The 115,343-nt window shown below is 72.2% G+C and carries 86 protein-coding genes, 1 tRNA gene, 2 pseudogenes and 1 riboswitch (2 of these 90 running past the window's edge); of the genes and pseudogenes, 30 read left to right on the top strand and 59 right to left on the bottom strand.

All coding sequences use genetic code 11. The features are described 5' to 3' along the window. From O7626_RS04225 to O7626_RS04135, 19 genes are all read right to left on the bottom strand, one after another. On the bottom strand, window positions 1–328 hold the 5' portion of the coding sequence (locus tag O7626_RS04225) for a PIG-L deacetylase family protein (protein WP_278059432.1). 386 nt of this gene lie to the left of the window's left edge; only the first 328 of its 714 coding nucleotides appear in the window; it begins with the start codon at window positions 326–328; the stop codon falls past the left edge of the window. 104 nt (window positions 329–432) lie between these two features. Beyond that, complete coding sequence (locus O7626_RS04220) at window positions 433–1,722, bottom strand: nucleotide sugar dehydrogenase (RefSeq protein ID WP_278059430.1); 1,290 nt, start codon at window positions 1,720–1,722, stop codon at window positions 433–435. Window positions 1,723–2,459: 737 nt separating this feature from the next. Then, a complete protein-coding gene (locus tag O7626_RS04215; protein WP_278059428.1) occupies window positions 2,460–3,329 on the bottom strand; it encodes a glycosyltransferase in 870 nt (289 codons plus the stop codon). Then, window positions 3,268–4,488: an MFS transporter gene (locus tag O7626_RS04210; RefSeq protein ID WP_278059426.1), complete on the bottom strand. Its 1,221-nt coding sequence runs from the start codon at window positions 4,486–4,488 to the stop codon at window positions 3,268–3,270. Before O7626_RS04210 ends, O7626_RS04215 begins: the two co-directional genes overlap by 62 nt. A 446-nt stretch (window positions 4,489–4,934) precedes the next feature. Further along, a complete protein-coding gene (locus O7626_RS04205) occupies window positions 4,935–6,236 on the bottom strand; it encodes a glycosyltransferase (RefSeq protein ID WP_278059424.1) in 1,302 nt (433 codons plus the stop codon). A gap of 24 nt (window positions 6,237–6,260) precedes the next feature. After that, the gene (locus O7626_RS04200; RefSeq protein ID WP_278059422.1) at window positions 6,261–7,181 is read right to left on the bottom strand and encodes a diacylglycerol kinase family protein; all 921 of its coding nucleotides are present in this window, start codon (window positions 7,179–7,181) and stop codon (window positions 6,261–6,263) included. After that, window positions 7,168–8,169, bottom strand: coding sequence for an NAD-dependent epimerase/dehydratase family protein (locus O7626_RS04195; protein ID WP_278059420.1), 1,002 nt, complete (start codon window positions 8,167–8,169; stop codon window positions 7,168–7,170). The genes O7626_RS04200 and O7626_RS04195 overlap by 14 nt, the downstream gene beginning before the upstream one ends. Next, complete coding sequence (locus O7626_RS04190) at window positions 8,169–9,218, bottom strand: AIR synthase related protein (protein WP_278059418.1); 1,050 nt, start codon at window positions 9,216–9,218, stop codon at window positions 8,169–8,171. Before O7626_RS04190 ends, O7626_RS04195 begins: the two co-directional genes overlap by 1 nt. Before the next feature lie 3 nt (window positions 9,219–9,221). Further along, complete coding sequence (locus O7626_RS04185; protein ID WP_278059416.1) at window positions 9,222–10,205, bottom strand: UbiA family prenyltransferase; 984 nt, start codon at window positions 10,203–10,205, stop codon at window positions 9,222–9,224. 94 nt (window positions 10,206–10,299) lie between these two features. Further along, a complete protein-coding gene (locus O7626_RS04180; protein ID WP_278059414.1) occupies window positions 10,300–11,478 on the bottom strand; it encodes a pyridoxal phosphate-dependent aminotransferase family protein in 1,179 nt (392 codons plus the stop codon). Window positions 11,479–12,159: 681 nt separating this feature from the next. Further along, window positions 12,160–13,494 (bottom strand): UDP-glucose/GDP-mannose dehydrogenase family protein, encoded by a 1,335-nt coding sequence (locus O7626_RS04175; RefSeq protein WP_278066051.1) that lies wholly within the window; start codon window positions 13,492–13,494, stop codon window positions 12,160–12,162. Window positions 13,495–13,499: 5 nt separating this feature from the next. Further along, complete coding sequence (locus O7626_RS04170; RefSeq protein WP_278059412.1) at window positions 13,500–14,510, bottom strand: GDP-mannose 4,6-dehydratase; 1,011 nt, start codon at window positions 14,508–14,510, stop codon at window positions 13,500–13,502. A 691-nt stretch (window positions 14,511–15,201) separates the two neighbouring features. Beyond that, on the bottom strand, window positions 15,202–18,099 hold the full coding sequence (locus O7626_RS04165) for a BTAD domain-containing putative transcriptional regulator (RefSeq protein ID WP_278059410.1): 2,898 nt from the start codon (window positions 18,097–18,099) through the stop codon (window positions 15,202–15,204). A gap of 209 nt (window positions 18,100–18,308) precedes the next feature. Next, a complete protein-coding gene (locus O7626_RS04160) occupies window positions 18,309–18,626 on the bottom strand; it encodes a hydroxyisourate hydrolase (protein ID WP_278059408.1) in 318 nt (105 codons plus the stop codon). Between the two features lie 304 nt (window positions 18,627–18,930). Beyond that, window positions 18,931–19,278, bottom strand: coding sequence for an SRPBCC family protein (locus O7626_RS04155; protein WP_278059406.1), 348 nt, complete (start codon window positions 19,276–19,278; stop codon window positions 18,931–18,933). After that, window positions 19,275–20,828, bottom strand: coding sequence for an aldehyde dehydrogenase family protein (locus O7626_RS04150; RefSeq protein ID WP_278059404.1), 1,554 nt, complete (start codon window positions 20,826–20,828; stop codon window positions 19,275–19,277). Before O7626_RS04150 ends, O7626_RS04155 begins: the two co-directional genes overlap by 4 nt. Further along, complete coding sequence (locus O7626_RS04145; protein WP_278059402.1) at window positions 20,825–21,976, bottom strand: acyl-CoA dehydrogenase family protein; 1,152 nt, start codon at window positions 21,974–21,976, stop codon at window positions 20,825–20,827. Before O7626_RS04145 ends, O7626_RS04150 begins: the two co-directional genes overlap by 4 nt. Further along, window positions 21,973–23,613 (bottom strand): AMP-binding protein, encoded by a 1,641-nt coding sequence (locus tag O7626_RS04140; protein WP_278059401.1) that lies wholly within the window; start codon window positions 23,611–23,613, stop codon window positions 21,973–21,975. Before O7626_RS04140 ends, O7626_RS04145 begins: the two co-directional genes overlap by 4 nt. 15 nt (window positions 23,614–23,628) lie before the next feature. Continuing rightward, window positions 23,629–24,798, bottom strand: coding sequence for a glycosyltransferase (locus O7626_RS04135; protein WP_278059399.1), 1,170 nt, complete (start codon window positions 24,796–24,798; stop codon window positions 23,629–23,631). Here O7626_RS04135 and O7626_RS04130 point away from each other — a divergent pair. Then, window positions 24,779–25,090, top strand: coding sequence for a hypothetical protein (locus O7626_RS04130; protein WP_278059397.1), 312 nt, complete (start codon window positions 24,779–24,781; stop codon window positions 25,088–25,090). The two genes, O7626_RS04135 and O7626_RS04130, sit on opposite strands and share 20 nt — an antisense overlap. A gap of 30 nt (window positions 25,091–25,120) precedes the next feature. Next, window positions 25,121–27,748: a LuxR family transcriptional regulator gene (locus tag O7626_RS04125; protein WP_278059395.1), complete on the top strand. Its 2,628-nt coding sequence runs from the start codon at window positions 25,121–25,123 to the stop codon at window positions 27,746–27,748. Between the two features lie 125 nt (window positions 27,749–27,873). Here the strand turns inward: O7626_RS04125 and O7626_RS04120 are convergent, their stop codons facing one another. From O7626_RS04120 to O7626_RS04040, 17 genes are all read right to left on the bottom strand, one after another. Next, entirely contained in the window at window positions 27,874–29,115 is a 1,242-nt protein-coding gene (locus tag O7626_RS04120; protein ID WP_278059394.1) for a GTP-binding protein, read from the bottom strand. A gap of 2 nt (window positions 29,116–29,117) precedes the next feature. Then, entirely contained in the window at window positions 29,118–30,008 is an 891-nt protein-coding gene (gene cysD / locus O7626_RS04115) for a sulfate adenylyltransferase subunit CysD (RefSeq protein ID WP_278059393.1), read from the bottom strand. Next, on the bottom strand, window positions 30,005–30,796 hold the full coding sequence (locus O7626_RS04110; RefSeq protein ID WP_278059392.1) for an SDR family oxidoreductase: 792 nt from the start codon (window positions 30,794–30,796) through the stop codon (window positions 30,005–30,007). Before O7626_RS04110 ends, cysD begins: the two co-directional genes overlap by 4 nt. Continuing rightward, entirely contained in the window at window positions 30,796–31,698 is a 903-nt protein-coding gene (locus tag O7626_RS04105; protein WP_278059390.1) for a sulfotransferase, read from the bottom strand. The genes O7626_RS04110 and O7626_RS04105 overlap by 1 nt, the downstream gene beginning before the upstream one ends. Continuing rightward, on the bottom strand, window positions 31,695–32,576 hold the full coding sequence (locus O7626_RS04100; protein ID WP_278059388.1) for a family 3 encapsulin nanocompartment shell protein: 882 nt from the start codon (window positions 32,574–32,576) through the stop codon (window positions 31,695–31,697). Before O7626_RS04100 ends, O7626_RS04105 begins: the two co-directional genes overlap by 4 nt. Window positions 32,577–32,586: 10 nt before the next feature. Further along, the gene (locus tag O7626_RS04095) at window positions 32,587–33,471 is read right to left on the bottom strand and encodes a transketolase (RefSeq protein ID WP_278059386.1); all 885 of its coding nucleotides are present in this window, start codon (window positions 33,469–33,471) and stop codon (window positions 32,587–32,589) included. Further along, window positions 33,468–34,244 carry a 1-deoxy-D-xylulose-5-phosphate synthase N-terminal domain-containing protein gene (locus O7626_RS04090; protein WP_278059385.1) on the bottom strand — a complete coding sequence of 259 codons (777 nt, stop codon included), beginning with the start codon at window positions 34,242–34,244 and terminating at the stop codon, window positions 33,468–33,470. The genes O7626_RS04095 and O7626_RS04090 overlap by 4 nt, the downstream gene beginning before the upstream one ends. Further along, window positions 34,244–36,082 carry a M20/M25/M40 family metallo-hydrolase gene (locus O7626_RS04085; RefSeq protein ID WP_278059383.1) on the bottom strand — a complete coding sequence of 613 codons (1,839 nt, stop codon included), beginning with the start codon at window positions 36,080–36,082 and terminating at the stop codon, window positions 34,244–34,246. Before O7626_RS04085 ends, O7626_RS04090 begins: the two co-directional genes overlap by 1 nt. Further along, window positions 36,082–37,113, bottom strand: a complete 1,032-nt coding sequence (argC, locus tag O7626_RS04080; protein WP_278059381.1) for an N-acetyl-gamma-glutamyl-phosphate reductase — start codon at window positions 37,111–37,113, stop codon at window positions 36,082–36,084. Before argC ends, O7626_RS04085 begins: the two co-directional genes overlap by 1 nt. Further along, on the bottom strand, window positions 37,113–37,994 hold the full coding sequence (locus O7626_RS04075) for a RimK family alpha-L-glutamate ligase (RefSeq protein ID WP_278059379.1): 882 nt from the start codon (window positions 37,992–37,994) through the stop codon (window positions 37,113–37,115). The genes argC and O7626_RS04075 overlap by 1 nt, the downstream gene beginning before the upstream one ends. After that, a complete protein-coding gene (locus O7626_RS04070) occupies window positions 37,987–38,172 on the bottom strand; it encodes a lysine biosynthesis protein LysW (RefSeq protein ID WP_278059377.1) in 186 nt (61 codons plus the stop codon). The genes O7626_RS04075 and O7626_RS04070 overlap by 8 nt, the downstream gene beginning before the upstream one ends. A gap of 19 nt (window positions 38,173–38,191) precedes the next feature. Continuing rightward, window positions 38,192–38,896, bottom strand: a complete 705-nt coding sequence (locus O7626_RS04065; RefSeq protein WP_278059375.1) for a 2OG-Fe dioxygenase family protein — start codon at window positions 38,894–38,896, stop codon at window positions 38,192–38,194. A 529-nt stretch (window positions 38,897–39,425) separates the two neighbouring features. Then, window positions 39,426–40,124: a CGNR zinc finger domain-containing protein gene (locus O7626_RS04060; protein ID WP_278059374.1), complete on the bottom strand. Its 699-nt coding sequence runs from the start codon at window positions 40,122–40,124 to the stop codon at window positions 39,426–39,428. A gap of 247 nt (window positions 40,125–40,371) precedes the next feature. Continuing rightward, window positions 40,372–41,133 (bottom strand): hypothetical protein, encoded by a 762-nt coding sequence (locus tag O7626_RS04055; RefSeq protein ID WP_278059373.1) that lies wholly within the window; start codon window positions 41,131–41,133, stop codon window positions 40,372–40,374. Continuing rightward, a complete protein-coding gene (locus tag O7626_RS04050; protein ID WP_278059371.1) occupies window positions 41,126–42,088 on the bottom strand; it encodes a 3-oxoacyl-[acyl-carrier-protein] synthase III C-terminal domain-containing protein in 963 nt (320 codons plus the stop codon). Before O7626_RS04050 ends, O7626_RS04055 begins: the two co-directional genes overlap by 8 nt. 5 nt (window positions 42,089–42,093) lie before the next feature. After that, the gene (locus tag O7626_RS04045; RefSeq protein ID WP_278059369.1) at window positions 42,094–42,354 is read right to left on the bottom strand and encodes a phosphopantetheine-binding protein; all 261 of its coding nucleotides are present in this window, start codon (window positions 42,352–42,354) and stop codon (window positions 42,094–42,096) included. A 23-nt stretch (window positions 42,355–42,377) separates the two neighbouring features. Next, window positions 42,378–44,036, bottom strand: a complete 1,659-nt coding sequence (locus tag O7626_RS04040) for a condensation domain-containing protein (RefSeq protein WP_278059368.1) — start codon at window positions 44,034–44,036, stop codon at window positions 42,378–42,380. Between the two features lie 179 nt (window positions 44,037–44,215). Between O7626_RS04040 and O7626_RS04035 the strand changes: the two genes are divergently transcribed. Together O7626_RS04035 and O7626_RS04030 are read left to right on the top strand one after the other, a co-directional pair. After that, window positions 44,216–44,788, top strand: coding sequence for an acyl-CoA dehydrogenase family protein (locus tag O7626_RS04035; RefSeq protein ID WP_278059366.1), 573 nt, complete (start codon window positions 44,216–44,218; stop codon window positions 44,786–44,788). Continuing rightward, window positions 44,785–45,936: an acyl-CoA dehydrogenase family protein gene (locus O7626_RS04030; RefSeq protein WP_278059364.1), complete on the top strand. Its 1,152-nt coding sequence runs from the start codon at window positions 44,785–44,787 to the stop codon at window positions 45,934–45,936. Before O7626_RS04035 ends, O7626_RS04030 begins: the two co-directional genes overlap by 4 nt. On the opposite strand, the gene O7626_RS04025 is transcribed toward O7626_RS04030, so the two are convergent. Then, window positions 45,892–46,674 (bottom strand): 4'-phosphopantetheinyl transferase superfamily protein, encoded by a 783-nt coding sequence (locus tag O7626_RS04025; protein ID WP_278059362.1) that lies wholly within the window; start codon window positions 46,672–46,674, stop codon window positions 45,892–45,894. The two genes, O7626_RS04030 and O7626_RS04025, sit on opposite strands and share 45 nt — an antisense overlap. A 524-nt stretch (window positions 46,675–47,198) precedes the next feature. Between O7626_RS04025 and O7626_RS04020 the strand changes: the two genes are divergently transcribed. From O7626_RS04020 to O7626_RS03980, 9 genes are all read left to right on the top strand, one after another. Beyond that, complete coding sequence (locus O7626_RS04020; RefSeq protein ID WP_278059359.1) at window positions 47,199–50,156, top strand: BTAD domain-containing putative transcriptional regulator; 2,958 nt, start codon at window positions 47,199–47,201, stop codon at window positions 50,154–50,156. Between the two features lie 249 nt (window positions 50,157–50,405). Then, on the top strand, window positions 50,406–50,642 hold the full coding sequence (locus tag O7626_RS04015) for a DUF5988 family protein (RefSeq protein ID WP_278059357.1): 237 nt from the start codon (window positions 50,406–50,408) through the stop codon (window positions 50,640–50,642). 225 nt (window positions 50,643–50,867) lie between these two features. Beyond that, window positions 50,868–66,260, top strand: a complete 15,393-nt coding sequence (locus O7626_RS04010) for a type I polyketide synthase (RefSeq protein ID WP_278059356.1) — start codon at window positions 50,868–50,870, stop codon at window positions 66,258–66,260. Between the two features lie 3 nt (window positions 66,261–66,263). Further along, window positions 66,264–70,994 carry a type I polyketide synthase gene (locus O7626_RS04005; protein ID WP_278059354.1) on the top strand — a complete coding sequence of 1,577 codons (4,731 nt, stop codon included), beginning with the start codon at window positions 66,264–66,266 and terminating at the stop codon, window positions 70,992–70,994. After that, complete coding sequence (locus tag O7626_RS04000) at window positions 70,991–71,842, top strand: 3-hydroxyacyl-CoA dehydrogenase NAD-binding domain-containing protein (RefSeq protein WP_278059352.1); 852 nt, start codon at window positions 70,991–70,993, stop codon at window positions 71,840–71,842. The genes O7626_RS04005 and O7626_RS04000 overlap by 4 nt, the downstream gene beginning before the upstream one ends. 13 nt (window positions 71,843–71,855) lie before the next feature. Beyond that, complete coding sequence (locus tag O7626_RS03995; protein WP_278059350.1) at window positions 71,856–72,098, top strand: acyl carrier protein; 243 nt, start codon at window positions 71,856–71,858, stop codon at window positions 72,096–72,098. A 10-nt stretch (window positions 72,099–72,108) separates the two neighbouring features. Next, window positions 72,109–73,242 carry an acyl-CoA dehydrogenase family protein gene (locus O7626_RS03990; RefSeq protein WP_278059349.1) on the top strand — a complete coding sequence of 378 codons (1,134 nt, stop codon included), beginning with the start codon at window positions 72,109–72,111 and terminating at the stop codon, window positions 73,240–73,242. Further along, entirely contained in the window at window positions 73,239–74,405 is a 1,167-nt protein-coding gene (locus O7626_RS03985) for an HAD-IIIC family phosphatase (protein WP_278059348.1), read from the top strand. Before O7626_RS03990 ends, O7626_RS03985 begins: the two co-directional genes overlap by 4 nt. Further along, window positions 74,402–75,187, top strand: coding sequence for a thioesterase domain-containing protein (locus O7626_RS03980; protein ID WP_278059347.1), 786 nt, complete (start codon window positions 74,402–74,404; stop codon window positions 75,185–75,187). Before O7626_RS03985 ends, O7626_RS03980 begins: the two co-directional genes overlap by 4 nt. A gap of 274 nt (window positions 75,188–75,461) precedes the next feature. On the opposite strand, the gene O7626_RS03975 is transcribed toward O7626_RS03980, so the two are convergent. The 6 genes from O7626_RS03975 to O7626_RS03950 are packed head-to-tail and all read right to left on the bottom strand — an operon-like array spanning window position 75,462 to window position 84,110. Continuing rightward, window positions 75,462–79,070, bottom strand: a complete 3,609-nt coding sequence (locus tag O7626_RS03975; RefSeq protein WP_278059345.1) for an SDR family NAD(P)-dependent oxidoreductase — start codon at window positions 79,068–79,070, stop codon at window positions 75,462–75,464. Between the two features lie 53 nt (window positions 79,071–79,123). Next, window positions 79,124–79,879 carry an ABC transporter permease gene (locus O7626_RS03970; RefSeq protein ID WP_278059343.1) on the bottom strand — a complete coding sequence of 252 codons (756 nt, stop codon included), beginning with the start codon at window positions 79,877–79,879 and terminating at the stop codon, window positions 79,124–79,126. Next, the gene (locus O7626_RS03965) at window positions 79,869–80,855 is read right to left on the bottom strand and encodes an ABC transporter ATP-binding protein (protein ID WP_278059341.1); all 987 of its coding nucleotides are present in this window, start codon (window positions 80,853–80,855) and stop codon (window positions 79,869–79,871) included. The genes O7626_RS03970 and O7626_RS03965 overlap by 11 nt, the downstream gene beginning before the upstream one ends. Continuing rightward, a complete protein-coding gene (locus O7626_RS03960; RefSeq protein WP_278059340.1) occupies window positions 80,852–82,072 on the bottom strand; it encodes a pyridoxal-dependent decarboxylase, exosortase A system-associated in 1,221 nt (406 codons plus the stop codon). The genes O7626_RS03965 and O7626_RS03960 overlap by 4 nt, the downstream gene beginning before the upstream one ends. Continuing rightward, entirely contained in the window at window positions 82,069–83,829 is a 1,761-nt protein-coding gene (locus O7626_RS03955) for an AMP-binding protein (RefSeq protein ID WP_278059338.1), read from the bottom strand. Before O7626_RS03955 ends, O7626_RS03960 begins: the two co-directional genes overlap by 4 nt. Further along, complete coding sequence (locus O7626_RS03950) at window positions 83,826–84,110, bottom strand: phosphopantetheine-binding protein (protein ID WP_278059336.1); 285 nt, start codon at window positions 84,108–84,110, stop codon at window positions 83,826–83,828. The genes O7626_RS03955 and O7626_RS03950 overlap by 4 nt, the downstream gene beginning before the upstream one ends. Before the next feature lie 204 nt (window positions 84,111–84,314). Between O7626_RS03950 and O7626_RS03945 the strand changes: the two genes are divergently transcribed. From O7626_RS03945 to O7626_RS03935, 3 genes are all read left to right on the top strand, one after another. Continuing rightward, entirely contained in the window at window positions 84,315–85,184 is an 870-nt protein-coding gene (locus O7626_RS03945; RefSeq protein WP_278059335.1) for a hypothetical protein, read from the top strand. 4 nt (window positions 85,185–85,188) lie between these two features. After that, window positions 85,189–86,937 carry a condensation domain-containing protein gene (locus tag O7626_RS03940; protein WP_278059333.1) on the top strand — a complete coding sequence of 583 codons (1,749 nt, stop codon included), beginning with the start codon at window positions 85,189–85,191 and terminating at the stop codon, window positions 86,935–86,937. 370 nt (window positions 86,938–87,307) lie between these two features. Continuing rightward, entirely contained in the window at window positions 87,308–87,790 is a 483-nt protein-coding gene (locus O7626_RS03935; RefSeq protein WP_278059331.1) for a class I SAM-dependent methyltransferase, read from the top strand. A 65-nt stretch (window positions 87,791–87,855) separates the two neighbouring features. On the opposite strand, the gene O7626_RS03930 is transcribed toward O7626_RS03935, so the two are convergent. Further along, on the bottom strand, window positions 87,856–88,728 hold the full coding sequence (locus O7626_RS03930) for an HNH endonuclease family protein (RefSeq protein ID WP_278059329.1): 873 nt from the start codon (window positions 88,726–88,728) through the stop codon (window positions 87,856–87,858). 99 nt (window positions 88,729–88,827) lie between these two features. On the opposite strand from O7626_RS03930, the gene O7626_RS03925 reads away from it, so the two are divergent. After that, window positions 88,828–89,028 (top strand): hypothetical protein, encoded by a 201-nt coding sequence (locus tag O7626_RS03925; RefSeq protein ID WP_278059327.1) that lies wholly within the window; start codon window positions 88,828–88,830, stop codon window positions 89,026–89,028. A 42-nt stretch (window positions 89,029–89,070) separates the two neighbouring features. Here the strand turns inward: O7626_RS03925 and O7626_RS03920 are convergent, their stop codons facing one another. The 3 genes from O7626_RS03920 to O7626_RS03910 all read right to left on the bottom strand — a co-directional run bounded on the left by O7626_RS03920 (window position 89,071) and on the right by O7626_RS03910 (window position 90,471). Then, window positions 89,071–89,601, bottom strand: coding sequence for a hypothetical protein (locus O7626_RS03920; RefSeq protein WP_278059325.1), 531 nt, complete (start codon window positions 89,599–89,601; stop codon window positions 89,071–89,073). A gap of 111 nt (window positions 89,602–89,712) precedes the next feature. Then, a complete protein-coding gene (locus O7626_RS03915) occupies window positions 89,713–89,952 on the bottom strand; it encodes a hypothetical protein (protein ID WP_278059324.1) in 240 nt (79 codons plus the stop codon). A 171-nt stretch (window positions 89,953–90,123) separates the two neighbouring features. Continuing rightward, window positions 90,124–90,471 carry a hypothetical protein gene (locus tag O7626_RS03910; protein WP_278059322.1) on the bottom strand — a complete coding sequence of 116 codons (348 nt, stop codon included), beginning with the start codon at window positions 90,469–90,471 and terminating at the stop codon, window positions 90,124–90,126. Between the two features lie 236 nt (window positions 90,472–90,707). Between O7626_RS03910 and O7626_RS03905 the strand changes: the two genes are divergently transcribed. Beyond that, window positions 90,708–91,169 carry a hypothetical protein gene (locus tag O7626_RS03905; protein ID WP_278059320.1) on the top strand — a complete coding sequence of 154 codons (462 nt, stop codon included), beginning with the start codon at window positions 90,708–90,710 and terminating at the stop codon, window positions 91,167–91,169. A 406-nt stretch (window positions 91,170–91,575) separates the two neighbouring features. Here O7626_RS03905 and O7626_RS03900 read toward each other — a convergent pair. Beyond that, a pseudogene (locus tag O7626_RS03900) lies at window positions 91,576–93,062 on the bottom strand (ISL3 family transposase). Between the two features lie 182 nt (window positions 93,063–93,244). On the opposite strand from O7626_RS03900, the gene O7626_RS03895 reads away from it, so the two are divergent. The 9 genes from O7626_RS03895 (at window position 93,245) to O7626_RS03855 (ending at window position 103,001) form a co-directional block, all read left to right on the top strand. Further along, on the top strand, window positions 93,245–93,496 hold the full coding sequence (locus O7626_RS03895) for a hypothetical protein (protein ID WP_278059318.1): 252 nt from the start codon (window positions 93,245–93,247) through the stop codon (window positions 93,494–93,496). Window positions 93,497–93,542: 46 nt separating this feature from the next. Beyond that, window positions 93,543–93,746 carry a hypothetical protein gene (locus O7626_RS03890; RefSeq protein ID WP_278059316.1) on the top strand — a complete coding sequence of 68 codons (204 nt, stop codon included), beginning with the start codon at window positions 93,543–93,545 and terminating at the stop codon, window positions 93,744–93,746. Further along, the gene (locus O7626_RS03885; protein ID WP_278059315.1) at window positions 93,743–93,949 is read left to right on the top strand and encodes a hypothetical protein; all 207 of its coding nucleotides are present in this window, start codon (window positions 93,743–93,745) and stop codon (window positions 93,947–93,949) included. The genes O7626_RS03890 and O7626_RS03885 overlap by 4 nt, the downstream gene beginning before the upstream one ends. Before the next feature lie 18 nt (window positions 93,950–93,967). Then, complete coding sequence (locus O7626_RS03880) at window positions 93,968–94,411, top strand: hypothetical protein (protein ID WP_278059313.1); 444 nt, start codon at window positions 93,968–93,970, stop codon at window positions 94,409–94,411. Further along, a complete protein-coding gene (locus tag O7626_RS03875) occupies window positions 94,369–94,566 on the top strand; it encodes a phospholipase D-like domain-containing protein (protein ID WP_347404745.1) in 198 nt (65 codons plus the stop codon). The genes O7626_RS03880 and O7626_RS03875 overlap by 43 nt, the downstream gene beginning before the upstream one ends. An 80-nt stretch (window positions 94,567–94,646) precedes the next feature. Then, a complete protein-coding gene (locus O7626_RS03870; RefSeq protein WP_278059311.1) occupies window positions 94,647–96,233 on the top strand; it encodes a TIGR02677 family protein in 1,587 nt (528 codons plus the stop codon). Beyond that, window positions 96,230–97,468 carry a TIGR02678 family protein gene (locus tag O7626_RS03865; protein ID WP_278059309.1) on the top strand — a complete coding sequence of 413 codons (1,239 nt, stop codon included), beginning with the start codon at window positions 96,230–96,232 and terminating at the stop codon, window positions 97,466–97,468. Before O7626_RS03870 ends, O7626_RS03865 begins: the two co-directional genes overlap by 4 nt. Then, the gene (locus tag O7626_RS03860; RefSeq protein WP_278059307.1) at window positions 97,465–101,754 is read left to right on the top strand and encodes a TIGR02680 family protein; all 4,290 of its coding nucleotides are present in this window, start codon (window positions 97,465–97,467) and stop codon (window positions 101,752–101,754) included. Before O7626_RS03865 ends, O7626_RS03860 begins: the two co-directional genes overlap by 4 nt. Further along, the gene (locus O7626_RS03855; protein WP_278059305.1) at window positions 101,754–103,001 is read left to right on the top strand and encodes a TIGR02679 family protein; all 1,248 of its coding nucleotides are present in this window, start codon (window positions 101,754–101,756) and stop codon (window positions 102,999–103,001) included. Before O7626_RS03860 ends, O7626_RS03855 begins: the two co-directional genes overlap by 1 nt. Before the next feature lie 28 nt (window positions 103,002–103,029). Here O7626_RS03855 and O7626_RS03850 read toward each other — a convergent pair whose 3' ends face one another. The 5 genes from O7626_RS03850 to O7626_RS03830 all read right to left on the bottom strand — a co-directional run bounded on the left by O7626_RS03850 (window position 103,030) and on the right by O7626_RS03830 (window position 108,752). Beyond that, window positions 103,030–104,373: a PucR family transcriptional regulator gene (locus O7626_RS03850; RefSeq protein ID WP_278059303.1), complete on the bottom strand. Its 1,344-nt coding sequence runs from the start codon at window positions 104,371–104,373 to the stop codon at window positions 103,030–103,032. 453 nt (window positions 104,374–104,826) lie between these two features. Then, window positions 104,827–105,933: an o-succinylbenzoate synthase gene (menC, locus tag O7626_RS03845; RefSeq protein WP_278059301.1), complete on the bottom strand. Its 1,107-nt coding sequence runs from the start codon at window positions 105,931–105,933 to the stop codon at window positions 104,827–104,829. Continuing rightward, a complete protein-coding gene (locus tag O7626_RS03840) occupies window positions 105,930–107,000 on the bottom strand; it encodes a GNAT family N-acetyltransferase (protein WP_278059299.1) in 1,071 nt (356 codons plus the stop codon). Before O7626_RS03840 ends, menC begins: the two co-directional genes overlap by 4 nt. Before the next feature lie 2 nt (window positions 107,001–107,002). After that, entirely contained in the window at window positions 107,003–107,185 is a 183-nt protein-coding gene (locus tag O7626_RS03835; RefSeq protein ID WP_278059297.1) for a hypothetical protein, read from the bottom strand. A gap of 163 nt (window positions 107,186–107,348) precedes the next feature. Next, the gene (locus O7626_RS03830) at window positions 107,349–108,752 is read right to left on the bottom strand and encodes a serine hydrolase domain-containing protein (RefSeq protein ID WP_278059295.1); all 1,404 of its coding nucleotides are present in this window, start codon (window positions 108,750–108,752) and stop codon (window positions 107,349–107,351) included. Between the two features lie 173 nt (window positions 108,753–108,925). Between O7626_RS03830 and O7626_RS03825 the strand changes: the two genes are divergently transcribed. Then, a complete protein-coding gene (locus tag O7626_RS03825) occupies window positions 108,926–109,315 on the top strand; it encodes a hypothetical protein (RefSeq protein ID WP_278059293.1) in 390 nt (129 codons plus the stop codon). A gap of 242 nt (window positions 109,316–109,557) precedes the next feature. Here the strand turns inward: O7626_RS03825 and O7626_RS03820 are convergent, their stop codons facing one another. The 4 genes and pseudogenes from O7626_RS03820 to O7626_RS03805 form a co-directional block, all read right to left on the bottom strand. Continuing rightward, window positions 109,558–110,100, bottom strand: coding sequence for a hypothetical protein (locus O7626_RS03820; protein WP_278059291.1), 543 nt, complete (start codon window positions 110,098–110,100; stop codon window positions 109,558–109,560). A 293-nt stretch (window positions 110,101–110,393) separates the two neighbouring features. Then, window positions 110,394–111,443 (bottom strand): LLM class flavin-dependent oxidoreductase, encoded by a 1,050-nt coding sequence (locus O7626_RS03815; protein ID WP_278059289.1) that lies wholly within the window; start codon window positions 111,441–111,443, stop codon window positions 110,394–110,396. Next, window positions 111,433–111,825: an SCO5389 family protein gene (locus O7626_RS03810; protein ID WP_278059287.1), complete on the bottom strand. Its 393-nt coding sequence runs from the start codon at window positions 111,823–111,825 to the stop codon at window positions 111,433–111,435. The genes O7626_RS03815 and O7626_RS03810 overlap by 11 nt, the downstream gene beginning before the upstream one ends. 142 nt (window positions 111,826–111,967) lie before the next feature. Further along, a pseudogene (locus O7626_RS03805) lies at window positions 111,968–112,063 on the bottom strand (anchored repeat-type ABC transporter permease subunit); the annotation flags it as partial. 489 nt (window positions 112,064–112,552) lie between these two features. Between O7626_RS03805 and O7626_RS03800 the strand changes: the two are divergent. Then, on the top strand, window positions 112,553–113,170 hold the full coding sequence (locus tag O7626_RS03800; RefSeq protein ID WP_278059285.1) for a hypothetical protein: 618 nt from the start codon (window positions 112,553–112,555) through the stop codon (window positions 113,168–113,170). Window positions 113,171–113,381: 211 nt separating this feature from the next. On the opposite strand, the gene O7626_RS03795 is transcribed toward O7626_RS03800, so the two are convergent. Further along, window positions 113,382–113,509, bottom strand: a tRNA-Ser gene (locus O7626_RS03795). A 65-nt stretch (window positions 113,510–113,574) separates the two neighbouring features. After that, window positions 113,575–113,757 (bottom strand): hypothetical protein, encoded by a 183-nt coding sequence (locus O7626_RS03790; RefSeq protein WP_278059283.1) that lies wholly within the window; start codon window positions 113,755–113,757, stop codon window positions 113,575–113,577. Window positions 113,758–114,411: 654 nt separating this feature from the next. Next, window positions 114,412–114,596, top strand: a riboswitch (cobalamin riboswitch). Window positions 114,597–114,639: 43 nt separating this feature from the next. Here O7626_RS03790 and O7626_RS03785 point away from each other — a divergent pair. After that, window positions 114,640–115,343, top strand: the 5' portion of a protein-coding gene (locus O7626_RS03785; RefSeq protein ID WP_278059281.1) for an iron ABC transporter permease. 331 nt of this gene lie beyond the right edge of the window; the window shows 704 of its 1,035 coding nt (coding positions 1–704); its start codon is at window positions 114,640–114,642; the stop codon falls past the right edge of the window.

Below are 115,343 nucleotides of genomic sequence, written 5' to 3'. Positions count from 1 at the left end.
AGAGCGGGCTCCGCTGCTCGATCATGTTCGCGAGTTCGACCCGCGGGATCCGGTCGAGCCGCAGGTGGTATTCGTCGCCCGGGAAGGCGATGTGCCAGTCGTCCCACTTCTGGTGGTCCGCGACCCGCTCGATCTCGACGTTGCGTTGCTCCGGCGTGGTGCTCACCGACGAGGACCGGTCGGTGGTGTGCCCGACGGTGAGGAACTGGACGAAGACCTCGGCGCCGGCGATCTTCGCCTTGTGGATCAGTCCACCACAGCCGAGGATCTCGTCGTCGGGATGTGGCGCGAGGACCAGGATGCGCTGCTGTGACCAGGTGACCGTCATCGTCTCGCTCGTCTTTCGTGAGTGGTGTGCAGGGAAGTTCCGTGAGTGGTGTGCAGGGAAGGTTGCGGGGACCAGCTGTCCGCCGCGGGTACGGCGTCGACGGCTCAGAGCCGCTCGACGTTCTGGTGCCGTGCCATCAGCCCCCGGGTGTCCAGCACCAGCCGGGCCCGCTGCGCGATGGCCTTGAGGTCGAACGCCGAGTGCGCCTGGAGCAGCACCACGGCGTCGCAGTCGCCGACCGCGTGCAGCGGAGCCTCGACCGCGGGAACAGGCACCCCGTCGACGGCCCAGCTGCGCACGTAGGGGTCCGCGAAGCACAGCTCGGCACCGAGTTTGCGCAGCTCGCGGGCGAGCGGCAGGGCCGGGGTCTCCCGGTCGTCGGCGATGTCCGACTTGTAGGTCACCCCGAGCAGCATCACCCGGGCGCCGTTCACCGACTTCCGCTCCCGGTTGAGGGCCCGTTGCAGGCGGCTGACGACGTACTTCGGCATCCGCCCGTTGATCTCCTGCGCGGTCTCGGCCAGCCGGAAGGCGTAGCCCAGCTTGCGGACCGTGTGCGACAGGTAGGAGGGGTCGACCGGGATGCAGTGCCCGCCCACGCCCGGCCCGGGGAGGAACTTGTGGAAGCCGAACGGCTTGGTGGCAGCGGCCTCGATGGTCTCCCACAGGTCGATGCCCAGCTCGTCGCAGAAGATGGCCATCTCGTTGACCAGTGCGATGTTCACGTTGCGGTAGGTGTTCTCCAGCAGCTTCGCCATCTCGGCCTCGCGCAGCCCGGAGGTGAGCACCACCTTGGAGACGATCTTCCCGTAGAGGGCTGCGGCCCGGTCCCGGCAGCTCTCGGTGAGCCCGCCGACGATCTTCGGGGTGTTCCGCAGTCCGAACTCGTCGTTGCCCGGGTCGATGCGCTCGGGCGAGTACACCAGGCTGAAGTCGCGTCCCGCGACGAGGCCCGACTCCTCCAGGATCGGCCGGACGACCTCCTCGGTGGTCCCCGGGTACGTCGTCGACTCCAGCGCGACCAGGGTGCCCGGCATCAGATAGCTGGCCACCATGCGGGCCGCGCTGCGCACCGCCGACAGGTCCGGAGCGTGGTCGTCGTTGAGCGGCGTCGGCACGCAGATGACGATCGCCGCGCTCCGGGCGAGCAGTGACGGATCCGTCGTCGCCGTGAAGCCGGCGGCGAGCATCTCGCCGAGGTCGTCCTTGGAAATGTCGTCGATGTACGACCGTCCGCTGTTCAACAACTCGACCCGGGCGGCGTCGGTATCGATCCCGACAATCCGCAGTCCGGCACCGACCGCCTCCCGCAACAGCGGCATGCCGACGTATCCGAGCCCGACGACCGCCAGGTCGTACGTCACCCGGAAGCTTTCCTCCGTCGATTCGGTCAATACGGAAGCAGGTGAGTAGGCCTCCCCGACCGACCGATGCGTGCCCACACCGTTCAATACCATGGAAATAGTGGACTCTTGTCCCATGACCGCCCCATCTCGACCAGACTTTGTTTCCCGTCCGGCGGCCCGCGTACCCGCGACCCGGCCGTGCGCCGGCGGCGCCCGAGATCCTGGCGCACGTACCGGACCTGCCTCGACAGCAGCCCACGGCCAGGCGCCGACCTCCCTTGCGTGGCCTGCCGGGGGCTCGGCACCCCTGGCGGGCCGTCGAACCATGTCTCATCCGTCCACTTCATCTATCGTCGCTACTCGATAAGTCGACGATTCGGAGAGCGCTAATCCGAATCGGCTCTCCAGGCGGACGCAATGCGATCCCGACCCTTCCGCGATATCGTTTTATTCGTAGCAAGAACGTACTCCGGCGGCGGTACCTGTTCCGATGATCCGGCTACTCAAGAGGCTTCGGAGAGCTGCTCATTGGACTCGTGACCCACTACTGTCACCCGGCCCTCGGGACGGACATACGCCAGCGGTCGCCGAGTCGGTCGGCGAACCGCCGGGATGCGGGCCGCCGGGATGCGGGCCGCCGGGATGCGGGCCGCCGGGATGCGGGCCGCCGGGCATGCCGAACCCCCCGGCGCCGTTGCCGGGGGGTTCGGTCGGGGGTGACCGGCGGCGGAGCTGGTGGGCGGCCAGGAGTCGGACCAGCCGCGCACCATCGGCGCCGCGATCGTTCAGTGGGTCAACTTCCGACCCCGGATGACGTCGTTGAAGACGAAGAAGTTGATGGTCGGCACGATCTCCAGCAGCCGGGTGATCGGCGTGTCGTACTTCTGGGCCATGTACTTGTAGTTGGCGATGGCGTCGCCGTGCAGCTCGTCCCAGTCCCGCGGGTGCGGCCAGTGCAGGGCCATCGCGTCCCGGTTGAGGAACATCCGGGCCCCGTCGCGGTGCAGCCGGTAGCCGAGGTCGACATCCTCGCCGCCCCAGTTCCGGAACGCGTCGTCGAAGCCGCCGACCCGGCGGAGCTGGTCGGTGCGTACCGAGGCGTTGAAGGTCCAGTACATCAGCCAGGGTGCCGGCGCCGTGGCGAAGTCGTCGCCCTCGCGCTCGAAGAAGTCCTCCCGGATGTCGCGGTACAGCCCCTTCTTCCGCCACAGCTCGATCGTCCCGTCCACGTCGGCCAGGTCGGCCTCGGAGATGACCCCCTCGGCGGTCTCGTTGTTCAGCGTGTAGCCGAAGACGTACCCGCAGACGGCGGCCGGTCCCTCGACCGCCTCGTGGCTGGCGAGGTGGGCCCGGAGGCAGCCGGAGTGCGCCATCACCCCGGCGTCCATGAAGACGGTGATGTCGGACTTGACGTTGCCGATCCCGAGGTTGCGCGCCCCGGCGGCCCGGTAGCCCTCGTCCTCCTGGAAGAAGTAGCGAACGTTCATCAGGTCCATGTACTTCTTGACCACGTCCGAGGTGTCGTCGGACGATCCGTCGTCGGCCACCAGAACCTCGAAGTCATCGTGATTCAGGTCCTGGCGGACGAGGGACTCAAGCGTGAGCCGCAGAATGTCCGACCGGTTGTAGGTCGGGATCACGACGGAGCACTTCATGGCTTCTCCTTCTCTTGACGATCGATTCGTGGCAGATCAACAACGTGAAGGCCGCCGCCGTCAGCAGTCCGCCGACCAACGGGATGACCCGGACCCCGGTCGCCGCCAGCAGGCCCGCCCCGACGAACGAGCCGGACGCGAGGCCGAGGTTGAACGCGACGCTGAGACTCGCCGAGGCGATGTCGGTGGTCGAGGGAGCCACCTGCATGATGCGGTGCTGGATGCCGGCCATCACCGAGCTGAACGACATCCCCGCCACGGCCAGCAGCGGAATCGTCAACAGCTTGCTGGTGCCCAGCGCGTACAGGCCGATCATCGCGGCGCTGATCAACCCGAGCAGTCCCAGCACCACACCGAGGGGATACCGGTCCAGCACCCGGCCGACCGCCCAGGTGCCGGCGACCCCGAAGGAGCCCTGGACGAAGAGCAACGCCCCGAGCGACGCCGCGGCGAACCCGCTCACGTCGAGCAGGAAGACCGTCATGTAGGTGAAGGCCCCCATGGCGCCGGTGACCGCGAGCACGGTGGCGACGAGCAGCACCACGAAGCGTTGCCGGTCCGGCAGCGCCCCGACGTCGCCCGAATCCTCCTGCGGCCTGGTGTTCGGCAGCAGCACGGCCACTGCGACGCAGGTGACGAGGCTGAGTACCGCCATCGCGACGAAGGCGGACCGCCACCCGGCCAGCCCACCCACCCAGGTGCCGAGCGGTACGCCGAGGACCGGGCCGAGGGCGTTGCCGATGGACAGTCGCGCCACGATGCGGCCCCGGATGTTCGCCGGGAACATCGAGATCGCCACCGGGAACACCACCGACCAGAAGACGCCGTTGGTGGCCGCCGAGATCAGCCGGGCGGCGAGCAGCATCTCGTAGGAGGTCGACAACGCCGACACCACCGTCGCCGCGGTGAACACGCCGAGGGCACCGGCCAGCAGCGGGCGCCGGGGCACCCGCCGGGTGATCCGGGTCAGCGGGACCGCGACGATCATGACCACCAGGGCGTACCCGGTCACCAGCAGGCCCGTTTCGGACCGGGACCGGTCGAGGTCCGGCGCGATCAGGGTGAGCAGCCCGATGGGGAGCACTTCGGTGGTGACGTAACAAAAGGTGGCGACGGACAACGCGGCGAGGGCATAGACCGCCCGTCGTTGCTCCCTCATGAGCTACCTCCTCCAGTCCTGGACAATGTGTAGCAACCGACCGTCACCCAGTCGGTAGCGAATCGATACTCGACCATCTCGACGGCGCTACTCAATCGCTGCGCGCGTCAGGTGGTGCAACCGGCTAACTGACGTTTGATGGTAGCTTAGGTCATGTGCCGCCCGATGTCACCGATCGACACCCGACAGACCGGCTCCGACCCTGGACAGCGCGGAGTCTTAACTGCTCAGAGCTGGGATATCGGCCGGACCACCACGTCGACACCGCGCGTGTCGACCGGCGGGAACGCGCGCAGGCTCGGTCGCCGCCACAGAGCGCGCACGACCGTTGACGGCTGTTTGCTACCGGCTATATACGATACGACGGAAGCCGCCCGTCTGAGGGTGGGCGGGTGTCCGTCAGCGGCGGCTACTCACGCTCCGCTAGCTCGACGTCGGCTGCCCGGTCACCGGGGGCCACCGTCGGCGACCGTGGACGCCTCGCCCCGGCGTACCGGTCGACGCGTCCGAAGTGCCGTCTCGACGATGTCGGCGGCCCGCCCGGTGCCGTCCAGTTCCGCGATCCGACGCTGGTACTCCAGGGCCCTGCTCCGGTAGGCCGGGTTGCCGCGCACCTTCTCGATCGCGGCGCGCAGCCTCGCCGCGTTCGCCCGGTGCGCCGGGACGAACTCCCCCACCCCGAGATGCCTGACCCGGGCGGCCACGCCGGGCTGGTCGTTCGCCACCGGCAGGGCGACCATCGGTACGCCGTGGGCCAGCGACTCCAGCGCCGTGTTGATCCCGGCGTGCGTGACCACCAGGGATGCCCGGGCGAGCAGTTCCAGTTGCGGCGCGTACCCGACGACCACCGGATCACCCGACAGCCCGGTCGGCAGTGCCGTCTCCCGGCTGCCCAGGGCGATCACCAACTGCGCGTCGAGACCGGCGCAGGCCGCCGCGATCGCCTCGAAGGTCCGGGGTACCCGGTTCTGCAGGGTGCCCATCGAGGCGTAGATCAGCGGGCGGCCGTCCAGCAGCTCCCACGGGAACGAGGCCGGCTCGCCGCTGCCGGAGTCGTGGAACGGCCCGGTGTAGTGGAAGCAGTCCGGCAAATCCCGGCGCGGGAAGTCGAAGAAGTCCGGCTGCTGGGTGATCTGGGCCAGCTTCGAGCCACCGTCGTTCAATCCGCGCGCCCTCGGCAGGCCCCACTCGACCCGACGCCGGTTGGTCAGCTCCACCACCGGCCCGATCACCCGGTCCATCACCCGGTAGCCGAGCCTGTTGCGCAGCCGGGCCGCCGCCGAGTCATGGTACGGCCAGGCGGTCATGAAGGGCGGTACGCCCTCCTCGGTGTTCAGGGCCAGCGCGTTGCAGACCGTCACGGCTGGCAGGTCGAGCCGCTCGGCGACGCTGTTCGCCGCCCCGTAGACCTGGTCCACCAACAGCCCGTCCAGCCCGGAGGTCTCCAGCAGCGGCGGCAGGTCGCGCAGCAGCACCTCGACCTCGCGGACGTACGTGCGGACCATGAAGCGGATCGCCGCGAGGCCGCGCAGCCGGCCCATCTCCTCCGAGAAGCGGGCCAGGGCACCGACCGGGAACTCCCGCTCGCCCAGCGGCACGAACTCGAATTCGGCGACGTACGGCTTCGGCGCGGCGTCCGGCAGGGAGAAGAGGGTCACCCGGTGCCCCCGCCGGACCAGCTCGCGGCCCAGCGTCGACATCGGACTGAGGTGGCCGGTGTAGTCCGGGCAGACGATGCCGATGTGCACGGGACTCTTCCTCTCCTGCTTCGCTCAGACCACTGTGGTGAGCTGCGCCGGGTGTACCGAGAAGGTGGCCGGGGTGTACCCGACGATCTCGCCGTCCACCTCCACCGGCAGCGGGATGTCCGCGTCGACCGCGACGGTGCGGACCTGCCGGCGCCGGATCGCCGGATGCCCTGCCGCGCTGCCCCGCAACACCCGCCACATCAGGCCGAGTACCCCGGCCCGGCCCAGCCCGAGCACCGCCACCGCGTCCAGCTGCCCGGGCTCGGCCGGCCGCGTCGAGCCGAAGGTCAGACCGCCGGCGAAGTACGGCACCTTGAGGACCGCGAGGTTGCTGAGCGGATGCCGGGACGGTTCCCCGTCCAGCTCCAGCCGCGCCTCGACCGGTTTCCAGCCGGCCAGCGTCCGGGCCCCGGACGCCACCTCGGCGAGTTGCAGGTTGACCCGCTTGAGCACCCGGTTCACCGGCGTCTTCTCGGTGAACCGCAGCCCGATGGTGCTGATCAGCCCGACTGTGCAGTTGACCAGGAAGTAGCGGTGCCCGGAGCTGCCGTCGGCACGGGTGAAGGTCACCGCGCCGACGTCGGTGGCCCGGTCGCGGCCACTGTCGAGCAGCTGGCCGAGGTCGGTGACCGGGTCCAGGCCGCGGACGAAGTCGTTGCAGGTGCCGGCGGGTACGTACGCCAGCCGCACCTTCTCGTCGCCGGCCGCGAGTATCCCGTTGGCGACGTCGGAGAGGGTGCCGTCCCCGCCGATCGCGACCACCGTGCGGTAACCGTCCGCGACGGCCTGCCGGCCGAGTTCGACGGCGTGCCCGGGATGCCGGGTCTGCCAGCGGTCGGCACCGGGCAGCTCGACGGCGAGCCGCTGCTCGATCAGCCGCCGGCGCTGGACCCCGGAGGTCGGGTTGACGATGCAGACGACCCGTTCGCCGTCATCCGCGGCCATGCGCCCCCTCCGGTTCCCGCCCCAGCCCGGCGAGGGTGCGGCGCAGCGCCTCCGCCAGGTCCACCCGGGGCGTGTAGCCGATCGACCTGATCCGGTCGAGCTGGTAGCGCATCCCGCCGGCCACGGACCGCACCGCGTATCGGGTGAGCATCGGCCGCCCGGAGCTGGTGCCGATCCCGGCCAGCCCGGCCAGCTCGGAGAGCGCCGCCACCGTCAGCGCACCTCGCATCGGGACCGAGCGGGCCGGCGGCACCGCCCCGACCCGCTCGGCGAGCCGGTCGAAGAGCTGCCCCACGGTGAGGCCGTACGAGTCCCCGACGATGAACCGCCCGCCGGCCGCTTCGGGCCTGGTGCCGGCCAGCACGATCGCGTCGGCCAGGTTCTCGCTGAAGGTGAGTTCGATCGGGGCGGCACCCCGGTCGATCTGCACCAGCTTGCCGTCGCGCAGCCCGCGCACCAGTTCCGGCACGAAGTGCCGGTCGCCCGGCCCGAAGATCCAGGTCGGGTAGACGACGGTGACCTCCAGCCCGCGCGGCTGATACGACCAGGCGATCTCCTCGCCGGCCAGCTTCGACCGGGAGTACGCGTACGGCGGCACCCGCTTCGGCGACGTCTCGTCGATGACGTCGCGGGCGTCGAAGCCGAAGACGTCGACGGTGCTCAGGTAGACGAAGCGGCGCACGCCGCAGCGCAGCGCCTCGTCCAGCACCGCCCGGGTGCCGTCCCGGTTCACCTGCCAGATCCGGCGTCCGGGCCGCCAGTCGCTCAGGTCGGCTGCCGCGTGCACCACCAGCTCGACACCCTCGCAGGCGCCGCGCAGCGACGCCGGGTCGGTCAGGTCACCGAGATGTTCGGTGTATCCGGCGGCTTCCGGCGAGGGCGTGCGGACCAGCCCGCGTACCGGCCAGCCCTGCTCCCGCAGTGCGGCGGCGACCGCCCGGCCGACGCAGCCGGTGACCCCGGTCACCAGCGCCACGCCCCGCGCCATCACACCCCTTTCGACAGCAGGTCGAGCAGGTCGGTGAGGAGTCCCCCGGAGGGGTCGATGGCCCGGACCCGCGGCAGCAGTTCCCGCAGGTCCCGGCGGGTGCCGGACTCGTCGGCGAGCAGCAGCTCCGGGCCGGCGGTCAGTTGGCCGACCCGGATCGCGGTCAGGCCCTGTTCGGCCAGCGCCCGCGCGCTGCGCTCGCCGTCGGCGGCGGCGACCGCGTACAGCAGCTCGAACTCGCCCCACTCCCCGGCCGCCATCAGCCAGCGGGGCAGTCCGAAGGAGTCGGCCAGCGCCATCGTCGCCGGATCGTACGCCTCGGCGTGCAGCCCGACCTCGACCCCCAGCCCGTTGATCTCGGCGAGGCCGACCGCCGCGTTCAACAGCCCGTCGCTGGTGTCGATGCACGCCCGGGCGTACCCGCGGAGCACCTCGGCGGCGACCACCCGCGCCTCGGGCAGCCACGGCTCCTCGTCACCGACGGAGCCGAGGGCGAGCTGGCGGAACCCGGCGGAGTTGCCGGCGCCGACCGGGCCCGTCACGTAGAGCGCGTCACCGGCCCGGGCACCCACCCGGCTGAGGAACCGGCCACGTTGCAGCGTGCCGATCGCGCAGGAGGTGAAGCTCTCCTCCGCCGCCCAGTTGGTGTCGCCGCCGACGATGTGGCAGCCGTACCGCTCGGCGGCGTCGGACGCGCCGCGCCCGAACTCGCGGGCCTGGTCGTTGGTCCAGCCGTCCCGGGGCAGCGAGCAGGAGATCAGCACGGCCACCGGGTCGGCGGCGACGGCCGCGAGGTCACTCACGCTGACCGTGGTGGTCAGCCAGCCCTTGGCGTACGGGGTGGGCGCGGTGGCCAGCTCGGCTCCGCCGTTCAGCGTGTCGACGGTCACCGCCAGCAGCCCGGCGGGGCCGAGGTCGAGCAGTTCGGCGTCGGCCTCGAAGGCGGCGTTGAGCTGGCGCGGGGACCGGGTCATCCCCTCGCGCATGGCGGTGATCAGGCTGCCCTCGGCGGCGTCCAGGTAGAGCCGGGCCCAGTCGACGGAGGTCACGCCTCAGGCCTGCCGGGAGGAGGTCGTCGCGCGCAGCGTCAGCTCCAGGTAGAGCATCATCGGCACGGCTGCGACCAGGAAGAACGTCGGCCTGTGCAGGGCGCCGAGGGAGAGGGTGAAGAGCGTGGTCGCCCGGGTGAACCAGAGCAGCGCCTCGTACGCCCGCTCCTCGGGTGCCCGGAGGACCGAGGTCAGGCTGCGGGCGAAGGCCAGGGTTGCAGCGGCGAGCAGCAGCAGGGAGGCCGCCACCGGATAGCCGCCCCGGTCCGCGTTCGCCAGCACGGCGGCCAACGCGCCGAGCACGGCCACCACCGGGAAGACCACCGCGACCCGGCCGGCGACCCGGGTGCCGACCGCCACCGGCAGGGTGCGGTAGCCGGCGATCCGGTCCCCGTCGATGTCCTTGAAGTAGCCGACCAGGCAGAAGCCGGCCAGCACCACCGCGACCAGCGCCGTCTGATACCAGGTCGTCGCCGGGATGTCGAGCCAGCCGGCGTCCGGCCGGACGGCCACCGCGCCGAGCACGGTGAACAGCGCCATGTCGACGCCGTTGGCCAGGTTGCCGGCCATCGGGATGCCCTTGGTCCAGGTGTAGACCAGGTGCCCGGCGATCGCGATGGCACTCCAGATCGCCAGTGCCGGCGCGACGACGACGGCCACCACCAGGAGGGACCCGGAGAGCAGCAGCGTCAGGCCGAGCCCGACGTGCGGGTTGATCAGCCCGGCGACGAACGGCCGGTCCGGCGCGTTGACGGCGTCGGCCTTGCGGTCGAACCAGTCGTTGATCACCACACCCACGCCGTAGCCGAAGATGCAGAAGAGCAGCCCGATCACCACGGTGGTGGTGGTGGCCCCGGCCGACGGCGCCGTCATGCCGACCAGCCCGGCCGAGAGCGACAGGGGTACGAAGTGGAACCGCCACATCCTGGCCCACGCGACCGCTCGGTCACGCGGCCGGATCTCGGGCTGGATCTGGGTGACGCTCATCTGGCCTCCGTTAGCGTGGCTGGCACACCGCCGTGCCTGGTCGGGTAGCGCGGATGGTCCGTCGCCGGGGTCGGGCACCCGGTCCCCGGCACGCTCACCGGACGCCCTGCCCGACGTGCTCCGCGAGCGACAGGTCCGCCAGCGACCAGTCCGGCGGCGTCAGCTCGCGGACCTCGGCGAACGCGGCGACGGCCCGCTTGAGCTGCTCCGGGGTGTGTGTCGCGGTGAAGCTGGCCCGGACCCGGGGCGACGCCGCCGGAGGAATCACCGCGTTCACGTAGACGCCCCGGTCCAGCAGGCCCCGCCAGGTGAAGACGGTCGGGACGACCCCGTCGATGGGTACGCAGACGATCGGCGTCTCGCTCGGCAGCGGCTCGTAGCCCAGGGCGGCCAGCTCACGGTGCACGTAGGACGCGTTCTCCAGCGCCTGCCGGCACCGCCACGGCTCGGCCCGCAGGATGCGCAGGGCGGCCTGGGCGGCGGCCAGGCTGGCCGGCGGGGCGGCGGCGCTGAAGATCAGACTGCGCGCGTGGTGCCGCAGGTACTCGATCACGTCCACCGGGCCGAGCACCGCTCCCCCGATCGACGCCAGCGACTTGCTGAAGGTCACGGTGACCAGGTCGACCTGCTCCGTCACGCCGAAGTGCGCGGCGGTGCCCCGGCCGTCGGCCAGTACGCCGAGGCCGTGTGCGTCGTCGACGAGCAGGCGGGCGCCGTACTTCTGGCAGAGCCGCACCGTCTCGGGCAGTGGGCAGAGGTCGCCGGCCATCGAGTACACCCCGTCGACCACGACCAGCCGGCCGGCGTCGGGCGGGCAGGCGGCCAGCCGCCGCTCCAGGTCGGCCATGTCGTTGTGGGCGAACCGGCGCACCTTTGCCGCGCTGAGGCCGCAACCGTCGTAGACCGAGGCGTGCGCCTCGCGGTCGATGATGACGACGTCGTGCCGGGAGAGCAGTGCCGCGATCGCCCCGAGGTTCGCCTGGTAGCCGGTCGGGAAGACCAGCGCGGCCGGCATGCCGACGAAGTCGGCCAACTCCCGCTCCAGTTCCTCGTGCAGCGGGGTGTTGCCGTTGAGCAGTCGTGAACCGGTACGCGACGAGCCGTACTCCTCGATGGCCGCCTGCGCGGCGGCGGTCACCCGTGGATCGGAGGTCAGTCCGAGGTAGTTGTTGGAGCCACACATCAGCACGTCACCGGCCGACGTCCGGGCAACCGTGGTATCCGAGCCCTCGAAGACGGTAAAGTATGGGTAAATTCCTGCCGCCTGCGCCACCCGCGCTTCTGCATAGGATCGGCATCGCTCAAAGATGTCCGTTCTCACCACGGTATTCCCGAGCCCCCTCTCATCTGGAACCGTGATTACCCGATTCACGACACGGTTTGACCCACGGCGTCAGGTGCTGGCCATTGTGGTGACCACGTCGCTGACCCGCCGCCACCCCGTTCTCGCTGGTCAAGGACGATTTCGACAGGATGACATCGGCAGCGCCTCGATTTGCGTACGTCGTCGGGCCAGGCACCGAACCGACGCACGAGGAAATGGCGCACCGGGCAGGTCAGGGCGCGTTTGTAGAGCGCCTGCTTGACCACCGATGGATCCCCGTGTGTCGCCTCAGATGCTCTCTTCCGTTGATCGAGTTTCTCTGGGCTGCCTACACCTTATCCACCGTGTCAAGGGCGCGACAACGACAGTGGTCCATTGAGGACGGCCAGGCGCGCCCCATTGCCCATCCCGATGGCCATTGAACTGCACTGATTCAAACAACGTCGGCGGTCGACGGCTGGACACCGGTGTCGGGACACCGCCCGCACGGCCACGCGGACGAGGCGCCCCCGCCGCAGCCGGAGCTGCTACAGGGGCGCCTCGACCACCGGCGGGGGCACCGGGGGGTTACGGCTGTCACGACCCCGGGGCGTGCTCCGGGGTACGCCTCGGGCAGCGGACCGCGCTGCCTCACACGGTGCCGACAAGCGCCGGTTGCAGCGCGGGGCGGCCGGGAGCGATGTAGTTCCACCCCGCGCGGAGCCACCGCGCCGGGTCGAGCGCGTGCCGGGCGTCCACGATGTTCCGGCTCCGGACCACCTCGCCGAGCACGTCCGGGTCGACGGTGCCGAACTCCGGCCAGTCGGTGAGCACCGCCACCGCGTCGGCACCGTTCGCCGCCTCCAGCACGCCGCGCTCGTACACCAGGTTCGGGAAGGCCCGCCGGGCGTTCTCGATCGCCTGCGGGTCGTAGACCGCGACCTCGCCCTCCTGCTGGCTGATCAGGTTCGCGACGTACAGCGCGGGCGAGTCCCGGACGTCGTCCGTGCCGCCCTTGAAGGCGGCACCGAGTACCGCTATCCGGCGGCCGGTGAACGCCCCGCCGCACTGCTTGCGGAGGTACTCCACCACCCGCTCCCGGCAGCGCAGGTTCACCGCGTCGACCTCGGCCAGGAAGGCCAGCGACTGGCCCACACCCAGCTCGTGCGCGCGGGCCTGGAACGCCCGGATGTCCTTCGGCAGGCAGCCGCCGCCGAAGCCGAGCCCGGAGTTGAGGAACTGGCGGCCGATCCGGGCGTCGTAGCCGAGCGCGTCGGAGACGACCGTCACGTCGGCACCGCTCGCCTCGCAGAACTCGGCGATCGCGTTGATGAACGAGATCTTGGTGGCCGTGAACGAGTTCGCGGCCGTCTTGATCACCTCGGCGGTGGGCAGGTCGGCCACCACCACCGGCACCCCGGCGTCGATGATCGGGGCGTACACCTCGCGCAACACCTTCTCGGCCTGCTCGTCCGGCACCCCGAGCACCAGCCGGTCCGGGTGCAGCGTGTCCGACACCGCCTTGCCCTCGCAGAGGAACTCCGGATTCCAGGCCACCGAGATGCTCTCGCCGGCCGGGGCCAGGACGCGCAGCATCGAGGTGATCCGGGCCGCGGTGCCGGCCGGGACCGTGGACTTGCCGACGACCAGGCACTCCTTCACCAGGTACGGCGCCAGCGTCTCCACCACGGCGTCCAGGTAGCGCATGTCGGCGGCGGTACCGTCACCGAGCTGCGGCGTGCCGACGCAGATGAAGTGCACGTCGGCGGTGGCCGCCTCCTCGTACGACGTGGTGAACCGCAGCCGCCCGTTCGCCAGGTGCCGGGCGATCAACTCGTCCAGACCGGGCTCGAAGAACGGCGACCGCCCGCCGGCCAGCGTGGCGATCTTGGCCGCGTCGACGTCGACGCCGATGACCCGGTGGCCCAACTCCGCCATGCCGGCCGCGTGCGTGACACCGAGGTAGCCGCAGCCCACTACGGAGATCGTGCTCATCGCTCCTCCTCGCGTTGCGTACCGGGGCCCGGGATGAACGGGCTCTCCGGATCTCTGGCCTGCCGTTCCCGCCGTGCCGCCTCCACCGTGCGGCGCAGCCCCTCCCGGAGCGGGACGCGCGGCTGCCAGCCCAGCTCCCGCTTCGCCCGGCTGATGTCGGGGCAGCGCTGCCGGGGGTCGTCCGCGTCCGCCTCGATGTACTTCAGCGCCGGCGGGGCACCGGCGACCTCGCACACCAGGAGGGCGAGGTCCTTGATGCTGATCTCCTGGGTGTTGCCGATGTTCACCGGCAGCCCGTACTCGCTCTCCGCGATCGCCAGGATGCCGCGCGCGGTGTCCTCGGCGTAGCAGGGCGAGCGGGTCTGGCTGCCGTCGCCGTGGATCTCCAGCGGCAGCCCGTCGACCGCCTGGGCGACGAAGCCGCAGATCACCCGGCCGTCCGGACGCATCCTCGGCCCGTAGCTGTTGAAGATCCGGGCGATGCCGACGCTCAGCCCGTGCTGCTTGGCGTACGCGGTGGTCAGCGCCTCGGCGTACCGCTTCGCCTCGTCGTAGACCGAACGCGGGCCGATCGGGTTGACGTTGCCCCAGTACTCCTCGTCCTGCGGGTGGCGCAACGGGTCGCCGTACACCTCGGAGGTGGAGGTGAGCACGAAGCGCGCACCGTGCCGGTGCGCCAGCCGCAGGCCGTGGTACGTCCCGGTGCCGCCGACCAGCATGGTCTCGATCGGCAACCGGTAGAACTCGGGGATCGAGGCGGGGGACGCCATGTGCAGCACCAGGTCGACCGGGCCGGAGACCTCGATCCCCTCGCTGACGTCCGCCTCGACCAGCGAGAAACGGGGATCGCTCACGAGATGCTCGATGTAGCTCCAGTGTCCGGTGGAGAAGTTGTCGATGGCGACGACCTCCACGCCGGCGGCGAGAAGCTGCTCGCAGACGTATGAGCCGAGAAAGCCACCACCTCCGGTGACCACGGCCCGGTGGAATCGGCTGCTTGCTGACATGTGAACCTCCTCAACTGCATCGGGTGCGGGCTAGGAAGGTGCGGCGGGATTCCGTTGGCATCGACCTGGACCCTCTGGGGGAAATTGTTTCGGTGTCACCGTCCGAAAAGGAGCACTGAGTTTCCGGGTCGAGCGGTCGGGACGGGGGCGACGCGGCACGACACCGACGACGAATTCGTCCCCACCGCCGCCTCCTCCCACGTCCTTCCGCCCATTCCGGCGGCGACGGGGAGGCCCTTGTCACGCGGCGCCCGTGTGACAGGACGCGCCGCGATTCACATAGTCCGAGCCGTCTGTCCCGCTGCAAAGAACGTACTCCGGCGGCGATACTCTCTCTGCCGGCCGACCACCACTCGATCGACCCTCCGGGCCTACCTAACCGGGCCCCTGCCAATTCATCTCCGGCTCGGAAGGCGCCGGGCGGTCACACCTCGAGAGAGCCCGGTACCGGGCGGCCGGCACCCCGGGACAGATCCGGAGCCGGCGGCGTCGACGGGTGGAGCCCGACGACGACCGACCGCCCCACGGACGCCTTCGGCACCCGATCCGGCGAGGGAACCGGAAGGATCCCGCCAGCGGTGGAGTGAACGTGAATCCGGCGGCTTTCACGCCGATCGCCGCACCCGGGGTGGACTGCCGGGGCACCGGAACACGCCGGCCGGGCCGCGCCGGCCCGGTGACCGGTCGGGGTTCAGGCGGCCTCTTGGCGGATCTGTTCGAGCAGTTCGTGCGCGACCACCCGCCCCGAGGAGGCCTGGAGCTGGTCGAAGAGCGTGATGGCCTGCGAGGCCCACTCCATCGCCGACGGGTACTGCCGCTGCGCGCGGTGCAGCCGGGCGAGCGCGAGGCAGAACCGGGCGGTCGCCAGCCGGTCGCCGTTGCGGGACGCGATCGCGTACCCGTGGTCGAGGGTGGCGGCGGCCCGGTGGTGCAGGCCCTGGCGCAGCCGGAGCATGCCGAGCCCGTGCAGCACGTGCGCCTCGCCGGCCCGGTCCCGCCCCTCCTGGACCAGCTTCAGGGCCTTGACCAGCTCCTCCTCGGCCTGCGCGAGGTCGCCGTTGTCGAGGCGCAGCTCACCGAGCCGGTGCAGCACCATCGCGTGCACCCGGGTGCTGTTCGCGGCGGTGGCGGTACGCAGCGCCTCCTCCAGCATCTCCGCGGCCCGCTCCCAGTCGCCCGCCTCCAGCCTGGTGCTGGCCATCCCGGTGAGGATGTGCGCCTCCGCCGCCCGGTCGCCGAGCGGCCGGAGCACGGAAAGCGCTTCCTGGTAGCGGCGCCAGGCGCTGTCCAGGTCGCCGCGGACCCGGTCGAGAAAGGCGAGGTGCCGCAGCGCGAGTGAGCGGCCGTGCGCCTCGCCGATCCGCTCGAACATGCTCAACGCCAGCATGAGCCGCGACGACGCGTCGCCGAACCGCTGCTCGACGATGTTCAGCGCGCCCAGGGAGTAGAGCATCACCGCCTCGCCCCGGCGGTCGCCCGCCTGTTGCGCAGTGTGCAGGGCCAACTCGTGCGTGCTGCGCCAGTCGTCGAGATAGCTGCGACTCTCGAAGAACGCCACCATGGTGATGGCCAGGTCCCAGCAGTAGTCGGCGATCCCGGCCCGCGATGCCAGGCCGACCGCCGCGACCGCCGCCACCCGCTCGCTCTCGAACCAGCTCAGCGGGTCCTGCAACAACTCCTGCACGAGGCGCTCGGGCAGCTCCCAGCGGGACGCCGCACCGTGGATCACGGTGTAGTCGCCGCCGTAGAGCGCCCGGTGCCCGGACTCCACCAGGAACAGCCAGGCGCCGAGGAAGCGGTTCAGCGCGTCGAGTCGCTCGCCGGCCCCCTCGTCGGCGCCGAGCCGTTCCCGGGCGTACACCCGGACCAGGTCGTGCAGCCGGTAGCGGGTGGCGGCGCCGGAACCACCGACGACGTCGACCAGCCGGGCGTCCACCAGGATGTCCAGCGCGTCGGTCGCGGCCGTCAGCTCCACACCGAGCAGCGGGGCGGCCACCCAGCCCTGGAAGTCCTGGGCGTCGAGGAGACCGAGCCGGCGCAGCAGGCACTGCGCGTCGTGGTCCAGGGCCTCGTAGCTGAAGGTGATGCTGGTCCGCACGTCCAGGCCGCCGTGGGCCAGCTCGTCCAGCCGCCGACTCTCGTCCGCCAGTCGGCTGGTCAGCTGGGAGACCGTCCAGTGCGGACGGGCGATCAGCCGGGCCGCCGCGATCCGCAGCGCCAGCGGCAGCCGGCCACAGAGCTGGACCAGCCGCTGCGCCTCGGTCGGCTCGGCGGCGACCCGCTCCTCGCCGACCATCCGGGCCAGCAGCTCGACCGCGTGGCGCTCGTCGAGCACCCCGACCTCGACCAGCCGGGAGCCCGGGACGCCGGCCAGCCGGCGCCGGCTGGTCACGATCACCCCGCAGGTCGATGCGCCGGGCAGCAACGCCCGCACCTGCCGCTCGTCCACCGCGTCGTCCAGAACCACGAGCACCCGGGACCCGGCGACCCGGCTGCGAAAGGTCGCCGCCCGGGCTTCCAGGCCCTCCGGTACGGCCGAGCCCGGGATGTTCAACGCGCGGAGGAAGCGGTCCAGGATCTGGGCCAGCCCGTCGCCGTTGCCCCGCCCGCCACCCAACTGGACGAAGAGCTGCCCGTCCGGGAAGTCGCCGGCCAGCGCGTGCGCGAGGTGTACCGCCAGGGTGGTCTTGCCGACCCCGCCCCGACCGGTGATCGTCACCACCGGTACCGCGTCGCTGTCCGCCCGGGTCCCAGGTCTTCGCAGGAAGTCGCAGAGCTCGTCGACGAGTTCGCGATGACCGGTGAAGTCCGGCACCGCCGCCGGCGTCATCCGGGGCGCCGGGATCAGGCTCTCCTCGACCTCCGCCGGTGCCACGTCCGCGGCCAGCGCGGGATCGGCGTTGCCGGTCAGGATGGCGCGTTCCAGCGAGCGCAGCGACTCGCTCGGCTCCAGGCCCAGGTCGTCCACCGACGCCTGGCGGGCCGACTGGTACGCCGCCAGCGCGTCGGCCTGCCGGCCGGACCGGTAGAGCGCGGTCATCAGCTGGTGCCACAGCCGCTCCCGCAACGGGTACTCGGTGACCAGGGCCATCAGCTCGTCGACGAGTTCGCGGTGCCGGCCGAGCCGCAACTCCAGTTCGAGGTACTCCTCGGCCGCGACCAGCCGCCGTTCGGCGAGCCGGGCCGCCGCCGCCCGCACCAGCCGACCCTCCACACCGCTCAGTGGCTCGCCCTGGTGCAGCGAGAGGGCCCGCCGGAACGCCGAGGCGGCCGCCTCCAGCCGGTGCTCCCGGACCGCGGCCCGCCCCTCGGCGAGCAGGTCGTTGAAGGCCCGCAGGTCCAGTTCGCCGTCGGCGACCCGGATCAGGTAGCCGGCCGGCGAGGTGACGATCCGGTCGCCGAGACCGGCCTGGCCGAGCGCCCGCCGGATCGTCGAGATACAGATCTGGATCTGACCCTTGGCCGTGGCCGGCGGTGCGTCCTCCCAGACCGCGTCGATGAGCCGACCGACCGGAACCACCTGGTTGGCCTCCAGGAGGAGCATCGCGAGTACGGTCTGCTGGCGGGACGCGGTGATGTGGGCATCCACGACGTGGAGCGGCCCCAGGACGCGAAAGACGTGCACAATTCCCCCCCCGTCACGACACGACCGAGCCCGCCCGCCCACTTTCTAGCTGTCAGAAGATCGTCTCCAGCTGGTCAGAAAGATCGACAACGTCCCGCACGGACACCGCTACATCGTAGCGAAGGTGCTCATGGACGGCCAGAAGAGTGTCGATGTCATTGCCCGCAGAACCCCTAGGCGTGCTCCCAATACATCGAGAAGCTGGCCGTACTCAGATACACCACCAGGCGCACCTCGGTCGCGGTATCGCGCACATGGATGGCCACCGCGAAATCGCGGTACGGGGCCAGCGCACCGAGCCCGGCGAAATAGCCCGACGCGTCGACGGTCAGCAGATGTGCGCCGTACTCCACCTCGTGTGTCTCCATCGCGGGCAGCCGGCCGTCGTTGACGGTCGTCCCGGAGACCACCGGTCGCCAACCCCGATCGTCGCGGAACTCGAGCCGCAGCAGAACACCGGGGGCCGGGCGACCGCACATGCCATCGAGCACGCGAAGGGAAATTGTAGCCATTACTGCCTCTCAGAATTGTAGAGGTGAAGTATTCCACCCTGCACTGTCGATGCGTTATCGAACCGCTAAATGATCGGCAACAAGCGACGAAAGCGAGCGAAAGGCGGGCCGACAGTGAGCGCCGGTGAACTGTCCTCACACAAAACAAACCCGGGAAGGCGGAGATTACGATGCGGGACACGAACTGGGGCTAGCCCACACCACAGCCGTCAAGGCGTCCCCCAACATTACATGTTGGCGGGACGCCTTTTTCATGCCGGAAAAGCCCTTAGCCGTCGAGAAATCAAAGCTTCACGATGACGGAACGAACGTAGGAGGCCAACACCTTCTCGACGATCGGGTCGAGAATCCGGTCGTAGATCGGCACCCCCACGTCGTAGCTGGCCTCGAACGACACCTCGCAGCCGCCGTCGACCGGCGAGATCCGCCACCGCCCGGTGAACTCGCGGAAGTCGCCGTCGACCTGCGCGAAGCTGACCGTACGCCGGTCCGGTGCCGGCTCCCAGCGCTGCGTCCACCGGACAGCGTGGCCCCGGAACGGCACCCGCCAGTCGGTGCCCAACCCCAGCAGCGCCTCGTACGCCCCGTCGGGGCTGGTCGCGATGCTCTCCCGAACCCGCACCGTCCTCATCGCATCCCCCTTCTCGACACGGCCTGTAGATGGGTGGTCCGCACCGCCATGTAACTCGCCTCGCCGAAGACTCCCCCGGTCAGCCCGGTGCCGCCGTGCGAGGGCAGATAGGGGTAGAACCCGCAGTGCGACTCGTCGTTGACCTTGATGACACCGCCGTTCACCACCCCGGCCAGGAACCGGTCCACCACCGCGTCGTCGGTCGACCAGAACGAGTTGCGCAGCCCGTACGCGTTGCCGTTGACGAAGTCGACGACGTCGGCCAGCAGCGCGTCGTCGTCGCGCCCCGCTTCCGGCACCACCACCGGCAGCAGCGGGAAGAAGGTCTCCTCACGCACCGCGGCCACCTCCCGGCTGCGGACCAACCCGTCCACCCGCAGCACGGTCGGCTCCACGAAGTAGCCGGTCTCCGAGGGGGATCCGTCCACCTCCAGCCGGCGCCCGCCGCAGACCAGCCGGGCGCCCCGCTCCAGCGCGTCGTGCAGCGTCGCGAAGTACGCCTCGGCGGCGAGCACCGGAGTCAGCTCCACGCCCTCGTCGTCCGGGAATCCGGGCCGGACCCGCCCGGCGGCGGCCCGCAACCGCTCCAGCAGCTCGTCGGCGATCGCCGGATGCACCACCACCTGGTTGGGGATGTTGCAGATCTGCCCGGAGGCGTTGAACGCCTCGGTCAGCGCCCCGACCGCCAGGTCGAGGTCGGCGTCCCGCCAGACCACCGCGCAGTCGTTGCCGGCGAGTTCCAGGATCGGCTTCTTGCCGGCGGCCACACAGTCGTTCTGCAACGCCAGCCCCTTGGCGCTGCCGCCGAAGTAGATGACGTCGTCGACGTGCGGGCTGGCCAGCCAGTCGTCGAACATCGGCGGCCCGCACACCACGTTCACCGTGCCGGGCGGTGCGCCGACCTCGTCCAGGGCGGGCGCGACGATCTCCCGGATCGCGTACATGACGCCGAGCGGGAGGCTGCGCGGTGCGCGTACCACCACCGCGTTGCCGGCGAGCAGGCTGGCCGCGCCGTATATCGCGTTGGAGTGCGGCGCGTTCTGCGGCGGGGCCACGCAGACCACTCCGTCCGGCCGGCGGCGCAACACGATCCGCTTGCCGCCGTGGCTGAACTCGCGGTGCAGCAGCTCGCCGCACCAGGCGAGGGTCTGCTCGCTGAAGATGTCGAGCAGCCCGTCGACCTCGCCGCCGGCCGCCGTACGCGGCCGGCCCTCGGCCACCATCACCTCGACGAACTCGTCACGGGTCTCGACCAGCCGCCGGTGGATCGCGTCGCCGAACCGCAGCCGGGTGCGCAGCGGGGTGGCCCGCCACTCCGGTACGGCGGCAGCCGCGGCGGCCAGCGCCTGCCGGCTCGTCTCCCGGTCGGCCAGGGCGCAGCGGCCGGCGACCCGGGGGTCGTCCTCCGGCGCGCCCTGCCCCGACTCCAGCCGGCGCTTGAGCGCGAGACCGTCGAAGGTGTCGGTGAGCAGCGCCCGGGCGGTGATCCCGTAGACGTGCCGGTCCGAATCGACGTCCTTGCCCCCGATCAGGGACGGATAGTGCCTCATGGCGCGTACTCCCTGCCCAGCATCGAGCGCGCCACGACCAGCTTGGTGGCGTTCGCGGTGCCGTCGGCGAGCTGGGTACCGATCAGGTCGCGCAGTCGCTGCGCCAGCGGGCGCTCCTCGGAGTACCCGTAGTGGCCGAGGGTCAGCAGCGCCTGGTGCGCCGCCTCGACGGCCACCTTCGGCGCCCACCACTTCGCCATGTTCGCCTCCACCCGGTGGTCCAGCCCGGCGTCGTTGCGCCACAGCGCCTCGTAGGCCAGCAGCCGGGCCGCGTGCAGGTAGGTGGCGTGCTCGGCGAGCGGGAAGGCGACGCCCTGGAACCGGCCGAGCGGCTGGTCGAACGCCTCCCGGTGCCGGGCGTGCGACACCGCGTCCGACAGCGACAGGCTGGCCACGCTGACACACATCAGCGCGATGAGCGCCCGCGAGTAGTCGAAGCCGCGCATCCCCTGGGCGAAGCCGAGGCCCGCCCCGCCCACCGCGTCGAACGGCTTCACCGGCAGGCCGTCGAAGACCAGGGTGGCCCGGCCGCCGGAGCGGTTACCGAGGTCGCGCAGGGTCGAGCGGGCCACGTAGCGGTCGTCGAGCCGGGCGTAGAAGGCGGTGACCCCACGGGCCCGGGGCGCCTCGCTGGTCCGGGCGAAGATCATCCCGTGCGTGGCGTAGCCGCCCAGCATGATCGAGGTCTTCTCGCCGCTGAGCCGCCAGCCGTCGCCACGCCGCTCGGCCCGCAACTCGACCGCGGCCGCGTCGGTGCCGTGGCCCGGCTCGGTCATGCAGAAGGCGACCAGCGCGTCACCCCGGGCGATCGGCGGCAGCCAGCGTTCCCGCTGCTCGGCACTGCCGTTCGCGGCCAGGATGCCGGAGACCAGGGCGGCGTTGAGCACCGGCCAGCAGGCCGTCAGGTCACCGGCGGCCAGCTCCTCCAGTGCCACGCCGGTGCTGACCGCGTCCAGCCCGAGCCCGCCGTACTCCTCCGGGACGCGCAGCGCGAACAGCCCGGCCGCGGCCAGCTCGGTGACGAGCGAGTCGCGGAACCGTCCGGTGCGGTCGCTGTCCTGGTAGTACGGTGCGATCCGCTCCTTGGTGAACGCCCGCACCTTCTCGCCGAGCGCGCGTTGCTCGTCGCTGAGTAGAAAATCCATCATGCCGCCTTAAGCTGGTCACGGAGGATGAACTTCTGCACCTTGCCGGAGGGTGTCTTCGGCAGCTCGTCGACGACGCTGATCCGCTCCGGCCAGTACGGCTTCGCCATGCCCAGCGTGGTCAGGTGCGTGCGCAGGTCGTCCAGGGTCGGCGCCGGCCCCTCCGGGACGATCACCGCACACGCCCGCTCGCCGAGCCGCGGGTCCGGATAGCCGACGACCGCCACGTCGCGGATCGCCGGGTGCCGCAGCAGTGCGGCCTCCACCTCGGCCACCGGCACCTTCTCGGCGCCCCGGGCGATGATGTCCTTGACCCGCCCGGCGATGCGGATCCCGCCGTAGCCGTCGTCCCGGGCCAGGTCGCCGGTGTCGAACCAGCCGTCCGGGGTCAGCGACTGCCGGTACAGCTCCGGCCGGCGGTAGTAGCCCAGGCACTGGTTCTCGCCGCGCACCTGGAGCAGGCCGACCGCCCCGGCGGTGACCGGTTCGCCGGTCGACTCGTCGACGATCCGCACCCGCATCCCGGGCACCGGCGTGCCGTCGCTCTCCGCCGCCCGCATCAGCGGGTCCTCCGGCCGGGTGACCGTGACACAGCCGTTCTCGGTCATGCCCCAGACCGCATACACCCGGCAGCCGAGCACGTCGCGGGCCTGCTCCACCAGGACCGGCGGTACCGGTGCGCTGCCGGTGCCGAAGGCCCGCAGCGCGCTGATGTCCCGGGGCCACTGCCGCTGCTCGCGGATCAGGTCCATCAGGAACGTCGGCGCGCCGTAGAAGAACGTCACCCGTTCCGCCTCGAAGATCCGCAGCATCAGTGTCGGATCCCAGGCGTCCACCTGGACCGCGCTGGCGCCGAGCATGACCGGCATGACGAAGTTCCAGGTGTACCCGCCCTGCAGGGTCGTCGGTGACCCCATCGCGGTGATCTCGTCCGGGGTGAGCCCCAGCACCTCGATCTGCCGCCGGTTGATCGCGTAGAGCGTGCGGTGGCTGTGCATCACCCCCTTCGGCTCGCCGGTGGTGCCGGAGGTGAACATCACCTGGGCCAGGTCGTCCGGTCCCGCCTCCCGGTCGTCCAGCTCACCCGGGGCCAGCTCGTCCTCCCAGGCCCGGCCGAGCAGGAAGGTGTCGAAGTCGAGCGCGCCCTCGGTGGTCGGGCCACCGAGCAGGATCCGGTGGCGCAGCGTGGGCACCGCCCGCGCCACCTCCGCGCTCATCTCGTCGTACGAGTAGCCCCGCAGACTCGTCACTCCGACGTAGACGGGGCTCTCGGTGAGCCGGGTCATGAACTCCAGCTCCCGTCGGCGCATGATCGGTGCCACCGGTCCGGCGGCGGCACCGATCCGGGCGCAGGCGAGGCTCAGTGCGACCAGCTGCCACGAGTTCGGCAGTTGCAGGGTCACCACGTCGCCCCGCCGTACGCCCAGCCGCGCCAGTGCCGCGGCGAGGCGCTCGACCGTGGCGGACAGCTCGGCGTAGCTGCGCCGCTCGGCCGGTCGGCCGTCGGCGTACCAGCAGATCGTCGCCGACCGGTCCGGGTACCGGTGCACGGCCTCCCGCAGGTGGTCGAGTACGGTCCGGCCGTCCCGCAGGCCGGTGCCGGCCCGCGAGGCGGGTGCCGAGCTTTCCACTACGGACATGACGCCCCTCCCGCGCTAGACCCCGACCGGGGTGAACTGGTCGAGTTGACCGATCGGGCGCTCCGGCCGCCAGGTACCCGGCACCAGGTGCGCGTTGATCAACTTCCCGTCCGAGCGCAGCACCGAGTACGACGGGTGCCGCATGTGCAGCAGCGGCTCCTCGTACGCGTCGTACGCCGCGTCGAAACCGAAGCGGTAGTTGAACTCGATGTCCTCGCCGCCCCAGCCCTGGTAGCGCTCGTCCATCCCGCCGACCCGGTGGTACAGCTCGGCGCGGGCGAAGAAGCAGAGGCCCGGCCCCCGACGCAGGGTGAACCCGCGCACCCGGTTCATGTCGGCCGCCGCCGCCCCGCCGTGCAGCCGCTCCCGGATCGCCCGCCAGGTGGACGGGAAGTCCATCGCCAGCATGTCCCGGTACGGCAGGTGCCCCATCGTGCCGGGCCCGAGCATCCGTTCCACGTTGCGGGCCAGGAAGTCCCGGTCGGCCAGCACGTCGGCGTCCATGTGGCAGATGATCTCGGTGGGGCCGGGGCTGTGCACCACACCCGCGTTCATCGCCCAGGACTTGTTGAACACCCCGTCCTTGCGGGCGAAGAGGTAGTTGTCGGCGAACGGGCTGATCACGTCGCGCCAGCGCGACTGCTCGTCGCTCTCCACGACGGTGACCTGGTAGTGCTCGCGCGGGAAGGACTGGTCGCGCAGCGAGCGCAGGCAGGCCAGCAGGTTGCGCAGCCGGTCTCCGCCGCCCTCCAGCCGGCTGTGGAACGGGATCACGACCAGGACCTCGGGCTTGGCGCCGGCGGGCAGCGGCGTACCCGGGTCGAACGCCTTCATCTCCTCCACCGTCACCGGTGTCGAGTCCCGGTCGTAGCCCTTGTTGAGCACGTGGCCGAGCCGCGAGTTGCACTCGGCCCGCCAGCCGAGGTGCAGCAGCTCGTCGATCTCGGGCTGCTTCCCCTGCCGCTCCAGCAGCGCCGCGTGCAGCTCCCAGTAGCGGCGGTGGTCCGTCGGCTCGGCCAGCAGGCCCTCGCCGAGCGTCCGGATGGTCGGGTCGGTGCAGGCCCGGACCGCGTCGACGACCTTGTCGCGCCAGGGCCGGGAGATTTCCCAGTAGTAGAGGCCGGAGGCCGGTGCGTCAGGGTCGACCGCGACGACGAGGTTGTCGGTGACCGCCGTCGCCAGCACCGCGGGATCGGTAGGCTTCGTGTACGACATCTGCGCCCCTCTTCACGAGAGCTGGAATTCGGTGAGCAAGCTTGCCGGCACCGGCGACGATACGAGGGCAGCACTGCTGAAGTGGCAGGTCCGCGGCTACCCCGCTTGCGAACGAGGGCTACTCAACCGCTCCGACGGCCGCTACTCAGCGCAGCGGGCCGTACTGCGGTGCACGGGGGTCCGCGAGCTTCAGCCGGCGCGCGGCGCGGTGCCGACCGCCGCCACCAGCGCCAGCGTGCACCGCATGGCGGATCGAAAGTGAGTCGATAGCCGCCGAGCTGACGCTGACGCGGTGAGGAATACGACCATGGGGGACCGGCTGCGGCAGGTGTTCGCCGGCCGACACGCCGAGCTGGCCCGGATCGCGACCGCGATGGCAAACGACGACATCGCCGGGGTGGCACTCACCGGCACCGAGGGCGTCGGCAAGAGCCGCCTGCAGGTCGAGGCGGCCGGCCGCGCCGACCCGGCGACCCACCGGGTCATCCACGCCGCCACCACGTCGGCCACCGCCAACGTACCGTTCGGCGCGCTCGCCGAACACCTACCCTCCGCGCTGCTCAGCGCCCCGTTCACCGGCGACTCGCTGCGGCTGGCCGCCGAGTCGCTGCGCAAGCACGCCGGCCGGCGCCGCCTGGTGCTGGTCGCCGACGACGCCCACCTGCTGGACGAGGCCTCGGCCGCGCTGGCGGTCCGGATGGCACGGCGCGGCGAACTGTTCATCCTGACCACCGTGCGCCAGGGCCGCCGGCTGCCGCGGCCGATCGTCGAGCTGTGGACCGACGGGCTGGCCGAGTGGATCGAGGTAGCTGCGCTGACCCGCGACGAGGTGCAGCAGATCCTCACCGAGGCGCTGCACGGCCAGGTGGACGGGGCGCTGGTGCAGCGCTTCTGGGAGGCCACCGCCGGCAACGCGCTCTGGGTACGCGAACTGCTCACCGCCCAGCTCGCGGCCGGCCGGCTGGTCGCCGACCCGGCGGCCGGAATGTGGCGGCTGACCGGCCACTTCGCCGTGCCGTCCTGGCTGGCGGACCTGGTCGACGAGCGGCTGGCGGCGGCACCGGCGGAGTGCCGGCCCGCTCTGGAGCTGCTCGCCTTCACCGAGCCGATCGACCCGCTCGTGGTGGGTGAGCTGATCGCACCCGACGTGCTGGAGGCCGCCGAGGCGCACGGCGTGGTCCGGATCGAGCAATGTGACGGTCAGGACCAGGCGCGGCTGGCGTACCCCATCTACGGCGAGGTGCTGCGTGCCGTCACCCCCCGGCTGCGCGCCCAGCGCTGGCTGGACCGCTGCGCCGGCCTCGTCGAGGCGACCAGCCAGCATCCGGTGGAGCTGGCCCGGGCCGCCCGGTGGCGGATGGAGAGCGGCCGGCGGCCCGGACCGGAGGACGGCGGAAGCACGGTGACGGCCGCCCGGGGTGCCTGGGTGGCGATGGACCTGGAGCTGGCCGAGCTGCTCGGCCGGCGCGCGCTCGCCGCCGGTGGCGGTGCGCCGGCCGCGGAACCGCTCGGCTACAGCCTGCTCTTCACCGGCCGGCCGGTGGAGGCCGATGCCGCGCTGGCCCAGCTCGGGATACCGGAGGACGACGACGACCGGGCCCGGGTGGTTGCGGTGCGCGCCTTCATCCTCTTCTTCGGCCTGGACCGTCCGGTCCAGGCCGAAGCGCTGTTGCGGGTCACCGCCGCCGAGCTGACCAGCGGGGCGGCCCGCGCCCGGCTGGTCGCCCGGCAGGCGCTGCTGCGCGCCCTCGCCGGCTCCGCCGAGTCCGCCCTGGAACTCGCCGGCACCGTGCCGGGCGAACCCGAGGCCCGGGTCGCGGCCGGCCTGTCGATGGTCTTCGCCGGCCGGGCCGGCGAAGGGGTGGCGGAACTCGACGGCGAGTGGCCGGCCGACGCGCCCTGGCTGGCGGTCCTCGCCGACCTCGGCGTGGTGCACGGCCAGTTGTGGACCGGCCAGTTCGAGGCGGCCGAGCAGCGGGCCCGGGAGAGCTACGACCGGGCGCTGGCCGGCAACTGGCCGTTCGGCCTGGCGATGGCGTGCCTGCTGCGCGGCCTGGTCGCCCGGATGCGGGGCCGGCTGCGCGAGGAGATCTCCTGGTCCCGGGAGGGCGTCTCGATCGCCCGCCAGTACGGTCCCAGCAGCATGCTGGCCCTCCTGCTCGGGTTGATGGCGCACGGTCACGCCCTGACCGGCGACACGGACGCCGCCGGGGAGAACCTGGCCGAGGTGGACCGGCTGCCCGCCGCCTCGATGCGGGTGCTGACTCCGTGGATCGAGCTGGCCCGCACCTGGGTCGCCGCCGCGCAGCACGGTGACGGCGTACCGCTCGCCCAGCGCGCCGCGCGGCTCGCCCGGTCCGCCGGCGCGGTCGGGTTCGAGGCGCTCGCCCTGCACGACGTGGTCCGGCTGGGTGCGGCGGAACGGGCCGCGGACCGGCTGCGGGTACTCGCCGACGACTCCGGCCACCGCCTCGCCGGGCTGTACGCCAGCCACGCCCGTGCGGTGGCCGACGGCGACGCCGGCACGCTGGCCGAGGTCTCGGCCGGCTTCGCGGAGCTGGGCAGTTCGCTGCTCGCCGCCGAGGCCGCCGCCGAGGAGTCGATCCGGCACCGCAACGGCGGCCAGCTCGCCCTGGCGTCCGCGGCGACCGCCCGGGCGCTCACCCTGATCCGCCGCTGCGAGGACGTGCCGCGCTGCCCGGCACTGTCCATCCTGGAGGCACCGCACATCACGCCCCGGGAGAGCGAGATCGCCGAACTCGCCTCGCACGGCCTGTCCAGCAAGGAAATCGGGCGCCGCCTGGTGCTGTCGGTACGCACCGTGGAGAACCACCTGCACCGGGTGTACCGCAAGCTCGGCATCAGCACCCGGGCGGAGCTGGGCGACCTGCGGGTGCTGCTCACCGAGACCGTCAGCTGAACGAATCCGCCCGGCCCCGGGCCGGACCACAACGAAGCCGGCCGGACCCGAGCCGAACCCCCGGACCAGCCCAGAACGACAGCGGCGCCGCCCCCTCGCGGGAGCGGCGCCGGTGTCGGTCCGGGTCAGTTGACGACCCCCGCGCCGACCGTCAGGTTCGTCGCCTCGTCGATCAGGATGAACGCGCCGGTCAGCCGGTTGCGGGAGTACGGGTCGCAGAAGAGCGGCTGGGTGACCCGCAGGTGCAACCGGCCGATCTCGTTGCACCGCAGCTCGGCGGCGTCCTCGTCCCGGTGCAGGGTGTTCACGTCCAGCCGGTAGCGCAGGTCCTTCACCACCGCCCGGGCGGTCCGGGTGGTGTGCTTGACCAGCAGCCGCTGGCCCGGCCGGAGCGGCCGGTCGGTCATCCAGACCACCAGGGAGTCGAGGTCCTGGGTCGGGGTCGGGGCGTTGTGCGGCCGGCAGATCATGTCGCCCCGGGAGATGTCGAGGTCGTCGGCGAGCCGCAGCACCACCGACATCGGCGGGGCGGCCTCGTCCACCGGGCCGTCCGGGCCGTCGATCCCGGCGATCCGGGTGGTCAGCCCGGTGGGCAGGTGCAGCACCTCGTCGCCGGGGCGCAGCACGCCGCCGGCGACCTGGCCGGCGTAGCCCCGGTAGTCGCGGTAGGCGTGCGACTGCGGCCGGATGACGTACTGCACCGGGAAGCGGGCGTCGACCAGGTTCCGGTCCGACGCGATGTGCACGTTCTCCAGGTGGTGCAGCAGCGGGGCGCCGCCGTACCAGCCCATCTCGTAGGAGCGGCTGACCACGTTGTCGCCGCGCAGCGCGGAGATCGGCACGAATGTCACGTCCCGGGCCGAGAGCTTCGAGGTGAACGCCGAGAACTCCGCCCGGATCCGCTCGAAGACCGCCTCGTCGTAGCCGACCAGGTCCATCTTGTTGACGCAGACCACCAGGTGCGGCACGCCGAGCAGGCTGACCAGGAAGGCGTGCCGGCGGCTCTGCTCGACCAGCCCCTTGGTCGCGTCGACCAGGATGATCGCCAGATCCGCCGTGGAGGCCCCGGTCACCATGTTCCGGGTGTACTGGGCGTGCCCGGGGGTGTCGGCGATGATGAACTTCCGCTTGGGCGTGGCGAAGTAGCCGTACGCCACGTCGATGGTGATGCCCTGCTCCCGCTCGGCCCGCAGGCCGTCGGTGAGCAGGGCCAGGTTCGTGTACTCGTCGCCACGGTCCCGGCTGGCCCGCTCCACCGCCGCCAACTGGTCGGTGAAGGTGGACTTGGAGTCGTAGAGCAGACGGCCGATGAGGGTGCTCTTGCCGTCGTCGACCGAGCCGGCGGTGGCGAACCGGAGGATGTCCATGGTCAGAAGTACCCCTCCCGCTTGCGGTCTTCCATGGCGGCCTCGCTGACCCGGTCGTCGGCCCGGGTCGCCCCGCGCTCGGTGATCCGGGTCGACGCGACCTCCCTGACGATGTCGGCGACGGTGCGCGCCCCGGACTCGACGGCCCCGGTGCAGGTCATGTCGCCGACCGTGCGGTACCGGACGGTGGCCTCGACCACCTCCGCGCCCGGACCGGGCGCCTGGTACGGGTTCTCGGCCAGCAGCATGCCGTCCCGCTCGAAGACCCGGCGGCGGTGCGCAAAGTAGATCGACGGCACCTCCAGCCCGTCCCGCTCGATGTACCGCCAGACGTCCAGCTCGGTCCAGTTGGAGAGCGGGAAGACCCGGATGTGCTCCCCGCGCCGGATCCGGGTGTTGAACAGGTTCCACAGCTCGGGCCGCTGGTTCTTCGGGTCCCACTGGCCGAACTCGTCCCGGAAGGAGAAGATCCGCTCCTTGGCCCGGGCCTTCTCCTCGTCCCGGCGGGCCCCGCCGAACGCGGCGTCGAAGCCGTACTTGTCGAGGGCGTCCAGCAGGGTGGTGGTCTGCAACCGGTTGCGGCTGGCCCGCGGCCCGGTCTCCTCGACCACCCGGCCGGTGTCGATCGACTCCTGCACCGAGGCGCAGATCAGCTGCACCCCCAGCTCGGCGACCCGCCTGTCCCGGTAGTCGAGCACCTCGGGGAAGTTGTGCCCGGTGTCGACGTGCAGCACCGGGAACGGGATCGGCGCCGGCCGGAACGCCTTCTCGGCTAGCCGGAGCATGACGATCGAGTCCTTGCCACCGGAGAAGAGCAGCACCGGCCGCTCGAACTCGGCCGCCACCTCCCGGATGATGTGGACGGCCTCCGCCTCCAGTACCTCGACGCTCATCCGATCCCCCTGGTGTTTCCGCCGTCGACCAGCAGCACCGTGCCGGTCACGAAGCCGGCGTGCCGGCTGGCCAGGAACGCGGCGAGCGCGCCGAAGTCGGCGGGCTGGCCGATCCGGCCGAGCGGCACCTCGGCGGCGATCTCCTTCAGCGCGGTCTCCCGGTCCACTCCGGACCGCTGCGAGTGCGCCGCGACGAACCCCTCGAACGCCGGGGTCTGGTGCACCCCGGGGGCGAGGACGTTCACCGTGACGCCGCTGGCGCCCAGCGAGTGCACCAGCCCCTTGGCGAAGCCGAGCACGCCGAGCCGGGCGACCGCCGACATGGCGGTGCCCGGCAGCGGCTGGCGTACCGCCTCGGAGGTGATCATCAGCACCCGGCCCCAGCCGGCCTGCCGCAGGTACGGCAGGGCGGCCAGGGTGAGCGCGACGTGCGGCAGCGTGGAGCCGTCGAACGCCTGGCGGTAGTCGTCCACCGCGAAGGCGTCGGCCCTGCCGTGCGGTACGCCGGGCGAGTTGGTGACCACCACGTGCAGCGCACCCAGCTCCTCGGCGGTACGCCGCACCCAGCCGGCCGCGGCCGCCTCGTCGGTGACGTCGACGACCGTGCTGAGCACCCGTCCCGGGCCGGCCCGGTCGACCTCCTCGTGTGCCCGGGCCAGCCGCTCCGGGTCGCGGGCGGAGATGGAGACGTCCGCGCCCTCGGCGGCCAGCGCCCGGGCGACCGCCAGGCCGAGCCCGCTGCTCGCGGCGGCGACCAGGGCCACCCGGCCGGTCAGACCGAGGTCCATCACGCCGCTCCCTTCGCCCGCAGCGGATACCGGTAGCGGCGCAGCAGCGGCAACGCGAGCGCGGTGCTCACCGCGGCGTGCCCGGCCGGCAGCTCGGTACGCCACCGCTCGTCCGGCCGGATCGCCACGGTGCCCTGGCCGAGCCGGTCCGGGTTGCCGGTGACCGTGTGGTTGACCCCCAGGGTGACCTTGCCGTCGTCGTCGACCGGCGACTCGTCGTCCAGCCCGGCGAACCGGAGCACCTCGGCGACCACCCGGCGCGGCTCCCGGGTCAGGTCCTCGTGGCGCACCCGCAGGTAGCGCCCGTTGGAGGCGTTGCCGACCAGCTCGGAGGCGAGGTTGAAGCCGACCCAGTTCGAGGTGCTGGCCGCCGGGCTCATCGGGTCGATGTAGCGCTTCGCCCGCAGGTACGAGTACGCGGTGGCGCGCGGGTCGCGCACGATGTGCACCAGGCGCAGGTCGACGTCCGGCCGGTTGAGCAGGGCCGCCGCCTCGGCCGGGTACTTGGAGCTGTCCACGATCGCCCGCGACGCCCCCCGCTCCGCCAGGGCCCGGTAGAGCGCGACCGTCCGGTCCACCACCGCACGGGCCTGCTCGGGGGTGTTCGCCAGCCGGGCCCGGGTGTGCCGGGTACGCAGGGCGCCGCGCTGCCACCGCATCATCTGGGTGGCCAGCCGGGACAGGTCCGGCGCGTCGAGGGTGGCCACCACCGACGACCAGAGCGGGCACGTCTCGACCTGCTCGCCGCAGCCGCAGAGCGAGTTGGTGCCGTGCCGCAGCACCCCGTTCTGCCACAGGTAGTGCAGCTCGCCGACGTGCAGCACCCCCGGCAGCTCGTTGAGCACGTTGCCCAGGATGGTGCTGCCGCTGCGCAGCCACCCGGTGATGTAGACGACCTTCATTCCCGGTCACCTCCCAACAGGAGGAAGTGCTGCGGCAGGTGCACGGCGAGGCCGGCCCAGGTGCGGGCCTCGATCGCGTCGCCGACGATCGCCAGCGACGAGTTGCCCGGGTCGAGCAGCGTGACCGCCGCCCGGAAGTCGCCGAGCAGCGCCTGACCGCGCGGCATCATCCGGGTACGGGACACCTTGATGCCCGCCTCGCCGAGTCGGCCGAGGTAGCCGTCCCGGACCAGCTCCCAGTAGTGCGCCGGATGCACCACGATCCCGTCGCAGGAGCCGCCGGTCTCCTCGACCGTGCCGGCCGCCTCGGTCAGCGCCGCACCGAGGTCGCCGCGCAACGGCGCCCGGCGGATCTCGGGCAGGTTGAGCAGGCCCTCGATCCGGTGGTCGGCGGTGCCGTGCAGCAGCGCCTGGTTCTCCACCACACCGAGCCGGACCAGCACCCGGTAGTCGACGAACGCGGCGAGCAGGGCCGGGTCGTGGCGCAGACCGTCGGGTACCGGCACCGTGACGGTCATCTCGGTCAGCTCGGCGTACTCGACACTGGGCCGGAAGCCGGACTCGGGCGTGGTCGCGTAGGTGTTGCCGGCGGCGCCGTACCCGGCCTTCGGCGCCTCCCGGACGAACGCGAGGGTACGGTCGGAGACGGAGGCCACCTTCAGCAGGTGGCGGACCGTGTAGCGGGGCCGGGTCGCGAAGAGCGGGAACGACGCGGTCAGGTGGGCACGGATCGGCACGACGAGGTCCGCGCCGTCCTTCTCCTGCGCGACCGCCCAGGCGAACTCCTCACCCGGACTGCGCCGGGTCAGTGCCGGGTCGGCCAGCGTCTGGCGGGTGACCTCCAGCGCGGTGGCGCTGGGCTGCATGGTTGTGGCCATCTGGATCTCCTTAGGCGGCTTGCAGTACGGCGGACACGGTCAGGCCGAGCGCGGCGAGGGTCTCGTCGTGGCTGCCGCCCTCGGTCGGCCAGTCGGTGCCGGCGTTCACCCCGCGTACGTCCCGGCCGGGCAGCATCAGCGCCAGCGTGGCGGCGACGCTGCCGGCCCCGCGGTGCTCCTCCACCACCACCAGTCGGCGGGCGCCGGCCAGCTGCGGTACGACCTCGGCGAGGCTCTCGGCGTCCACCCAGCACAGGTGGGCGTGGCCCAGCTCGGGCCGCTGCTCGGTGGCGGCGGCACAGAGTTCGGTCGGCTTCTCCCCGATCGAGACCAGGCAGGTCCCCTCGGTGATCGGGTTGAGCCAGCTGACCGTGCCCCGGGCGGCCGGCACCAGCGGGACGTCGAAGACGTCGTTGCGGGCCAGCCGCACGTAGCACGGCCGGTCGCCGGCCGCCGCCGTGCGGATCACCTCCCGGGTCTCGGCCTCGCCGGCCGGTACGGCGATCCGCAGCCCCGGCAGGCTCTGCGCCACGGCCAGGTCCTCCAGGCAGTGGTGGGTGGGCCCGAACCAGGCTCCGGACACCCCGCCGTACGGGCAGACCAGCACCACCGGCGCACCGAGGTAGCCGAGCCCCAGCTTGACGCTCTCGGCGGCCCGGAACATCGCGAAGGTGGCGAAGGTGCTGAGGAACGGGCGCAGCCCGGCCGAGGCGAGCCCGACGGCGATGTCCACCGCGGACGCCTCGGCGATGCCCAGGTTGAGGAACCGGTCCGGGATCCGCTCCTGGAAGCCGTGCTTGGCACCGCCGAGGTCGGCCTCCAGGCAGACGATCCGCGGGTCGGCCTCGGCCAGCTCGGTCAGCTCGGCCTTGTACGCGTCTCGTGCCGACATCATGGCCGGATCGCCGCCTTCCACTGTCTGGCCCGGGCCGGGCTCACCTTGACGTAGTGCGAGCCCGCCTTGCCCTCGGTCGCCGGCACGCCCTTGCCCTTGACCGTGGCGGCCAGCACCGCCTTCGGCCGGTCGGTGGGCGCCATCGCCGCCATCAGCTTGTCGATGTCGTGGCCGTCCACCTCGATCACGTCGAAGCCGAACGCGGTCAGCCGGGCCGGCAGATCGGTCAGCGGCGAGATGTCCGCGACGTAGCCGTCGTTCTGGCCACCGTTCACGTCCACCACCACGGTCAGTCCGGTCACCCGCTTCGCGTGGGCGACCTGGAGCGCCTCCCAGACCAGGCCCTCCTGGAGCTCACCGTCGCCGACCACCGCGATGGCGCCGCCGGGCTGCCCGAGCAGCTGCCGGGAGAGCGCCCAGCCGACGGCGTAGGCGAGCCCGTGCCCGAGACTGCCGGTCGGGAACCGCACCCCGGGGACCTTCGGACCTGGATGACCGGTGTACGGCGACCCCGCCTGGCCGTAGCGCGGCGCCGGGTTCTCCGGGATGACACCGTTCTCGTGCAGTACCGCGTAGAGCGCGGCGGCGGCGTGTCCCTTGCTCAGCACCACCTCGGTGCCGGGCCGGGACCGGGCGACCGCGTAGGCGGCCACCAGGATGTCCAGCACGGAGAGGCTGCCGCCGAGGTGGCAGCCGACCGGGCTGCCGGCCATCTCGACCACCAGCCGGCGGGCTCGGGCAGCCTGTTCGTTGAGCAGATCGGTCTCGTTCATCAGCGCTCACACCAATCCCGTACCGCTGCGGACAGCACCGCCCTGGCCTGCCGGTACTCGCCGGCCGAGATCCGCTCGTCCGGCGTGTGGTCGAGGCTGGCGTCGCCCGGCCCGTACGCCACCATCGGCACGCCCCGCCAGGTGGTGGCGAGGGTGTTCATGTCGCTGCTGCCCTTCTTGGCCAGCAGCCGGGGTGGACCCCCGGTGACCGCCCGCAGGGCGCGGGTGAAGGCGCGCACCAGCGGGTCGGTCCGGGGGGTGCTGACCGCCGGGGTGGCCAGCAGGAGTTCCGCGTCGCCGAAGGCGGGCAGCAGTTCGTCCACCTCGACCTGTGGCGGCACCCGCACGTCCAGGACCGCCGAGGCGGTCTGGGTCGCGCCGGAGCCGCCCGCGGCCAGGCCCAGCACCGCGAAGAGTGCCTCCGGGCTGCGCTTGCCGACCTCGGTCTCCGCCTCGCCGATCACGTCGACGAGCCGGCTGCCGGCGGTGCGCCGGCCCTGCCCGGCGGTGTGCCCGGCGGACTGCTCGACCCGGACCCGGACCTTGCAGACCCCGTGGTAGCCGATGGTGACCGCGCCGGCACCGCTCGGCTCGCCGACGACCACCGCGTCGGCCGGGTAGTGGTCCCGGGCGAAGAGCGCACCGGCCGCGGTGCGTTCCTCCTCCACCGTGCCGACGACCCGCACCGTCACGTCCTCGGGTACGTCCAGCTCGGCCAGGGTCTCCAGGAAGACCGCCAGGCTCGCCTTGGCGTCGACGCAGCCCCGGCCGGTGAGCGTGTCACCGTCCCAGGCCGCCGGCCAGCGGTACGGCACCGTGTCCATGTGCCCGATCATCAGCAGGGTGCGCGGGCCGGAGCCGCGGGTCGCGACCAGGTTGCCGGCCCCGTCCAGCATCGCCGGCACCTTCCGCTCGGTGAGCCAGTCGAGCAGGAACAGCCCCAGCTCCCGCTCGTCGCCGGAGACCGAGGAGATCTCCACCATCCGGGCCAGCAGGTCCAGGTCCGGCTCCGGCGCCGGGGCCCGCCAGAACCGGGTGGCCCGGTACGCGTTGACGGTGTGCGGGCCGGTGATCGCCACGTCGGGCGTACCGGAAAGGGCCAGTTCGGCGGCGCGGACCTTCTGCCGCATCCGCCCCTTGGCGTACGTCATGCCGTCGCCCCGGCCCAGGTGTGGCAGCGTGCTGGACCGGTCCGCCGGATCGGCCAGCAGTCCCGGCGTACCCGTCACCAGTCGCAGGTGGTCGGCGTCGAGTGCGCGGGCGAGTTCGGCGGCGAGCACGTCGGCGTCGACGTTTATCGGCGCGCCCCCGTCGTCGGCGGCGACCGGCGGCGAGACGCAGACCACGTCGAACGCGGTGAGCAGCGCCGCCAGCCGGGACACCGCCACCTCGCAGACCACCCCGGCCCGGTGGTCCCGGACCAGCCGCTGCCGGCCACCGTCGACCACCCGCAGCGGACGGTTCGGGGTGCCGCTGACCAGCGCCTCGGCGCTGGCGGTTCCGCCGAAGACGGTCAGGCCGCGGCTGCCCAGTTCGTCGCGTACCCGGGGCAGCGTCAGCCGCTCGTAGGCCGCGACGATGTACGGCATCTCGTCGGGCGGGCAGTACCGGACCTCGTCTCCGCCGGCCAGCGTCACCGTCCGCATCGGACGGTCCAGGCTGGCGTAGTAGTCGGCGATGTCGGCGGCACCGCCGCAGACCAGCAGGATTCGGGCACCGCCGTCCCGCAGGACGGCGAGTTCGTCGTAGATCGCCGGATAGCGCAGGCTCGCGCTCCCCACCTTCACCACGTAGAGCGGCGAGTACGGGGAGACGGCCGACAGAGCGGCGTTGTTCATCACGGCCATCCCCCTGCCTCCGGAAGTCCCAGTCGTTCGTCCAGGCCGTAGACGCGGTTCAGGGCCTGCACCGCCTGCCCCGCACCGCCCTTGATCAGGTTGTCGAGCGTGCAGACCGACACCCAGCGGTCGTCCTCGACCGCCACGCCGACCTCGGCGACGTTGGAGCCGACGACGGTCTTGAGCATCGGCAGCGCCATCGGGGTACGCCCGTTCGCCATCCGAACGAACGGCGTGTCCGCGTACGCCCGCGCGAACGCCCGCCGTACGTCGCCGATCCCGGCACCCGGGTTCAGCCGCCCGTACGCGCTGACCATGACGCCCCGGGCGACCGGCAGGCTGAACGTGGAGAACTGGATGTCCGGGGTGTTCCCGGTCAGGTCGGTGATCGCCTGCCGCACCTCGGGGGCGTGCCGGTGCCCGTGCAGCCGGTGCACCCGCACGTTCCCGTCCCGGATCGCCGGGTGCTCGACGCTGCCGCTGCCGCTCCCGCTGGACCCGGTCTTGGCGTCCACCACCACCTGTGGTGCGGCCACCCCGGCCTGGAACAGCGGATAGATCGCGTAAAGCGTCGAGGCCGCCATGCAGCCGGGCAGGTTCAGCACCGGCTCGGTCGGCTTGGCGCAGAACTCCGGCACCCAGTACGGGATCGGGTGCCGCCAGCCGCCGGCCGACTCGGGATAGTGCTTGGCGATCTCGTCGGGTTGGCGCAGCCGGTAGTCCCCGGCCACGTTGACCACAAGGTCGGCGTTTGCCGAGACCTCCTCCAGCACGGTCGGCAGCGTCCCGTTGGGCAGGCACGCCACCGCCACGTCCACCTTGGACATCTCGTCCAGCCCACGCATCCGGTGCTCGCCCACCGGGGAGTTCCGCAGCCCCGGCACCACCTGCCCGACCCGCTGTCCGGCGTGCCGGGCCGAGGAGACGAACTTCGGCTCCACCTGCGGGTGCGCGGCCAGCAGCCGCATCAGCTCGGCACCGATGAACCCGCTGCCGCCGAGGACCGCCACGGTAATCCGGTCGTCGCCCATCAGGCCACCCCGCTCGGTATAGTGGCGAACACCCGGTCCCGGACGTACTCGGCGACGTGGCCGGGGATGTCCACCCCGTGGATCTCGGAGGAGCGGGCGAAGTCGGGGTTGGTGTTGACCTCCAGCACCCACATCTCGCCGGTCTCCACCGACTCCACCAGGTCGATGCCGTAGAAGCCCGGACCGAAGCAGTCGACGACCCGGTCGCAGAGTTCGCGCGCCCGGTCCGTCACCGGCACCGGCTCCACCAGGCCGCCCTGGTGGGTGTTGGTGCACAGCCCGGGACTGATCTGCCGGTACGCCACCACCGGCCGGTGGCCGACGACGTGTACCCGCAGGTTGTAGCCGGGCTTCGGCACGTACTGCTGCACCACCACCGGGAAGTTCGTGCCCCTGGGGTCCAGCCCCTCCCGGCCACCGGCCCAGGCGTCCAACTGGGCGTCGTCGGAGACGCGAACCACGCCCCGACCCCACGACCCGCTGATCGGTTTGAGCACCGCGTCCCCGCCGAGCGCGGCGACGTACTCGCCGACCTGCTCGACGGAGAACGCCACGTGTGTCGTCGGGTGCGGTACGCCGGAGCGGGCGAACGCGATCGCCTGCAGGTCCTTGGAGAGGCAGAGGCGTACCGCCCCCGGCGTGTTGAGCGTCTCGATGCCGGCCTGCTCGAACCGGTCCGACATCGCGGCCAGTTCCCGGTGCGAGACGTTGCGCAGCAGCACCGCTCGCGGTCGTGGCACGGCGCCGTTGAGGATCGCGGCGGTGTGCCGAGGCGTCACCGACCGCGCGGTCAGTCCGGTCGCCCGGAGCGCCCGGAGGAGCAGCCGCTCCTCCGGACGCACGATGGTGACCGAGACCAGCACATCGGCCGTCTCATTCACCCCAGTCCTCCTCCACCTCGGGCGCGCGGTCGAGCCGGACCGCCGGGTCCAGGTCGATGACCTCGTGCTCCTGCCCGCAACCGCGGCAGGACAGGATGTCGCCCAGTTCGGTCTCGTCCGGTACGGCGATGTCGGTGTCGCACGCCACGCAGGCGGGTGCCGTCGTCACATTCACCATGGGGATCCCTCCGGATTTCTCAGGCCCGCTCGAAATCGACAATCATCATGTCCCGAATGGCGGTCGACGAACCGCCCGGGACGATGGGCGTAACCTCGTGCTCCATCGTCCGGTCGTTCAGCACCAGCGTTTCCATCGGGGCCAGGAGCGTGTGCTCGAACAGCGGCACGTCCTCGCCTTTCCGGAACAGCCGACTCAGCCCGCCGAGGCAGTTCTCCCGACCGACGAGGTGCATGATCACGTAGTCGTGACCGTCACTGTGACGCCCCTCCGGCGCCGGCGCCGAAGCAGCGTCACCGGTGGCTATCACACGAATCGCGTGCACCGTGATGACCCACTCCGTCTCCTTCTCCTCCACCTGCCGTACCAGATCGAGGTCGTGGGCGATCGTCGCCTGGAAAGTCGCGTTGTCATGCGTCTTCCCCAGCAGTGGCTCGAACACCCTGACCTGCCCGCCGTAGACCCGGTTGACGTCCCTACCCTGGACGAACGCCCCGGTCGGCAGGCGCTCCACCGAGCCGTCGCCGCGCGCCAGCAGCCGCCCCAGACGGCGGTACCGTGACGTGCGGTGACTCGGTCTGACGTACGGGTCGATCGGCAGATCGTCCCAGGCACTCGCGAATTCCCGCCAATCGGCGTTCGCGGATACCGGTAGTCGTCCGTGACTCCATCCCTTTTCCGCGATATCTTGCGATCGCGGCAGGACAGCATCCTCTGTGCGCATTGCCGAACCTCCCTTATCGGCCAGATATGAAGCTAGTCGGGAGGCGGTACTCCGATGGCCAGTCGCGCACTACTCAATGCCCCCGGAAGATGCACCTATCTACCGGTGCCGACTGCCTAGCCGTTATCGATGCTGGTCAGTCCGGTGGAAGCGGCCCGGAAGCAGCCTGTGACCCAACGGGAGCCCGTGCACCGGGCAGCGAAGACGGCCGTCATCACGGCAACGCTGCCGACACCACCGGCCCCACACCCCGCCCGGCCCCACACCGCCGCCCGGCCACCGGCCTGGACAGCAGAGGCGTTACCACCCTTCGGTAACGCCTCTGCTGTCCAGGTCGAGCTGCCGGCAGCCACGTCGGCGGCGCCTCGGTCGGAGGTCACCGGGGGTGGGTGTGGGGCGGAGGGCGGAGGGCGGGGACGACGGCGGGCGGCACCGCGTGCTCCGGCAGGACCGGCAGGGTCGGCGGAACCGGCGTCGGGTGGGGTGCCGTCGGTGACATTCTCGGGCGGCGATCCACCCGCCGGGCGAGCTACCGGGTGCCGGCCCGTGCGGCGCGGCGGCGCTCGGTGAGCCGTCGCGACTTGACCGTGCTGCCGCAGTCGGCCATCCGGCACCAGCGGCGGGAGCCGTTGCGGCTCTGGTCGAGGAAGAGCCAGCCGCAGCCGCCCTCGGCCAGCGGACATCGACGCACCCGGGTCAGGTCTGTCGTCAGCAGCACGTCGAGGACACTCTCGACGATCCGGTCGGCCACCAGCATGGCCGCCACGCTGCCGTAGGCGAGGCGCACCTCCGGCGGGTCACCTCGGTCGAGCACCAGCGTCGCGCGGGCGGCGGCCCCGGACCACCGCTCCTGCAATCCGACCAGGGCGGCACCCGCCGCGATCGGATCACCCCAACCGGGGCCGCCCTGCGCACCCGCTGCACCGCCGTCGGCGTCCGGGATCGTCGCGAGCAGCACCAGGTGCAGCTCTTCCCGGATGTTCCGCACGGCAGTCAGACCCGCGTGTGCCGCCCCCGGATCGTCGCGCCACGCTCGGCCCACCCGATCGGCCTCCGCGTCGCTGACCAGACCCACCCGGGTCGTCCAACGCAGCAGTGCGGAGGTGTCGGAAAGGAAGTCGTGGGGCTGGTAGCCGTCCACCGGCGGCGCCCCACGCTCGAGCGTGTTGACCAGATCGAGTGCGGGGTGCCCGCCGACCAGCGGCAGTTGGCACACGTCGAGTGGCATGGATGAAGGCTACCACCTACAACTCCATCAGCGGTAGCGTGAGGATGCTTCTTCTTCGAGCGGCATTCGAGCCGAACTCCGTCGACCGCACTGTCTGTTAGATCGATTCCCGGCGTCGCCGGGTCGCAGCAGACGCTATCGCAACCAGTTTCGTGCCTGACGGTGGCTGCTGCGACGGGACGCGCCGGCCCTGACGAGAAAGCGCGCGGAAGGTCGACGCGACCGGCGGACGGGCCGGTGCCGGCCGTCAGGGCGTACCTCCCAGCTCCGCGAGCACGAGCGGAGCCGGTGCGGGCGAGCGCGGGTCCGCCGGGTCCTCGTCGCCGACGTACTTGAGGCGGATCAGGGCGCCGCCGGACTGGATCTCGAAGGTGTCCCCCGGGGACAGCCAGTCCCCCGTCAACAGGGCGTACACCTCCGGCCAGCCCTCGCAGGCGGTCGCGGACGGTTGGCCCGTCGCCCGCCAGTCGAGGACCGCCAGCGGCCCGGTGTCGCCGAAGCGCAGCGCGACCGCGGTGAGCCGGGCCGGCAACCGGGCGGCGTCGACGAAGACGGGCTGGTGGGAGAGGAGAACGGTGGCACCGACCGCCGGCTCCAGCCACCAGGACAGGAAGTCCAGCAGCTCACACCCGGCATCCGCGCCGAGGTGGGTCAGGGTCAACTCCTCGGTCACCGGCCACGGCGCCTGGTGGATCAACCGGGGCAGCGTGGTGGCGAACGGGTCGCGGTCGGGACCCTCCTGGACCAGCAGCACCGGTTGCGGTGCCGCCGGCGCCCCGATGGCGTGCAGCACCCGGTCGACGGGTTCGGCGCCGTCGCGCGGGGCGGCCAGCCGGCGCAGCCGGTGCGGCGGGATCCCGGCGACCTCGGCCACCGTGCGCAACTGCGCCGCCATGGCCTCGACGTCGACGGAATCGTCGAACATCCCGGCCAGCTCCGGCAGTCCGTCGACGTACGGCGGGTCGGGTTCGACCGCCACCGCCATGGACTGGACGAACAGCTCAGCCATCCGCCGTACCCTCCTCTCGGATCACCTCGACCACCGAGGCCTGGAAGTAGGCGCCCTGGCCGATCGCGACCAGCACGCAGCGGGCGCCCGGCCGCAGCCGGCCGGCGCCGTCGAGGTGCGCCAGCGACAGCAGCGCGTCCAGGCCGAAGACGTGCCCCTGGTCGGCCAGCAGGTCGAGGTGCACACGGTCGATTCCCAGACCCAGCTCCCGGCAGATGGCCTGCCAGACGAAGCGGTTGCACCGGGCCGGCAGAACCCAGTCCACGTCGGACAACTCGAGTCCACCGCCCGCCAGGGCCTCCCGGATCGCCCGCACCACACCGTGCACGCTGCTCGTGCCGAACTCCCGGGCGTCCTCGTCGGACATCCGCAGGTTGTGGTGGAACCGGGTGTCGCGCACGGCGGCACCGGCCAGGTAGCGGTACCGGCCGCGCCCTCGCCGCACGGTGAGGGCCGCCGCGCCGTCGCCGCAGACCACGAAGCCCGGGATGACCCGGGAGGCACCGCCCAGGCTGCCCTGGTCACCGCCGAGGACCAGCACGGTCTCGTCGGCGTCGACGCCCGGACGGTCCAGGTAGCGGGCGGCCAGCTCGATGCTGCGCAGCACCGAGGTGCAGGCGATTCCCGAGACGCCGTACACGTCGGCGCCGGGCAGGCCGAGACCGGTCCGCAGGGCGGCGGCGAAGGTGCCGTCCTGACCGAACGGCTGGACCAGCAACGTGTGCCCGTACAGGACCATGCCGGCCGGCCGCCCGCGCAGCGCGGCCCGGCCGGCGTCGACCAGCAGGTCCAGCAGCCGCTCACCGGTGTCGAGGGTGGGACTGCTGCGCATCCCGTACACCCGGGTCATCAACCGCCGCTCCGTGCGCGGACGGCCGCTGCGTTCGAGGATCTCGTCGACCGGGTCGAGCCGGCTCGGCAGCCGGGTGGCGACCCGGGACAGCGTGACCGTCATCGCGGTCAGGCCGGTGCCTTGGCGAGCTGTCCGCAGACGTAGTCGGTGAGGGTACCCACCGTCTGGAAGACGTCCGCGTTCAGCTCGGTCGGGTCGATCTCCAGGTCGATGGAGTCCTCGAGACCGATCAGCAGTTCGAGGACGCTCATCGAGTCGATCGCGAGGTCCTCGAAGAGCCGGGTCCGTTCGTCGACCTCCGGCAGGTGCTGGTTGAGCACGGCCTCCAGGGAGACCCGGATGTGTTCCACAGCCTGTGCGCGTTCCATGGGCCCTCCGTGTTCCGGTTGCGTCATGACCAGTCCGCCGGGCGGTCCGGGCCGGCGGGAGTGAGCTGCCCGGCGATCGCCCGCAGCGGCCGGGTGTCGAACAGGTCGGGGACCCGCAGTCCGCGCCAGCCGCGCTCGGCCAACGCGGCGAGGACCGCCGGGGCGCGCATCGCGCGGCCCCCGGCGACCACGTAGCTGCGTAGCGGGTCCACCTCGGCCAGACCGTTCATCGCGGCCACCGCCGTGACCAGGTCGGCCTCGCCGGCGGCCGGACCGGCCGCCGGTTCGTCGTGCCGGCCGGTCGGACGTACCCGGGATCCGGCGACCGTGCCGAGGTCGAGGTGCCGGGCGACCGTGCCGAAGTCGAGGTGCCGGGCGATCTCGCCGACGGTCAGGTCGGTGTCCGGGCCGGCGTGCGCGGTGACGATCTCCTGGTAAGCCCGGAGGAAACGCTCGGTGGCCGCCCGGTCCAGCACCTCGCCGCTGGACCGGAGCGCGACGGTGACGCCGTCCTGCCACTCGTAGATCCGGAAGTACGAGTCCGCACCGGAGCGGGCCCAGGCCCGCGGCGCACGGTTCCAGGTGAACCGGGATCGCCGGGCATCGCAGCTCCGCGGCGTGTAGCTGAGGAAGTTGACCTCCGCCTCGACCCGGACGGCCTGCCCGCGCCGTGCGCCCTCCAGCGCCATCAGCTCGACCAGCTCGTCGTACGGCGTGGTCAGGTGCTGCTTGCCCCGGTCGAGCAACTCGGCCACCTGGCGGATCACGGCGGACAGCGGCGGATCGCCGGAGAGGTCCACGTTCATCAGCATCGGCGCGAACATGCTGGTCAGCACGGCAGCGTCGGCCGACGTCTCGCGGCGGCTGGTGAACAGCCAGTACGGCACCCGGTGCACGCCGGTGTAGGCGGCCATCAGGACCGCGTACGTCGACAGGTGCACCACGGAGGGCCACACCTGGTGCCGGGCGGCGGCCTGGCGGACCGCACCGAGCAGGTCCGGCGAGGTCAGGGCGGCGCTGTGCGACTCGGTGACGCCGGTGCGGCGCCGGTGCGCGTAGACGTCGGCGGGCAGGGCGGCCACCTGGGTGCGCCAGTACCCGAGGTCGGTCTCCCGTCGGGGGCCGTCCAGCACGGCCTCCCGGGCCGCGAGGTCGGCCGGCTGGTCGCGGACCGGGGCGAGCGCCGCGGGCCGGCCGGTAGCGGCCAGCATCGCGGTGAGCTCGCCGTAGAGCGTCGCCACGCTCCAGTCGTCCATCGCGATGTGCGCGAAGACGAGCACGAGTTGCCGTGGTACGTCGCCGACGGTCACCACGACGGCGCGTAGCGGCGGCTCCACGGTGAGGTCGAAGTCGGCCTCGGTGTGTTGCCGGATCACCTCGGCCGGCGGTTCCGGGGCGTGCGGACCGGCGTCGACCACGGTGACCGCGACCGGTGCCGGCGGGTGCACGACCTGTCGCGGCCCGCCGTCGGGTCCGATCCGGAACGTCGTCCGCAGCGCCTCGTGCCGGCGGACCAGCTGGTTGAGGACCATCCTGAGCCGCCCAGTGCCGACCCCTTCCGGCAGGTCGTGCCGGAGCACGATGTGCTCGTCGTGCCGGGCGTCGGACGGGATCCAGTGCCGGTGCAGCCAGAAGTAGCGCTGCCCCCAGCAGATGTCCGCGATCTTTGCCGCCGTCGTCACGTCCTCGATCGTCGGTACCCCTCCGGGCCCGGCGCCAGTGCCCGGCGTCGGCAGCTACCGGACGGCCGGAAGCTGCCACCGGTGCGCTGGTTGACGCTCGCCGGCCCGCTGGCGACAGTCGTTCCATCCATGCGACGCACCGTCCGCCGAAAGCCACGCTGGCCGTGGGGGAACTGATGATGAACAGCATCGCCGCCTGCGAGCAGGCGGCTTACCTCGAAGGTCTGGCCGCGGGCCTGGCCAGGGCACTGACCGGGGTCGAGATCGTCGCCGCACCCGGCGGCACGGCCGCGGTCCCGGCCGACTGGACCAGCGACGTCGAGACCATCCCGCACAGTGTGGCCGCCCGCGAGGGCATCGCCTTCGTCCGGGTGCCGACCGCCGCGGAGCCCACCGACACGCTCACCGATCTCGGCGTACTGCTGGCCGCGGCGCGGCTGGGTGCCACCCGCCGGCTCGCCGACCACGCGGTCGCCCACCTCTCCGGGCGTACGTCCGGCGGCGAGCCGACGATCCGCAAGCAGCTGGTCCTCGGCACTCTCGCCGACCTGCTCACCGAGGTGGAGGCGTTACGTGTGCAACTGACCCTCTCCGCCGCCACCGCCGAGGCGGTCGCGGACGTGCACGACCGGATCACCGACCTGGACTGGGAGGCGGCGAAGTTGCTCGGCGCCAGCGGATATCTGGCCGACAACCCGGGACGCAGTTGCCACGTCTCCGAGCTGGTCGCGAACTGCTGGGTGACGCAGTGACCGGGCCGGGGCCGACGGCCGGGCTGGAGCCGCCGCTGCTGGCGTTGCGCGAGACCATCGGCGAGATCGCACCCGACCTGCGGCGGCGGGCCCTGGCGATCGACGCCGCGCCGGCCGACATGGCGCCGCACCTGGGTTCACCGGCGTTCCGGGCGATCTGCGAGGCGACGGTGCCGAAGCGTTTCCGGACCGGGCCGACCGTCTTCGACGACGTCGAGACCGAGTCCTACCTGGCCCGGATCGTCGCCACCGTCGAACTGTCCCGGGGCGACCCGGGGGTGCTGACCGCCAGCCCGGGGCCCTCGCTGGCCGGGGTGGTGGTCGACGCGTTGGGCAGCGAGGAGCAGCGCGAGTTCTTCTACCGGGCGGTCGCCGAGGGCCCACTCTGGACGTTCTTCGGGATGACCGAGCCGGACCGGGGCACCGACGGGACCGCCGTGGAGACCACCCTGACGAAGTGCGGGTCAGGTGACTACCTGCTCAGCGGGGCGAAGCGGTACATCAGCAACGGTGCCCGGGGGGCGATCGGCGTGGTGTTCGCCCGCACCGGGCCGTCCCCGCTGTCGCTGCGCGCGGCACTGATCCGGCAGCCCGCTCCCGGGCTCAGCACCCGCCCGCTGGAGATGCTGGGCCTGCGCGGTGCGTACCTCAGCGAGCTGCGGTTCGAGGAGGTGCGGGTGCCGGCCGGCATGGTGCTGGGCTCGCACCTGCCACTGTCCCGGCGCGGGACGTGGGGAATCGCCCGGACCTTCAACATCATGCGCGTGCACATCGGCGCCATGGCGATCGGGCTGGCGTACGCCGCGTACGACTACGTCGCCTCGCACCTTCCCGGTGCGCCCGGTCATCGCCGGCAGGCCGCGCGGTTGGACGCCGCCCGGCAACTGTTGTACGACGCGGCCGCCGGTGCGGACCACGACCCGGACGACGCGTACCGCCCGTCGGTGGCGAAACTGCACTGCACCGCGCTGGCGATCGGGGTGGTGCGCTGGGCTGTCGTCGCGCTCGGGCCGGGCTCGCTGCTGGCGCATCCGCTGTTGGAGAAGTGGCGGCGGGACGCGTACGCCTTCGAGTTCATGGACGGCACGACGAACGTGCAGCGGCTACGGATCGCCCGCACGGTCGAGACCGGCCGGTCGGAGCGGTGACTGCTCCGGGCGGGGGTGGCCGGCCGTCGCCCGCCGTACCCGCAGCTCCGCCAGGGACGTCAGGCGGGCCACGGTCACCTCGGCCGGCGCCGGGCTGGTCGCCAGGGCGGCGGTGTAGCCCGGCTCCACCGGCAGGTCGCGCAGCCACACCGGCTCGTCCGGCCAGTCCGGCACCGGCTCGTCGGCGCTGGCCACCGCCTCGTCCACGGAGAACCGGGTGAACGGCAGTGCCAAGCCGTGTCCGGTCAGTTTGACCACCGCCTCCTTGCGGGTCCACAGCCGCAGGCAGGCGCGCCGGAGGTCCGGTGGCGGGACGCGGCCGAGCCGTCGCCGTTCGGCCGGGGAGGCGATCCGGGGGATCAGCCCGGCCAGGTCGGTGCGTCGGTCGTCGGCCTCGATGTCGAGCCCGATCCGGCCGGTCCGGGCGTATCCCACCAGGACGAGCGCGCCGCTGTGCGAGACGGAGTACTCGGGCGCCTGCCGCGCCAGGAACCTGGGCTTGCCGTGGTCGCGGTGGCCACAGTGCAGGCAGGTGCGGCCGATCGGCACCTGCTGGGGAGCGACGCCGAGCAGCGCACTGCCCAGCGTCCGCTGCACCGCCCGGGACGCCACGAACAGGTCCCTGGCACCCGGGACGGCGAACTGTCCGGCGCGGGCGGTCTCGTCGGCGGTCAACAGTGCCGCGGCCTCGTCCGTCGCCACGGCCCGCGCCGCCAGAACCCACACCTGGAGATCCACCGGGTCATCGTAGTCAGGCCGGCGTATTGGTGGTTCGGGCCATCCCGATGGTTCGGACCATTCTGGTGGTTCGGACCATATCGGCGGTTCGGACCACCCCCGTGGCGTTCCGCAGTCGCGCCACAGCTCGGAGTGACAGCGTCTGGCTAATAGCCTCTTGTCGATTAATAATGATGATTGACCTAGTTATCCGATAAGTTCGATTGGCTCTGGCCGCCCCGTGCCGCCCCGCCCGAGACGGGCGAGAAGAGCGGTAAGCGTCCCGGAACGACGCCGTCGCCGTGACGACCCGGCCAACGGCAGTCGGGCGACGGGCGGGTACGCATCGACGAGCTACCACGAGCGGCGAACAGGACGTACGCTTTCGACAAGCACACGCCGATTCACATTGGCACCTATGGACGGTGCACACGGGGGCGAGGAGGGCGTGCGAGGTGTGGTTTCGAGTACTAGGATCGTTGGAGGTGCACGGCCCGTCCGGTCAGTTTCCGATCGTCGCGCAACGTCAGCAAATCATCCTCATGATGACCCTGATCGAGGCGAACCGGAGCGTCGGAATGGACCGGCTCATGGAGGCCGTCTGGGACGACGCACCACCGGCCACCGCGAAGGCGCAGGTGCAGATCTGCATATCGATGCTGCGTCGGATGCTGACCGAGGCCGGCCTGCCACCGGACGTCATCTCCACCACGTCCAACGGATACATGGCGCGGGTGCCCGCCGACCAGCTCGACAGCCTGGCCTTCGCCGACCTGACCCGGCGGGCCCACCAGGCCGTCGCCGAGCACCGCCTCGCCGAGGCCGACGAGCTGTTCCGGACGGCCACCGGACTCTGGCGGGGACACGGGCTGACCACGGGCAACAGCCGGATCCTCAAGGGTGTCGACGTCCGACTGGTCCAGGAACTGGTCGGCGCTGTCGAACAGTGGACCGACGTCCGGCTCCGGCTCGGCACGCACCACGGCCTGGTCGGCTACCTCACCGAGCTGGTCAGTCACCATCCCCTCCGGGAAGGGCTGCGGGTTCGGCTGATGCGGGTGCTGTACCAGTCCGGACAGCAGGCGGAGGCACTGGAGGTCTATCGCAGCGGGCGTCGGCTGCTGGTCGACGAGCTGGGCATCGAGCCCGGCGAGGAGTTGCAGGCGCTGGAGCGGGCGATCCTCAGCGGCTCACCCGACCCGGCGCCGCGGCCGGTCGCGTTGCCCAGCACCGTCCCGATGCCGGAGGTGACCCCGCGCCAGCTGCCCACCGACATCCAGGACTTCACCGGGCACACCGAGCCGGTCCGCCAGCTCCGCCAGCACCTGCTCTCCAGGGGCGACTCGCCCTACAGCGTGCCGGTGGTGGTGGTCTGCGGCAAGGCCGGCGTTGGCAAGACCACCCTCGCCACCCACGTCGGGCACCTGCTCGCCGACGAATTTCCGGACGGCCAGTTGTTCGTCCAGCTCAACAGCCTCTCCGTGCAGCCGGTCACCGTGGCGCAGGCGCTGGAACGGTTCCTGCGGGCGCTCGGGGTGACGGGCAGCGCGATACCGGAACGACTCGAAGAGCGCGCCGAACTCTACCGGCAACTTCTGGCACACCGGCGGATCCTGGTCGTCCTCGACGACGCCGTCGACGAGGAGCAGGTGCGCTGGCTGGTCCCCGGCTCCGCCGGCTGTGCGGTGATGGTGACGAGCCGGTTCCGGCTCACCGGGCAGCCCGGGGTGACCACCGTCAACGTGCACATCTTCGACCAGGAGGAGGCGATGCGGCTGCTGGTCAAGGTGATCGGCAGCGACCGGGCGTACGCCGAGCTGAGCGAGTGCCTGCGGCTGGTGGAGATCTGCGGCGGGCTGCCGATCGGGCTGCGCATCGCCGGTGCCCGGCTGGCGTCCCGCCCGCACTGGTCCATCGGCCGGTTCGTCGAACGCATCGCCGACGAGACCCAGCGGCTGCACGAGCTGGTCTACCGGGGACTCGGCGTGCGGGCCACGCTGGCGCTGACGTACAAGGTGCTCAGCGAGACCGCGCAGCGGCTGTTCCGCCGGCTCGCCATGCTGGAGGTCCACGACTTCCCCGGCTGGCTGGCCGCCCCGCTGCTCGACACCTCGGTGCACGAGGGTGAAGAGGCGCTCGAGGAACTGATCGACGCCCAGTTCGTCGACGTCGAGCGGCTCGGCCGCAGCGGGCGGCTGCGTTTCCGGTTGCACGACCTGATCCGCACCTACGCCCGCGAGCGCCTCGCCCACGACGATTCGCCCGCCGAGCGTGCCGCGGCCCTCGACCGCGCGCTCGGCGCCTGGCTCTACTTCGCCGAACAGGCGCACCGCCGGGAGTACGGCGGTGACCACACGCTGCTGCACGGCAGCGCAGAGCGTTGGCCGCTGCCAGATATCGTTATCGAACGCGAGCTGGTCGACCCGATCCAGTGGTACGAGAGCGAACGGCACGGCATCGTCGCCGCGGTCTGCCAGGCCGCCCGCGCCGGCTTGGACGAGCTCTGCTGGGACCTCGCGCTCACCTCGGTCACCCTGTTCGAGGCGCACAGCTTCTTCGACGACTGGCGTGTCACGCACGAGATGGCGCTGGCCGAGTGCCGCCGCGCCGCCAACCGGCGCGGGGAAGCCGCCATGCTGCACTCGCTGGGTGCGCTGCGGCTGTTCGAGCAGCGGTTCACCGAGGCCGGCTGGCTACTGCGGCCGGCCCAGCACATCTTCACCGAGGTCGGCGACCGGCACGGCCAGGCACTCGTGCTGCGCAACCTGGCCTTCCTGGACCGCGCCCAGGGCCGGATGGCCGACGCGACCCGCCGCTGCGAGCAGGCGCTGCCGCTGCTGCGGGCGGCCGGCGACGCGGTCGGCGAGGCACACGTACTCGGCAGCATGGCGCAGATCCAGCTTGAGCGGGGCGACGCCGACGCGGCCGAGCAGCAGCTGACCCGCGCGCTCGAACTGGTGCACGCCACCGGCAGCCGCCGGATCCGCTGCCAACTGCTGTGCCGGCTCGGTGACCTGCAACTGGCCCAGCAGGACGAGACCGCCGCGGAGGAGACCTTCCGAAACGTGATCAAGTTGGTCCAGGAGTACGGCGACAAGGTCGGCGAGATGTACGCCCGCTACGGCCTCGGCGTCGCGCTGGCCCGGCAGCAGCGCACGGACGAGGCCGAGGCGGAGCTGGTCAAGGTGCAGGACCAGGCGTCCTACCTGCCGCACCGGATGCTCGGCGGGCAGATCCGGATGGTGCGCGGCGGCATCCACCTGGAACGCGGGATGGCCGACCTGGCCCTGGAACTCTTCTCCCAGGCCCAGCAGATCTTCGCCGAACTGGAGATGGACACTTGGCGGGTCAGGGCGCTGCTGGCCGTCGGCGACGCGTACCGCAGCCGTGGGCAGAGCGAGGCGGCCTCGATGGCGTGGCGGGAGTCCCTCGCACTGGCCGACAAACTCGATCCGAAGATCGTCAGACCGGTCGCCGAGGAGCTGCGGGCGCGTACCCGCTGACCCTCCGTCGAGCCCCTGCCCCGCCGGTGGCGGGGTTTCTGCTGTTCGCGGCGCTTAATTTGCGCCATCGCCGCCCCGCCTCCCCGCCGCTTCGCGTGATGGCCCCGCGATAGCTCCGTGAGAATGCCGTGATTGCCCGCACGGCTAGAAAAAGCACAACAGAAAATTCTGCTACGATCCTCGGAGGTCACGATGACGCACTTCCTCGCCGCAGTTTCCGTTCAGCGCGAAACCATCTGGGGCTGAGCGATGTACGCCGACGGCCACGCCAGCGAAGAACGAGCCGAGGACGTCATCCTCATCGGTGGCCCGTCCGACCTGCCCGAGGCCCGGCGCAACTGCCGGGTGGAGGGCGGTACCGCCAAGGTCAAGATCGGCCACCTCGGCGGGCACGAGCACTTCGAGCGTACGGAAGAGCGGTTGAGCAGCTCCACCGGGCTCGCCCGCGTCTACCGGTGGTGCATGCGCACCAGAGTCGCCGAATAGCCGGTGACATCTTCCGGCCAACCGGAAACTGCCATCCGGTCGGCCACCGGGCGCCTTGACAGGACAGTCGCCCCGGTCGAATCTCTGAGCAACGACGAAATTGTTTCGCGCCGCAGGTGTTGCGGTGCGGTTGACACGTGCGCGCCGACGAATGCCGTATTCGGCGGCGCTACCCGCGGGGCGAGCCGGTGAGGTGACGGAATGGTGGATATGCCGAGGACTGTCGTGGACGCGAGGAGGGACGCGGACGGCGGCCAGGAGCCGATCGCCGTGATCGGCATGTCCTGCCGGCTGCCCGACGCGGACAGCCCGGAGGGCTACTGGCAGTTGCTCCGGGACGGGCGGGACGCCGTCGGCGAGGCGCCCGAGGACCGGTGGCCGCGGGGCACTGCCGCCGAGTACCGGCGGGGCGGGTTCGTGGCCCAGGTCGACGGCTTCGACGCCGGGTTCTTCGGCATCACCGGCTACGAGGCCGGGGCCATGGACCCACAGCAGCGGATGATGCTGGAGTTGGCCTGGCACGCCCTGGAGCACGCCCAACTGCCGCCGGGCAGTCTGCGGGGCAGCGCCACCGGCGTCTTCGTCGGTGCGATCGCCGCCGACTACGCCCTGGTGCAGGACCGGGCCGGGGCGGCGGCGGTCACCTCGTACACCCTCACCGGGCAGCAGCGCGGCATCATCGCCAACCGGGTCTCCTACCACCTCGGCCTGGTCGGCCCGAGTGTGGCAGTGGACACCGGACAGTCGTCGTCGCTGGTGGCGGTGCAGCATGCCTGCGAGAGCCTGCGTCGCGGCGACAGTAAGCTGGCGCTGGCCGGCGGCATCAACCTGAACCTGCTGCCGGAGACCACCGACACCATCGGCCGGTTCGGCGCCCTCTCGCCGGACGGCCGCTGCTACACCTTCGACAGCCGGGCCAACGGGTACGTGCGCGGCGAGGGCGGCGGTCTGGTCGTACTCAAGCCGCTGTCGGCGGCCCGGGCCGACGGCGACCGGGTCTACGCCGTCATCCTCGGCGGCGCGGTCAACAACGACGGCGGCGGGGGCGACAGCCTCACCACGCCGAGCCGCGTCGCGCAGGCGGAGGTCATCCGCGCGGCGCACCGGCAGGCCGGGATCGCCGCCGACGGCATCCAGTACGTCGAGCTGCACGGCACCGGCACGCCGGTCGGCGACCCGGTCGAGGCGGCCGCGCTGGGCGACGCGGTGGGCCACGGCCGTACCGGCGCCGACGCCGTGCTGGTGGGATCGGTCAAGAGCAACATCGGGCACCTGGAGGGCGGTGCCGGCATCGCCGGCCTGCTCAAGGTGGTGCTCAGCATCACGCACCGCCAGGTGCCGGCAAGCCTGAACTTCGCCGAGCCGCACCCGGAGATCCCACTTCGCGAGCTGGGTCTCGACCTGGTCACCGCCACCCGCGACTGGCCGGCACCGGACCGTCAGCTGCTTGCCGGGGTCAGCTCGTTCGGTATGGGTGGGACCAACTGTCACCTGGTCGTCGGCGAACCGCCGACGGCCGTACCGGAATCGGCACCATCGGCCACAGTAGAGGCGCTGGCTGCCACGGCCGGGAGCGCTTCGACCGAGACCGACAAATCACCCGCCACGGCTGCGCCGGCCACAGCTGCGCCGGCGGCCGGGGCCGCTCCCTGGGTGCTCAGTGCGCAGTCCGGCTCCGCGCTGCGCGCACAGGCCGCAGCGCTCGCCGCGCACCTGGAAGACCGGCCCGGAACCCGTCCGGTCGACGTCGCCCGGTCGCTGTTGCAGACCCGCGACCTGCTGGCGTACCGGGCGGTCCTGGTCGGCGCCGACCCGGGCGCCGACCTGGACGCGCTGGCGCAGGGCCGGCCGGGTGCGGGCGTGGTCGCCGGCACCGCCGTCGGCGGCCCGGTCACCTTCGTCTTCCCCGGCCAGGGCTCACAGTGGCCGGAGATGGCGCGCGAGCTGCTGGCCGGGTCACCGGTCTTCGCCACCGCGCTCACCGACTGCGCGGCGGCGCTCGCCCCGCACCTCGACTACGACCTGCTGGACGTGCTGCGCGGGCTGCCCGACGCACCAGACCTGGACCGGGCCAGCGTGGTCCAGCCGGCGCTCTGGGCCGTCATGGTGGCGCTCGCCGAGCTGTGGCGCTCGCACGGCGTCGAGCCGGACGCGGTGATCGGTCACTCGCAGGGTGAGATCGCCGCCGCGACAGTGGCCGGCGCACTGTCGCTGGCCGACGCCGCCCGGGTCGTCGCGTTGCGCAGCCGTGCCGCCGAACGGATCGCCGGTCGCGGCAGCATGATGTCGGTCGCTGCCACGGTCGACGAGATCGAGGCGGTGCTCGCCGCACCCGCCCCGGACGTCGTGGTCGCGGCCGTGAACGGCCCCCGGTCGGCAGTGCTGTCCGGCCCGGCGGAGTCCCTCGCCGCCGTGGCGCCGGTCTTCGAGGCTGCCGGGCAGCGGGCGAGGCTCGTCCCGGTCGACTACCCGTCGCACTCCGCGGCCGTCGACGAGCTGCGGTCGGAGATCGTCGAGGCGCTGGCACCGGTCAGCGCCCGGACCGGCCGCGTTCCGCTGGTCTCCACCGTGACCGGCGCCGAGATCGACACCGCCACCATGGACGCCGAGTACTGGTTCCGGGGGCTGCGTCAGCCCGTGCGGTTCGCCGACGCGGTCCGCACCGCGCTCGACTCGGCCGGCGGCGGGATCTTCGTCGAGTGCAGCCCGCACCCGGTGCTGCTCAACAGCGTCGAGGAAACGATCGAGCAGGCCGGCCAAGCGGCCACCGCGAGCGTCGTGGGCACGCTGCGCCGCGGCGAGGGCGGCGCGCAGCGGATCCGAACCGCGCTCGGCGAGGCGTTCGCGGCCGGCGCCCCGGTGCGCTGGGACGTCGCCGACGGGCGCCGGGTCGCCCTGCCCGGGTACGCCTTCCAGCGTCAGCGGTACTGGCTGACCGACCACGGTGGGGCACAGCCCGGCCAAGCCGACGAGGTGTGGCGGCGCGACGACCTGCTGGCGCTGGTGACGAGGCTGGCCGGGGAGGTGCTGGGCCGCCCCGCACCGGTGGATCCGGCCAGCACCTTCAAGAACCTCGGCCTCGACTCCGTCGGCGCCGTCGAACTTCGGCACCGGCTCGGCGCGGCGACCGGCCTGCGGCTGCCCAGCACCATCGTCTACAACCATCCGTCGGCGGAGCAGCTCGCCAGGCACCTGCACGAACTCCTCAGCGGCGCCGAGCCGCCACGACCGGCTCCGGCGGCCCCGACGATGCCGGCCGGGGACGACGCCATCGCGATCGTCGCGATCGGCTGCCGTTACCCCGGCGGCGTCGCCTCGCCCGAGGACCTGTGGCAGGCGGTGGTCACCGGCGCCGACCTGACCGGCGACTTCCCGACCGACCGTGGCTGGAACCTGGCCACCCTGTTCGGGTCGGAGGGCTCCGGCACCAGCTACGTGCGCCGGGGCGGCTTCCTGCGCGGGGCGGACCAGTTCGACGCCGGCTTCTTCGGGATCAGCCCGCGTGAGGCGCTGGCGATGGACCCGCAGCAGCGGATCCTCCTGGAGACGGCCTGGGAGACCATCGAACGGGCCGGCATCGACGCCGCCACGCTGCGCGGCTCGGCCACCGGCGTCTTCGTCGGCATGATGGCGTCGGACTACGGGCCACGGCTGGACCAGCCGGTCAACGGCACCGACGGGCACCTGCTCACCGGCTCCCAGATCAGCGTGGCCTCCGGCCGGATCGCCTACACGTTCGGGTTCACCGGGCCGGCGATGACCGTCGACACCGCCTGCTCCTCGTCACTCGTCGCCATCCACCTCGCCGTCGGAGCGCTACGTCGCGGCGAGTGCACCGCCGCGCTGGCCGGCGGCGCCACCGTGATGTCCCGGCCCGGAACCTTCGTCGAGTTCAGCCGGCAGCACGGGCTCGCCGCCGACGGGCGGTGTAAATCGTTCTCGGCCGAGGCCGACGGGACGGCGTTCGCCGAGGGTGTCGGTCTGCTGCTGCTGGAACGGCTCTCCGACGCACAACGCCTCGGCCACCCCGTACTCGCCGTCATCCGCGGCACCGCCGTCAACCAGGACGGCGCCAGCAACGGCCTCACCGCACCCAACGGCACCGCCCAACAAGCCGTCATCCGCCAAGCACTCACCAACTCCCACCTCACCCCCGCCGACATCGACGCCGTCGAAGCACACGGCACCGGCACCCGACTCGGCGACCCCATCGAAGCCCAAGCCCTCATCACCACCTACGGCCACCACCACACCCCCGACAACCCACTCTGGCTCGGCTCGATGAAGTCGAACATCGGCCACACCCAAGCCGCCGCCGGCGTAGCCGGCGTCATCAAAATGGTCATGGCCATGCGAAACGGCCTGCTCCCCGCCACCCTGCACGCGGCCGAGCCGTCCCCCGAGGTGGACTGGGTCGACGGTGGCGTGCAGGTGCTCTCCGCCGCCCGGGACTGGCCCGAGGCCGGGCGCCCGCGCCGGGCCGGGGTCTCCTCGTTCGGGATCAGCGGCACCAACGCCCACGTCATCGTGGAGGCGGTGCCGACCCGGGCCGTGCCGCCGGCCGACGAGCACACCCCCGCGTCCCGCCCGACCGCCTGGGTACTCACCGCGCAGAGCGACGCGGCGCTGCGCGGCCAGGCCGGCCGGCTGCACGACCGGGTCGCGGCCGACGAGGACCTGCCGATCGCCGACGTGGCGCACACCCTCGCCACCGGCCGGGGCCGGTTCGACCGCCGCGCCGTGCTGCTCGGCCACGACCGCACGGAACTACTCGCCGGGCTGGCCGCCCTGCGCGACGGCGACCCGTCGCCGGCCCTGGTCACCGGCCGGGCCGACGGCGGCGCGGGTACGGCGTTCGTCTTCACCGGGCAGGGCGGCCAGCGACCCGGCATGGGGCGGGAGCTGTACGACGCCTTCGACGTCTTCGCCCGCGCCCTCGACGAGGTGTGCGCGGCCGTCGACCGGCACCTGGACCGCCCACTCCGGGAGGTCATGTTCACCGACCCGGACGGGGTGCTGAACGAGACCCGCTACACCCAGCCCGCCCTCTTCGCCTACCAGGTGGCCGCGTACCGGCTGCTGGAGTCGTTCGGCGTACGGCCGGACCGGGTCGCCGGGCACTCGGTGGGCGAGATCGCCGCCGCGTACGTCGCCGGGGTGTGGAGCCTCGCGGACGCCGCCCGGCTGGTGGTCGTCCGGGGCAGCCTCATGCAGCGACTGCCGGTCCGCGGCGCCATGGTGGCGATCGCCGCCTCCGCCGACGAGGTGCGCCCCACCCTGGCCGGGCACGCCGACGTCGGCCTGGCCGCCGTCAACGGGCCCGGCAGCGTGGTCGTCTCCGGCGACGAGGACGCCTGCCAGCGGATCGCCGAGCACTGGCAGGCCGCGGGCCGGCGGGTGCGCAGGCTCACCGTGAGCCACGCCTTCCACTCGCCGCTGATGGAGCCGATGCGGGCCGGATTCGCCGCCGAACTCGCCGGGGTGACCTTCGCCGAGCCGACCCTCGACCACGTCACCGACCTGGCCGGTCTCGGCGTCCGGACCGGCTGGTCCGAGCCGGCGTACTGGGTCGAGCAGATCCGGCAGCCGGTCATGTTCCAGGCGGTCGTGGCCGAACTGCACCGGCGCGGCACGGACGCGTTCGTCGAGGTCGGACCGCAGCCGGTGTTGTCGGCGATGGTGCGGGACAGCCTGCCGGACGAGGGCAGCGGCGTAGTGGTGACCGCGCTGCACCGCAAGGGCCGCCCCGAGCCGCTCGCGGTGGCCGGCTGCCTCGCCGAGCTGTTCGCCGCCGGCAACGCCGTCGACTGGACTCCGCTCACCGCCGGCGGACGCACCGTCGACCTGCCCACCTACGCCTTCGACCGACGCCGCAGCTGGCTCAGCATGGACGTCTCGGCCGACCTCACCTCGGCCGGCCTGCGCAACGCCAGCCACCCGATGCTGCGGATGACCGTCGACGTCGGCGGCGACGGCGTGGTCGCCACCGGCCGGCTCTCGGTCGGCAGCCTGCCCTGGCTCGGCGAGCACCGGATGGCCGGCGCGCTGATCGTGCCGGGCACGGCAATTCTCGACCTGGTCCTGGAGGTGGCCGCCCAGGCCGGCTGCGACTCGGTCGAGGAGTTGACGTTCGAGACCGGGATGGTCCTGCCCGCCGAGGGGGACCTGCTGGTGCAGCTCGTCATCGGCGCCGGCGAGCCGCGTACCGTACGGGTCTACTCGCGTACCGATGGGGTCGCGGAGTGGACCCGGCACGCCTCCGGCACGGTCACCTCGACCGCCCAGCCGGCCGGTGAACTCGGCTGGGCGACCGCGTGGCCGCCGCCGGACGCGACCGCCGAGCCGTTCGACGACGAGGCGTACGAGCGGCTCGCCGACCGCGGCTACGAGTACGGCGACTCGTTCCGGGCCGTCCGTGGCGTGTGGCGGCGCGGGGACGAGATCTTCGCCGAGATCACCGGCGAGCGCGGCCTCGACGTCGCCGGGTACGGCCTGCACCCGGCCCTGCTCGACGCGGCGTTGCACCCGTTCGTGCTGGCCGGCGACTCGGACGAGCTGCGTCTGCCGTTCCAGTTCCGCAACGTACGGCTGTTCGCCACCGCCGCCACCACGCTGCGGGTACGGCTCGCCGCCACCGCCCCCGACACGCTGACGCTGCTGGCGGCCGACAACGCCGGTGCCCCGGTGCTGGCGGCGGAGGCGCTTGCGCTGCGGGCGGTACCCGCGAACTTCCGCCCGAACGTCGCGACCGGTGATGCCGACGGGTTGTACACCATCGACTGGGAGGACGTTTCGGTCCCGTCCGAGGGCGCGCTGCCCTCGGTCGTCGTGACCGACGGCTCGTTCGCCGACGTCACCGGTCAGCCCGACGCGATCGTCCTTCCGGTGCCCTCGGACGCGGACCCGGAGGCCGCCTGCGCCGAGGTTCTGGCGGCGATCCAGCGGTGGCTCGCCGACGAGCGGCTGGCCGAGTCCCGGCTCGTCGTGGTGACCGAACGCGCCGTGGTCACCGCGCCCGGCGACGTCCTGGCCGGTCCCGGTGTCGGCGCGGTGTGGGGTTTGGTGCGGGTGGCGCAGTCGGAGTTCCCCGACCGGGTCGTCCTGGTCGACGTCGACACCCCCACCAACTCCCTCGACGACTCCCTCGACCTGATCGCCGGGATCATCCACACCGGAACACCCCAAGCCGCGACCCGCGGACGCCAGGTCCGAATCCCCCGACTGACCCGCGCCAACCCCGGACTCACACCCCCCAACCACACCGCCTGGGCCCTACACTCCGCCGGCGGCGGCACCTTCGACAGCCTCACCCTCACCCCACAAGACACCGACACCCGCCCCCTGCGACCCGGCGAACTCCGCATCGCCGTCCGCGCCGCCGGAGTCAACTTCCGCGACGTCGTCGTCGCCCTCGGCATGGTCCCCGGCCTCGAAGGACTCGGCGGCGAAGGCGCCGGCACCATCATCGAAACCGGCCCCGACGTCACCGGACACACCACCGGCGACCGCGTCTTCGGACTCCTCCCCAACGCCTTCGGCCCCACCACCATCGTCGACGCCCGACTCGTCGCACCCATCCCACCGGACTGGACCTACGCCCAAGCAGCAGCAGTACCCATCGCCTTCCTCACCGCCTACTACGGACTCATCACCCTCGCCAACCTCCAACCCGGACAACGAGTCCTCATCCACGCCGCCACCGGCGGAGTCGGCATGGCCGCCGTCCAACTCGCCCGCAACATCGGCGCCGAAATCCTCACCACCGCATCACCAACAAAATGGCCCACCCTCCAACAACAAGGAATCCCCGACACCCACATCGCCAACTCAAGAAACCTCGACTTCGAACACAAATACGCCGACGGCGTCAACGTCGTCCTCAACTCCCTCGCCGGCGAATACATCGACGCCTCACTACGACTCCTCCACCCCGACGGCCACTTCATCGAAATGGGCAAAACCGATATCCGGCCCGTCGAAACCATCAACACCACCCACCCACACATCCACTACCAAGCCTTCGACCTCCCCGAAGCCGGCCCCGACCACATCAACACCATGCTCACCCACATCCTCCACATGTTCACCAACAACAAACTCCACCACCTCCCCAAAACCTGCTACGACATCCGCCAAGCCGACACCGCACTCCGCTACCTCTCCCAAGCCCGCCACACCGGCAAAATCATCCTCACCATCCCCACCCCACCAAACCCACACCACACCACCCTCATCACCGGCGGCACCGGAACACTCGCCCAACACGTCGCCCGCCACCTCGTCCACCACCACGGACACCGCAACCTCATCCTCACCACCCGCCGCGACACCAACCCCCCAGAAATCACCCAACTCATCAACGAACTCCAACAACACGGCGCCACCATCACCACCACCAACTGCGACATGACCAACCCCGACCAAATCCACCAACTCATCACCAGCATCAAAAACCTCGACACCGTCATCCACACCGCCGGAATCCTCGACGACGGCATCCTCACCCACCAAAACCCCCAACGACTCCACACCACCTGGGCACCCAAAGCCCACGCCGCCTGGACCCTCCACCACACCACCACCACCCACCACCCCAACCTCACCCACTTCATCCTCTTCTCCTCCATCGCCGCCACCCTCGGCAACCCCGGCCAAGCCAACTACGCCGCCGCCAACGCCTACCTCGACACCCTCGCCACCTGGCGCCAACACCAAGGCCTCCCCGCCACCTCCATCGCCTGGGGCCTCTGGAACACCCAATCCACAATGACCACCGACCTCACCACCACCCACCACAACCGACTCAACCGCACCGGCATCACCCCCATCACCCCCACCACCGCCCTCGCCCTCCTCACCACCGCCCTCACCACCCACCACCCCAACCCCACCGCCACCCAATGGGACCTCAGCGGGCTGCGGGCCCGGGTCAATGCGGGCGAGGACGTGCCGCCCCTACTACGCGGTCTCGTCCGGGCGCCCCGCCGCACGGCCGCCGTGTCGAGCACCCCGGCCGCCGACGCCGCCGGGCTGCGCGAGCGGATCGGCGTGATGGCCCCGGAAGCGGCCCGGCAGGCGCTGGCCGACCTGGTCGCCACCCAGGTGGCCAGCGCGCTGGCCCTCTCGTCGGCCTCCGAGGTGAAGCCGAACCGGACGTTCCGGGAAGCCGGCTTCGACTCGCTCACCTCTGTCGAGCTGCGCAACCGGCTCTCCGGCGCGCTCGGCACCAAGCTGGCCGCCACCGTCGTCTTCGACCACCCCACCCCCCGCCAGCTCGCCGAACACCTGCACGAACTGCTCGCCGCCACCGCCACCTCGGCGCCCACGGCCGCGATCGCGGCCGTGCCGGCCGCCGCCGGCCAGGCGGAGCCGGCGGACGACGACCCCATCGCGCTGGTGGCGATGGCCTGCCGCTATCCCGGTGCCGTCGCCTCGCCGGAGGACCTGTGGGAGCTGGTCGCCGCCGGCACCGACGCGGTGAGCGACTTCCCCACCGACCGGGGCTGGGACCTGGACGCGCTGTTCCGGGGCGCCGGGGCAGGCACCAGCACGACCCGGCAGGGAGGTTTCGTCGCCGGCGTGGACCGGTTCGACCCGGGATTCTTCGGGATCAGCCCGCGTGAGGCGCTGGCGATGGACCCGCAGCAGCGGATCCTCCTGGAGACGGCCTGGGAGACCATCGAACGGGCCGGCATCGACGCCGCCACCCTGCGCGGCTCGGCCACCGGCGTCTTCGTCGGCATGATCGCCTCGGACTACGGGCCACGCCTGGACCAGCCGGCCAGCGACACCGACGGACACCTGCTCACCGGCTCCCAGGCCAGCGTGGCCTCCGGCCGGATCGCCTACACCTTCGGGTTCACCGGGCCGGCGATGACCGTCGACACCGCCTGCTCCTCGTCACTCGTCGCCATCCACCTCGCCGTCGGAGCGCTACGTCGCGGCGAGTGCACCGCCGCACTGGCCGGCGGCGCCACCGTGATGCCCCGGCCCAGCGCGTTCGTGCAGTTCAGCATGCAGCACGGGCTCGCCGCCGACGGGCGGTGCAAGGCCTTCTCCAGCGCCGCCGACGGCACCGGCTGGGGCGAGGGGGCCGGTCTGCTGCTGCTGGAACGGCTCTCCGACGCACAACGCCTCGGCCACCCCGTACTCGCCGTCATCCGCGGCACCGCCGTCAACCAGGACGGCGCCAGCAACGGCCTCACCGCACCCAACGGCACCGCCCAACAAGCCGTCATCCGCCAAGCACTCACCAACTCCCACCTCACCCCCGCCGACATCGACGCCGTCGAAGCACACGGCACCGGCACCCGACTCGGCGACCCCATCGAAGCCCAAGCCCTCATCACCACCTACGGCCACCACCACACCCCCGACAACCCACTCTGGCTCGGCTCAGTCAAGTCGAACATCGGCCACACCCAAGCCGCCGCCGGCGTAGCCGGCGTCATCAAAATGGTCATGGCCATGCGCAACGGCCTGCTCCCCCCGACGTTGCACGTCAACGAGCCGTCGCCGCACGTGGACTGGACCGGGTCCGGCGTACGCCCGCTCACCGAGCCGCAGCCGTGGCCGGAGAGTGGTCGCCCGCGCCGGGCCGGGGTCTCCTCGTTCGGCATGAGCGGCACAAACGTGCACCTCGTCCTGGAGCAGTACGACACGACCGCGCCGACCGAGCCGGAGTCCGAAGACGACGGGTACGCCTGGGTGGTCTCGGCCCGCACCCGGAGTGCGCTCGCCGACCTGGCCGGGCAGTTGGGCGAGCACCTCGCGGCACATCCGGGCGACAGCCTCGCCGGTACCGCCCGGGGCCTCGCCGCCCGGTCCCGTTTCGAGCACCGCGCCGTCGTCGTCGGCGCCGGCCACGACGACCTGGTCCGCGGCCTCGCCGCGATCTCCGCCGGTGACGACGCGGCGGAGGTGGTCTCCGGGGTCAGCCGCCGGGACCGCGAGCGACCGGTGCTGGTCTTCCCCGGCCAGGGGGCACAGTGGGCCGGCATGGGTGCGGCCCTGCTGGACACCGCACCGGTGTTCCGGGACGCCATCGCCGCCTGCGAGACCGCCCTGGCGCCGTACGTCGACTGGTCGTTGACCGAGGTGCTGCGGGCCGGCCCGGACGACGGCCGGCTGGAGCGGCTCGACGTCGTGCAGCCCGCCTCGTTCGCGATGATGGTCGCGCTCGCCCGGCTGTGGGAGTCGGTGGGTGTCACGCCGGCCGCGGTGATCGGCCACTCCCAGGGCGAGATCGCCGCCGCGCACATCGCCGGGGCGCTCACCCTGGACCAGGCCGCCGCGGTAACCGCGTTGCGTTCCCAGGCCCTCACCGCGCTCTCCGGTCGAGGCGGCATGGTCTCGGTGCCGCTGCCCGAGGAACGGGTCCGGCAGTTGCTGGCGGACTGGCCGGACCGGCTGGGTGTGGCCGCCGTGAACGGACCCGCCTCGGTCGTGGTCAGCGGGGACGCCACGGCGGTCGACGAGTTCCTGGCCGCGTGCGCGGCGCGGGACGTCGACGCCCGCAGGATCCCGGTCGACTACGCGTCGCACTCGCACCACGTCGAGGAGGTCGAGCAGCGACTCCGCGAGGCGCTCGGCTCCGTCGCGCCCACCGCCGGCACCGTGGCGATCATCTCCACCGTGACGGGCGAGCCGGTCGACGAGTCCACCATGGACGCCGGCTACTGGTACGCCAACCTGCGCCAGCAGGTCCGGTTCGACGCCGCGGTACGCGCCGCGCTGGATGCCGGGCACGACGCCTTCATCGAGGTCAGCGCACACCCCGTACTCGCGATGGGGTTGACCCAGACCATCGCGGACGCCGGAGCGGACGCGACGGTCTGCGGCACGCTGCGCCGCGACCAGGGTGACCGGGCACGGCTGCTGCGCAGCTGGGCCGAGGCGTTCACCTCGGGCGTCCCGGTCGACTGGACCGCCGTGTACCCGGGTGCCCCGGCGACGCTGCCGCAACTGCCCGGCTATCCGTTCCAGCGCGACCGCTACTGGTTGACGAGCCCGGCCGATGCCGGCGACCCGGGCGGACACGGGCTGCTCGGCACCGCGATGCCGGTCGCCGACACGGACCGCTGGCTGCTCACCGGCCGGCTGTCCCGGCACACCCACCCGTGGCTGGCCGACCACGCCGTCCGCGGCAGCGTGCTGCTGCCCGGCACCGCCTTCGTCGAACTGGCCGTGCACGCCGTCGACCGGGTCGGTGCCGGCGGGATCGAGGAGCTGACCCTGCACGCGCCGCTGCTGCTGCCAACCTCCGGAACGGTGCTGCTGCAACTGTGGGTGGACGAGCCGGACGAGCAGGGTCGCCGACCGGTCACCATCTCCGGCGGCCTGGGCGCGGACCCGCAGCACTGGGTGCGGTACGCGGACGGCCTGCTCGGCGCCGCCGAGGTCGCCGTCCCCGCCACCGGGGGCATCGGCGCGGCGTGGCCGCCGGCCGGCGCCCGGCCGGTACCGCTCGACGGGGCGTACGACGACCTCGCGCAGGCGGGATACGAGTACGGTCCCGCCTTCCGCGGCCTGCGGGGGGTGTGGCAGGAGGGCGAGGACCTGTACGTCGAGGCCGTCCTGCCGGAGCCGGCCGAGCCGGAGCGGTTCGAACTGCACCCGGCACTGCTCGACGCCGCCCTGCACGGCCTGCTCGCCAGTGGCTGGTTCGCCGGCCCCCCGCGGGACGCCGCCGACCGGATCGTGCTGCCGTACGCCTGGTCGGGTGTGCGGTTGCACGCCGGGCAGGCGTCGGTGTTGCGGATGCGGATGCGGCGCACCGGCCCGGAACAGGTCGCCCTGCTCGCCGTCGACACCGCCGGCGCCCCGGTACTGGAGGTGGCGGCGCTGTCGCTGCGCGAGGCAGCCGACATCGGGACCGCCGGCACCGGGATCGCGGCAACGCCGGACCAGCTCTACCAGGTCGAGTGGGTACCGGCGCCGGTCGGTCCGGGACCGTTCACCGGTACCTGGTGGGTGCCGGCCGAGCTGACCGGGGAGGTGCCCGGCGCGGTCGGGTACGCGAGCTGGGCCGAGCTGCGCGCCGCGGAGCCGGACGGGACCGCGGTGGTGGTCTGCCCGTCGATCATCGACGCGTCCGAGGCCGAGACGCAGACCGCCGACCTGCTGGAGCTGATGCAGCACTGGCTCGCCGGGCCGGACACCCGGATCGTGGTCGCCACGCTGGGGATGTCCGCGGTGTGGGGTTTGGTGCGGGTGGCGCAGTCGGAGTTCCCCGACCGGGTCGTCCTGGTCGACGTCGACACCCCCACCAACTCCCTCGACGACTCCCTCGACCTGATCGCCGGGATCATCCACACCGGAACACCCCAAGCCGCGACCCGCGGACGCCAGGTCCGAATCCCCCGACTGACCCGCGCCAACCCCGGACTCACACCCCCCAACCACACCGCCTGGGCCCTACACTCCGCCGGCGGCGGCACCTTCGACAGCCTCACCCTCACCCCACAAGACACCGACACCCGCCCCCTGCGACCCGGCGAACTCCGCATCGCCGTCCGCGCCGCCGGAGTCAACTTCCGCGACGTCGTCGTCGCCCTCGGCATGGTCCCCGGCCTCGAAGGACTCGGCGGCGAAGGCGCCGGCACCATCATCGAAACCGGCCCCGACGTCACCGGACACACCACCGGCGACCGCGTCTTCGGACTCCTCCCCAACGCCTTCGGCCCCACCACCATCGTCGACGCCCGACTCGTCGCACCCATCCCACCGGACTGGACCTACGCCCAAGCAGCAGCAGTACCCATCGCCTTCCTCACCGCCTACTACGGACTCATCACCCTCGCCAACCTCCAACCCGGACAACGAGTCCTCATCCACGCCGCCACCGGCGGAGTCGGCATGGCCGCCGTCCAACTCGCCCGCAACATCGGCGCCGAAATCCTCACCACCGCATCACCAACAAAATGGCCCACCCTCCAACAACAAGGAATCCCCGACACCCACATCGCCAACTCAAGAAACCTCGACTTCGAACACAAATACGCCGACGGCGTCAACGTCGTCCTCAACTCCCTCGCCGGCGAATACATCGACGCCTCACTACGACTCCTCCACCCCGACGGCCACTTCATCGAAATGGGCAAAACCGATATCCGGCCCGTCGAAACCATCAACACCACCCACCCACACATCCACTACCAAGCCTTCGACCTCCCCGAAGCCGGCCCCGACCACATCAACACCATGCTCACCCACATCCTCCACATGTTCACCAACAACAAACTCCACCACCTCCCCAAAACCTGCTACGACATCCGCCAAGCCGACACCGCACTCCGCTACCTCTCCCAAGCCCGCCACACCGGCAAAATCATCCTCACCATCCCCACCCCACCAAACCCACACCACACCACCCTCATCACCGGCGGCACCGGAACACTCGCCCAACACGTCGCCCGCCACCTCGTCCACCACCACGGACACCGCAACCTCATCCTCACCACCCGCCGCGACACCAACCCCCCAGAAATCACCCAACTCATCAACGAACTCCAACAACACGGCGCCACCATCACCACCACCAACTGCGACATGACCAACCCCGACCAAATCCACCAACTCATCACCAGCATCAAAAACCTCGACACCGTCATCCACACCGCCGGAATCCTCGACGACGGCATCCTCACCCACCAAAACCCCCAACGACTCCACACCACCTGGGCACCCAAAGCCCACGCCGCCTGGACCCTCCACCACACCACCACCACCCACCACCCCAACCTCACCCACTTCATCCTCTTCTCCTCCATCGCCGCCACCCTCGGCAACCCCGGCCAAGCCAACTACGCCGCCGCCAACGCCTACCTCGACACCCTCGCCACCTGGCGCCAACACCAAGGCCTCCCCGCCACCTCCATCGCCTGGGGCCTCTGGAACACCCAATCCACAATGACCACCGACCTCACCACCACCCACCACAACCGACTCAACCGCACCGGCATCACCCCCATCACCCCCACCACCGCCCTCGCCCTCCTCACCACCGCCCTCACCACCCACCACCCCAACCCCACCGCCACCCAATGGGACCTCAGCGACCCCGCCTCGCTGCCGCCGATGCTCAGCGGTCTGGTGCCGGGCGTCCGGCGGCGGGCACAGGCCCAGACCCGGTACGACGACCCGGGCCTGCCCGACCGGTTGGCCTCGCTCTCCGGCACGGAACGGCAGCGGATGCTGGAGGACCTGGTCCGGCAGCAGGCGTCGATCGTGCTCGCCCAGAACTCCGTCGACGGTGTCGACCCCGAGCAGGCCTTCCGCGACCTCGGGTTCGACTCGCTCACCTCGGTCGAGCTGCGCAACCGGCTCTCCGGCCTCACCGGCCTGCGCCTGGCCGCCACCGTCGTCTTCGACCACCCCACCCCCCGCCAGCTCGCCGAACACCTGCGCGACGCGCTGGCCCCGCCCGACGAGGACCCGCTGACCGAGGTCGAACGGCTGCTGGCGGCGCGGGCCGACGCGCCCGGACTGGCCGACCTGCTCCGCCGGTACCTGGACCGGCTGGGTCCGGGCTGGTCGGCGACGGAGTCGCTGGACACCGCGACCGCGTCGGACGAGGAACTGTTCGCGGTCATCGACGGCGACCCGCAGAAGGGCTGAGCCATGGCTACCGAGCAGGAGCTGCGCGACTACGTCAAGCGGGCCGCCGGGGAACTCTCCCGGGTGCGGCGCCGGATGGCCGAGGTCGAGGAACAGGCCCGCGCACCGATCGCGATCATCGGGATGGCGTGCCGCTACCCGGGGGCCGACTCGGTCGAGGAGTACTGGCGGCGGCTGGCCGACGGCCACGACGCCGTGGCGGACGTACCCGCCGAGCGGTTCGACCTGACGCCGTACCAGCGCGACTGGGGGGTGTACACCCGCCGGGCCGCACTGCTGGCGGAGATCGACGGCTTCGACGCCGAGGCGTTCGGGATCTCGCCACAGGAGGCGCTGCGGACCGACCCGCAGCAGCGGCTGCTCCTGGAGCTGGTCTGGCAGGCGATGGAGGACGCCGGCACTCCCGCCACCGAGCTGGCCGGCAGCCGTACCGGGGTGCTGATGGGGTTCTTCGACACCTTCCAGTACGGCCGGATCCAGGCCGAGGCCGAGGGGATCCGGGCGTTCACCGATCCGTACCTGGTGCAGGGCAGTGCGCCCAGCGTGGCGGCCGGTCGGATCGCGTACCACTTCGACCTGCGCGGGCCGACCCTCACCATCGACACCGCCTGCTCGTCGTCGCTGGTCGCGGTCCACCTGGCGATGCAGAGCCTGCGCCGCGACGAGTGCGAGCTGGCGATCGCGGGCGGCGGCTTCCTGGCCATGCAGCCGGACGCCGCGTTCGTCTACGGCTGTGCGGCCTCGATGCTCTCCCCCAGCGGCGCCTGCCGCACCTTCGACGCCGACGCCGACGGCTACGTGCTGGGCGAGGGCGGCGGCATCGTCGTACTGGAGCGGCTCTCCGCCGCCCTGCGCAACGGCCGGCGGATCCACGGCGTACTGCGCGGATCGGCGGTGAACCAGGACGGACGCAGCAACGGACTGACCGCCCCGAACCGGGCGGCGCAGGCCGCGGTGATCCAGGCCGCGCTCGCCGACGCCGGTGCGGCAGCCGACGAGGTGTCCTATGTGGAGGCGCATGGTTCGGCGACCCGGCTCGGCGACGCGATCGAGATCTCCGCACTGCACGACGTCTTCGGCCGGCGCGACCCGGAGCGCCCGCTCTTCGTCGGCGCGGTGAAGACGAACATCGGGCACACGGTGTCCGGGGCGGGCGTCGCCGGCCTGATCAAGACCGCGCTCGTCCTCCGGCACGGCGTGGTGCCGCCCAACCTCAACCAGACCAGCCCGGCCGGCTCCGTGCCGGCCGACGGCACCATCCGGCCGGCCATCGGGCGGCAGGTGCTCGACGAGGACCGGTCCCGGGTGGCCGCGGTCAGCTCGTTCGGCTGGTCCGGGACCAACGCGCACGTGGTGGTCGAGGCCGCGCCGGCCCGACCCGCCCCGCCGGCCGCCGAACCCGGTGGCGCCCAACTGCTGCCGGTGTCGGCGGCCGGTGAGCCCGCGTTGGCGGCCCGGCTGCGCGGCCTCGCCGACCGGGTCGCCGCCGAGCCGGGGCTGCGGCTCGGCGACCTCGCGTACACCCTCCAGCGCGGGCGCACCGGGCACGAGTTCCGGCGCGCGGTGGTCGCCGACCACCCGGCCGGCGCGGCGGAGCAGCTCGGCAACGCCGTCGCGCTGCCGGCCGTACGCCGGTCGAAGAGCCGCCCGAGGTTGGCGTTCCTGCTGCCCGGGGTCGGTGACCAGTACCCCGGGCTGGCCCGGGACCTCTACGCCACGGAACCGGCCTTCGCGGCCACCGTCGACAGGTGTGTCGCCGTGCTCCGCGACCAGTGCGGCGTCGACCTGCGCCCGGTGCTGTTCCCGGTCGCCGGGGCGACCGCGCCGGCCGACGGCAGCCTGGCCGCGCTGCTCGGCCGGGCCGCCGCGCCCGACCCGGCCGAGGACGAGCTGAACCGGGCCGAGCTGTCCCACCCGTTCCTGTTCACCGTCGAGTACGCCCTGGCCGACCTGCTCGCCCACTGGGGCGTGACCCCGGACGTGCTGGTCGGCTACAGCCTCGGCGAGTACGTCGCCGCCTGCCTGGCCGGCGTCTTCACCCTGGACGACGCACTCCGCCTGGTGGTCGAGCGGGCCCGGCTGATCGCCTCCGCCGAGGCCGGCCACATGCTCGCCGTCTCCGCCGGAGCCGAGCAGGTCCGGGCGGCGCTGGCCGGCTGCGGCAGCGGGGCCGACCTCGCCGCGCTCAACGGCCCGCAGATGACCGTGGTCAGCGGCCGCCCGGCCGAGGTCGAGAAGATCCGGGCCCACCTGGTCGCGGCCGGTGTGGCCGCCCGGCTGCTGCGCTCGTCCCACCCGTTCCACTCCAGCCTGCTGGCGCCGGTGCGCGACCGGCTGGCGGCGGCGGTCGCGGCGGTGCCGAGGTGCGAACCGACGGTCACGATCGTCTCCAACACCACCGGCCGGCCGCTGACCGCGGCCCAGGCCACCGACCCGGAGTACTGGGCCGACCACCTCTGCCGACCGGTCCGGTTCGCGGACGGGATCGCCTGTGCCGCCACGCTGGGCGTGGACGCGTACGTCGAGGTCGGGCCGGGCCAGACGCTCGGCGGCCTGGTCCGGCACGGCAGCACCGGCAGTGTCGCCGTGCTCGGCACGCTGCCGGGTCCCTGGCCGGCCGAGCGGCGCGACGAGGCCCGGCCGGCGGTGTTGCAGACCGCCGGCCGACTCTGGGAACTCGGTGCCGACCTGGACTGGGCGGCGCTGGGCCCGCCCGGCCGGCTCGTCGACCTGCCGGCGTACCCGTTCCAGCGCACCAGGTACTGGCCGGCGGCCGGCACCGCGCCGGTCCGGGTGGAGCCGGTCGAGGCGACGGCGACGGCCGACCACTGCTACGTACCGGTGTGGCGGCGGGACAGCGCGGTGCGTACTCCGGCCACCGAGTTGCCCGGCCCGTTGGTGGTGATCGCGGACGGCACGGAGCTGGGCGAGCGGCTGGTCGACGCGGTCCGCAGCCCGGCGCTGCTGGTACGCCGGCCGGACGACTACCGGCGGGCGTTCGCGGCGGCGGCCGAGGCCGGCCCCGGTCCGGTCCACGTGGTCCACCTCGGCGTCCTCGCGGCCGGTGCCGACGATCCGGACGCCGCCATCCGGCACGGGTTCGACAGCCTGCTGCCCGCCGTGCAGGCGCTCGCCGGGCTGGCCGGCTCGCACGGCGTGCGACTGCTCACCGTCAGTGCCGGCGCGACCGAGGTCGTCGGCGGTGACGGGGTGGCGCCGGCCCGGGCGATCGTGCACGGTTTCGGGCGGCTGGCGCCCGCCGAGTACCCGGGCCTGACCTGGCGGGGTGTCGACCTGCCGGCCGAGGGCGATCCGGCGGCCGGCGCCGCCGAGCTGGTCGAGGAACTGGCCCGGGGCCCGTGGCCCGGGGCCGAGCACGACTTCGCGGTCCGCCGCCGCGGCCAGCGGCTGCTGCGCGGCTGGGGCCCGCTGCCGGTGGACGGTGCGGCCCCCGAGCGGCGGCCGTGGCGGCCCGACGGCACGTACCTGATCACCGGCGGGACCCGGGGCCTCGGGATGGCCCTCGCCCGGCACCTCGTGCAGGCCGGCGTACGCCGGCTCGCCCTCGTCGGCCGGACCCCGCTCGACCCCGACCGGCCGGCTCCGGACGACCGGGCCGCCCAGTCGCTGCGCGACGTCGCCGAGCTGGAACGGCAGGGCGCCGAGGTGCTGCTGCTGACCGCGGACACCGGCGTACCGGACGAGCTGCGGACGGCGCTGCGCCGCTGCCGCGAGCACTTCGGCGCGCTGACCGGCGTGGTGCACGCCGCCGGTCAGCCGGCCGGCGGATTGGCAGCCGGGCGTACCGCCGCGGACGCCCGCCCGGTGCTGGCCCCGAAGGTCCTCGCGATGGGACCGCTCGCCGAGCTGGCCGGTCCGGGCAGCGCGCCGGAGAGCCGACCGGAGCTGGTGGTCCTCTACTCGTCGGCGGTGACCGCGCTCGGCGGGATCGGCGAGACCGAGTACGCCGCCGCGAACGCCGTGCTGGACAGCTACGCGGCGGCTCTCGCCGGAGCCGGCACCCGGGTGCTCTCGGTCGCCTGGGGGCCGTGGCGGCACGACGCCTGGGGCACCGGCGGCGGACCGGTGGCCGAACGCGTCGCCGACTACCGGCGGCGGCACGGCTTCACCGACGAGGCGGGCTGTGCGTTGCTGGACCGCCTTGCCGACACCGCCGACGGCCAGGTGCTGGCACTGCGCCAGCCGCTGGCCGCCGCCCGGGGCGAGTGGGCCAGACTGACCGACCCGGATCCGGCGGCCGGCGGCCCGGACCAGGGCCAGGACGGGCCGCGCTACCCACGGCCGCAGCTGCGTACCGCGTACCTGGCGCCGGGCAGCGTGCTGGAGTCGATGATCGCCGAGACGTGGGGCCGGTTCCTGGCCATCGACCGGGTCGGCGTCCAGGACCCCTTCTTCGAGCTGGGCGGCAACTCGCTGATCGGCATGTCGCTCGCCGCCGCGCTGGAACGGCAGCTCGGCCGCTCGGTGCCGCCGGCCCTGCTCTTCGAACACCCGACGGTGGCGGCGATGGCCGCCGCACTCGGCGAGGCGGCCGGCACCGCCGGAGGCGGCACCGGGCACCCGGCCGGCCCGGCGGGACACCGGCCGGACGCCACCGCCCGCAACGACGCGCGCAACGAGCGGCGCCGCGCCGCGCTCGCCGGATCCGGCCAGCGTGCGGCGCGACGGGCGCAGCAGGAAGCCAGCAGAGAGGCAGGAGGGGACCACAGGTGAACGTCGTAGGAGTGGTCGGCGCCGGGGTGATGGGCGTCGGCGTCGCGCAGAACCTGGCCGCCAGCGGCTACCAGGTGGTGCTCGTCGACCGGGACGAGGCGATCCTGGACAGGGCACGGGCGGCGATCGCCCGGAACTGCCGGATGAGTGCCCTGATGGGCGGGCCGGCACTGGACCCGGACGCCGTGCTCGCCCGGATAACCACCGCCGTGGGTGTGCCCGCGGTGGCGAAGGCGTCCGTCGTGATCGAGAACGTGACCGAGAACTGGGAGATCAAGCGCGCGGTGCACGCCGAGCTGGACGAGGTGTGCGCACCCGACACGGTGGTGATCGCGAACACCTCGGCGATCCCGATCACCCGGCTCGCGGCGGTGTCCAGCCGACCGCAGCAGGTGGTCGGCGTGCACTTCATGAACCCGGTACCGGCCAAGCCGGTGGTGGAGCTGATCCCCGGCGTGCACACCTCGGCCGAGGCGCTGGAGCGGACCCGGGAGCTGCTGACCGGGATGGGCAAGAAGGCGGTGCAGGTGAAGGACTCGGCGGGCTTCGTCTCCAACCGGGTGCTGATGCTCACCGTCAACGAGGCGGCGTACCTGGTGCACGAGGGGGTGGCCACCGCCGAGTCGGTCGACGAGGTGTTCCGGGGCTGCTTCGGTCACCCGATGGGGCCGCTGGAGACGGCCGACCTGATCGGCGTCGACACCATCCTCTACAGCGTGGAGGTGCTCTACGAGCACTACGCGGACAGCAAGTACCGGCCCTGCCCGCTGCTCAAGCAGATGACCGACGCCGGACTGCACGGTCGGAAGACCGGCCGCGGCTTCTACACCTACCCCAACGGCAGCTGACTAGGAGATGCAGATGGAGATCAGGCAGCGCGTTCTCGGATTCATCACCGCACGGTTCCCGCAGGCCGAACTCACCGGGAGCGAGGACATCTTCTCGCTCGGGTTCGTCAACTCGCTCTTCGCGATGGAACTGGTGATGTTCGTGGAGAAGGAGTTCGGCATCAGCGTCCCGAACGACGCCCTGAAGATCGACAACTTCCGTACGGTCGACTCGATAACCGCCTTGGTCGAGCGGCAGCTGTCGGTCACCGCCTAGGAAGGCCGCGATGACGAGCGCCATGGAACGGGGAATCTACCTGGACGCCACCGGCGAGTTCGTGGATGCCTACATCGTGCCGTACGCCGATGCCTGGGACCGCGCCGGCGCCATCCCGGAAGACCTGCTGGAAAGGATCTCCTCGGCCGGGCTGTGGGCACCGTTCCTGCCCGTCGCGGTGGGTGGGCAGGGCCTGGACATGGTCGGCTTCGGCACCCTGCACGAGGAGATCGGCCGCGGCTGCTCGTCGGTGCGCAGCCTGCTCACCGTGCACAGCATGGTGGCCTGGGCGGTGCAACGCTTCGGCGACGAAGCCCAACGCGAGCGCTGGCTGCCGGCGCTGGCCGCCGGCCGTACGCTGGGCGCCTTCTGCCTCTCCGAGCCCGAGGCCGGCAGCGACACCTCGGCCATCGTGACCAGGGCGGTCGCGCACGGCGGCGGGTGGCGGCTGACCGGCGTCAAGAAATGGATCACCAACGGCCAGCGGGCCGACCTGTTCCTGGTCTTCGCCCGGCTCGACGCCGGCACCGTCGCGTTCCTGGTGCCGCGCGAGGCCCCGGGGGTGGCGGTACGGCCGATCGACGACATGCTCGGCACCCGGGCCTCGATGCTCGCCGAGGTGGCGTTCGACGAGGTCGAGCTGGGGCCGGACGCGCTGCTCGGCCCGAGCGCGTTCGCCAGCGGCATGGTGCTGACCGGCGTACTGGACCTCGGCCGGTACAGCGTCGGCAGCGGCTCGGCCGGCATCATCCGGGCCTGTCTGGAGGCGTGTGCGGCGTACACCGAGCAGCGCGTCGTCGGCGGCCGGCCGCTGCGGGATCTGCCACTCATCCAGGCCAAGATGTCCGACATGGTCACCGATCTGCGCGCCGGCCGGCTGCTGCTCGCCGACGCGGGACGGCTCAAGGACGCCGGTGACTCGGCGACCCTGATGGCGACCTGGATCGCGAAGTACTTCACCTCGACCGCCGCCGCCCGGCACGCGGCAGAGGCGGTGCAGATCCACGGGGCCAACGGATGCAGCCCGCAGTACCCGGTCGCCAGGTACTACCGGGACGCGAAGGTCATGGAAATCATCGAAGGGAGCACCGAGGTGCAGCGGACCATGATTGCCGCCGAGGCATACCGGGGGAAGGTCCGGTGAGCCCGCTGCGGGACAGCGCGGTCGCCACCGCGCCCGGCCCACCGAGCGCCCCGGCGGCGTTCGAGCCGGCACCGCCGGCACCGTCGGGCCCGGCGGCCGGCTCGCTCGGGCAGCCGCCCACCGGCAAGCCCAGGCAGGGGCGGATCAAGTGCGTGGTGTGGGACCTGGACAACACCCTGTGGAACGGCACCCTGCTGGAGGGTGACCAGGTCACGCTGCGGCCGGGGGTGCTGGCGCAGATCCGGCGGCTCGACCGGATGGGTGTGCTGCACTCCGTCGCCAGCCGGAACGACCCGCGGGCCGCGCTCGCCAAGCTCGACGAACTCGGCGTGGCGGACCTGTTCCTCTGCCCACAGGCGAACTGGAACGCCAAGTCCGACTCGATCCGGCACATCGCAAAGACGCTCAACCTGGGCCTCGACGCGTTCGCCTTCGTCGACGACCAGCCGTTCGAGCTGGCCGAGGTGGCGCACATGCTGCCCGAGGTGACCTGTGTCGACGTGACCGACGTCGACGAGGCGCTGGCCCGGCCCGAGTTCGTGCCCCGGTTCGTCACCGACGAGTCCGCCCGGCGCCGCGAGATGTACCAGGGACAGCTGGTCCGGGACGAACTCGCCCGGGAGTTCGTCGGCACCGACGACGAGTTCCTGGCCGGGCTGGAGATGGTCTTCACCATCGCGCCGGCCCGCCAGGTCGACCTGCAACGCGCGGAGGAGCTGACGGTACGCACCAACCAGCTCAACGCGACCGGCCGGACGTACTCCTACGACGAACTCGACGAGCTGCGCCAGGATCCCGAACACCTGCTGCTGGTCGCCTCGCTGACCGACCGGTTCGGCAGCTACGGGAAGATCGGCCTGGCCCTGGTGGACCGGCGGGACCCGGCGCTGTGGCGGCTGCGGATGCTGCTGATGTCCTGCCGGGTGATGTCCCGGGGGGTCGGCATGGTGCTGCTCAACCACGTCATGCGACTCGCCGCCGACGCGGGGGCGGCGCTGCACGCCGACTTCGTGGAGACCGACCGCAACCGGATGATGCGGATCACCTACGCGTTCAGCGGCTTCACCGAGGTGAGCCGGGACGGCCAGCGGATCGTGCTCGCCGCCGACCTGGCGAACCTCCAGGAGCCGTCGCCGCACGTCCGGTTGGAGATCCTGCCGTGACCGTACCCATGACCGCCGTCCGGACCGGCGCCGCCCGCCGGGTGCTGCCGTACGGGGTACCGGACGGCGCGCTGCGGCTGTTCTGCCTGCCGCACGCCGGTGCCAGTGCCTCCGTCTTCCGCCCGTGGATCGGCCGGCTGCCCGGGGTGGCGGTCTGCCCGTTGCAGCCGCCGGGCCGCGAGGGCCGGCTCGCGGAGCCGCAGCACGAACGGATGGAGCCGCTCGCCGACGAGTTCGCCCGCGCGGTCCGCCAGGTCCTCGACGGCGGCTCCCAGCCGTACGCGGTCTACGGGCACAGCCTCGGCGCCCTGGTCGGATACGAGGTGGTGCGCCGGATCCGGGACCTCGGCGGTCCCGCGCCGGTGCACCTGTTCGTGTCCGGCTGCGGGGCACCCGACCGCAGCGCGGAGACCGGTCCCCGGGTCAGCACGATGAGCGACGCGCAGATCGCCGCCCTGATGAGTCGGCTCGGCGGCACCCCGCCCGGGTTGCTCGCCGAGCCGTCGCTGCTGCGGATGTTCCTGCCGCCGTTCCGGGCGGACTTCGTGGTCAAGGAGAACTACGCGTACCGCCCGGGGCGTCCGCTGGCGGTGCCGGTCACCGCGCTGGCCGCCACCGCCGACCCCCGGGTCGGCCCCGGCGACATGGAGGCCTGGGCCGGGCACACCGCCGGGCCGTTCCGGCTGCACACCCTGACCGGTGGCCACTTCGCCGTACTCGAACAGGCCGCGGTGACGCACCGGCACATCGCCGAGGCGCTGCGCGGCGGGATCGCCTGCTAGACCTTCTCCCCCGCCCCCTGCCGGGCCGGGCTCGGGCTTCGTCAGCCCGAGCCCGGCCCGGCCCGGCCCCGTCCGTCCGGCCGGCCGGCGTGCGGCGCAGGCCCCGGCAGGCAACCGCGTGGCGCAGGTCCCGGCAGGCAACCGTGCGGGACGGGCCGGCAAGCCGCCGTGCGGGCGGAACGGCGAACCACCCCGCCTCACGGGGCCGGCATCCGCCGGGCGGGACGGGGACGACTTCCGTCGGTCCCGCCGGGGTCGGTCTCCGGCGTCCGCGTCAGCTCTCGGACCGGATCGTCGCGGCGAGCTGGCGTACCGTCGGGTTCTCCACGATCGCCGTCACCGGCACCGCCGCCCGCACCGTGTCCCGGATCCGGGCCGCCACCTGGATGGCGACCAGCGAGTGGCCGCCCAGCTCGAAGAAGTTGTCGACCGCGCCCACCTCGGCCAGGCCGAGCACCTCCGCCCAGACGCCGGCGATGGCCGCCTCCAGCTCGCCGGCCGGTTCGACGTACGCGGTGTCCAGGTTCGGCCGGGGGTGGCTGGGACGGACCGCGTCGGCCCGGTCCGGACCCTCGTCCCCGACCACCCAGCGCCGTACCCGCTCCGCCAGCGGACCGGTGGAGACCACCACGTGACCGAGCCGGCCCGCCGCCGCGAGGACGCGTTCGAAGACGCCGGCACCCTCCTCGACCGTCATCTGGAACACGCCGCCGGCCCGTCGCGGGTCCACCGCCCAGGTGTCCCAGTCCACAGTGGTCCAGCGACCGTGGCCGTCCCGTCGGGCCGCCCGCGCCGCGGCGTCGAGCACGGCGTTGGCGGCGGCGTACGGGCCGAGGGCCGGCCCGCCGAGCACCGCGGCGATCGACGACAGGGTCAGTCGGGGGCCGTCACACCGGCCCGCGAGCGCCTCCTGCAGGGCCAGGAAGCCGGTCACCTTGGTCCGGAAGTGCGCCTCGCTGGTCGCCTCGTCGGCCTGGTGCGCCATGGTGAAGTAGCGGGGATCCTGGGCGCCCGCCCCGTGCACCACCACGTCGATTCCGCCGAACCGCTCGACGGCGGTGTCCACCACCGCGCGCATCTGCCGCACGTCGGCCACGTCGGCCGAGCAGGCGAGCACCCGGGCGCCCCGCGCCTCCAGGTCGAGAACGTTGCGCACGTGTCGGGCCGCCCGGCCGTCCGCGCCGCCGTCGAGGTACGCCTGCCACGTCTCGCGCGGCGGCAGTTCGGTGCGCCCGGTCAGCACCAGCCGGCAGCCGTACCGGTCGGCCAGGTGTCGGGCCAGGGCCATCCCGACGTCGCCGAGGCCACCTGTGATCAGCACCGTGCTGGTCGACCCGAGCGGCGGCCGGCGCTCCTCCAGCGGCAACGGCTCGAAGTGGCGCAGCCACGGTTCGCCGCAGCGGATCGCGACCGGTCCCTCGTGCGGCTGTGCCAGCACGCCGAGCAGCACCTCGGCGTCGGTCCGGTCGTCGACGTCGACGTGCCGGCAGCGCAGCGCGTCGTTCTCCGACATCAGGGTCGGTGCGAGCGCACCGACCGCGGCCTGGCCGGGGTCGCGCAGGTCGCCACCGGTGACCCCGACCGCTCCGGAGGTGAGCAGCACGAGTTCGGTCGGGCCGGCGTACCCGTCGCCGGCGAGGGCGCCGGCGATCTGCAGCGCCGCGCCGTATCCGCGCCGGTCCCGGGCGTGCCCGCCGGGTCCCCCGAGGCTGGCGGGACCGCCGGAACTGCCGGGACCGTCGGGACTGCCGAGGCTCCAGCCGTGCACGATCGTGCGCGGCGCTACCAGCAGCGAGTCGAACAGCTCGGCCAGGTCGTCGCCGACGACGAAGTCGCCGTCGTCGGTCAGCCCGAACGCGTCTCCGGGGCGGGCCGTGCTGACCTCGGCGCCGGCCCGGGTGAGCCGGTCGACCAGGGCCTCGCCGCGCGGGTCGGCGGAGAGCACCAGCCACGGCCCGGCGGCGCGGAGCCGGGCGTCCAGGTCCAGCTCGGGCAGCGGCCGCTGCCGCCAGCTCGGCAGGTAGGTCCAGCCGGTGTACCCAGGCGGTTCCGCCCGCTGTTTCGGCTCGACCCAGTGCCGGCGGCGCTGGAACGGGTACGTCGGCAGCGGCACGCGCCGCCCCCGGCCCTCGTGCAGGGCGGGCCAGTCCACGGCGCAGCCGTCGAGCCAGAGCCGGGCCAGCGTGCCGAGCAGCCACTCCTCGCTCGGCTCGGCCGGCACCACAACCTCGACCGGGCCGTCGCCGAGGCGTACCGAGAGCCGTTCGAACCAGGCGGTGACCTGCCCCGTGGCGTTCACCAGCCGGACCGTCGGGTCGCGCCGGGAGGGCTCGCCGTCCAGCCAGCGTTCCGGCTCGTCCAGCGCCGACACGGCGTCGGCGAGGTCGCGGCAGACGACCGCGCGGCGCAGCGCGAACTGGCCGCGTGACACCTGGAGGGTGTACGCGACGTCGGCCAGTTCCGCCTCGTCGGCGGTACGCAGATGCCCGTGCAACCGCTCGGTCAGCGCGTTGAGCGCGGCCGGGTCGGCGGCCGAGAAGGTGAGCAGGTGCGGGCCGGGGCGCGGGGTGCGGGCCGGGACCGGAGGTGCCTCCTGGAGCACCACGTGCGCGTTGGTGCCGCCCAGACCGAACGAACTCACCCCGGCCCGGCGCGGGTGCGGCCCCGCCGGCCACGGCCGCTGCCGGTCGAGCACGGCGAACCGGTCCCCGGCGGCGGCCAGCGCGCTGTTCGGCGTGCCGAAGTTCGGGGTGGCCGGCAGCGTGCCGTGCCGCAGCGCCTGGGTGGCCCGGATCAGGCCGGTCACGCCGGAGGCGCGGTCGAGGTGGCCGATGCTCGGCTTGAGCGTACCCAGCACGCACGGCTCCGCGCGGCCGGCGGGAAAGGCCCGGGTCATCGCCGCCAGCTCGACGGCGTCGCCGAGTACGGTGCCGGTGGCGTGGCACTCGACGTACCCGACGGTCTCGGGTTTGACCCCGGCCACCGTCATCGCGGACTCGATGACCTCGGCCTGGCCGTCCACTCCGGGCGCCGGGTAACCGGCCCGGGCCGAGCCGTCGTTGTTGACCGCGGAGCCGAGGATGACGGCGAGGATCGGGGCGCCGTCGGCCACCGCGTCGGTCATCCGCTTCAGCGCCACCACGCCGACCCCGTTGCCCATCACACTGCCGGTCGCCGCCGCGTCGAAGCTGCGTACCACCCCGTCCGGGGAGAGGATGCCGCCCTGCTCGTAGCGGTAGCCGGCCGGCTGTGGCAGCCCGATCGCCGCACCGCCGGCCAGCGCCATGTCGCACTCGTAGGTGAGGATGCTCTGGCACGCCTGGTGGACCGCGACAAGCGAGGTGGAGCAGAAGGTCTGGACGGTGATGCTCGGCCCCCGCAGCCCGAGCTTGTAGGCGACGAGTGAGGTCAGCGAGTCCCGTTCGCTGCCGGCGGCCAGCAGCAGGTGCCCGCCCGGTTCGTCGTCGAGCCCGTCGAGGTTGCGGGTCAGATAGTCCGGAAAGCCGCAGCCGGCGAAGACGCCCACCTGCCCGGGTGTCTCCGTCGGGCAGTAGCCGGCCCGCTCCAGAGCCTCCCAGGCGCACTCCAGGAACAGCCGGTGTTGCGGCTCCATGGTGGCCGCCTCCTGCGGGTTGAAGCCGAACACCCCGGCGTCGAACTCCTCGATGTCGCGCAGCGGGCCGCCGACCGCGACGTACGTCGGGTCGGCGGCGGCGGCTTCGGGGTCCAGGCCCGCGGCGCGCAGCTCGTCGGAGCTGATGGTGCGCAGGCCGGGTAGTCCGGCAGCCAGGTTGCGCCACAGTTCGTCGGTGTCGGCTGCGCCGGGGAAGCGCCCCGACATCCCGACGATGGCGACAGCGGAGTCGTAGGTTGCCTCGGTCACGTCATCCCTCCGGTCGCGGATCGTTGCGCGATGGTCGAGCTGGGTCGGCGGGGTCAGAGCAGGTGGCTGCGTCCCCAGCCACGGGACAGTCGGTAGGTGGCGAACACGGCGAGGGCCAGGCCCATCCCGGCGACGACGAGTGCGGGCACCAGCATCCCGCCGAGGTCGCCCTGGACGGCGTCCTGCATCAGTGCCAGTCCCCAGTAGCCGGGTGAGGCCGGCGCGACGTTCCGCAGCCAGCCGGGCATCAGGTCCACCGGCACCAGTGCGCCGCCGAGCGAGCCGACCAGGATCGCACCGAGGTCGGTGGCGAGCATCAGATCGCCACGGCTGCGCACCACGGTGGCCAGGGCGGTACCGGCCGCGAGCACCGCGAAGCCCCACAGCAGCACGGCGAGGGCGACGAGGAGGAGGTTGCGCGGCACCGGCAGGCCGACCACCGCACAGCCGAAGACCAGCAGCACCGTCTGCTGGACCAGCAGTACGGCGAAGACCGGAACCGCCTTGCCGAGCAGCAGCGACGTGCGGGAGGCGCGGGAGGCCCGCAGGCGGTCCCAGGTGCGCCACTCGCGTTCGGTGAGTACCGCGTTGCCGACCACGCCGAGCGCGAAGACGGAGAACAGGATCAGCGGGCCGGTGACGGTCTGCAACGTGCCGCCGTCGAGGGCCCGCCGGTACAGCGGCTCGAAGACCAGCATCAGCGCCATCGGCAGGAAGACGTAGCTGACGATCTGGGCCGGGTCGCGCAGCCGCAGCAGTACGTTGTGCCGGATCTGCACGGCGGTGCTGTGCAGTGCGTCACTGATCATCGGACACCGCCAGCGACCGGTAGAGATCGTCCAGGGACGGCTTGCGGATCTCGACCTCGGTGACCGGGGCGGTGGCCGAGTGCAACAGCGTCACGAGGGTGCCGGTAGTGTCCATCGTGGACATCTGCACCTCGTCGTCCGCGAACCGCACCCGCACCTGGCCCGGCAGCCGCTCCAGCAGCTCCGCGCCGGTACCCCGGGCGATCACCCGGCCGCGCCGGGCGACCGCGATGGTGGCCCGCAGTTCGGTCAACTCGGGCAGGTAGTGGGTGGTGTAGACGACCGAGCCGCCCTCGGCGGCCCGGTCCCTGACCACGTCGAGCACCGCCTGGCGGGTCTCCGGGTCGGCGCCCGCGGTCGGCTCGTCCAGCAACATCAGCCGGGGCCGGTGGATCAGCGCCACGGCCGCCTGGGTCCGCCGCTGCTGCCCTCCGGAGAGTACGCCGACCCGCCGGTCGATGATCTCGGTGAGTCGCAGCCCGGCGGCCAGCCTGTCGATCTCGCCGCGCAGCGCGCGGCGGCGCAGCCCGTTGATGCCGCCGAACAGCCGCAGGTGCTCCCGGACCGTCGCCGACGGATAGAGCGCGATGTGCTGCGGACAGATCCCCACCACGCCCCGGCTGTGCAGCGGATCCGCGCCGTCGACGGTGATCCGGCCGCTGTCCGGCCGGACCAGGCTGGCCACCATCTCCAGGAAGGTGGTCTTGCCCGCGCCGTTGTGGCCGACCAGGCCGACCACCTCACCGGCCGCCACGGTCAGGCAGAAGCCGTCCAGCGCCTGGATGGCACCGTACCGTTTCCGCAGGTCCACGGCTTCGAGCACGATGTCGGCGCCGGCCTTCGACGGCTCGCCGGAAGCCGTGCCGGCATGTCCGGCCGAGACGGTCCGGCCCGCTAGTCCGGCCGGGACGGTCCGGCCCGGCGTGCCGCCACCGTCCGCGGCGGGTGACGGCGCCGCCTGCGCGAGCTCGTTCACACCAGCACCTCGACCGGCTCGGGATGGCTGAGGAAACCGACCGGGCTGGCGGTGAGCCCGTAGGCGCCCGCCTGGAACACCACGACCAGGTCGCCGGGACCGGTCGGAGGCAGCGACACCGCCTTGCCGAGCAGGTCGAGCGGGGTGCAGAGCGAGCCCACCACCGTCACCGTCTCCGGCTCGCCGGCGCCGACCCGGCCGGCCGCGATCGGGTAGTTGCGCCGGATCACCTGGCCGAAGTTGCCGGACGCGGCCAACTGGTGGTGCATCCCACCGTCCACGACGAGATAGGTGGTGCCCCGCGAGACCTTGCGGTCCACCACCCGGGTCACGTACACGCCCGCCTCGCCGACCAGATACCGGCCCAGTTCGACGACGATCTCGGCGTCGCCGAGCAACGGCCGCACCAGGTCGTCGATCAGCCGCGCCACGTTCTCGCCGATCGGCGCGAGATCCAGCGGCCGGTCCTTCGGGAAGTACGGTATGCCGAAGCCGCCGCCGATGTTCAGGTGCCGGACCGGCCCCGGTGCCTCCCCGGCGAGCTTCACGACCAGCTCGACCGTCCGGCGCTGCGCCTGGCAGATCCGCTCGGCGTCGAGGTTCTGCGAGCCGGCGAAGACGTGGAAGCCGTCGAACGCCAGGCCGTACCGGCCGATCGCGGCAAGCAGCTCCGGCACCCGCTCGGCGTCGGTGCCGAACTGCTGCGGGCCACCGCCCATCCGCATCCCGGAGCCCGTCACCGCGAAGTCGGGATTGACCCGCACCGCCACGCTGGCCCGGATGCCGAGCCCCTCGCCCACCACCCGGAGCCGCTCCAGCTCACCCGGCGACTCGACCTCCACGGTGACGCCCGCGGCGACCGCGGCGGAGAGTTCTTCGGTGGTCTTGCCCGGCCCGGCGAAGCTGATCCGGTCCGCCGGCACCCCGGTGTCCAGCGCGTGCCGCATCTCCCGCGCGGAGGCCACGTCGAAGCCGTCGACCAGCCGACCCAGTTGGGCCAGCAGCGCCGGCATCGGGTTGGCCTTGACCGCGTACCGCAGGTGCACCCCGGGCAGCGCCGCCCGTACCCGGGCCACCCGCTCGGTGACCAGGCTGCGGTCGTACGCGAAGAACGGCGTACCGCCCACCCGGGCGGCGAGCCGGTCGAGCGGGATGCCGCCGACGGTCAGCTGTCCGTCTCGCCGGGGGTAGCCGGCCGGGATCCCGGGGGCGGTCACGACGCCCCTCCGTCGGTGCCCAGTTGCCGCCGCAGCTCGGCCCGGTCGAACTTGCCGTTCGGCGAGCGGGGCAACTGCGCCCGGATCACCACCTCGCGGGGCCGCTGGTATCCCGGCAGTGTTCCGGAAAGCGCCGTGCGCAGCGTCCGTTCGTCGGTGTCCCCGGCGACCACCAGCACGATGTGCTCGCCGATCTGCTCGTCCGGTCGGCCCAGCGCCACCGCCTCGACGACCAGGCCGGTGGCGTACGCCGCCTCCTCGATCTCGGTGGGGCTGACCCGGTAGCCGCAGGTCTTGATCATTTCGTCGGTACGTCCCACGAAGTAGAGGAAGCCCTCCTCGTCCCGGTACGCCAGGTCACCGGACCAGACCGCGATCTCCGGGCGGCCGCACTCGGCGCGGGCGTCCCGGACACCGCCGGGCAGGGGGCGGAACCGCGACGCGGTGCGCTCCGGGTCGTTCCAGTAGCCGCGGGCCACCAGCGCGCCGCGCTGGACGATCTCGCCGTGCTCGTACGGCTCGCACTCCTGGCCGTCCGGCCGCACGACGAGCACCTCCGCGTTCGGGATGGCCCGGCCGATCGAGTCGGGTCGCCGGTCCACCTCCCGCGGGTCGAGATAGGTGGCCCGGAACGCCTCGGTCAGCCCGTACATCAGGAACGGCCGGGCATCGGGGAACAGCGACCGCAGCCGGTCCAGGGTCGTCTTCGACATCCGGCCCCCGGTGTTGGCGAAGTACCGCAGCTGGCGGGTCGCGGCGGCCGGCCAGTCCGGCGCGGCCAGCTTGATCCACAGTGGCGGTACCCCGGTGAGGCCGGTGACACGGTGTCGGGCACACGCCTTGACGACCTCGCCGGGCAGCAGGAAGTTCACCAGCACCACGTGGCCGCCGGCGATCAGGGTGGTGGTGAGCTGGCTGAGACCGGCGTCGAAGCTCAGCGGCAGCGCCGCCAGAATCACGTCGTCGGCGGTGTGGCCGAGATAGCCGGCCACGCTCCGGGCACCGGCGATCAGGTTCCGGTGGGTCAGCACGACGCCCTTCGGGCCGCCGGTGCTGCCGGAGGTGTAGAGGATCGCGGCGACGTCCTCGTCGATCACCCGGACCGCACCGGTGTCGGGGCCGTCCAGCGACTCCCAACCGACGACCCGCCACGGCAGACCGTGTGCCGGCCCGTCGACCGCCCGCCCGTCGGTCACTCCGTCGGCGGTCGAGTCGGCGAGCCGCCCGTCGGCGGTCGAACCGGTGAGCGGGCCGTCGGCGGTCGAACCGGCGAGCGGGCCGTCGACCGTCGAACCGGCGAGCCGCCCGTCGACCGTCGAACCGGTCGTCGCGTCGGCAGTCGGTTCGGTGCCGTCCGAGCCGACCAGGATGACGTGGCGGACCGAGGTGGTCCGGCGCAGTTCGTCCCGGCCGAGGTCGTACCGGTCCGGCGTGGTGACGATCGCGGTGGCCGCGCAGTCCGCGACCACGTGGCCGAGCTGGCGGGGCCGGAAGACCGGGTTCGCCGGCACCACGACGGCGCCGGCCCGGGCCACCGCCAGCAGGGCCACCACCGTCTCCAGGCGCTTCTCCAGGTGGACCACGACCCGGTCGCCCCGGCGGACCCCCAGGTCGCGCAGCCCGGCAGCGGCCCGGACGACCTCGTGGCGCAACTGCCGGTAGCTGAGCGTCGCGTCCCGGAACGTCACCGCCGGCTGCTCCGGCTCGCCACAACCGATCAGGTCGTCGAGCCGGTCCGGCGCGGCCAGGCCGGTCATTTTTCGCCGCGCTGCTCGGGCGGCAGCACGGCGGCCACCGTCTGCCACAGGGTGCCGACCGTGCTGAAGCTCTCCTGGTCGAGCAGCTCGTCCGGCAACTGGAGCTGATAGCCCTCCTCCACCGCGGCGAGCAGTTGCACCACGCCCATCGAGTCGAGGCCGAGCGCGGCCAGGTCGTCGTCGGCGGACAGCTCCGCCCCGCTGGCGTACGGCAGGTACGGCCGTACGATCTCCTGAAATCTCCGGGGCACCTGCCCGATCGTCCCTGTCTCAGCCGTCATGATCTCACCTCAGGTTCGTGGGAGGTCCGGTCGCGCAGCAGCGAACCAGAGGGTGCTATCACGCGGTTATCTCGGAGTCGGTCACCAAGGGAGCATCAAGGAAGCACCCTGCGTGATGGTGGTGATTGGCTCGGCATAGCGCCGTGATAGCCGGGGCGCGGATGCTGTGGCCGCCACCGAGCGGTGTACTGAGGAGGCTTCGCCATGGTGTCGAACGGGGAACTGGCCACTCGGGCCGAACGTGCGGTCTTCGTGCACCGCGCGCTTATCGACCGGCTCTGGCAGAGCCTCGACGCCACCGCCGAACCACCCTCGGCCGATCCGCCCGCACCGGCCGGCGTCCCACCGGGATCCGCCGGGCGGGTCCCGGCGGTCGACTGGGTGGTCGGCGACGCCGAGGTGCGCGGCCTGCTCAAGCTCGCGCTGGACGGCTGCCGCGCGGACGTCCTGATGCTGCACTCGACCCCGGAGGGCGTGCAGATGGTCGACATGCTCACCGACCACCCCGGCTCCGGTCACCGGATCGACGTCCGGGTGCTGTGCCCACACGGGTACCGGGCCGACTTCGCCGACCGGGCACGCACGCTTCGGCTGGTCGAGGGCGGCGGCCAGGTGCGCACGGTCGCCCAGCTCGCGCAGAACGCGGTCATCTTCGACCGCGAGTTGGCGGTGCTGCTCGGCACCGCCGACGACGGGCAGCCGACCGCGCAGCGGGTCCGCGACCGCAACCTCGTTAGCTGCCTGGTCGGCCTCTTCGACCAGTCGTGGGACGGCGGCGTCCCGTTCACCGACGAACACCCCGGGTACGTGCCGGTCGCCGACGACCTGCGGTACGCCCTCGCGAGGCTGATGGCCCAGGGTTTCACCGACGAGGTGATCGCCCGCAAGCTCGGCATGTCGGTGCGCACCTGCCGGCGGCACGTGGCCGCGTTGCTGCGCAGCCTGGACTCGGTCAGTCGCTTCCAGGCCGGCGTGCAGGCCGCCAGCTGGCTGCGGCCGGACGGGGCGGTGCCGGCGGATCGCGGCCGACCACTGGGCGGGGCGCTGCTGGCAGCTCGGGCGAAGGCGGCGTAGCACGATGAGCGGGAGCGTGCTGGTCGAGCCGCAGCGAATCGTGCTGGCATCCGGGCCGGAGGCGGCGGTCCGCTTCGCCGGGCTGCGCGCCCGAGAAGGTGCGCTGACGCACGGCCAGCTCAACATTCTCAAGTGGATCGAGGATGCGCCGGAGGCGTTCGACACGACGCTCGGCAGCCCGATGGTCTTTCCCGACGGCACGCGCCTCGCCGACGTGGTGGAGAGCTTCGCCACCCTGATCGCCAGGTACGAGGGGCTGCGCACCGTCTTCACCCTCGGCGACCAGCCACGGCAGCGGGTACTGGGCAGCGGCGTGCTGCCGATCGCGACCTACCAGGTCGAGCCGGGCACGCCGGAACCGGTCGACCGGCACGCCGTCGCCGCCGAGTTGGAGCACCTGTGGCGGCCCGGCCTGGCGTGCCGCCCCGAGCAACTGCCGATTTGGGTCGTGCTCGCGGTGCGGGACGGACAGGTGCTGGCCGGCCACGTACGGCTGTCGCACCTGGTCGTCGACCTACAGGCGGTGACGCTGCTGGGGCGCGACTTCTTCGAGCTGCTCGGCGATCCGGCCGCCCGGGTGGCCGGCCCGCCGCGCCACCAGCCGGTGGACCAGGCGATCCAGGAGAGTGAGCCGAGGCTGCGCCGCCGGGTGGACCGGGCGCTGCGCTACCGCCGGGAGCTGCTCCGCCGGATGCCGGCCTGCCTGTACCCGGCGCCGCGCGGCACGGCGGTGGCCGAGTCGGTGGCCGTCGAACTGCGCTCCCCGGCGGCAGCGCTGGCGCTGCGGCGACAGGCGGCGCGCACCGGCCGCAGCCGGCCGAGCGCCGTGCTGGCCGCCGTCTGCGCGCTGCTCGCCCAGCGGACCGGGTCGGCCGACGTGGTCTTCCCCACGCTCGCCAGCAACCGCTTCGAACGACACCTGCACGGCCACATCGGCACGCTGGTGCAGACCGTGCTGACCCGGGTCGAGGTCGGCACGGCCGACTTCGACGAGCTGGTACGCCGGGCGTGGCTGTCCGTGGTGGCCGCCAGCGAGCGCGGCATCTACGACGTGGACCGGCGGGTCGAGATCGACCGCGAGGTCGGCTCGGAGCGGGGTGTCCACTTCAGTTTCGAGCCGTTGTTCAACAGCCCGGTGGTGGACCGGGCCGACGACCGGCCGCCGCCGACCGCCGAGCAGGTGCGCGCCGCGCTGGCCGCCACCACCGTGTCGCGGCAGTCGATGCGGCGCACCCTCACCCTGCTCCGGTTCGACCTGTTCGAGTACGACGACGTGCTGCACCTGCGGCTCTGGACCGGTGACACCGGTCGGCTGTCGGCCGACGTCGCCGAGTCGCTGCTGCGCGCGGTGGAGCGGCTGCTGGTCCTTGCCGCCGACGGCGACCTGGACCACACCCGGCTGGCGCAGGTGTTGGCGGTACCACCCCCGCCGTCCGGGCCGGACTGGTCGTACGTCGATTCGAGCTGGGTGGAATTGCCCGAGATGCAGCGGATGCTGACGGAGGTTTTCGGCGCCGGGCGGGCCCGGATCTTCCCGGAGCGGGACGGCCGGCAACTCGTCGCGTACGTGGCGGCGAGCGAGTCCGTCGCCACCCCGGAACAGGCGCACGCCGCCTGCCTGGCCGCACTGCCCGGCCGGCACACGGCAGTGGCGCCGCGCCACTACGTCCTGTTCGGGGCGGCGCCGCACGATCCGACCGACCCGGCCGGCTGGCACCCGCCGCTGGCCGAAGGGTCCGGCCGGGGCGCGTGAGACGCGTCCGACATGCGGCATTCAGCCGTGAAGCGCCTTGGTTGCCACTGATACGGGCACCACTGAGCGGTTCGGGCGATCATCACCTGGTCGAAACTTTTACCACCCGCGTAACCCTGCCGCCCACGGCCCGCTGCGATGTACTGGCGGTGTCCGGGTCCTCTCCTGGTGACCGAGGGCACGGTGCAGCCGGGCGTCCAGAGAGGTGCAATGGGGTGTATGAGCAGAACCCGGACCGGCGAGTGACGCGGTGAGATGTGCCGTGCCGACCCGAACCACGGGTCTCGTCACCGACCCCGCCCGCACCGCGCCGGGTACGTCGGCTTCCGTGCCGCCCGCGACCTATCGGCAGCTCTGGGCGGTAGAGGCGATGACCGTGAGTCCGCACGACCATCTGCTGGAGATCGGCTGCGGTCGGGGGGTGGCCGTCTCGCTGGTCGCCAACCGGCTCGCCACCGGCCGGATCGTCGCGATCGACCGGGCGGCGACGATGGCGCGACTCGCCACCGCCCGCAACGCGGGACGCATCAGTTCCGGCACGGTCGAGATCCGCTGCGCCGACTTCGACTCGGCGGACCTCCCGAACCGGTACTTCAACAAGATCTTCACCGTGAACGTCAACCTCTTCTGGCTGGGCGCCGCGACCCGGCAGATCGACCGGATGCGGCGGCTGCTGACCCCGGGGGGCCGGCTCTACGTGTTCGGCGAGCGGCCGGTCTCCGGACACCCGAGGGCGAACCTCACCGCCACCGAGCAGTTGCTCCGGGCACGGGGGTTCAGCACCACCAGCTCGATCGAGGCCCGTGGCCGCGGCCGGGTACTCACCTGCGTCACCGCGAGACCGACGGCATGAGCCGGCCAGGGTTGAGGTGGTCCGCCACCGGTGCCCGACCCGTCGAGCAGCGACTGTTGAACGCCTCACGGCACCGGCCGGATCACCGGAAGCACTTCGTCACCACTCGGCGTCGTACGAGTTAGCACAAGAGTTTCGTTCGTCATATTCACGCCCCGTGCCTTGAAGCCTGCCGTGACGACCGCCTTCCCCAATGCGTTGCCGGCCGAGTACCAGTACGGCAGGTGGTTTCTGGCGGATGCGGGAAGAGGGAGCCCAAGGATATCCTCAAGATGATCAAAGCTCACCAGAGGCTCGTCCGAGGTCTGCGCCCGCAGCCAGTCCGTGAGCGGTCCGTACCTTCCGTCGGTCCCTCCTCCGGTCGGCTGCTCCTCGCCATTCTCCGCCGGATCACGCTCCGCCTCGTCGAGGTTCATTCCCGTCACCACCGCACCGGCGGGCACGGGCCAGATGTCGAAAACCGCTTGGGCCAGTTCCTTGGTCCTGGCCCGAATCCGCTCCTCGTCCCAGGAACCGGCTGGGTCACGCACCAGGTCAGCGTTGAGCTTGAGGGTGGCGTGCATCAGCAGTTCGGTGCGCTTACCGGTCGAGCCGAGTCCGCGTTCCTTGGCCTGTTCGTCCGTCCAGGGTCGGTTCGACAAGGCCGGGTTGAGCTTTTTGTTGACCAGCGTCAGATTCCCGAGCGTATGCAGCAGCAGGTCGTGCTCCGCCGCCTGCTCGTCGTCGACACCGGCTGCCCAGTGCTCCCGCCATGCTCGGGGGCATGACGTGCTCGACCGTGAGGTTTCGCGGGCACCTGCTCTGCTCGCTCTTGTCGGTCCGACGGTGGTCCTCGACCGCCTCCAACAGCATCCGGAGACGGGCGCGCGGCAAAGCCCCTTGTAGAGCGGAACGGAGCGCCTCGGCGACCTGACGGTCGCTCGGCCAGAAGCGGGCATCGGCCTGCTGCGCCGCCAGGAAGCGCTCCGTGACACCGCCCCGTCAACGGTTCCCGGCACGCCACCGCTCGACCCCCACACCTGCGGCGAAGCCACGACATGACCAGTCCGGAGCCCGGCGTCGATATCCCGGACCGAGCCGAACGCGAGCGACTCAACGCCGTTCTGCACGCCACCGGCGCCGAAACCGGCTTCTGGGACGACAACGGCCGCCCTGCACCATGGCCCGACGACATCGAGGACTGGACCGCCGACACCCGCGAACCACCAGCCACTGAACCGGGACAGTCGCCGTTCTAACTACAGTGCGTCCCGCCAAGCCTCGAAGACTGCGCTTGCCGGCTAGATCTTCGCCTGGTCGTTCGCCCGGTCCTCGGGCCGAACCCACTCACGAGCCGCCGGCATCTCGCACTCGGGTTCCTCGCCGTCGACGAGACCGATCGCGAATGGGAGCTGGCATATCGCATGCCGACGATCCTCATGCCGTTCTGCCGCAGCCAGCTCGCCGAGAACCTCGACAAGCCGTTGACGCTGGTCGTCAGACAGCTCATAGGTGAACGCCGCACCGTTCTCCAGCACACTCACCGCCACGTCCAGCTCCACCTCTTCGTCTGGACAGGTATCCAACCACCAGGACAAGTCGACGAAGAGCTCCGCAGCGACCTTCAACGCTGTCTCTTCCATGACGCCGGACGCAAGCCGATCCCCTTGCCTGGCCCGGAGCTGCTGAGATAACCAGTCCAGGCTTTGCCGGATCGCGGTCAAAGCCCCAGCGTCGACACGATCCTCCGGATATTCGCCTAGCCAAGCGAGCAAGTCGGCCACGACGCGCTGAAGCAGACCGGCGAGCCCTGCATCACCCTCAGTGCTCACGATCGACGACCCTACCGGCCTCACATCATCCTGTGGATCGGACGAGCCGGTCCCATTACATGAGCCCAAGCCAGGGGAAATACGTGAGCGTCAACACTCTAAAGGGCGTTCTCAACCTTCAAGATCACCGCTGCCGTGAAAGACCGAGGCTAACGTCACACCCTGCCGACGCAGGTCGTCGGCCAGACCCACCAACGCGCCCATCGTCGTGCCGTACTCCCGCACCTCCTGCTGGCGGCGCCCCGGCCGCTGCTGATGAGGCACCCTGACACAGGCCACCAGGCCCACCTTGCCGATATCAAGGGCCGCCACCCTCTCCACCAAGTCCTCAACCGCGTCGTTCTCGTCCATCCGCCCCACCTTCCGCAGGCCAACAGAACAGGCGGTTGCCCGCGGCAGCCAGCGGGGACAACAAGAGCCGGGCTCTCGTGCTCGAAGCAACAGTGCAGGACCCCTGACCAGGCTCCCAGCGTCAGACTCTGTAACGGCCTCCTCGCCGCACGACTCGCCCACAAGGTCCCGCTACCCCACGCAACCGCCGAGGCCGTTGCCGCCGCAACAACTCACGTCCGGGTCGACAACCTGGCCTACCTGCGTCGCACCGGCGGGCACTACAGCGCCGGGATGCGCATGCGTGACGGCAGTCCCCCGGGTGGTGATCTCCTGAACGCGGGAGCCGCCGTGCAGCTCGGTCGCGGCGATACCCACCAGGTCGCCCCGGCCCAGCCGTGCTCGCCAGGTCTCGGCGGTGGCCTCGGCAGCGTCGGTGAGGATCATCGCCCCGTGCCCTGGCCCGGTCACGTCACGCAGGTCCAGATCATGCACGCCCGCGCAGAACTGGGCGAGCGTCTGCCACACGGACCCGGCCATCGACAGCGTGGACCACCTCGCCGCGATCATCCGAACCAGAAATAAAACGCGTCCAGTATCGACCCGACCTGATCCCCGGCTTCCTCACCCAGACTGGACTCGCCCTGGAACCGGAACCACCATGACCGTCACAGACCCCAGCTTTTCAACCGCTGCGATGGCCTGAAGTCTGCCTGAAGCCGATGTGTGGTCTAATTTGCCTCCATCGGAGCTGGCACCTTGAAAGAGAGGCTGTCGTGCGATCGTTTATCAAGAATCTCCGATCGTTTATCAAGAATCTCTTGGTCTCCGCCATGGTGGCGACCACCGCGATCCTGCCAATCACCACTGGCCCGGCACAGGCTGCCCCGACGACGTTCAACCTGAGAACTCAGTTTCTCACCAACCTCGTGCTCCCAGCGATGCAAGCCTCCCATGTAGAGCGCCGCATCGAGCTCGCCGAGGGCACATATGGTTGGTTCCCGTGGGTCAAGCCCGACGTTAGGGCCAAGGAATACTGTGGCGGTCGTGAGATAAAGCTTGGCGCCGGATGGTACACCTGGCACGACGTTCTCCTTCCCCAATCCGGGTATTACATCATGGATTCGTGGCTCATACCGGACAACGAGAATTGGCCCGCAGTCTTGAATCGGTGCGATTTTTTCGTCGATGTCGCTGATAATTACAGGTGGGGCTCCGGACTTGATCCCCACTTCTGAGTTGCTTTGGGCGCCCTGACGGCAGCTCACCAGCCGCCGTCGGGCGGTCCAGGCATACCCGCCGTACCGTTCGTACCCAGCGTTCCGCGAACGCGTTCGCCCGGGGCGCCGCCTGCGGCGGCGTCCGGAGCACCACGACACCCTCGGTGTGGAACACGGTGTCGAACGTGGCGGTGTACTTGGCGTCCCGGTCCCGGATAAGAAACCGGAACCGATCGGCCTGCTCACCCAGGTCCAGCATGAGGTTGCGGGCCTGCTGCGCCACCCACTCACCGGTCGGGTTGGTCGTCGCCCCCAGCAGATGTACCCTGTGCCGTTCGTAAACCCGGTTCTGGCTACGCTGCCTGGGAGGGGACTGAAAAAGAAGATGGCTCTGTCTCACATTCGGTGGTGACGGTGCGTGCTGCTATCCGAGGAGGATGCGGTGGCGGAGCAGGTCGAAGCCTGCTCGTCCGTGCATTTGGCGTGCGATCCGTTTGGTCTTGGTGTTGACGCCTTCGGTGGGGCCGTTGCTGTACGGAAGCGTGAGCCCGGCGTTCACGGCGTCGCGGTCCCGTTCCAGGCCTCGGGTGAAGGCGTGCAGGTGAGGCAGGTCGACCGCGCGGACCTGGTCGATCCAGAGCGAGAGCCGGTCGGCGTTTCCTGGGTGGGGCCTCAGGAGCGCGGCGAAGCCTCCGACGACGGCGGCGAGGTTGGTCATCTGCGGGCAGGCCGCGGTGAGCCGTGTGAGGAGATCGCGGTGCTCGGGTGTGAGGTTGGCGGGCCGGGTGAGGATCATCCGGGCGAGCCGGCGCGGGGAGATGTGGCTGCGGTCGGCGTCCGCGCGGCCCTGATTGATGTACTTGTGCAGGAGGTTCGAGCAGCCGGTGAAGCCGAGGGCCTTGATCTCTTCGAAGAGGCGGGAGACAGGGATCGCGGGGTCTTCGGCACGGCGTTTGCGCAGGTGCTCGCGGTAGGGGTCGACGAGGCTGGCACGGTACTTGGGGACGCGGAGCATCCGCTCGGGCCGGTCGGCTCGCGCGTAGCGTTTGACGGTGTTCAGGGCCAGTTGCAGGCGGCGGGCGCACTCCAGCAGACCCACGCCCTGGTCAAGCAGGGTGTGGACCTGCTGCCAACGCTTCAGAGTTGTCTGCGCGCGGGGCCCGTCATACAGCGGCGCGTCGAGCACCGCCGCCCAGCAGGTGCTGTGCGCCTTCACCTCGCTCAGGACCGCTTCGCAGAGGTTGTGCCACAGGTGCCAGCGGTCCGCGACCTGCACCGCGTCGGGCAAGGCGCGGCGGATGGCCTGCGCGTAGGTAGCGGAGCCGTCCCGGCACACACGACCTCGATCCCGGGGCGGTCGCGTAGCCACGCTTCCAATGTGTCGGCGGTGCGGTCGGGCAGCACGTCGACCCGCTCGTGTGTCTCGGCGTCGACGATCACGGTGGCGTAGCGGTGCCGCCGACGTAGAGCGAAGTCGTCCACGCCGATCACCCTGGGCGTGCGCCCGGTGAGCAGCGGGATGCGCAGCAGGACGCGCAGCGCCGTACGGCGGGACAGGCCGACCGCGAGTACCGCCAGCAGACGCGCCCCCGCCCGGCCCGCCAACTCCTTCACCACCGCCTGTACCTGCGTGGACAAGCGGGCCGTGCGTCGTTGGTAGCGCTCCAGCACTCCGGGCATCTGCTCACGGAACGTCTGCCGGCAGCCGCGCGTGGGACACACCAGACGCCGCACCCGCACCCGGACCACCACCCGCCGTCCGTCGACCGGCATGTCGGTCACCGTCCGCAGGTGAAATCCGTGCGCCCGCCCCGAAACCGCCCCGCACACCGGACAGACCGCCGTGCCCTTGGGGGTCCGTGCCCGCACCACGATCCGCTCACCCTCGTCGGCCACATCATCTACGACCAGCGGAGAAAGACCCGAAACAGCGTCCGCGAAAGCTCACTGAGATCCTTCACGCGACTGTCAACGACCCTCGCGACCCTCCGTCACCACCGAATGTGCGACAGGGCCAAAAGATCGGTGTAACTCCTGATCAGGGAGAGTACTCGATTCGATAGCACCCACACACCTGACGGAAGGAGACCGGCGTGACGGTGCCGGAAGCGGCGACAACGGAGGACACGGACGACGAGCCACCGGCGGAGACACCGGAGACGTCGAGCGTGGCGTACTCGGCAAAGGATGTCGCGGACGACCTGCGCAAGGTTTACCTGGCGGTCGTCGCGGCGTCCGCGCTGCTGGTGCTGACCAGTCACGGTTCGGCGCACCCGGCGCTGCGCCGGGCCCGCCGCTGCGGCAAGGACGCGATCGAGCTAGTGTTCTGTCTGGCAAATAGCTAGCCGCTTTGGTGGGCTTTGGGCGTGACACGTGCTGCCAGCGCCGCTGGTGCTTGAACCCGGTCAGCGGGAACTGCTGGAGTCTGTTGCCAAGTCGCGTACGGCCGCGCATCGGCTGGTGCAGCGGGCGCAGGTGCTGCTGCGCGCTGCGGACGGGGTGTCGAACGCCGACAATGCGGTGTTGGCCGGGGTGACCCGGGTGACGGCTTCTTTCCAGTTGACCCGCCGGCATGGTGTCGAGGGAGCGCCATGACACGGGCAACGACAAGGGACCCGGAGACGTTCGCGGAGACCATCGCCGCCGTCGCCGCCGAACTGCCGGACGGGCACATTGCGGCCTGGTCCGAAGCGTTGTCGGCCGCCGGTGCACCCAACCAGCAGGTCGAAGCCGCTCTGATCGACGCCTGGCCCGGTTACGCGGTCGCCTCCCACGCCCGACGGCTGGTGACCGTATGACGTGCCAACGCGCCCGGGATGTCCGGTGCGGCCGTCGCACTCGCCCTGACCAGTGCCGCCGTGGTCCATCAGCAGACCGAGGAGCGGCGGACCGAACTGGCCGTGAGCGGACCCGTCAGTGCCTCCGTACCGGTACGACTGACCAGCTCCGTCGTGGTCGAGCTGATCCGGTCGGCGCGCACCGCACTGCTGGTGGTCAGCTTCGCCGCGTACGGTGTGCCGGAGGTCGTCGCCGAGCTGCTGGCCGCATCCGGGCGGGGCGTTCGGATCGACCTGGTGCTGGAAAGCTCATCCGTTGACGGCGGCGCACTGCGGGGCGTGACCGGGGCCTCCGCCGCCTCGCCCGGCTTCAGGATCGGGCAGCCTTCTGGCACTGGCCCGCCCCGCGCCGCCCGGCCACGGGAAACTCCACGCCCGCCATGCACGCGAAGATCATCGCAGCAGATCGACGGGCAGCGCTGATCACCAGCGCCAACCTGACCGACCGGGCCCTCTCCAGCAACCTCGAAGTCGGCGTCGTCCTCCGCGACCCCGAGCCGGTACGCCGGCTCGTTGCCCACTTCACCGCACTGATGGACGCACAGAGCGGCCCGCTGGAGCGAGTGCACCTGTCCTGAATGCCCCCGTCTGCCCCGCCACGAAACGCCAGAGACGACCGGTGCGACCGGCCCGACTCCGCCGGTGCGATGATGGCTCGATGCCCGGCCGGACCGAACCCTCCGCGCAGCCCTTCGCACACCTCCAGGCCCAGAATGCCCCGCTCTACCGCGCGATCCTGTCGACCTTCGTCCGGGCGAAACAACGCTTCACCGTCCACCTGCGCCCCGAGGACGTCCTCGCCGAACTCGGCGCCGGTACGCCGGCCGAGGCGGTCACCGCCGCCCTGACTCAGCTCGCCGAGTGGGGCAACCTGCGAGCCGACCCGGACACCGGCCGGGTCACCACCGTCGAAGACTTCCACCGGGCCCGCTACCTCTACCAGCTCAGCCCGGAGGGGCACGCCGCCGAGCAGGCGATCGCGGTCTACTCCGAGGCGGTGGCGCGGCGCGGGGCACTCCAGTCGGTGGCGCTGTCGGACATCGCCGCCCAGTTGCGCGCGCTGCTCGTCATCGCCGCCGAGGCGAACCCCGGCGACTCGGGACCGGGGGTACCGCCGGACCCGGCCAAGACGCACCTGCTGCTGATGAGCCTTGTCGACCGCTTCACCGGGCTGGCCGACAACGCACAGGCGTTCATGGCCTCGCTGCGTCGTACCGTCGACTTCGCCGACGCGGAGGTGGACGTCTTCCTGGCGTACAAGGAGCAGTTGATCTCGTACATCGAGCGGTTCATCGCCGACCTCGCCAACCGGGGCGCCGAGATCGCCGCGCTCGCCGGCCAGATCGAGGCGGCAGGCGTGCTGCCGTTGCTGGAGATGGCGGCCCGACGCGAGGCAACCGATGCCGCCCCGGTCGACGAGGCCGACGAGCACGCCCGGCGGGCCGCCACCGATGCGGCGCTGGCTGCCTGGCAGCAGCGCTGGCGCGGCCTGCGCGACTGGTTCGTCAGCGCCGACGGTGGCGGGCGGCAGTCGCAGGCCCGGCTGCTGCGGGCGGCGGCGATCGGGGCGATCCGCCAACTGCTCGGCACCGTGACGGCGATCAACGAGCGCCGGGCCGGCCGCTCCGACCGCTCGGCCGACTTCCGAACGCTGGCGCTCTGGTTTGCCCAGGCCCCTGACGACGAGTCCGCGCACCGGCTCTGGCACACCGCCTTCGGCCTCTCTCCCGCCCGCCACCTCACCACCACCGAAAGCCTGGCCAGCGCCGAGGAGCGGCCGGTGGCCAGTTCCACGCCCTGGGCAGAAGCCCCGCCGCTGGAGATCAGCCCCCGACTGCGGCGCACCGGCTCGTACGAGCGGCGTGGCTCGCCCAACCGGGTCGTCGACCGCTCCGAGCAGCGCCGACTCCTCGCGGATCGGGCGGAACGTCAGGCTGCGGAGGTGGCCCGGGCCCGCGCCGCGCTCGTCACCCCGGGGCCGATCACACTCTCCCGACTCGGCGAGCTGGACAGCGCCGAGTTCCGGCTCTTCCTGCACCTGCTCGGCGACGCCCTCGCGGCCCGGCGGCCGGACACCGACGAGGTGGTGACCACCACCTCCGACGGCACCCTGCTGGTCCGGCTCGCTCGGCTGGCGGACGCCCCGCAGGTGCGCATCGTCACCGAGGACGGCGTGCTCACCGGCCCCGACCACCTGATCGAGATCACCGACCTCGTCCCGTCCAGCAACCTGGCCGCCGCGTGAGAAGGACCCGGATGCCGGCCGCCGACGAGCCGGCGGCCCGGCTGCGGCAGGCGGCACGGATCCTGCTCGCCCGCCCACTGCTGGTCGCCGGTCTCACCGACGACCAGGAGTTCCGGCTGGTCCGGACGTGCGCGGCGGAGTTGCGGGAATGGTTCGAGCGCGAGACCGGCTGGCGGCTGGTCGCCGACGCGCAGACGATCCGGCTGCTAAAGCTCACCGCCGACCCGTACGACGGAACGCACCCCGCCCGCGACCCCCGAGCGAAGACCCCGTTCTCCCGGCAGCGGTACGTGCTCACCTGCCTGGCCCTGGCCGCACTCGAACGCACCGACGGCCAGGTCACACTGGGCCGGCTGGCCGAGGAGATCGTGCTGGCCGCCGCCGAGCCGGCGCTCGCCGACACCGGGTTCGCGTTCACCCTCGACCGGCGGGAGCGCCGCGCCGACATGGTGGCCGTGGTCCGGCTGCTGCTGCACTGGGGTGCGCTGCGCCGGGTGGCCGGCGACGAGGAGGCGTACCTGGGTGCGGGCGGGGACGTCCTCTACGACGTGGACCGCCGGGTGATCGCCGGGCTGCTCGCCGCCGCCCGTGGCCCGTCGATGATCTCCGGGGCGACGCCGGAGGCACGGCTGGACGCGCTGACCAGCGAGGTGTCGCTCGATCTCGACGATGCCCGGAACCGGGCGCTGCGGCACCGGCTCACCCGGCTGCTGTTGGAACAACCGGTGCTCTACTACGACGACCTCTCCGAGCCCGAACGCTCCTACCTGACCAGCCAGCGGTTCGCGCTGCTCAACCGGATCACCCAGCTCACCGGCCTGGTCGCCGAGGTGCGGGGTGAGGGCATCGCCATGGTGGACCCGGCCGACGAGCTGACCGACGTGCGGATGCCGGCCGAGGGGATGCAGAGCCACCTGACCCTGCTGCTGGCCGAGCGGATCGCCGCCGCGGGGCCGGACGGCGTGCGAGTCGGCGAACTGCACCGGCACACCCGGGCGCTGGCCCGGGAACACCGCTCCTACTGGCGCAAGCACGCCACCGACCCCGGTGCCGAGGTCGACCTGGTGGCGACCGCACTGGAGGCGCTGCGCGCCCTCAAGCTGGTCACGGTCGGGCCGGGCACCGACCCGCTCGTACTCGGCCGCCCGGCGATCGCCCGGTACGCCCTGGCCGAGCCGACCATCCGGGAACGGGCCCAGCCCACCATCCGCGAACGGAAGGAAGCCCCACGGTGACGGTGTCCCCGCCCCCGGCCCTGCCGACCCGGACACTGCCAGTGCCGCAGCAGGAACGGTGGCAGCCGCTCCGTGCCGGTCTGGTCGACATCTTCTACTACGACCAGGAGGAGTTCCACTTCCACGGCGGCAGCCTGCTGCTGCGCGGCAACAACGGCACCGGCAAGTCGAAGGTGCTGGCGCTGACCCTGCCGTTCCTGCTCGACGGCGAACTCGCGCCGTACCGGGTGGAGCCGGACGGCGACCCGAACAAACGGATGGAGTGGAACCTGCTGCTCGGCGGCCGGCATCCGCACCCCGAGCGGCTCGGCTACGCCTGGCTGGAGTTCGGCCGCCGCGACTCCGACGGCCGCCACCACTTCCGCACCCTCGGGGCCGGGCTCAAGGCGGTCGCCGGACGGGGCATCGCCCGGCACTGGTTCTTCGTCACCAGCCAGCGGGTCGGCGAGGAGCTGCACCTCGTCACCCCGGCCGGCACGGCCCTGGCCCGGGAACGGCTCCGGGACGCGCTCGGCGGTGCCGGCATCGTCTACGACCGCGCCGGGGACTACCGACGCGCGGTCGACGAGGCCCTCTTCGGGCTCGGCAACCGCTACGAGGCACTGATCTCGCTGCTCATCAAGCTGCGCCAGCCACAACTGTCGAAGCGGCCCGACGAGAAGAGCCTCTCCCGGGCACTCGGCGACGCCCTGCCGCCGCTGGACGAGAACCTGATCACCCAGGTCGCCGAGGCGTTCCGCAACCTCGACGACGAGCGAGAGACGCTGCGGGAACTGGCCGAGACGAAACGTGCCGCCGACGACTTCCTCGCCCGCTACCGGCGGTACGCACAGGTGGCGACGAAGCGCAAGGCAGGCGTGCTACGCCAGCGGCACAGCCGCTACGAGCATCTCGGCCGCGACCTCGTAGAGGCACAGCGGGCGTACGCGGACGCGGACGAGCGGGTCCGGCAGGCACAGTCCCGGCTCGCTGAGCTGGAGCACGAGGGCAGGGAGCTGATCGCGCGCCGCCAGGCCCTCGCGGAGAGCCCGGAGGCCCGGACGGCGGAACACCTGCACCGGCTGCGGGAGATCGCCGAGGAGCGCACCCGGCTCGCCGAGCGCCAGCGGCAGCACCTGGGCGACGTCGAGTCGGATGTCGCCCGGCACCGGCGCGTCCTCGACGAGGCGGCGACAGAGCTGCGGCACGCCGATGAAATCGAGGCGGCCACCCGCCGGGAGGTGGCCCGGAGCGCAGAGCGGGCGAGGATCGCCGACCGGCATCGGGACCAGGTGGTGGCCGCGCTGCCTCCGGGCCCGCCGAGCGGGACGAGCCACCGCACCGGGGCGGCCGAGCCGAGCCATGCCACCGAAACGACCGCGCCGCGCCGCGCCGCCGAGGTGACCGGGGCGAACCGCGCGGCGGCCGAGTTGGTCGAGGCGTGGACCGGCGCGCTGCGTACATTGGACCGGCTGCGCGAGGCGGCCGGGACCGCCCGGGGCCGGGCGGACCGCGCCCGGGGCGAACTCGACCGGCTCGACGGGGAGACGGCCGCCGCCGACCTTCGGACCGGTGAGGCGGAGGCGGCGGCGACCCGGCAGGGCGAGCTGCTGGTCCACCGGGTCCGGGAATACCTCGCCGGCCTGGTCGAGCTTCCGGTAACAGACCCCGACACCCTGCTCGCCCGGCTGGAGCAGTGGGTCTCCGGGCTGGCCGGGGAGAACCCGGCGAGCCGGGAGGTGACCCGCGCCGCCACCTCGGCCACCGGGACGCTCGCCCGGCAGGACGCCGCGCTGGAGGCCGAGCAGCGCCGCACCCGGGACCGGCTGGACGAGATCGACGCGGAACTGCGCCGGCTAGCCGACGGCGTACACCAGCCGCCACCGGCCCCGCACACCCGGGACCCGCGGGTACGCGCGGACCGTGCCGGCGCACCGCTGTGGCGGGTGGTGGACTTCGCGGAGGGCGTGTCGGAGGCGGACCGGGCCGGCATCGAGGCGGCGCTGGAGGCGGCCGGCGTACTCGACGCCTGGCTCGACCCGGACGGCACGCTTCGCGACCCGGTCTCCGGCGACACGGTGCTGCGACCGGCCGGCGTGGGCCCCGGCGCTGCCGTACCGGACCTGTCCGGTCCTCGGCCGGCGACCCTCGACGGCCTGCTCCGGCCGGCGATCGACACCGCCGATCCCGCCGCCGCCGCGCTTACCGACCGGCTCGTCGCCGACGTGCTGGCCGCGATCGGGTACGGCGCCGACTCGGCGGCGGTGACCTGGGTCGACGCCGCCGGCCGGTACGGCAGCGGCGTCCTCGCCGGGCGCTGGACGAAGCCGGCGGCGGAACACGTCGGCGACGGCGCCCGGGCCGCGAGCCGGCGCGCCCGGATCGCCCGGCTGCGCCAGGAGGCCGCCGAACTGTCGGCGCTGGCGGAGCACCTCGCCGGTCAGCGCGGCACCCTCGACGAGCGGCGCCGACGGGTCACCGACGAAGCCGACTCGCTCCCCCCCGACCAGCCGGTCCGCGAGGCGCACACCCTCGTCCGGACCGCTTACGACCACCGGCGGGAGACGCTCGCCCGCCGGGACCAGGCGCGAGCGGAGCTGGAGACCGCCGCCCGGGTGGCCGCCGCCGCGCTCGCCGAGGCCACCGACTTCGCCGACGACGTCGGGCTGCCGTACTCCACAGAGGAGCTCGCCGGGGTACGCGAGGGGTTGCAGGCGTACCGGGTGGCGCTGGCCGCCTGGTGGCCGGCGGTGACCGGCACCTGGACGGCGGCCCGGCGGCACGGCGAGGCACAGGTGACCTACCACGAGCGGCTGACCCGGCTCGAGCCCGCGGCCGACGAGGCGGCCTCGGCCGAACAGCAGGCGACGGCGGCCCGGATCGAGTTCGAGACCCTCGACGCGACCGCCGGTGCCTCCGTCGCCGAGCTGCGCCGGCAGCTCGCCGAGGTGGCCGGGGCGGTGACCCGGTGCGAGGAGGCGCAGCGGCGGACCCGGGAGCAGGAAGGCGTCGCCCGGGACGCGCGCGGTGCCGCCAGCGGCCGGCGCGACGGCCTCGAACGGGAACTCGACGAGGTCGGCCGGGACCGGGACGAAGCGGTGGCGGCGCTGCGCGCCTTCGCCGGCACCGGACTGGTCGACCTGGTCTGCCCAGGGCTGGAGCTACCCGATCCCGGGCAGCCCTGGGCGGCCACCCCTGCGGTGGCGGTCGCCCGGGGCATCGACCGGACGCTCGCCGAGGTCGACACCGAGCACGCCCGGTGGGAACGCCTCCAGCAGCAGGTGAGCGTCGACGTCAAGCTTCTCGCCGACAACCTCTCCCGGCACGGTCACCAGGTGCTACCCGTCGTACGGGAAGAGACGATGATCGTGGAGGTGGTGTTCCAGGGGCACAGCCGCAGCGTCGGCGAACTCGCCACCGCGCTCGTCGGCGAGGTCGAGGAGCGGCAGCGGGTGCTCTCGGCACACGAGCGGGAGGTGTTGGAGACCCACCTCGTCAACGAGGTCGCCGGGGCGCTCCAGGAACTCGTCGCCGGCGCCGAACAGCAGGTGGCGAGCATGAACGCCGAGCTGGAGGCGCGGCCGACCTCGACCGGGATGCGGCTGCGGCTGCTCTGGCGGCCGACGAGGGACGCCCCGGAGGGCCTCGCCGAGCTGCGCGCCCGGCAACTGCGGCAGAGCACCGACGTCTGGAACGACGAGGACCGGCGCACGGTCGGCGCGTTCCTGCAAGGGCAGATCGACCGGGAACGCCTGCGCGACGAGGGGGCCACCTGGACCGAGCAGCTCACCCGGGCCCTGGACTACCGGGCCTGGCACGAGTTCGCCGTGCAGCGCCGCCAGGACGGGCAGTGGCGCCCGGCGAGCGGCCCGGCCTCCGGTGGCGAGCGGGTACTCGCCGCCAGCATCCCGCTCTTCGCGGCGGCCTCCTCCTACTACGGCTCCGCCGGCAACCCGTACGCGCCGAGGCTGATCGCCCTCGACGAGGCGTTCGCCGGGGTCGACGACGACTCCCGGGCCAAGTGCCTGGGCCTGCTCGCCACCTTCGACCTGGACGTGGTGATGACCAGCGAGCGCGAGTGGGGCTGCTACCCACAGGTCCCGGGTCTCGGCATCGCCCAGCTGGCCCGGCACGAGGGGATCGACGCCGTACTGGTCACGCCGTGGCGCTGGGACGGGCGGGAGCGGCACCGGCTGCCCCGGCACACCCCGCAGCCACCGCCCCGACAGCGCGCCTCGGACGCCGCTCCCCCGACCGGCGGCGAGGGAATCGACGAGCCGGCGCCCGGGCTCTGGAACGGCGACTGATGGACCCCGAGCGGCTGCACCGTCAGCTCGGCGGGCCGGAGACCGCCCGGCTCGTCCAACGGCTGCGTTCCCGGCTGGCGCACGGCCGGGCACTGACCGGCAGCCTCTCGCTGGCCGAGCCGACCGAGGCGGAGCGGCGGGCGGTCGAACGGCTGCTGGGACGGCGACCCGGCCGGGGCAGCTCGCTCACGGTCAACCTCGACGACCTCGACCGGGTCGTCCGGCGCAGTGGCATGCACGTCGACGGGCTGGCCGCCGCGGTCCAACTCCTCGGCGGCGAGGTCCGGGTACTCGCCGACGTCCGGGCCGCCGAGGCCGCCGCCTGGCGCGACGCACTCTCCCCGCTGCCGGCACTCGGCAGCCGTCGCGCGGAACTCTCCGGCTGGTGCGCCGACCCCGGCACCGCCGCTCTGGTCCGCCGGCTCGGCCGGACACCGGAGACGGCGGCCCGGCTCACCGCCGACCTGGTCGCGGTGCTCGGGGAGCTGCCCGCCGCAGGAGTACCGCTGGCCCGGCTCGCGGCCCGCAGCGTCGGTGACGCACACGCCCTCGACGCCGACAGCCCGGTCGCGACGCTTGTGCTCTCGGCCGTGCGGGCCACCTGGTGGCGTGCCGGGGCGCTGCCCGCCTCCGCCGCCGAGCAGCGACGCGCGCTCTGGGACGTCGCCGGCGTACTCGTCGACGAACTCTCCTCGACCGTGCTCGTCCTCAACCTGCCCGCCGCCACCGGCAGCCGGCTGCACGACCTCACCGCGACCGCCACCGAACTCGGCGAGCCGGTGGTACTCACGCTGCGGCAGATCGGGCGGGACGGGCTCCGCTTCCGCGCCATCCCGGTGTACGTCTGCGAGAACCCGACCGTCCTCGCCGCCGCCGCGGACCGGCTCGGCCGGGCCTGCCCACCGCTGGTTTGTGCCGGCGGCCAACCCTCCACCGCCGCGCTGCGGCTGCTGCGCGGTCTCGCGGAGCAGGGTTGCCAGCTGCGCTACCACGGCGACTTCGACTGGGGTGGGGTGCGGATCGCCAACCTGCTCGGATCGCGCCTGCCCTGGCGGCCGTGGCGGTACGACGCCGCCGAATACCTGGCCGCCGCCCCGGCCGCCGCACCCGACTCGCTGCACGGCACACCTGTCGACGCGGTCTGGGACCCCGAGCTGAGCGCGGCGATGCGGCAACGCGGGGTACGGGTCGAGGAGGAACTCGTCCTCGACGACCTCCTGCTGGACCTGGCGGACGGCCGAGGCTGACGCGGTTCCGCTTCCGCGCGACGGCAGGTCAGGCCGGCGGGTTCTCCGGGCGGGAAACGAGCAGCCGGAGTTGCAGCATCGCCGCGAAGCGTTCGTCGGGGTCGCGCAGGTTGATGTCGCCGACCTCGGCGAGCCGGCGGAGCCGGTAGCGGAACGTGTTCGGGTGCACGTACGACGACTGGGCCGCCGCCGCCACGTCGCCGTAGTGGTCCAGCCAGGTGGCCAGGGTGTCGACCAGGCGGGTGCCGTGCCGGCGGTCGTACTCGATGAGTTTGCGGATGCCGCCGGTCGGGCCGTCACCACGGGCCGCCGCCAGGTCCCGCAGCTCCAGCAGCAGGGACTCGACGTGTACGTCGTCGATCCGGGCGGTCCGCCGGTCGCCGCGGGCCTGGGCCAGTACCCGCAGGGTGCGGTCGACGCAGGCGCGGGCGTGCACCAGCTCGCTGATGTCCCGGGCCACCGGGCCGATGCCGACCACCGGGCGGTACCGGTCGCCGACCCGGTCCAGGAAGTCGGCCGCGAGGCGCTGGCCCCGGGTCTCGGTGTCGCCCGGCGCGGTCGGAAGCAGGCCGTACGCGATGCCGCCGACCAGCGCCGTGGTGCTGCGCGGCTGGACCGCGTGCAGGTAAACGGCGAAGGCGTCGCCGAGTCGCTGGCGCTCCTGGACGAAGGCGGGGTCGTCGGCGCCCGACCCGCCGCCGGGGGCCAGCGCGGCACCGAGCAGCAGCAGCGGCTGGCCGGCCAGGCCGAGCCGTTCCAGGGCCGAGCGGGCACCCGCGCCGCCCTCCAGCGCCGAGCTGAGCAGGTCCACCCGGAGCCGGCGCTGGACGTCCGTGCCGGCCCGCAGCCGCATCAGGTGCAGCGCCACCAGCTTGGCCGCGTCCCGCAGGGCCGCGGCCCGCTCCTCGGTGAGATCCTGGCGCGTCGCCGCCCAGATGGAGCCGAGCACCTCGTCGCCGGCCCGGACGGAGACCGCCCAGCGTGGCATCGAGTACCCGTGCCGGCCGTCGCCGATCGGGTCGATCCGCACCGGCTGGTCGGTGCGGATCAGTTCGCGGAAGACACCGCGCTCGGTGAGCACCTGCGTGTAGCGTTCGGGGACCTGGCGGCCGAGGATGACCTCCACCCGTGGCGCGTCCGCCTCCTCCTGCCGGCCGGAGAAGGCGAGCACCCGGGAGCTGAGGTCCTCGATGGTGATCGGCGCGTCGATGAGTGCCGCGATCGCGTTGGCCACCGCGAACAGGTCACCGGAGGGCAGCCCCAGCAGCGACTCGGACTCGGCCACCCCGACCTCGCCCTCGGCCAGCAGCGAGCGCAGCATCGCCGCGAGGTGTGCCCACGGTGCGCCCCGGCGCAGGCCGAGCAGGACCACCCCGGCCTCGTCGGCCGCCGCCCTGACCGGTGGGGCGCCGGGGCCGACGAGCGCAGGATGAGCGCGACGGCCCGCTGCGCGCCGATCTGGCCGATCAGGTCGACGATCGCCGCCGGGTCGCTGACGCCGACGCCCAGCACGAGCGCGCGGGGCGGCAGCACCGGGTTGTCGTCCGGGTCGTGGATTGCCACGGCGCCGACCGGCTCGGCCTGCTCCGGGTCGCCGTGCACCAGCTCCAGCAGCATCGAGCCGAGGTCGTCCAGCACGCGACCGAGACTGGCGCGCGGTCGCGTCGACGGGACGGGGTTCGCGGTGATGGGGCACTCCCTGACCTGGACCTCGCTACGACGATAGAGGCCCGGGGTGGCCCCGACAACGGGCGCCGCCGGCCGGCACGGGGTCTCCGCGACGCCCGGAACTCGGTCCCGGTCCGCGGAGGAGACCCTCGACGGGTCAGACCGCGATCCACTCCACCCGGTCGGTGCAGTCGGCCAGCCGGTCCGGGTCCGGGGCCACGCCCAGGCCCGGACCGGTGGGCACCGGCAGGTGTCCCCCGTCCAGCACGAACGGCTCGGTGATGTCGGCGGCGTAGTAGCGGCCGGACGCGGAGGTGTCGCCGGGCAGCGTGAAGCCCGGCAGCGCGGCCAGGGCCACGTTCGCGGCCCGGCCCAGGCCGGTCTCGAGCATGCCACCACACCACACGGGTACGCCGTGCGCGGCGCAGACGTCGTGGATCCGCCTCGCCTCCAGGTATCCGCCGACCCGGCCCGGCTTGACGTTCACGATCCGGCAGGCGCCGAGCCGGATCGCGGCGGCGGCGGAGGCGGCCGAGGTGATCGACTCGTCGAGGCAGACCGGGGTGCGGATCAGGCGGGCCAGGTCGGCGTGGCCGAGCACGTCCTCCTCGGCCAGCGGCTGTTCGATCAGCAGCAGGTCGAACGGGTCGAGCGCGGCGAGGTGCCGGGCGTCGGAGAGCGCGTACGCGGCGTTCGCGTCGGCCTGTAGGAGCAGCTCGTCGCCGAACCGCTCGCGTACGGCGCGTACCGGCTCGACGTCCCAGCCGGGCTCGATCTTCAGCTTGATCCGGACGTACCCCTCGGCGAGGTAGCCGTCGACGGCGTCGAGCAGGGCGGGAACGCTCTCCATGATCCCGACGGAGACGCCGCAGGGCACCCGGTCCCGTACGGCGCCGAGTTCCCGGGCGAACGAGCGGCCCTCGGCGCGCAGTTCGGCGTCGAGGACGGCGGTCTCCAGGGCCGCCTTGGCCATCCGGTGCCCCTTCACCGGGGCGAGCGCGCCGGCCACCGCCGGGGTGTGCGTGGGCTTCGCCGCGGCCAGCGCCGGGACGAGGTGGTCGCGCAGTACGGCGGCGGCCCCCTCGGCGTACTCCGCCGAGTAGAACGGGTCGGCCATCGCGACACACTCGCCCCAGCCCTCGGCGTCCTCGGTGACGGCGCGCACCAGCAGGACCTCGCGGCTGGTCGTCGTGCCGAACGAGGTACGGAACGGGGCCACCAGGGGCATGGTGATCCAGCGCAGCTCGAACCCGGTGAGTTTCATCGATTCCTCCGCAGCACGTATCCTCCGGTCCGGTCGAACCCGACCACCGTGGCGCCCTGCGCCGGCAGGGCCGTCATCGCCTCGCGTACGGCGCCGCGCCAGCGCCCGGCCAGCACCGGGTCGGTGCCGCGCAGGCCGGTGATGTCCGGCGGGACGGCCACCAGGCTCGTCGCCCCGTCGAGGCGGCCCGGCTCGGGCGAGCCGTCCGCCGCGATGCCCAGCGCCACCACCGCGTCGGCAGCCGGACCGGCAGCCGGACCGGGAGCCGGGTACGGCCCGGACGGCGGGCGGGGTGGCGCCGTACCGCCGCCTGCCCGGCCGCAGGCCGCCGCGACGGCCGGGTCGCGCAGCGGCCAGTGCACGAGCAGCCGGTCGGTGTCGCTGCTCCGGTTGACCCCGTCCGCCATCAGGCCGTAGAAGTTCGGCAGGTACTCGACCGGCCGGGCGGCCAGCTTGACGATGTTGAAGAAGGCGTTCCGGGACACCAGCGGGTCGAACGTCCAGGTGATCTGGTCGACGCCCCGGCACATCGTCCAGGCCCGCTGGTGGAGCTTGAGGGCGAAGCCGACGTGCCGCCCGACCAGCTCGGGCGAGACGCCGGCGATGTGGCTGTGCAGGGTGTCCTCCGCCGGGGCGTGGAAGAAGCCGACGCACGCCCCGACCAGCTCGTCGGCCACGAAGGCGCCGCCCACGTAGTTGCCCGCCTTGTCGAGGGCCCGCAGCAGTTCGAGGCTCATCGGCGGGTTGGCGTCCCGGCCCCAGATCCGGGCGAGGAGCCGGACGACCCGCTCCAGGTCGCGCAGCTCGGTCACCTCCCGCACGCTGACCCCGGCCGCCTCGGCGGCGTACCGGGCACTCGCCACCGCCTCGTCGACGGCGTCCCGGGCACTGCCGCCGGCGCCGACGGCAGCGGGCCGGGCCCTCGGAACGGCTTCGGCGGCGACACCGGACGACGCGGCGCCGATTGGCGCGGCATCGGGCGGCGGGGCGTCGGGCAGTGCGGCGTCGGGCAGCTCGGCATCGGGCAGCTCGGCGCTGTTGCCGTCCAGGTTCTCCGAACTCGTCATGGTCACCGGGCACCCGTCGTCCGGGGTCGGACCGGCGCGGCGGAGCGCAGCTCGGCGATCAGCGCGGTCAGCAGCGCCGTACGGCCGGGGAGGAACTCCAGCAGCACGTGCTCGTCGTCGGCGTGGGCACCGCCGCCGACCGCGCCGAGACCGTCCAAGGTGGGCGTATCGGTGCCGGCGACCATCGAGCCGAGGAGCAGGCCGCAGAGGGTCAGCGCGGCGGTGGCGGCTTCTCATCTGGGGAGTCCTCTTCCAGCCTGCCGGCTCGACGGGTGTGGGGCGTGCTGCGGTACGGTCCGCGTCAGGCGGACGGTGCGGTGACGTCCGCCCGGCGGACGGCCCCCGGGGTCAGCCGGACGATGCCGTGGCGTCGGCCCGGCGGACAGCCCGGCCGACGTGCAGGAACCGGGCGCGGCCCGCGCCGTCGTCGCCGACGAACGCGTGCGGTGCGTGGACGCCGTGCTCCGGCTCCAGCGGGATGAGGCTGTCGCCCCGGTAGTGCACGAGTTCCTTGCGGGACGCCTGTCCCACGAGTTCGGCGATGTCGCCCTTGGGTGTCTGTTCGATCCAGATCCGGCCGTCCTCGTCCTGGCTGACCGCCAGCTCCGCCACCTGCGACGTGTACGTCCCGACGAACCGCCGCGCGTCCACCGGCTCCGGATGCTCCGGCGGCTGCGGCAGGTCGGGCAGCGCGATGCTGCCGAGTTCGCCGAGCACGAGCCGGAAGACGTCCCGGTATAGCGACATCGCGTCGCCACCGTTGGTCAGCAGGGTCACCGCGAGCCCGTCCTCGACGACGACGCGCAGGAAGGCGGCCTGCCCGATGGTGTTGCCGTCGTGCCCGACCAGCGCCCCGGCCGGGGTGTCGAAGCGCTCGAAGCCGAGCCCCCACGAGGTGCCCATCAGCCCGAGGTCGGGCAGCCCCACCTCGCGCCGCCGCATCCGGGCTGCGGTGCCCGGCGCCAGCACCTGCGTGCCGTCGGCGGCCCGGCCGTCGTCGAGGTGCATCCGGGCGAAGCCGAGCAGGTCGCGGGGACGCATCGCGAGCATGGCGCCGGCCGGCGCGTTGGACCGGGCGAGTGCCCAGATCGGCGCCGGACGCGGATCGGCGCCCGGCTCCGGCTCCAGGTGGCCGACCGCGACCCGGTGCAGGATCGCCTCGTACGGCCCGGTCGCCGTGTGGGTCAGGCCGAGCGGCCCGATCAGGTGCCGCCGCAGGCACTCGTCGTACGGGATTCCGCGCACCACCTCGACGAGCCGGCCGAGCACGCAGTACCCGGCGTTGTTGTACGAGAACTGTTCGCCGGGCGCGAAGAGTTGCGGGACGTCGTGCAGGGTGTCGACGAATTTGGCCAGGCAGTCGTCGCCGACGCCGGTGTCGGTGAAGATGTCGCCCTCGAAGCCCGCCGTGTGGTTCAACAGTTGCCGGGTGGTGACGACGGCGGCTGCCGCCTCGTCGCCGATCCGGAACTCCGGCAGATACGTCCGGACCGGCGCGTCCAGCTCGACCCTGCCCTCGTCGACCAGTTGCAGCACGAGGGTGCTCGTCCAGAGCTTGGTGATCGAGCCGATCTGGAAGAGCGAGTCGGGCGTCGCCTCGACCCCGGTGCCGGTGTTCAGCAGTCCGGCGGCGCCGTCGACGATCTGACCGTCGTGCAGGACGGCCCAGGCCGCGCCCGGTATCCGGTGTTCGCGGAGGAGTTCGGGAACCCGGGCCGTCAGGATGGCCTGGACCTCTGTGACCGTCGCCATGCGCGATCGTAAAGTTCGAGGTCGGGCCCGGTGTTCGTCGATCAGGACGAAAAATCGGTCCCGCGTTGGTCGGATCGCACAACCCAGCGGGGTCACGACAGGTGCTTGACCGGTCAAATTTCCGCACATAAAATTTACATGCGTCAATATTTTCGCTGGAAAGTAGGTGAGGCATGTTGAAATCCCTCGCTGTCGCCGCAGCCGTCGCAGGCGTGCTGGCCACCGCGTCTCCCGCCTCGGCGGCGGCTGACTCCGAAGGAGGTTACGGAATCTGGCCGCCCGGGAACTGCACGCAGGGCACGTTCTGCGGTTGGGCCAACACGGATCACCCGGCGGAGGGTCCCACCGCGCCTCCGTCCCTGGTGACCACCGCAGACTGGTCCGGGAACGTCACGGTGTTCAACTTCTACAACTACACCTCCCGCAACGTCGACATCACCTGGACCGCCACGTGGTCCGGGACGGTCTACACCGGCACCCTCTGCGCCACCTCTGGCGACGGCCACCTGTACGTGCCCATGACCGTGACGAGGGTGGCCTTCCACACACGCAACTGCCAGTGATCTTCCGCTCGGCGTTCATCGACTACCTCGAAGGCCGGTACGACCCGGCCACCGACAAGGGCGAGCGGATCGTTTCCTGACTCCTCCGACACAAACGCCGAGTTCCTCAGGGTGGTCGGAGTTCGTGTCGGAAGAGTCGCGCCAAAGGTCCATGCCTGCCGCGTTCGAGTTGCCCGCCATCGCCATGACGAGTCGTCGGACGGGGCCGTCCGCGTACCCGGACCATGGGCGGCCCCGGGCGATCAGGCAGGCACGGGCCGGCGGCGCAGCTCGCGGATGACCCCGTGCCGCTTCAGCGCCCAGGCCAGGCGGCGGGCCGGACGGTGCCGCAGGAGCAGCAGCGTCGCCTCCCGGACCAGGGTCAGTCGGCGGCCACGGAACTCGTCCTCCACCACCTTCCACACCAGGGTCCGCATCCCCGGTGACTCCAGTGCGTCCCGGATCTCGGCGCGGACGGCGGGATCGTCCAGAGCGGACCGGATCGACGCCGCGAGATCCGGGCGGTCGGCGAGGTTCTCCGAGATCGCGGCGGCGAGGCTGTGCCGGATATCGTCGGTCTCCACCAGCAGCAGGACCGCAGCCCGGATCTCCGCCGTCTCCAGCGCCGACCGCAGCAGCTCCATCGCCCGGCGCCGCACCTCGTCGTCGGGATGGTCGGGATCGTCGACGGCCAGCGCGGCGAGCAGCGACGTCACCTCGTCAAGGTCGATCAGGTGCCGCAGGCCCGCCCGGAAGTCGGGTCGTTCCCAGGCGGCGAGCAGCACCCTGACCACACTGCGATCCATGGCCCTCACCTACCCGGTCGGCGCCCGGAACGAAACGAGCGGGTTGGCGGTGACTTCATCGGCCTGGACCTCGACCCGGCCGACCTGCACCGCACCCTCACCCGCTGCCTGCTCACCGACGCCGAGCTCGCCGACGGCGAGGAAGCCTGGCGCGGCTACCCCGACCCGTTCGCCGGCTGCTTCCCCCTCCCCGGACCTGGACCCAGCCGGCCAGGAGCCGACCGACGCCGAAGGAGAACCCGCATGAGGCCCGGCACCCACCCCGAGTACCGGCCCGTCGGCGGGCCCGGATCTCAGCCGGTCACCGCAAGGTGCGGCAGGACCTCCGCGCCCAGTCGCCGGATGTTCCCCAGGGTGCGATCGGGGTGCCCGGCGGCCTCGACGGTCAGCATCAGCCGCCGGGCGCCGGTGGCGGCGAGGGTGCCGGCCAGCCGCGACACGCAGCGGTCGGCCGGGCCGACCGGCTGGATCGCGAGCAGGTGTTCCAGATAGGCGTCCAGGTCGCGGTGCGCGGGTGGGCTGCCGTCGATCCGGACGTACTCGCGGGTGCGGGCGAGCCAGCCGGGCAGCGTGTCGCGCAGTTCCTTCTCCGCCTCGGCGACGGTGTCGGCGACGTACGCCAGGTGCGCACTGACGTGTTCCGCGCCCGTCGCGTTCCGGCCGGCGGCCGTGGCGGTCCGCGCGTGACGGTCGAGGGTGGCGGCCTTGGCGGCGTCGTCGACGTGCATGCCGAGCAGCAGCGGGAGCCCTCGGGCAGCCGCGAGGTCCACGGTCGGCGTCGAGGTGGCGGCCAGCCACACCGGCAGCGGCCGGCTCGGGCGGGGCACCATGGCGACCTGCCGGAACCGGTGCACCGGACCGCTTCCGGTCACCGTCGGCCGTCCGGAGAGCGCCGTCAGGAGCAGGTCCAGCGACTCCGGGAAGCCGCTCGTGCTGCGGTCCAGCCCGGTGCCGAAGACCTCCAGGTCGACCCAGGGGCCGCCGCGCGCCACGCCCAGGTCGAACCGGCCGCCGGAAACCGCGTCGAGCAGTGCCGCCTCCTCGGCGAGGGCCACCGGGTGGCGGTTGGGCAGGATCGCCGCCGCCGTGCCGACCCGCAGCCGGTTGGTCCGACCGAGCAGGAAGCCGGCCAGCGCGACGGCCGACGGGCAGACGCCGTACGAGATGAAGTGGTGTTCGGCGAGCCAGACCCCGTCGAACCCGGCCGTCTCCGCGGCGATGGCGTAGTCGACGGCGTGCCCGAGGGCGGCGGTGTGGTCGGCACCGGGGAACTGGGCGGCGAGCAGGAACAGGTCGACGCGCGGCCGGGACGGCCGCGCGTCGCCGGACGGGTCAGCAGTCACGCAGCTCGGGTGACTGGTTGAGCAGTTGCCCCCGGGGCGAGACGAAGGCGCGGTAACGCTCGCCGTCCACCGCGGAGGGCGGGAACGCGGCGACCCGGTGGCAGTTCTGGAACGCCAGCTTCACCCCGAAGTGGCGCTCCAACGCTGCCCGGATCGCGTCACTGGCCAGCGCCCGCAGCAGTTGGCCCCGCTCGGCCTCGCCCGGCGGCGGCACCTCGTGGTCGGCGAAGTCGCCGCCGTCGCGGTCGAGGTCGCCGGCGACCCCACTGATCACCGCCCAGGCATAGGGCAGCGAGTCGCGTACGCAGGCGACGAACTCGGCGTCGTCGACCGGACCGGCCTCGGCCCGCTCCAGCAGGGCAGTGGGTACGTCGAGGGACATCCAGACTCCTCAATGGTCGGAACCATCACCGTCGGTGTCGATAAATGTACTAACCGCGATTTCTACCTTGCCTGATCGCCAGCCGTCCGTCCAGCCCGCACGCCCGGGCCCGTGGTCCGCCCGGATGCACTTCCCGGGTGTGGACGATGTCGAGCCAGAAGACCGGCAGACCCATGGATCGGGCCATCTCCCGGTCCAGGCAGACGGCGACGAACTCCTTGTGCGGTGCGAGGACCAGCGGCCCGCCAGGCCGAGCCGGGGTTGCTGCCCGGCCCTGCTGACCCGGCTCCGCTGATCCGGAGGATGGGACGGGGTGTCGCCTCGTCCCCCGGACCGGATTCCGAATGCCGGCGCCGCGCCGGTCGGGTACAGCTTTGGTGCTGTCGGCCGTGCTTCAGCCCTCCTCCAGGGGCGTGCCTCAGCCTCTATCGAACGAGCCCGTTCAAGAAGACCGGGGCCATACCCGAAGGCTGCCTACGAATGGACTACCACTGGCGAACAGCAGGCTGTTGAAGATGCCGCTTCTCTGCGCCACGGCCGCACTGACCACGACCGCCCTGGTGGGCGCGTCACCGGCGCTCGGCGCCGAGGTCGCATCACAGCCGGATCTGCCACCGGCCCTCGCTCCGTTGACCGCGATGTACGAGACGGTGGACTGCGATCCCAACGGCCCCACCGCGACGGACGCGGCGCTGGCGACCCAACGAACTCGCAGCTACCGTCCGACATGCGTGGCTACATGAGCGCGTACCGGGTCTCCTGCGCGCGGGAGGTGATCGAGGCGGTACGCGCCCGCAACCTCGCCGCCCGGGCCGGCGTCATCGCGATCGCCACCGTGATCGTCGAAACCCACCTACAGAACATCAGCGAGAAGGTCGACCACACCAGTCTCGGCCTCTTCCAACAGCAGGACTGGTGGGGCACCCGGGCCGAACGGTTGAACCCCACCGCGGCCACCAACAAGTTCCTCAATGCCATGCAGGACAAGTACCCGAACGGCTCCTGGGCCACCGCCCCGGTCGGCGAGGTCTGCCAGCGGGTGCAGGTGTCGGCCTATCCGGACAAGTACCAGGTTCAGGCGTCGGACGCGCAGATCATCGTCAACGCTCTGTGGAACGCGGCGGGCCCCCGGGTGGAGGACATTCCGGTGTCTGGTGACTGGAACGGCGACGGCAAGGACACCATCGGCGTCTTCCGCCCCAGCAACTCCACCTGGTACCTCCGCGACACCAACAGCGGAGACGCCACCACCATCTTCAAATTCGGCCACGGCCCCTCCGGCGACCACCCCGTTGCTGGCCGCACGCCGGTGCGGGCCGCCATGTCCAGGCGGTACGTCACGTAGCGGCCACGGCAGCGACCGATCCCGCGCCACCATGATTTGCCGACAAGCGAACCGTGACCGCGTTCACGCCATCGCCGCCGCGCTGGACGCTCTGAGCAAGAGAGCGCGGGGCAAGATCAGCTCCTGATCTGGCACGCGTCGGCCCACAGAGATCAGAAACGACAAACGCCCTGGCGGAGAGTCGCTCTCTCACCAGGGCGTTCCGCAAGGGTGGAGCCGAGGGGACTCGAACCCCTGACCCCCACACTGCCAGTATGGTAACGATTCTGTCACGCCGTACCGCCGGATGCCGACAGGTGCTTTGAGCAGGGGAAATTTTCTACATCAACTCACACCCCCTGTCGCCACATGTTGCGCAATGATGGCTATTTGATCTTGGGCAGTGACCACCAATGTGACCACGCTCAGTGTGGAAGGCTTCGTGCCACCCCGTCCGCCCGCCACTGCCCGCACCAGGCGGTCGCGGTGGCCGGCCCCGCGACGTCAACGGCAAGCTCGTACTTCGGCAGTTCCGGCGTCAGTCTGGCGAACCACGACGAGGCGTTCACCGCCGGAAGTAGCGACCTCGCGTCGAGGCTATTCACCATCCCCGAGGTGTCAATAGCACTCCAGCCACGCATGCGCGCATTAGCATTTCCGCACTTCAACGGAATGATCGGCCTCCTGGCATCTGCGTGCCCTCCGTGACGCCGGCTACACCGAAGCCGGGCTCATCTGGCGCGGCGGCGCGGACGCCGCCGTCACCAGCGTCCGCTGACTTCGGCGACCGTCCTGGCCGCACCTCGCGGCTGGCGGCCGGTCGCGGGGATGCATACGGCGGTGCCGCAGGCTGCCCGTGCGTCGACACCTTGCGCCGTAGGTGACGCGGTCTCGTCAGCCGGGACCGTTACCGCGACCGACGCCGACCTGCGGACGGCGACAACGCTCGCCGGAGACCGCGACATCGTCACCGCGCTGTCCGGCGGGTACGCGACCGGCCGGCGTCGCCGATGCGGGCAGCACCTCCGTCGGCGGCGACCATCGGCCGCCAGGCGCGTCAACCGTTCAGCAGCAGCATCATCCGGCGCCCCCTTCGGTTTCCGGCGTGGGCCAACGACAGAGGAGCCTCGTCACCCGCGGCCGCTGAGTTTCCGGCGATCGCCGGGAAGCTCGCCCACGTAGTGGCCGGCCCAATGCAGACCAAGTGGTCGACGTCACCGAGGATGGAATCCTCGGCTGCTGAATCCGTCTGGTGCGGCGTGTAGTGTCCCGGTCGAGTCGACCGCATCCTCTGGGATGCCAGGGAACTCCGGTGAGATTCCGGGACTGGCGCGCAGCGGTGAGGGCGACGGCGGCACGATTTCGCCACTAGAGAACGCTTCTCTGGGAAGGCCGTGCCGCCGGTTGACCCCGAGTCCGAAGACCTGTCGGCTCACACGCTCGTCGGTGGACTCTCGCGATCAGGGTCTCCAGACCCGAGAGGTATTACCATGTCCCGGCGCCGGCTGCCGTTCTGGCCGCTGCTTTTCGTGCTGGCCGTCATGTCGGTGCTCAGCGTGATCGCCTCGCTGGCCTTCGGTTCCGAGCGCGTCCCGCTCGCCGAGGTCGTCGCGGCGGTCACGGATCGTTTCGCTGGCGAGCCGGCCGGCCGCTGGGACGTCATCATCTGGGAACTGCGCCTGCCCCGCGCGCTGCTGGCGCTGGTCGTGGGCGCGGGCCTGGCGATCGCCGGGGCCGGCATGCAGACCCTGGTACGTAACTCACTGGCCGACCCCTACCTGCTGGGCATCAGCTCGGGCGCCTCGGTGGGCGCCACCGCGGCCCTCACCACCGGCGCGCTCGCGGGGCTCGGTCTCTACGCAGTCTCGATCGGAGCACTGCTGGGTGCGATGGGATCCGCGCTGCTGATCTGGCTGATCGCCACCGCGCAGGGCGGACTGACCCCGATCCGGCTCGTGCTCTCCGGCGTCGTCCTGTCCTCCGGGTTGTCGGCGATCGCCTCGCTGCTGGTCTTTCTCAGCGACGACGAGCGCGCGGCCGACTCGGTGATGTTCTGGATGCTGGGTAGCGTCGGCGGAGCCACCTGGGAGAAACTCTGGATACCCGCCGCGTTCGTCGTCGTCCTCGCGGCCGGCTTGCTGGCCGTGCATCGCTGGCTGGACGCGCTGGCAGCCGGGCCGGAGACGGCCGCAGC

The organism is Micromonospora sp. WMMD1102, from assembly GCF_029626265.1.
Taxonomy (GTDB): Bacteria; Actinomycetota; Actinomycetes; order Mycobacteriales; family Micromonosporaceae; genus Plantactinospora.
The sequence above is the reverse complement of the archived record's forward strand: the minus strand, read 5'-3'. Positions and strand labels throughout refer to the sequence as shown.

Coding starts and splice junctions, on each gene's coding strand:
- O7626_RS03855 (WP_278059305.1), top strand. CDS start 101,754: ATGGACCCCGAGCGGCTGCACCGTCAGCTCGGCGGGCCGGAGACCGCC.
- O7626_RS04215 (WP_278059428.1), bottom strand. CDS start 3,329: ATGAAGTGCTCCGTCGTGATCCCGACCTACAACCGGTCGGACATTCTG.
- O7626_RS04170 (WP_278059412.1), bottom strand. CDS start 14,510: ATGTCAGCAAGCAGCCGATTCCACCGGGCCGTGGTCACCGGAGGTGGT.
- O7626_RS04020 (WP_278059359.1), top strand. CDS start 47,199: ATGACCCTGATCGAGGCGAACCGGAGCGTCGGAATGGACCGGCTCATG.
- O7626_RS04100 (WP_278059388.1), bottom strand. CDS start 32,576: ATGGCCACAACCATGCAGCCCAGCGCCACCGCGCTGGAGGTCACCCGC.
- O7626_RS03955 (WP_278059338.1), bottom strand. CDS start 83,829: ATGACCGGCCTGGCCGCGCCGGACCGGCTCGACGACCTGATCGGTTGT.
- O7626_RS03940 (WP_278059333.1), top strand. CDS start 85,189: ATGAGCGGGAGCGTGCTGGTCGAGCCGCAGCGAATCGTGCTGGCATCC.
- O7626_RS04120 (WP_278059394.1), bottom strand. CDS start 29,115: ATGGACATCCTCCGGTTCGCCACCGCCGGCTCGGTCGACGACGGCAAG.
- O7626_RS04050 (WP_278059371.1), bottom strand. CDS start 42,088: ATGACGGTCACGCTGTCCCGGGTCGCCACCCGGCTGCCGAGCCGGCTC.
- O7626_RS04200 (WP_278059422.1), bottom strand. CDS start 7,181: ATGGCCGCGGATGACGGCGAACGGGTCGTCTGCATCGTCAACCCGACC.
- O7626_RS04045 (WP_278059369.1), bottom strand. CDS start 42,354: ATGGAACGCGCACAGGCTGTGGAACACATCCGGGTCTCCCTGGAGGCC.
- O7626_RS03925 (WP_278059327.1), top strand. CDS start 88,828: ATGACCAGTCCGGAGCCCGGCGTCGATATCCCGGACCGAGCCGAACGC.
- O7626_RS03830 (WP_278059295.1), bottom strand. CDS start 108,752: ATGGCGACGGTCACAGAGGTCCAGGCCATCCTGACGGCCCGGGTTCCC.
- O7626_RS04055 (WP_278059373.1), bottom strand. CDS start 41,133: ATGGCTGAGCTGTTCGTCCAGTCCATGGCGGTGGCGGTCGAACCCGAC.
- O7626_RS03970 (WP_278059343.1), bottom strand. CDS start 79,879: ATGATCAGTGACGCACTGCACAGCACCGCCGTGCAGATCCGGCACAAC.
- O7626_RS03840 (WP_278059299.1), bottom strand. CDS start 107,000: ATGACGAGTTCGGAGAACCTGGACGGCAACAGCGCCGAGCTGCCCGAT.
- cysD (WP_278059393.1), bottom strand. CDS start 30,008: ATGAGCGTCGAGGTACTGGAGGCGGAGGCCGTCCACATCATCCGGGAG.
- O7626_RS03875 (WP_347404745.1), top strand. CDS start 94,369: ATGCACGCGAAGATCATCGCAGCAGATCGACGGGCAGCGCTGATCACC.
- argC (WP_278059381.1), bottom strand. CDS start 37,113: ATGGGCGACGACCGGATTACCGTGGCGGTCCTCGGCGGCAGCGGGTTC.
- O7626_RS04065 (WP_278059375.1), bottom strand. CDS start 38,896: ATGCGCACAGAGGATGCTGTCCTGCCGCGATCGCAAGATATCGCGGAA.
- O7626_RS03820 (WP_278059291.1), bottom strand. CDS start 110,100: ATGGATCGCAGTGTGGTCAGGGTGCTGCTCGCCGCCTGGGAACGACCC.
- O7626_RS04035 (WP_278059366.1), top strand. CDS start 44,216: ATGAACAGCATCGCCGCCTGCGAGCAGGCGGCTTACCTCGAAGGTCTG.
- O7626_RS03945 (WP_278059335.1), top strand. CDS start 84,315: ATGGTGTCGAACGGGGAACTGGCCACTCGGGCCGAACGTGCGGTCTTC.
- O7626_RS03915 (WP_278059324.1), bottom strand. CDS start 89,952: ATGGACGAGAACGACGCGGTTGAGGACTTGGTGGAGAGGGTGGCGGCC.
- O7626_RS04185 (WP_278059416.1), bottom strand. CDS start 10,205: ATGAGCGTCACCCAGATCCAGCCCGAGATCCGGCCGCGTGACCGAGCG.
- O7626_RS03870 (WP_278059311.1), top strand. CDS start 94,647: ATGCCCGGCCGGACCGAACCCTCCGCGCAGCCCTTCGCACACCTCCAG.
- menC (WP_278059301.1), bottom strand. CDS start 105,933: ATGAAACTCACCGGGTTCGAGCTGCGCTGGATCACCATGCCCCTGGTG.
- O7626_RS04060 (WP_278059374.1), bottom strand. CDS start 40,124: ATGCCACTCGACGTGTGCCAACTGCCGCTGGTCGGCGGGCACCCCGCA.
- O7626_RS04145 (WP_278059402.1), bottom strand. CDS start 21,976: ATGATGGATTTTCTACTCAGCGACGAGCAACGCGCGCTCGGCGAGAAG.
- O7626_RS03885 (WP_278059315.1), top strand. CDS start 93,743: ATGACACGGGCAACGACAAGGGACCCGGAGACGTTCGCGGAGACCATC.
- O7626_RS04105 (WP_278059390.1), bottom strand. CDS start 31,698: ATGAAGGTCGTCTACATCACCGGGTGGCTGCGCAGCGGCAGCACCATC.
- O7626_RS03790 (WP_278059283.1), bottom strand. CDS start 113,757: ATGGTGAATAGCCTCGACGCGAGGTCGCTACTTCCGGCGGTGAACGCC.
- O7626_RS04085 (WP_278059383.1), bottom strand. CDS start 36,082: ATGAACAACGCCGCTCTGTCGGCCGTCTCCCCGTACTCGCCGCTCTAC.
- O7626_RS04090 (WP_278059385.1), bottom strand. CDS start 34,244: ATGAACGAGACCGATCTGCTCAACGAACAGGCTGCCCGAGCCCGCCGG.
- O7626_RS03930 (WP_278059329.1), bottom strand. CDS start 88,728: ATGCCCGCTTCTGGCCGAGCGACCGTCAGGTCGCCGAGGCGCTCCGTT.
- O7626_RS03835 (WP_278059297.1), bottom strand. CDS start 107,185: ATGGTCGCCGGCACCGATACGCCCACCTTGGACGGTCTCGGCGCGGTC.
- O7626_RS03800 (WP_278059285.1), top strand. CDS start 112,553: ATGCGTGGCTACATGAGCGCGTACCGGGTCTCCTGCGCGCGGGAGGTG.
- O7626_RS04005 (WP_278059354.1), top strand. CDS start 66,264: ATGGCTACCGAGCAGGAGCTGCGCGACTACGTCAAGCGGGCCGCCGGG.
- O7626_RS03810 (WP_278059287.1), bottom strand. CDS start 111,825: ATGTCCCTCGACGTACCCACTGCCCTGCTGGAGCGGGCCGAGGCCGGT.
- O7626_RS03880 (WP_278059313.1), top strand. CDS start 93,968: ATGTCCGGTGCGGCCGTCGCACTCGCCCTGACCAGTGCCGCCGTGGTC.
- O7626_RS04150 (WP_278059404.1), bottom strand. CDS start 20,828: ATGAGGCACTATCCGTCCCTGATCGGGGGCAAGGACGTCGATTCGGAC.
- O7626_RS04155 (WP_278059406.1), bottom strand. CDS start 19,278: ATGAGGACGGTGCGGGTTCGGGAGAGCATCGCGACCAGCCCCGACGGG.
- O7626_RS04140 (WP_278059401.1), bottom strand. CDS start 23,613: ATGTCCGTAGTGGAAAGCTCGGCACCCGCCTCGCGGGCCGGCACCGGC.
- O7626_RS04110 (WP_278059392.1), bottom strand. CDS start 30,796: ATGGACCTCGGTCTGACCGGCCGGGTGGCCCTGGTCGCCGCCGCGAGC.
- O7626_RS03935 (WP_278059331.1), top strand. CDS start 87,308: ATGACCGTGAGTCCGCACGACCATCTGCTGGAGATCGGCTGCGGTCGG.
- O7626_RS03995 (WP_278059350.1), top strand. CDS start 71,856: ATGGAGATCAGGCAGCGCGTTCTCGGATTCATCACCGCACGGTTCCCG.
- O7626_RS04095 (WP_278059386.1), bottom strand. CDS start 33,471: ATGATGTCGGCACGAGACGCGTACAAGGCCGAGCTGACCGAGCTGGCC.
- O7626_RS04070 (WP_278059377.1), bottom strand. CDS start 38,172: ATGGTGAATGTGACGACGGCACCCGCCTGCGTGGCGTGCGACACCGAC.
- O7626_RS03825 (WP_278059293.1), top strand. CDS start 108,926: ATGTTGAAATCCCTCGCTGTCGCCGCAGCCGTCGCAGGCGTGCTGGCC.
- O7626_RS03990 (WP_278059349.1), top strand. CDS start 72,109: ATGACGAGCGCCATGGAACGGGGAATCTACCTGGACGCCACCGGCGAG.
- O7626_RS04015 (WP_278059357.1), top strand. CDS start 50,406: ATGTACGCCGACGGCCACGCCAGCGAAGAACGAGCCGAGGACGTCATC.
- O7626_RS04195 (WP_278059420.1), bottom strand. CDS start 8,169: ATGGCGCGGGGCGTGGCGCTGGTGACCGGGGTCACCGGCTGCGTCGGC.
- O7626_RS03910 (WP_278059322.1), bottom strand. CDS start 90,471: ATGGCCGGGTCCGTGTGGCAGACGCTCGCCCAGTTCTGCGCGGGCGTG.
- O7626_RS04210 (WP_278059426.1), bottom strand. CDS start 4,488: ATGAGGGAGCAACGACGGGCGGTCTATGCCCTCGCCGCGTTGTCCGTC.
- O7626_RS03950 (WP_278059336.1), bottom strand. CDS start 84,110: ATGACGGCTGAGACAGGGACGATCGGGCAGGTGCCCCGGAGATTTCAG.